Raw genomic sequence first — 115,343 nt, forward strand, 5'->3', positions numbered from 1 at the left:
ATGTTGTCCTTTTTTAATTTCGCCGTTAAAAACTCTAAAATAAGTTTCTATACCTCTAAAGGTGTTGTACACCGAATCGAAAATTAAAGCTTGTAATGGTGCGTTTGGATCTCCTTTAGGAGCAGGAACACGTTTTATAATAGCTTCCAGTATATTATCAACCCCAAAACCTGTTTTTCCACTAGCATGAATAACTTCTTCTGGTTCGCAACCTAATAAATCTACAATATCATCGGTAACTTCTTCTGGGTTGGCACTAGGTAAATCTACTTTATTTAAAACAGGAATAATTTCTAAGTCATTTTCTAAAGCTAAATATAAATTAGAAATGGTTTGCGCTTGTATGCTTTGAGCTGCATCAACAATTAGTAGAGCACCTTCGCAAGCAGCAATAGATCGAGACACTTCATAAGAGAAATCTACATGACCAGGAGTATCTATTAAGTTTAAAATATATTTTTCACCTTCAAATTCATAATCCATTTGTATGGCATGCGATTTTATGGTAATACCACGTTCGCGCTCCAAATCCATACTATCTAGTAGCTGTGCTTGTTGTTCTCTGGCTGTTACAGATCCAGTAAAATCTAGCAAACGGTCGGCTAGTGTGCTTTTACCATGATCTATATGTGCTATAATGCAAAAATTTCTAATGTTCTTCATAAATCAAATCTCGTCTAAAAAAGATTTCGCAAAGATAGTTTAATTATTTAGCTATAAATATACTAATCTTGCCATTCAGCAATAAAAAGATTGGTGTCACGCCCTCCACCATTGTTTCTGTTTGATGAAAATGCTAAATATTTACCATTGTTTGAAAACACAGGAAAGGCATCAAAAGTTTCGCTGTGGGTAACGCGCTCTAGGTTTTTGCCATCAATATCAATTAAATATAAATTAAAAGGAAAACCACGTTCTGCTTCAAAATTAGATGAGAATAATATTTTCTTTCCTGAAGGATGAAAAAACGGACTCCAATTAGCATTTCCTAAATCGGTTAATTGGCGTAAATCGCTTCCATCGGCATTACAAATATACAGTTCCATATCGGTTGGTTCTACTAATCCTTCAGCCAATAAATCTTTGTATTCTTTTATTTCTTGTTCGGTTTTAGGTCGTGAAGAACGAAAAATAATTTTGGTACCATCTGGCGAAAAGAAAGCGCCACCATCATAACCTAACTCATTAGTTATTTGTTTAACATCTGTACCATCAATATTCATGGTGTAAAGTTCTAAATCGCCACTTCTAGTTGATGTAAATACAATTTTATCACCTTTTGGAGAAACGGTTGGTTCTGCGTCATACCCCTTTTCATTGGTTAATTGCTTTACAATATTACCGTTTAAATCGGCAACAAAAATATCGAACGTATCATATACCGGCCAAATGTATTTGCCGTTTTTACGCAATGGTGTATCTGGGCATTTTTCGTCTCCTAAATGTGTTGATGCGTAAATTATATGCTTGTTGTCTGGTAAAAAATAAGAACATGTTGTACGTCCTTTACCTGTAGATATCATTGGGGGTATGTTGTCTTTAAAAGTTTCACCTACATTCATTAAAAACATTTGGTCGCAGCTTACGTTCCAGTTTTTGTTGTTAGATTGAAATACAATTTGTTTGTCGTCAAAACTCCAATAAGCTTCAGCATTATCGCCACCAAAAGTAATTTGCTTAATGGATTTAAAATGTGTTTCTCCAGTAAAAATTAATGAGTCTTTTGTGGTTTTAGGCTCCTCTTGTTTTACGGTATTTTCTTTTTTCTCTTGTTTACACGCCAAGACTAAAAGTACGATAACAACGAAGTATATCTTATTCATTCTGAAAAATTTAGAAGTATTGATTAAATTTGAACAAAATTAATATTAATAACCATGAAATACTCAATAGTCCTATTTTTTTTGTTTTTCTTAAGTTCTTGTAAACAAGAAGTTGTTAAAGCAGTATCCATAAAAGACGATGTTGTTTTTTTATCTGATGATGCGCTAGAAGGTCGCCAAACCGGAACAGAAGGCGAGAAAGCAGCTGCAAATTACATTGCTAAGCGTTTTAAAAATTTAGGTGTAGAAGCAAAAGGAACCAATGGTTATTTTCAAGCTTTTACGTTTAAGCCCAAAACAAATCCGCATCAAAAAGTAAATTATACTGTAAAAGATGGAGATAGTACAATTACCGGAACAAATATTATTGGGTTTATAAATAATAATGCAGAGAATACCATTGCCATAGGTGCACATTTTGATCATTTAGGTTATGGTGCCGAAGGTTCTTTACATAGAGGCGAAAAAGCCATTCATAACGGAGCCGATGATAATGCAAGTGGTATTGCCGTTATGTTAAGTTTAGCTGAAAAATTAAAAAATAAAAACACGAACAATAACTATTTGTTTTTGGCATTTTCTGGTGAAGAAATGGGTTTATTAGGCTCTAATTATTTTGTAAAAAATGCCACTATTGATACCAAAAAAATCAATTACATGATTAATATGGATATGGTTGGGCGTTTAAAAGCCGATAGCACTCTTGCTGTTTATGGTGTTGGCACATCGCCCATTTTAAAACAAACTTTAAAGGCTCATAATAGCAATTTTAAATTAATTCAAAAAGAATCCGGTATAGGCCCAAGCGATCATACATCGTTTTACAATGTAGATATCCCTGTGTTGCATTTTTTTACAGGTCAGCATGAAGATTACCATAAACCAACAGACGATTTTGAAAAACTGAATTATGATGGAATGACAACCATTTCAAATTATATTTTTGAAGTTATTACAGATTTAGATAACAACGGTAAATTACCATTTAGAAAAACTAAAAACGAAAGTGAAGAAACCCCAAGATTTAAAGTTGGGTTGGGTGTAATTCCTGATTATATGTTTGATGGTAATGGCATGCGAATTGATGGTTTAAGCGAAGACAAGCCAGCACAAAAAGCAGGTTTACAGAAAGGCGATATTGTTGTTAAATTAGGTGATAGTGCTGTTACCGATATGATGAGTTACATGAAAGTTTTAGCAACTTTTGAAACTGGAAACAAGACCAAAGTTGTTGTTGATAGAAAAGGAGAATTGGTTGAGGCCGATATACAATTTTAAACATTTTAAATGATTAAAACCAAACAGGATTTTATTAATAAAATACATTTAATTATTTCGGTTTTAATCGTTGTACCTGTGTCTTTTGTTTATGGCTTTAATCCGGATTGGCAATTCGATATTCATTTAAATACTATTGATGAGCATAACTTTTTTAAAGCCATAATGGGTTTGTATATAGGGTTTTCAATAGTATGGGTATTAGGCGTTTTTAAAACTAACTATTTAAAACTTGCTTTAATTACAAACTTAATTTTTATGCTAGGTTTAGGCTCGGGCAGAGTGTTAAGTTTAATACTTGATGGCACACCAACGTTTGGTTATATTTTTGGAACTTTTGCCGAGTTGTTTCTTGGCTTTTACGGACTTTGGGTTTTGTTAAACCATCATACTACCACAAATACCTAAACTAACAATAACATAAATAGCAGCTAAAATAAATAAAACTTTTGCAGCATATTTATTCTTTTTAAGTACTGCAAAACCAATAATGGCTAGTAAAATTGCAGGTCCAAACATAATGGCAAGGATTAAGTAAATCAAACCATCTAAATTCATATTCGGACTTAATAAATGTATCATTTTTAAAAATTTAAAACATTAAACTACCGCAAATACCTAGACCAATAATAGCATAAACTGCTGTTATAATTAGTAAGACGTTAGAAGTCTTTTTCTTTTTTTGTCTTATAGCTATGCCAACTATTAAAAGAATAGTTGGTAGACCAAAAACTAAAAATATAAGTAAAATTATATACCAACCTAAAGCGGCACTTTCTAATAATATATTATTCATTATACTTCATTCCTTAATTCCTCCAAACGCGCTTTCTTATCATCCCTATAAAACAAATTCATGGTTTCAAAAGGGATAATTTTATTGTCTTTATCTACAATATGCACACACGATTTTTTAATAGCACGCACATCAAAGTTGTAAGCATCAATAAATTGCATGATAATAATACGGAATAAATTATCGTAACCCAAGTTTGGCGCATCAATATTAGGTAAGCAGCACATGATGCTTTTTAGGTTTTCTTCGGCTACTTCAACAGAATTTCCTGTGCTAAACAACTCAATCATTTTATCTTGCAATTGTGAATCTTGCTCGTAAATAATGGTGTTTTTACTATTGTCCAATAAATCATTCGGGTTAATATAACGTGTTAACGGAAACACTTCATCTTCCAATTTTAACGCATAACCCATAACTAAAGCATCGGGGTTACAAGGTACAGGAAGCAAATCATCAGGATTAAAAATATCGGTCTGTTCCATAATTTTACGGCGCACTTCTGTAAGTGTCATCCTATCCGTTTCGGGGTTAAAATTATCTAAACGGCCCGCAATTTGCGTGGGTTGTAGTGTAACTCCTCGCACGCACTTTTGCTTTAAAGCATAATCTATAATTTTTCCAATTTCGCCGTCATTCAGACCTTTTTGTAAAGTAACCACTAAGGTGGTCGATAGGTTTACACTATTCAAATTTTCAATAGCTTGTTTACGAATATGGTTTAAATCGGCGCCACGAAGTTCTCGTAATACGCTATTTTCAAAAGAGTCGAATTGTAAATAAATTTCAAAATCTGGAGCGTAGGTTTTTAGTCTTTCCGCGAAAGCGATATCCTTTGCAATTTTAATCCCATTCGTATTGAGCATTAAATGCCTAATGGGTAAGGATTTTGCATAATCTAAAATTTCCCAAAACTGCGGGTGTATGGTAGGTTCGCCTCCCGAAATTTGTACCACATCGGGCTCTTTTTCGTTCCTAACAATGGTGTCTAGCATAGCCTTTACCTCGTCTAAAGTACGATGTCTGCCATAGGTTGGCGACGACCCCGCGTAACAGGTTGGGCAGGTTAAATTACAACGGTCTGTAACCTCTACAACTGTTAGGCAACTGTGTTGTTCATGATCGGGGCACAAGCCACAATCGTAAGGGCAACCATAATCGGTTTTTGTATTAAATTTATACGGCGTTTCGCTGGGTTTATTGTAGTTTCTAATGTTTTTATAATATTCAATATCGTCTGCAATAAGCACTTTACTATTTCCGTGCTCTTTACAACGTTTAAGCATATAAACATTGTCGTTTTCAAACACAATTTTAGCATCTACACGCTTTAAACATTCGGGGCAAAGGCTTAAAGTAAAATCGTAATAGGTGTAATCTCTAACAGGCATATGTTGTGTTTTTATTGATTAGTTGTGCGTTACCACAAGGGTCGGGCTATCCGCTATATTTTTTTTAAAGCTTAGCTTCGGTGTCTTCAACCAAAAAATAATTTGGTTTCGATAGTTTCAAAAAAGGATGCCGCTTCTATCCCTAACGCGCGCTCCAGTTTTCTTTAAATTTAAAAATTGTAGTTCGGTAATACAGCAAACAAAGTATGCATAATATTTGGATGCTACTTAACCCAAAAACATAAAAAACATTCGGTTTTAAAAATTCAATAAAAAACCTGAATGTAAAATACAGTATCATAAACCATTTAAACAAGTCACCATTTTTAAGTTTTTTAGTTTTCTGTATGTGTTTTAATCCAAAAAATAATACTATTAAAAATACCAATTCGTATAAAGATGTTGGATGCCTAAGTAAATTATCTCCCAAATTCATCCCGAAAGCAGAAGTTGTTTCGTAGCCATAAGTAAACTCATTAATTCCCGAAAGGAAACATCCCACACGGCCAATAAAAATCCCTAAGATAATAGGAAACACAAATAAATCTCCCGAAGATTGGGTTTCACCAATACGCTTTTTAGCAAATTCCACACCCAGTAAACCACCAAACAAACCACCCATAATGGTTTTAGTGTTAAGAAGCTTAATCATGTTTTCTTGCGAAAATTCAATAAGTGGGTTTTCCAAAAATCCAACCAAACGCGAACCTATTAGTGCGCCTAAAGCAGCACCCAAAATAATTGATAAGCGGTTGTTTGTTGAAATTATATCAGTAGATTTTTTACGTAAATACACATAATACCTAAACGCTACAAAAAAGGCGAGGTATTCTAAAACCAAGTGAATGTTTATGTTATACCCAAATAATTGGGGCTCGAAAGGGATTTGCAAATAGTTTACTTTTTTATAAATGCTAATTTCGGTTATTTTGTTTGCTTATATGTGGTTATTTTAATTAAAATTTAATGCCCTTAAAATGGTTATAACACATTTAAAAAACTTCAAATTCTTTTAGTTTATTAGGTTCATTGTATATTTGCAGCCAAAATAAAGGATAACACATCGTTAAAATGTATAAAAAAGCACTAGTTTTAGTAGGATTGTTTTTAATAGTAACATCTTGTTGGAAAGATAAAAGTCCAGAAGATTTAATTCGTTTAAAAGATAAATTTAAATCTCAAGTAGCTACTTTCGAGAGTAAAAAAGAAGTTGCGAATAAAAATGTAACCAAAGGATTATCATCTTTGGGCGCTTTAAAATCTGCTTTAGAAGATGCTAAAAATGAAGACAAAGAGTTTGCAAAAGTTTATGGTGATTGGGAAAAAGTAAATAAACGAGTAAACAACTTAAATAAAGAATACGAAGATTTAAAAACCAAAGCAGCAAACTTATTTACTGCTATGGAAACTCAAACCAATAGCTTAAGCGACGAAAAAAGTAGAAATACACTTTTAAAAGCAATAAATAAAGCCAAAACAAAGTATAACAGTACATTGGCAAATACCTCAGAGGCTATAGGAAAACTAAGACTTTTACATAATGATGCTGTTGAGGTTGTTAAAGCACTTGAGGTGGCTGCAGCATTAAATTCATTTGATTCTATTAACGGACAAATGAAAAGCATAGAAGATAGAGTAGATGGTATTATGCAAGAGCTTAATGTAGCTGTTGTTGAAAGTAAAAAGCTTTACGAGAAAAAAATCACAGAATTAGGCGAGTAATATTTTGGTAAAAATAGACAACATAGAACTTCCAGATTTCCCATTGCTTTTAGCACCAATGGAAGATGTTAGCGACCCACCGTTTCGAGCATTATGCAAAGAGCAAGGTGCAGATGTCGTGTATACAGAGTTTGTATCAAGCGAAGGCTTAATTCGTAACGCTGCAAAAAGCGTTATGAAGCTTGATATTTATGAAAAAGAGCGACCAGTTGGCATACAAATTTTTGGAGCCAATTTAGATAGTATGTTGCAAACCATTGATATTGTAGCAGAATCTAAACCAGATATTATAGATATCAATTTTGGTTGCCCAGTAAAAAAAGTTGTGAGTAAAGGCGCGGGTGCTGGTATTTTAAAAGATATCTGTTTAATGGAACAACTTACAGCCGAAATGGTTAAGCGTACTAATTTACCTATTACTGTAAAAACACGATTAGGTTGGGATCATGATTCTATAAGAATAGTTGAGGTTGCCGAACGTTTGCAAGATGTTGGCTGTAAAGCTATTTCTATTCATGGGCGCACTCGAGCACAAATGTACAAAGGCGATGCCGATTGGAAACCTATTGCAGCCGTTAAAAACAACCCACGAATGCACATTCCTGTTTTTGGAAATGGCGATGTTGATACTCCAGAAAAAGCTGCTTTAATGCGTGATGAGTTTGGTTTAGATGGTGCCATGATTGGTAGAGCATCTATTGGAAATCCTTGGTTTTTTAAGCAAGTAAAACACTTTTTTAAAACAGGAGAACATTTGGCGCCAATTTCTCTAGAAGAACGTGTAGAAGCAGCTCGCCGCCACTTACAAATGTCTATTGATTGGAAAGGAGAAATTCTTGGTGTTTTTGAAACACGACGTCACTATACAAATTATTTTAAAGGCATTCCGCATTTTAAAGAATACCGCATGAAAATGGTAACTAGTGATAAATCTGAAGATGTTTTTGCTGCTTTTGACGAGGTACTTGAAAAATTTGCTGGACACCAATTTACAGAGTAAACTATATATTCTGTACTAATGATTTTGTAATTCTACTAGAAGCAATTTTTGAAGCTACAATCCCTAAAATAGAAATGGTTAAAAACACGATAATAAAGTTTTCAAACTTTAAAGTTATTGGGTAAGCGAGTGTTGGTGTTATCATAACCAAACTAAACGCTTTTTGTAAGCCAGTAATTATTAGTGCTAAAACCAAACCAATAAGCCCTCCTACAATGCTCATTAAACTACCTTGGTAAAAAAATATTGTCCGAATGTCTTTTACTGTGGCACCTATATTAAATAAGGTATTTAGACTTCTTTTTTTATCAAGCATCATCATAATCAAAGAACCTATTACGTTAAAAAAGGCAATAATTAGTACAAGTGTAAAAATGAGATATACAGCTAAATTTTCTGTATTTAACATTTTGTAAAGTGCATCGTTAAGTTGTGCTCTGTTTTTTAAAATTACTTTGTCGCCTAATACAGCTTTAATATTAGATATAGCCTCGTTTTCATCTATATTATTATTGAGTTTAAATTCTATAGTTGTAATTTGATTAGATTTATAATTAAGAAGATTTTTTGCTAAATCTAAAGGTGCAAAAATATAAGTATCGTTTAAATCTTCATTAATAAAAAACACACCAACATTAATAGCATTAATACTATTAAATGCATTTTTTATTGATGATATTGCTCCTTTTCCGGGTTTAGGAACATATATAGTTATGGGTTTCGTATAATTTAAAACCCCAAGAGATAAACTATTAGAAATGCCCCAGCCAATAACCAGTTGGTTAGATTTTTGTTCAAACCAACTTCCATGATCTAGAGTAGAATCAACATTTACTACGTTTTGAAAGTGCTCATCAACACCTTTTAAAACCGCAGGTGTGTTTTTGTTGCCAGAAGTTATAAAAACACGTTCTTCTATAACCTTAGAATAATAGGCAATGTCTGATAAATTATTTAGTTTATTAACATCATTTTCGGTTAGAATAAATGATTTTCCAATACTGGGTATAGCTTTTAAATCAGGATCAACTTGACTAGTAAACTGTAATGTAAAATCTTTTAAACCTGCAAAGCCAGACAGGACAATAAACAAGGATGCTGAACCAAGAATAACACCAATTAAGGCAATATTGGTTATAAAATTTATAGCATTGTTAGAGCTTTTAGAGCGTAAGTAACGTTTTGCTATGTGAAGAGGGAAACTCAATTAGAAAATTAAGATTTTTTTCTTTTATCTAAAATTGAAGGATCTTTAATTGGGTTTTCTTTCCCTTTTAAAGATTTTTCTATTTGGTCAATGTATTCTAAAGAATCATCAATAAAAAATTCTAAATTAGGCATTCTACGTAGTTGGTTTTTGGTACGTTGCGCTAATTCGTGGCGAATTAATGGCGTATTAGATTTTATACCTTCAAGTAACTCTTTGCCCTTATCATTAGGAAAAATGCTCAAATAAACTTTAGCAACACCTAAATCTACAGTTACTTTAACTTTTGTAACCGAAATTAAAACACCACGCATACCGCCTTGTGTAGCAGCTCCCTGTAATACATCAACTAAATCGGTTTGTAAAACAGACCCTATTTTTTTTTGTCTTTGACTTTCTTCCATGTTAAATTTTATGTAGTATTACTCTAACTACGCTACAAAAATAACGGATATTTAAAGATTATGTTACTTTTGGATTACTTAATTTGTATCTTAATGTAAAAGTTGTGCTTATGAATAAAATTGAACACATAGGAATTGCTGTAAAAAGCCTTAAAAATTCTAATGAATTGTTTTCCAAACTCTTTGGTAAACCTCATTATAAAGTTGAGGAGGTAAAAACTGAAGGAGTTAATACATCTTTTTTTAAAGTAGGTGAAAATAAAATTGAATTATTAGAGGCCACAAAAAAAGATAGCCCAATAGCAAAATTTATTGATAAAAAAGGAGAAGGTATTCATCATATTGCTTTTGATGTTGATGATTTAGTATCTGAAATTAAGCGACTTAAAAAAGAGGGATTCAAGGTGTTAAATGAAACACCAAAGAAAGGCGCCGATAACAAGTTAGTGGTTTTTTTACACCCAAAATCATCAAATGGGGTTTTAATTGAGTTATGTCAAGAGATAAAGAAATAATTTTTCTTGCTAACAATCAAAATAAGTAGTAATATTGCACTCCAATTTCGGTCCTATAGCTCAGTTGGTTAGAGCACCTGACTCATAATCAGGTGGTCCATGGTTCGAGTCCATGTGGGACCACTTCTAGAAATTGTAAAAGCCTTCAAGAAATTGAAGGCTTTTTTTATAATTTATATTAAAACACAACGTTTATATATAGATTTAAATTCGCTAGTTAATTTTAATTTTTTTTACAGTGATTTATATATATTTGTTCTGTAAATTAAAAGTGAGGGATTAATTTTATATTTATTACAATTTGTATATTGGTATTGTTAACATATGTTAATCGAAATAAATCAAAAAAACGCATTTCATCGATATTTTTTGACATTTCATAGATATTTTTAACACCTATAAGATATATTTGTTTTGTTAACTCGCTTTTTTTTATACATTTGTGACCCCATGACAATACAAAATAAAAGAATAATTGCCTCAACCTTATTTGTATTAATAAGCTTTGTGTGCGCAGCTCAGACATTACCTGGGCCAACCCCTCCACCGCCAGGGCCACCACCACCACCGGGTTTTCCAATTGATGGAGGTATATTCTACGGTATTGTATTCGCTATATTTTATGGGGTAAGAAAGCTAGTTTTTTCTAAAAAAAATAAATAGATTACTTGTTTAAGTCTACAAGTTTTGCCACATATTTCCCTAAAACATCAAACTCTAAGTTAACTGTTGTACCAATTTTGAAGGTATTAAAGTTTGTATGTTCATAAGTATAAGGTATAATGGCAACGCTAAATGTATCCACTTTTGAGTTTACTACAGTTAAACTTGTTCCGTTTACTGTTATAGATCCTTTCTCAATAGTGATGTTGTTTAAAGTACTATCATAATTAAATGTAAACACCCAACTACCATTTTCTTCTTTAATGTTTGTACAAATAGCCGTTTGATCAACATGCCCTTGAACAATATGTCCATCGAGTCTATTTCCTAATTTCATAGCTCTTTCCAAGTTCACTTTATCAGCAATTTGTAAAGTACCAAGATTTGTTTTTTCTAAGGTTTCTTTTATTGCGGTAACAGTATATTCATCATTGTTAATTTTAACAACGGTTAAACAAACACCATTATGAGCTACACTTTGGTCTATTTTTAACTCAGAAGTGATGGCGCTTTTTATTGATATGTGTAGATTGTCTAAATCGTTTTTTAAATTTGAAACGACTCCAATATCTTCAATAATTCCTGTAAACATAATATTGTTTGTTTATTTGGTTAAATTTGCAGTATTAAATGAATTTCAAAATTACGAACAAAAGTTGTCATTTTAATGAAGGAAGAAGAAAATATAATAGTAGGAATATCTATAGGTGACTTAAATGGTATTGGTGGAGAAATAATTTTAAAAGTATTTGAGGACAATAGGTTTTTAGATTTTTGCACTCCTGTAATTTTTGCTTCGGCAAAAGCTATGACTTTTTTTAAAACACACTTCAAATCTCAAATTAATTTTAATATAATTAATAATTTAAATCAAATAACTCATAATAAAGTTAATGTGTTTAATTGTTGGAATGAACCTGTAAAAATTGAGTTTGGGAAAGAAGACACAAAAATTGGAAGATTTGCAATAAAATCTTTAGAAACAGCCACAAAAGCATTAAAAGAAAATGCTATACATGTTTTGGTTACTGCTCCTATAAATAAACACAATATTCAATCAGAAGATTTTAAATTCCCTGGGCATACAGATTATCTAGCTCAAGAACTTGAAGGTGAGAGTTTAATGTTTATGATTACAGATACGCTAAGAGTAGGACTACTTACAGATCATGTACCTGTTAAAGATATTTCAACACATATCACTCCAGAATTGATAGAGCAAAAAATTAACACGGTTTATAATTCGCTTAAAAAAGATTTTAAAATAGAAAGACCTAAAATTGCTGTTTTAGGTATAAATCCGCATACAGGAGATAATGGTGTTATTGGAAGTGAAGATGATGATGTACTTAGGCCAACTCTCCATAAAATAAAAGAAAGTGGTAAATTAGTTTACGGACCTTATGCTGCTGATAGTTTTTTTGGCTCAAATAATTATAAAAATTTTGATGCCATTATTGCATCATACCACGATCAAGGGTTAATTCCTTTTAAAACACTTTCGTTTGGTCAAGGTGTTAATTATACAGCAGGTTTAAATAAAGTAAGAACCTCACCAGATCACGGTACTGCATATGAAATCGCAGGGAAAGGAATTGCAGACGAAAACTCATTTAAAGAAGCAATTTTTAGTGCGATTAAAATATATAAAAACAGAATGAGTTATGAACAACTTACTTCAAATCCGTTAAAAAAAGCACCTCGAAAAGTGCATCGTTAATTGGTTGATTATTAGTTAAAACCTTTGCCAAAACAAGTCAAAAAAAACATAATTAAAAAAATGTTGATAACTCGTGTTAGGTAAATAAAAATTTATATATTTGCAGGCTCAAAATAGATGCGGTTATGAAGCTACTGAAAGAGTTTACAATCCCATTTGTAGGATTAAAAATAGGAAAACATCATTTTGAGTACGAAGTTAAGCAAGCGTTCTTTGAACATTTTGAGTATGAAGATTTTAATGATGTAAACATTAATGTTAATCTTGAATTAGAAAAAAAGACAACATTACTTGAGTTACATTTTGAAATTTCTGGATGGGTAAATATTAATTGTGATTTAACAAACGAACCCTTTAATCAACCCATTGAGAATGAGTTTGATTTAGTAGTTAAGTTTGGTGATGAATATAATGATGAAAATATAGACATTTTAATAGTTCCTCATGGAACTTATGAAGTTAATATTCAGCAATATATTTACGAATTAGTTATACTAGCTGTACCATTAAAAAGGATACACCCAGGAGTTGAAGATGGTACATTAGATTCTGACATACTTAATAAATTAGAAGAATTAAGCCCTAAACTCAAAGATAAAAAAGACAAAGAAGAGGAAATTGATCCTCGTTGGAATACATTAAAGAAATTATTAACGGATAAATAAAGATATAAAATGGCACATCCTAAAAGAAAAATCTCGAAAACAAGAAGAGATAAGAGAAGAACACATTACAAAGCAACTGCGCCACAGATTGCTACTTGCCCTACAACTGGTGAAGCACACTTATACCATAGAGCACACTGGCATGAAGGAAAGTTATACTACAGAGGTCAAGTATTAATTGACAATTCTGAAGAAATAGAAAATGTTGCATAATTATTTATGCATTTAAATATAAAACGCTCATTTATGAGCGTTTTTTTTATGAAATACTTTTTCTAATTAACAAAAACACTTAATTTGTATATTATTAGACCAAAATTTATTAGTTTTCATAAAAATTTGCGTGTTTTCGTCCAATTTTAACGATTTTTGGTCAAATTAAAAATAAAGGTATGAGTAAAATCTCAGCAGCGATTACAGCTGTAGGCGCTTATGTGCCAGATTATGTATTAACCAATCAAATTCTTGAAACGATGGTTGATACAAACGATGAATGGATTACCTCTAGAACGGGAATTAAAGAGCGTAGAATTCTTAAAGACGATGGAAAAGGAACATCTTACCTAGCCATAAAAGCTGCTCAAGATTTAATAAACAAAAAAGGGATAGACCCTAAAGATATAGAATTAGTTATTGTAGCAACAGCAACTCCAGATATGAAAGCAGCCTCAACAGCTTCTTTTACAGCCTCAGAGATTGGTGCAACAAATGCGTTTTCTTTTGATATGGATGCAGCATGTTCTAGTTTCTTATTTGGTATGTCTGTAGCTTCATCTTATATTGAATCTGGGAGATATAAAAATGTGCTGCTTATTGGAGCAGATAAAATGTCTTCAATAATCAATTACAAAGATAGAGCAACGTGTATCATTTTTGGAGATGGCGCAGGTGCTGTATTATTTGAACCTAATGATGAAAATCTTGGGGTGCAAGACGAATATTTAAGAAGTGATGGTACTGGTAGAGAATTTCTTCAAGCTACCTATGGCGGTTCATCACATGCCTTAACAGCAGAAACTTTAGAAAAAGGAGGGCATTATGCTTTTCAAGAAGGAAGAACCGTATTCAAAAATGCTGTTTTTAATATGGCAGATGCTACAGTAAAAATATTAGAACGAAATAATTTAACAAAAGATACAGTTGATTGGTTAGCTGCACATCAAGCAAACAAACGTATTATTGATGCTACAGCACAACGTATAGATTTAGATGAGGATAAAGTTATGATGAATATTCATAAATATGGGAACACAACATCTGCAACTTTACCGCTTCTAATAAATGATTATGAATCACAACTTAAAAAAGGAGACAATATTATATTTGCCGCTTTTGGAGGCGGATTTAATTGGGGAGCCATTTATTTAAAATGGGCTTATAATTCAAAAAACTAACCACTAACTAATTAGTAATATTATGGACGTAAAAGAGATTCAAAACTTAATTAAGTTTGTTGCAAAATCAGGAGCAAGCGAGGTTAAACTAGAAATGGATGATATAAAAATCACCATTAAAACAGGATCAGATTCAGACACAACAATTGTGCATCAAGTTCCTGCTACTCAAATGCCACAACAAGTTATGGCTGCTGCACCTACTCTAGAAGTACCAGCTGCGCCTGCTGCTACACCAGCTGCAACACCAGTTGAGGCTGCTGCAGAAGATTCAAAATACATCACAATAAAATCACCAATTATTGGTACTTTTTATAGAAAACCATCACCAGATAAACCTTTATTTGTTGAGGTAGGGCAAACTATTGCAGAAGGAGATGTACTTTGTATTATTGAGGCTATGAAACTTTTCAATGAAATTGAATCTGAAGTTTCAGGAAAAGTAGTTAAAATTTTAGTTGATGATTCTTCTCCAGTAGAATTTGATCAACCATTATTTTTAGTAGACCCATCTTAATTTTAGATTATTAGACCCCTTGAATTATTAGAATTTTATATTTCTAATATTTTAATAATCGAATAATCCAATTCTCTAATTATCTAATTCAAAAAAGATGTTTAAAAAAATATTAATTGCCAATAGAGGAGAAATAGCACTTCGTGTTATTAGAACCTGTAAAGAAATGGGCATTAAAACAGTAGCTGTTTATTCTACCGTAGACGAAGAAAGTTTACACGTAAAATTTGCAGACGAAGCTGTATGTATAGGTCCTCCAGCAAGTAGCGAGTCCTATTTAAAAATGTCTAACATAATATCTGCCGCAGAAATTACAAACGCAGATGCCATACATCCAGGATACGGATTTTTATCAGAAAATGCTAAGTTTTCAAAAATTTGTGAAGAGCACGGAATTAAATTTATTGGTGCGTCTCCAGAAATGATAGACCGCATGGGCGATAAGGCAAATGCCAAGGCAACCATGAAAGCTGCCGGCGTACCATGTGTACCAGGTAGTGATGGTGTTATTGAAGATTTTCCTGAGTGTGTAAAAGTAGCTGAAGAAACAGGTTATCCTGTTATGCTAAAAGCCTCTGCCGGTGGTGGTGGTAAAGGTATGCGTGCAGTTTGGAAACCAGAAGACCTTAAAGAAGCTTGGGATTCTGCTAGACAAGAATCTAAGGCTGCTTTTGGAAATGACGATATGTATATGGAAAAACTCATTGAAGAGCCAAGACATATTGAAATTCAAATAGTAGGTGATTCTTCAGGAAAAGCTTGCCATTTATCAGAAAGAGATTGTTCAATACAACGTCGTCATCAAAAACTTACTGAAGAAGTTCCGTCGCCGTTCATGACCAATGCACTTCGAAAAAAAATGGGTGATGCTGCTGTAAAAGCAGCAGAGTATATAAAGTATGAAGGTGCAGGAACTATTGAGTTCTTAGTTGATAAGCATCGTAATTTTTACTTTATGGAAATGAATACACGTATTCAAGTAGAGCACCCAATTACAGAGCAAGTAATAGATTTCGATTTAATTCGAGAACAAATTCTTGTAGCAGCAGGTGTGCCAATTTCAGGTAAAAATTATACACCAAAATTACATTCAATTGAGTGTAGAATTAATGCAGAAGACCCTTTTAATGGGTTTAGACCTTCACCAGGTATGATAACAACACTTCATGCCCCAGGTGGCCATGGTGTACGTTTAGATACTCATGTTTATGCAGGTTATGCCATTCCGCCAAATTATGATTCTATGATTGCTAAGTTAATTACAACAGCGCAAACCAGAGAAGAGGCTATAAATAAAATGAAACGAGCTTTAGATGAGTTTGTTATAGAAGGTATAAAAACTACCATTCCATTCCATAGGCAACTTATGGATCATCCAGATTATTTAGCCGGTAATTACACCACTAAATTTATGGAAGACTTTGTTATGGATAAACCAAACGAAGATTAAATATCAAGAAAACTCCGGAAATTATTTCGGAGTTTTTTTATGGCGTTACCTCAAGGGTCGGGCTTTCCATTACTAGTTTTGGCTCGATGCGCGCCTCGCCAAAAGCTAACCATTACAATCCCTAACGCAAAGCAGAATTTCATTTAAAAATTCTAACTTAGCTTCATGAATTTATCATATTGGGAAATAAAATCATGGCTATCAAATATAGATTTTTGTATTGTAGGTAGCGGTATTGTTGGTCTTAATTGTGCCCTTCAATTAAAAAAGCAATTTCCAGAATCTAAAATATTAATTCTAGAAAAAGGCACAATACCACAAGGAGCAAGCACAAAAAACGCAGGGTTTGCATGTTTTGGGAGCCTAAGCGAAATACTAGACGATTTAGTAATACACTCAGAGCATGAAGTTATTCAGCTAATAGAAAAACGTTTTGAAGGTTTAAAACAGTTAAGACAAACTCTCGGAGATAAGCAAATTGGCTACCAACAATTAGGCGGATACGAGCTGTTTATAAATTCAAACCAAACATTATTTAACACCTGTATTTCTAAAAAAGAAACCATAAATAGGTTGTTAAAACCTATTTTTAAAGATATTGTATTTAGTATAAAAGACAATATTTTTAATTTTAAAAACATAAATAACCAATATGTTTTTAATCAGTTTGAAGGACAAATTGATACGGGAAAAATGATGGAATCCTTGCTTGAAAAAGTACAATCACAAGGCATAAAAATTTTAAACAATATAAAAGTCGATAGTTATTCAGAAAATAATAATTTAGTAAAAATACAAACCAATCAATTTGAATTTTCAGCTTCAAAACTTCTTATAGCTACAAATGGTTTTGCATCACAATTAATCAATCAAGAGGTAAAACCAGCAAGAGCACAAGTTTTAATAACAAAACCTATTAAAGATTTAAATATAAAAGGCACATTTCATTTAGATAAAGGCTACTATTATTTTAGAAATATAGATAACAGAGTGCTTCTTGGTGGCGGGCGCAATCTGGATTTTAAAGGTGAAGAAACCACAGAATTTAATCAAACCAAGCTAATTCAAAATAAGCTCGAAGACCTTTTAAAAAACATTATTTTACCCGAAACACCTTTTGAAATAGACCACAGATGGAGTGGTATTATGGGTGTTGGTTCTCAAAAAAAGGTAATTGTAAAACAATTAAGTAATAACGCGTTTTGTGGTGTTCGTTTGGGCGGTATGGGTATTGCTATTGGTAGCTTAGTAGGAAAAGAATTAGCAGATTTAGTAACATGAATATAAAGCAAGAATTATATAACCAATGTGTCTCATTTGTTGAGACGCGTATTCAAACGGTACAAAATACCATTAAAGACATTCAAAAATCTTTGACTAGTGAAACCAAAAGTAGTGCCGGCGATAAGCACGAAACAGGTCGTGCTATGTTACAACTCGAGCGCGAAAAAGCTGGAAATCAATTGGCAGAAATAGAAAAAACAAAACAAATTCTCAATAAAGTAAATGTTGATATAAGCGCAAATAGTATTGGTTTAGGTAGTGTTATTTATACTTCACAGGCTAATTATTTTATAGCAATAAGTGTTGGCGAAATTAAAGTAGAAAATGAGAAGTTTTATGCTATTTCTGCAAATACACCTATTGGGCAACTTTTGTTAGGAAATACATCAGGTTCTATAATAACGTTTAGAGGTGAATCCTTTAAAATCCTTAACGTTTTATAGCTTTTTATTTCTTAATAGCTAAACAAACTTCGGTTCCAGGTTTAAGGCTTTCTTGATGTTCAAAAAATACAATTTCACTTTCTAAATTAGCTTCAATTAAATTATAATACCCTTTAAAATAAGACTGTTTAACTTCAACTTTTAGAGTAGAATGCTCAACCACTTTTAATTGATGTGCATAAATAATTTCATTATTAATTAAATTAAATTCACCAAAAAAGGAGGCTATTAAAGGTGTTTCTGGTGTGTTGAATAAATTTTCAGGACTATCGTTAACGGCAATTTTATTATTGTTTAAAACAATCATTTGGTCTGCAAAACCAAGAACATCTTCTTTATCGTGAGTTGCAACAATACAAGTTATATTGTTGTCTTTTAAATGTTTAAAAACATTTCTGCGAAGACTTTGTTTTTTAAAATTATCAATATGGCTAAAAGGCTCGTCTAGTAAAATAATTTCTGGTTGTTTTGCCAAGGCACGTGCTAAAGCGACACGTTGTTTTTGACCACCACTTAAAGTTTTTACTTTAATTTTAGCAAACTTAGTAAGCTCAACAACTTTTAATAATTCTTCAGTACGACGATGCTTTTCTTCAGGATAAAAACGAGAAAGGAATTTACCTATATTTTCTTCAACCGTTATAAATGGCATCAAATCGAATTCTTGTGCAACATACTTCATAAAGTCGTATCCTACAACCAAATTGTATTTTGGACCTAATATTTTCTTATCATTCCAAAAAATATCACCTGCATCTATATCGTATTCACCATATAAAACTTTTAATAAGGTACTTTTTCCAGAACCACTTTCACCAATAACAGCAACATTTTCCCCTAGTTTTACTTTGAAAGTTATATTCTTGAGAACCGTTGTTTTATTATAAGAAAAAGTTAGGTTTTTTACGTTTAACATATTATTACAAAAATAGCAGAAAAATATACGTTTCTTTAACAGAAGTGTGTTTTATACGCATCAATCTCCATACTGTTTATTGGTTTTTAGAAGTTAGAGTATCTAAGCCCATATTGTATAAAGTAAAGCCAAAAATATCTGCATATTGTTCTATGGTTTTATTAACAGGTGTTCCTGCGCCATGTCCTGCATCGGTTTCAATACGAATTAATGTTGGGTTGTTACCGGATTGTTTACTTTGTAGTTCTGCAGCAAATTTAAAGCTATGAGCAGGTACTACTCTATCATCATGATCGCCAGTTGTAATTAAGGTAGCAGGATATTCTACATTAGGTTTCACGTTATGTAATGGAGAATAAGATTTTAAATATAAAAACATGTCTTTACTATCTTCAGCAGTACCATAATCATAAGCCCAACCTGCACCAGCTGTAAAGGTATGGTATCGTAACATATCTAAAACACCAACTGCTGGTAAAGCTACTTTTGCTAAATCTGGACGTTGTGTCATGGTTGCTCCAACAAGTAATCCACCATTAGAGCCACCTCTAATTGCTAAAAAATTTGATGATGTATATTTTTTACTTAATAAGTATTCTGCGGCAGCGATAAAATCATTAAAAACATTTTGTTTTTGCATTTTTGTTCCTGCATCATGCCATGCTTTTCCATACTCGCCACCTCCACGTAAATTAGGAACAGCTAAAATACCACCTTGTTCCATCCAAACAGCATTGGTTATGCTAAAACTTGGTATTAAACTAATATTAAAACCACCATAGCCGTAAAGTATTGTTGGGTTTTTGCCATTTAACTTTAATCCTTTTTTATAAGCAATAATCATAGGTATTTTAGTGCCATCTTTGGAGTTGTAAAAGATTTGATCACTTACATAATCATCAGGATTAAAGTCGATTTTAGGTTTACGGTATAACTCTGAAGCACCTGTGTTTTTATTGTACTTATATATATTACTTGGTGTTTTATAGTTTGTAAAAGAATAATATAATTCTGTTTCGTCTATTTTTTTTGTAGAAAAACCATTGGCACTACCCACACCAGGTAATTTTATTTCTCTTATTAATTTACCATTATAATTGTATTGTAAAATTTTAGATACGGCATCAACCATATATTCAGTAAAGAAATAACCACCACCTTTTGTTGGTACTAAAACATGTTCTGTTTCAGGAATAAAATCTTCCCAATGTTCGGGAATTGGATTAGATGCATCTACAGTTACAATTTTTTTGTTTGGTGCATTTAAATTTGTAACTAAAAATAATTTGCTGCCTTGGTTTTCAATAATATAAGTATCGCTATCTGTATGATTTAGTATAGTTACAAATTTACTATTGGGTTTTGTAAGGTCTTTTATAAATAATTTGTTACCAGTTGTTGAAACTCTTGGCGAAATAATTAAATAACGATTGTCTTGTGTTACTGTACCGTAGATGTAACGATGTTTTTCAATTGCTGAAGCACCATAAATTACAACATCCTCTTTTTGAGGGGTTCCTAATTTATGATAGTATACTTTATGTTGGTCTGTTTTAGCAGATAATTCGCTACCTTGTGGCTTATCGTAACTAGAATAATAAAAACCTTCATTTTTATACCAAGACATCCCACTAAATTTTATATCTGTAAGTGAGTCTTCAATTATTTCTTTGGTATCGGTATCCATAATTAATACCTTTCTCCAATCACTCCCACCTTCAGAAATGGAGTAGGCCAATATCTTACCGTTTTTTGAAAAGCTTATGCCTCCAAGAGAAATTGTGCCATCTTCTTTAAACGTATTTGGGTCTAAAAAAATGGTAGCAGAACTTGGATCTTCTCCAGTCTTATATCTATAAATTACATATTGGTTTTGAAGGCCATTATTTTTATAAAAATACGTGTAATCCCCTTCTTTAAAAGGAGCACCAATTTTTTCGTAGTTCCAAATTTCAGTTAAACGATTTTTTATTTCATTACGATATGGTATATTATCTAAATATTTAAATGTAGCTTTGTTTTGAGCTTTTACCCAAGTTTTTGTGTCTTCACTTCTATCATCTTCCAGCCACCTGTAAGGATCCTTTACTTCAATATCAAAATAGGTATCTGTAGTATCTACAGTTTTAGAGTTTGGATAATTCACGGAAATATTTTTTCTACTTTATTGGTTTGCAAGCTACTAATTGAAAAACGCTTATTGGTTTAAATATTGTTTTTTTAACATTTAAATATTAAAAATAAATAAAAAAACTCCTGCATAGTTTTACACAGGAGTTTTATAACAAAATCTTAAGAGTAAAGGAATTATACCAATTTATTCTCGATTAAATACTCTGCAATTTGAATGGTATTAGTTGCGGCACCTTTACGAAGGTTATCTGCAACAATCCACATATTTAATGTATTTGGTTGTGTTTCGTCTCTTCTAATTCTACCAACAAAAACTTCGTCTTTTTCATGTGCAAAAATAGGCATTGGGTAAGTATTAGTGTCTGTATTGTCTTGAACAACAACTCCAGGAGTTTCGTTTAATAATTTACGAACATCGGCTAAATCAAAATCGTTTTCAAATTCTACATTCACAGATTCAGAATGCCCACCAGCAGTAGGGATTCTTACTGCTGTAGCAGAGATTGAAAAACTTCTATCATTCATTATTTTTTGAGGTTCTCTGGCTAGTTTCATTTCTTCTTTAGTGTATCCATTAGCTTCAAAAACATCACAATGAGGTAATGCATTTCTACCAATAGGATAAGGATAAGCCATTTCTCCTTCAATACCTGCAATTTCATTCTCTAATTGACGAACAGCTTTTACACCAGTACCTGAAACCGATTGATATGTAGAAACCACAACACGTTTCATTTTATATTTTTTATGTAACGGATTTAAAGCCATTACTAATTGTATGGTTGAACAATTTGGGTTTGCTATAATTTTATCGTCTTTAGTTAACTCATTCGCATTAATTTCTGGAACCACTAATTTTTTTGTTGCATCCATTCTCCAAGCAGAAGAATTATCAACTACTGTTGTACCAGCTTCTGCAAATTTAGGTGCCCATTCTAACGATGTGCTTCCACCTGCAGAAAATAAGGCAATATCTGGTTTCATTGAAACAGCTGTTTGTAAACCAACAACTTTATAATCTGTTCCTTTGTATGTTATTGTTTTTCCAACCGAACGCTCAGAAGCAACAGGAATTAATTCTGTTACAGGAAAATTACGTTCTGCAAGAACTTTTAACATTACTTCACCAACCATTCCAGTTGCACCAACTACAGCTACTCTCATCTTTTTATAGATTTAATAATTTTTGTGAGGACAAAACTAAGTATTTATTCCATTTTAAAATTTAAAAAAAGCCCTCATTTTATAAAAACGAGGGCTTTTTAACAACAAATAACAAGATGTTATTTATTTAACTATTTGTTATTTTTTAAGTAAATCTCTAATTTCACCTAATAAATCTTCTTGAGAAGGTCCTGCTGGAGCTGGCTCTTCAGCTGGTTTTTTAGTTTTGTTATAAGCCTTAACAATTAAGAACATAACAAGACCTACAATTAATAAGTTAATAATTGTATTTACCCAACTTCCCCACATAATAGCATTTTCTGGAGTAGTTACAACGCCCGCTGCATCAACAACAGCTTCATCTAAGATGATTTTTTTGTCTGCAAAATCTGTTCCACCAGTAAAGTGACCTACAAATGGCATTACTATATTATTAACAAATCCAGTAACAACAGCTCCAATTGCACCAGCCATAATTACAGCAACGGCAAATTCGATAACGTTACCCCCTGTGATAAAATCTTTAAATTCTTTTAACATTTTAATTAGTTTTAATGGTTAAATATATAATTTAGACCAAGATAATTAAAAAAGTCACACCAATTTACAAAAAACATTAACTAACAAAAATGCGTTTAACACGTTGTGAAATGGAGGTTATGAGCTCGTACGAAATAGTATGGACTTGAGAGGCTAAATTTTCAGCAGTAGGATTTTCGCCAAAAATAATCACTTCATCACCTTCTTTGCAGTCAATATTTGTAATATTCACCATAATCATATCCATACAAACATTTCCAATTATTGGTGCTTTCTGTCCATTTATAGTAACAAAACCTTTACCATTTCCATATTGTCTTCCAATACCATCGGCATGACCAATAGGAAGTGTAGCTGTTTTTAATAAACCATTACTTTTAAAGGAGCGATTATAGCCAACAGAGTCCCCTTTTGTAATTGTATGTATTTGAGATATAACTGTTTTTAATGTCCCAATAGGCTTTAAATTTTGGTTTTCTTTTTTAGAATTTCCAAAGCCATATAAACCTATGCCGCTTCTAACCATATCAAAATGTGCTTCAGGATAATTTAAAATGCCAGAAGTATTACACATATGCATTATGGGTTTGTAACCAATTAGATCTATAAATTTTTTAGCTATATGTTTAAAAGTATCAATTTGGTATAATGTAAATTCTTTTTCATTTAAATCTTCACTTGCAGCTAAATGAGAGAAAATAGACTTCACTTTTACTGTTTTGGTTGATTTTAATTTAGAAACGACATTACTAACATCTTTTTCAGAAAATCCCAATCGGTTTAAGCCGGTATTAAATTTTATATGGATAGGATAATTAGATTGATTTTGCGCGGAAGCAATATTAATAAACTCATTTAAAATTTTAATATTATAAATACTTGGTTCTAAACAATGTTCTATTAGCAATTTAAAATTTACAGTTTGTGGATGCAGCACTAAAATAGGTTGTGTTATCCCAGCTTCTCTAAGTGCAATACCTTCGTTAATGTATGCAACTGCAAAATAATTTACATTTAAATTTTGAAGATAAATTGCAATTTTACTTGCATCGCTTCCATAAGCAAAAGCTTTTACTACCGCCAAAAATTTTGTATCGGGTTTAAGCTTAGATTTTAAATGTTCAAAATTATGTTTAAGTGCTTTTAAATTTATTTCAAGCACAGTTTCTTGTGCTTTAGGCATTGGGGTTCTTGGATTTTGAATTTACTTCTTCAACTTCATTAACCTTCATATTTTTTACCTTATCACGGAGCATCGCTTTATAATAGGCTGCTCTGCTTAAAGGTTCATATTCATTAACCTCACCAAGTAAAACAAGATTTTCGTTTTGGTTTTTTCTATAGCTATATTGCGCTAAATTTCCAGTTCGAGTACAAACGGCATGTACTTTAGTAACATATTCTGCAGTTGCCATTAAGTTAGGCATTGGGCCAAATGGATTTCCTTTAAAATCCATGTCTAAACCAGCCACAATTACACGAATACCTTTATTAGCTAAATCGTTACAAACACGAACAATTTCATCATCGAAAAACTGTGCTTCATCAATGCCAACTACATCGCAACCATCTGCTAAAATGGGTATATTTGCTGCAGCAGGCACAGGTGTTGATCGTATTTCATTGGCATCATGAGATACTACCATATCCTCATCATAACGAACATCAATAGCGGGTTTAAAAATCTCAACTTTTTGTCTTGCAAATTGCGCACGCCTAAGCCTACGGATAAGTTCTTCGGTTTTTCCAGAAAACATAGAGCCACAAATAACTTCTATCCATCCAAATTGTTCTTTATGATTTACTGTATTTTCAAGAAACATTTCGTAATTTTAACACTAAAATAAGGTGATTTATCGTTTGTATAAAGGTGGCGTAAATTTATTAAAAAACAAAAGTCTAATAGTGCAATAATTTAAAATTTATAAACAATGAAGAAGAAGCTTGAATCTGAACTTGTGAGTATAGCACATAGAATTCTTAAATTAAAGGGTAAAGAAGATGTTGTTAAAATGCATACCGAAGTTTCTGTGCTTTATGAGAAACTAAGTGTTTTGAAGTTTGCACAAGAAAATTTTGAAGCTGATTTACCTATTATTGGTAGCGATTCTTCATTTTTTGACATGTTAGATAGCGCTTTTAATAATAAGGTTAGTGATAATATTGAGGTTGAAGATAAAATATATATAAATCTTGATGAGGTTGAGCATGATGATATTATGGAACCTGTGATGAATAAAATTAAAGATATGGTTGCTCATATGCCGGAAGAAACGGAAGAGATTGATACTGTTTTTGAAGACACTTTACCAAATGAACCTATAAAAAAACATAATTTAGAAGATATTACTGCTGGATTCGAAGATATTCCAATTTTTGACCCCATTTCTAAATCACATAACGGGATTTCAAATGAAAAAAAATCATTGAATGATAAACTTAAAGGTGGCGGATTAAATATTGGACTAAACGATAAAATTGCATTTATTAAACACTTATTTGATGGCAAAAGTGAAGATTACGATCGAGTTTTGTCGCAACTAAATACGTTTGTAACTTATGCTAATGCCAAAAATTTTATTTTGCAAATGGTAAAGCCAGATTATAATAATTGGGAAGGAAAAGAGGAGTTCGAAGAGCGTTTTATGCATATCATAGAAGCAAAATTTAATTAATATTTGGGTGTTACCGCGCAGAAAAAGCGCGGTCGTGCTTTTCATTCATAGTTTTGGCTCGATGCGCGCCTCGCCAAAAGCTAACCATTTCAATCACTAACACATGAGTAAACTATATATAGTTCCAACTCCCATTGGAAATTTGCAAGACATCACGTTTAGAGCTATTGAAGTTCTTAAAAGTGTCGATTTAATTCTAGCAGAAGACACTAGAACCTCAGGGAAACTCTTAAAGCATTACGAAATTTCAACACACATGCAATCGCACCACATGCATAATGAGCATAAAACGGTTGAAAATATTATTCAAAAATTAAAGAGCGGAACTTCGGTGGCGCTAATTAGCGATGCGGGAACGCCAGCCATTTCAGACCCTGGATTTTTATTATCACGAGCCTGTATTGAAAACGGTATTGAAGTTGATTGTTTGCCAGGAGCCACAGCATTTGTGCCGGCATTGGTAAATTCTGGATTGCCAAACGATAAGTTTGTGTTTGAAGGTTTTTTACCCGTAAAAAAAGGCCGACAAACACGATTATTACTTTTAGCAGAAGAAACTAGAACAATGGTTTTTTACGAAAGTCCGCATAAACTATTAAAAACCTTAGGGCATTTTTGCGAGTATTTTGGAGAAGAAAGACAAGTATCGGTTTCGAGAGAATTAACAAAACTATTTGAAGAAACTATTCGAGGTACAGCCAAAGAAGTGTTAGAGTATTATACAAACAAACCTCCAAAAGGCGAGATAGTAGTAATTGTTGGAGGAAAAAGTAAGTAGAAATAATATATAAAAATGAATTTAGAATCATTCAAGAAAAAATTAAAAGAAGATCAAACGGCCATAGTGTTTACCGAAACCATGAGCGTAATTGAAGAGAATTACAAATTTAAACCTACAGCATTTAAAAACGGAACTCTAGAAAATGCCGAAGGTCAAAATTCGGGTTCTTGTAAATTATTTGCTTTTGCTAAAGCGCAAGGCTTATCTAAAGATGAAACATTAGCTTGTTTTGGTCAGTATTATTTTGATGATGTTTTAAAGGACCCTAACGGAACGGGGCACCAAAACATTAGAAATTTTATGAATACAGGTTTTGGTGGTTTGAGTTTTAAAGGAAACCCTTTAACCAAAAAATAAAGCTTCCAATTTGTATTCTCAAGGAGTTCCTAAAAGCTAAAACTAAATGCAAGATTTACTCGATAATATAAAACAATGCACCATTTGTGCCGAGCATTTAGCTTTAGGACCACGACCTGTGGTTTCTGCACACCCAGATTCTAAAATTGTAATTATTGGTCAAGCTCCCGGAACTAAAGTGCATGCATCTGGTATTCCTTGGGATGATGCTAGCGGTAAGCAATTGCGTAAATGGCTTAATGTATCTTATGAAGATTTTTACGATGAAACTAAATTTGCCATAATCCCAATGGGTTTTTGCTACCCCGGAAAAGGAAAAACGGGCGATTTACCACCACGACTAGAATGTGCACCACAATGGCATAAACCTTTATTTAATGAGCTTAAAAATGTAGAACTCATTATTTTAATAGGTATGTATGCCCAAAAGTACTATTTAGGAAAAGCTGCAAAGAAAACCTTAACAGAAACCGTTGATAATTTTCAAGAATACTTACCTAAATTTTTACCATTACCACACCCGTCGCCACGCAATCGGTTTTGGTTGACAAAGAATCCTTGGTTTGACGATGAAGTTTTACCCGTTTTAAGAAAAACCTTAAAAAATCTAATCTAAAATCTTAATTAGCTTTAAAGTTTTTTTGGGAGTGTAAATGTAAATACACTACCTTCTTCAAGAATCGAAGACACCCTGATTTTTCCCTTAAGATCATCAATAATTTTTTTAACAGTCGCTAAACCAATTCCTGTTCCTTTATTCCCGTATTTATCTAGTGTCCCAACAACAGAAAAAAGTTGAAAAATCTTATCAATATGTTCGTTTGGTATACCATTGCCATTGTCCTTTACTTTAAATTGATAAAGTGCTTTAGTTTCTTCTAAATGTATATCAATAATAGGTTTTTGTTTTGAATTGTACTTAATGGCATTTGTAATAAGGTTTACCAATATTTGCATTAAAGCAGATTTATTAATAAAAAGAGTTTCTACATTTGAGTGTAAATTTAATGATGTGTTAGAGTCAATGTTTGCAATTGTTTCTATTTCTTTAAGTAAAGATATTGTATTAATATGCTCTCGTTTTCTTAATAATAATTCATCACTATTGTAATACTTTAAAAGGCCATCAATATATTCTCTTAAGGAATTTGAAGAGGTTTTTAAATATTCTATATACAGCAAGGAATCTTCACTTAATAGCCCTTTATTTTCTTCTTCCAAGAGATCTGTTAACGAAATAATATTAGATAATGGTGATTTTAAATCATGTGATACAAGCCGAGCAAACTTTTTAAGATTTTCATTTCTTTTTCTAAGTTTTTCTTGATATTTAAGAAGCCTGAGGTTTTGTAGTCGCTGCTCAAACAATTTAACAACTTGTTTAGACAATGCGACTAAAGCATCAATTTGTTGTGTGGTTAATTGTCTTGGTTTATGATCATAAACACACAAGGTTCCTAACTTAAAACCATTTGAATCTACTAAGGGTGCACCTGCATAAAATATAGCTTTGTATTCACTAACTAACGGATTATCAATAAATCTCTCATCCAATCTTGCATCTTCAATTATAGTAACGGGAAATTCTGCATTAATAGCATGACCACAAAATGAAATTTTGCGAGGCGATTCATTAAAAGGAACACCAAAATGAGATTTTAAAAAATTTCGATCGTTATCTAAAAGGGTTATTAATGATATTGGTGTATCACAAATGTAAGACAACAAAGCAGTAATATTATCATAACTCTCCTCAGGTAGTGTGTCTAAAATTTTATATTTTTCTACAGCTGCTTGTCTTTGTTTTTCGTTTTTAGGGAATTCAGGTGCTATCATAGTTTATTTATAATACAATCTTACTGTTTAAATTTATAGAAAGGATTTATTTTTGAGATTAAAAAGTACTTGATTTAGAAGATATACCAAATATATAGTAAAAAATGTTTTTTTAAACATTTATGTCTTGAGGCTGTTTTACAAAGTTTATGGGTAAAATTTTGGTTAGTACTTTAATTTTGGAATGCGCGAAAGTTTTAATCTAAACTTCTACTAGAATAAAACTTCCTATAACTCTAAACTATTAGAAATTTTGAAACATACCCTCTTATTCCTTAGTTCAAAAGTATAACCATCTAAACATGTTTACCTTTCTCCCAACCATGTTTTCCTAAATACTGTTCGCCACTTTCAACAGCACCACCTTCAATTGAGGTTCCCATACTATCATTCCATCTATTTAAATAACCAAATAAAGAAATAACACCAAGCATTTCAACAATTTCTCCTTCATCCCAATGTTCGTAAAGGCGCTTTTTAATAGCTTCATCAACACCGTTTGGTACTTGACTTGCTTGTAAAGAAAAATCTAAGGCAGCACGTTCTGCTTCGTTAAAAGCAGGATGTGTTTGGTACTCCCAAATATTATCTAATTGTTCTTGCTCTGCACCATAACGTTCCGCAGCACGAATGGCATGTGCTTGACAATATCTACAACCTGTTGAATTGCTTGATACCCAGGCAATCATCCGCTTTAATGCAGAGGTTACTCGACCTTCATTTGCCATAACCGCTTTATTCAAATTAATAAAGGCTTTACTTATTGCTGGTCTGCGTTGCATGGTTAAAACAGAATTAGGGCAAAAACCTAGTGTTTCATTAAAAAATTCTGCTAATTCTTTGGTTTCTAAGTCATGATTAGGTGAAAGGGGAGTTACTAATGGCATATTTTCTTTTTTTTGTAGTATTTTTGATACTTACAAGAAACGAAAAATAATTAGAAATGGCAGTAAAGGTTACCACAAAATGGTTAGGAGATATGAGGTTTGAAAGTACAAATCCGTCTGGGCACAACTTATTTATTGATGCAGGAGAAGAAAACGGTGGCAAAGGCGAAGGATACAGACCTAAAGCATTAATGTTATCTGGTTTAGCAGGTTGCTCCGGTCTAGATGTTGCGGCTTTAATAAAAAAAATGAAATTAAAAGTAGATTCTTTTGAAATTGAAACCGAAGCTAATCTAACAGAAGAACATCCAAAATATTACGATAAAGTAGCTATGCATTTTCGTTTTTATGGCGATGATTTAAATGAAAAGAAACTCCAAAGGGCAGTTGATCTATCTATCGAGAAATACTGTGGTGTTATGGAAATGTTTCGTCAGTTTTCAGAATTAACCATAGAAACTCATTTTTCTAAGAAATAAAGGGGAGTATTATCCGTTTATTTTTGTTTAAAAACTCTCACACCTCTCTCAATGCGTTGGACTTTAAAACCTGAACCTCAAAAAGAAAAAGTTGAAGCTTTACAAAAGGCACTTCAAGTAAACTCTAAAATAGCAACTATGCTAGTTCAAAGAGGTATTGAGTCTTTTGAAGAAGCAAAAGCTTTTTTTAGACCGAGTTTGGATGAATTGCACGATCCATTCTTAATGAAAGATATGGACAAAGCTGTTGCAAGAATTGAAAAAGCCATCGCCAATAAAGAAAACATACTTGTTTATGGTGATTATGATGTGGATGGTACAACTGCTGTAGCTTTAATGTCGTCTTATCTTAAAACTAAACACAATTTAGTTTATACATATATTCCAAATAGATATGATGAGGGTTATGGTATTTCTTATAAAGGAATAAACTTTGCTTTAGAAAATGAGTTTACTTTAATTATAGCATTAGATTGCGGAATAAAGTCTGTAGATAAAGTTGCTCATGCCAAAAAATTAGGTATCGATTTTATTATATGCGATCATCACAGACCCGGTAACGAAATACCAAAGGCAGCTGCCGTATTAGACCCAAAACAAGATGATTGCAGTTATCCCTTTAAAGAATTATGTGGCTGTGGTGTTGGTTTTAAATTAATTCAAGCTCTGGCTTTAAAAGATGGCAAAACAGCCGAAGACTTATCGGAGTATCTAGATTTGGTAGCTACTGCAATAGGTGCAGATATAGTGCCAATAAATGGAGAAAATAGAGTACTAGCTTATTTTGGTTTAATGGTAATAAATACCAACCCAAGATCTGGTATTAAAGCTATTTTAGATCAGGTTGAAAAAACAGAACTTACTATAACCGATGTTGTTTTTATAGTAGCACCCAGAATAAATGCTGCAGGACGTATGAAGCATGGTAATTATGCTGTAACTTTATTAACTGAGGAAGAGCCAGAAATGGCTAGAAGATATGCTGCAGAAATTAATGAGTATAATTTAGACCGACGTGAAACAGATAAAAGAATTACAGAAGAAGCTCTTAAACAAATTGAAGAACAAAACGAACAGAACCGCATTACTACTGTTGTTTACCATGAAAATTGGCATAAAGGTGTTATTGGTATTGTGGCTTCTCGATTAACAGAAACCTATTACAGACCTACACTAGTTTTTACTAAAAGTGGTAATAAATTAGCAGCTTCGGCACGATCGGTAAGAGATTTTGATATTTATAATGCCTTAGAAAATTGTAAAGAATATATAGATCAATTTGGTGGACATAAATACGCAGCTGGCTTAACACTTGAAAAAGAAAATTTTGAAGCATTTAAGCAAGCTTTTGAAGATGAAGTGTCTAAAACTATCGATAGGAACTTATTAATACCCGAAATTAAGATTGATGTAAAAATTGATTTAAAAGATATTACTCCTAAATTTTACAGAATTTTAAAACAATTTGCACCATATGGGCCAAGTAACATGACACCTGTTTTTTTGACAGAAAATTTAAGAGATACAGGCTATGGAAAATGTGTAGGTGCAGATAAAACACATTTAAGATTAACAGCAACTCAACCAGATTCTACAAGTAGAATGGTAGGTATTGGTTTTAGCATGGGAGATAAATTTGATAAAATTTCTGAAGGTAAACCATTTAGAGCTGTTTATTCTATTGATGAAAATGAGTGGCGTGGTAATGTAAGTTTACAATTAAAGTTAAGAGATATAAAAAAACATAAGGAGACTACCTTGTAAATTATGGCAAAAACCGACCCTTACGCAGCCTTACGAATTAAGGAGTTTAATATTTTTTTATTGTTACGCTTGTTTCTAGTTTTTGGATGGTCCATGCAATTTATTGTTATTGAGTGGCAAGTGTATAGTTTAACAAAAGACCCTTGGAGCTTGGCTTTAATAGGAGCTTGTGAATTTATTCCAGCTTTTTTTATGGCACCATTTTCAGGTCATATTGTAGACCAAAAAGAAAAAAGAAATCTTTTTGCACTTTGTATAGGTGCTTTTTCTTTAATAAGTTTAGGACTATTTTTATTAACTACTAATAAAGTGGTTACTAGCTGGTCTACACAACTAATTTTATATTCTATTTATGCCCTTGTTTTTTTTGGTGGTTTTTTACGTTCTTTTTTTGGACCTATTATTTTCTCTTTAATTGCTTTAATTGTTCCAAAAAGAATATATCCTAATGCAGCAACTTGGAGTACAAGTACTTGGAAAACAGCTGCGGTTTTAGGGGCTCTATTTGGGGGTTTTTTTATAAGTTGGATTGGTGTAGCTAATACATTATGCGTAGTTTTTATATTGGTTTTAACATCATTTCTTCTAACGTTTTTAATTAAAAAGAAGCCTATTTTAAACAAGAAAATTGGCGAATCTGTAAAGGAAAGTTTAAAAGCGGGTATTTGGTTTGTGTTTCAAAATAAAGCGATACTAGGCGCTTTAACCTTAGACATGATTGCAGTTTTATTTGGAGGTACTGTAGCTATTTTAGTGATTTTTGCACAAGATATTTTAGAGGTTGGAAGCCAAGGTTTAGGTATTTTAAATGCATCAATATCTCTGGGGAGCATCATTACTATGTTTGTAACTACGTATATTCCAATAAGTAAAAACACAGGTAAAAAACTACTTGTTTCAATTTTTATATTTGGATTAAGTATGATTGGTTTTGGCTTATCATCTATTTTCTGGGTAAGTGTTTTAATGTTATTTATTAGTGGGGCTGCCGATGGTATCTCTATGATTATTCGTCAAACCATATTACAATTAAAAACCCCAGACGATATGCGTGGACGAGTATCTTCTGTAAATTCTATGTTTGTTGGTTCTTCTAATGAGTTAGGAGCTGTTGAAAGTGGAGTAGCAGCTAAACTTATGGGACCTGTGGCTGCTGTAGTTTTTGGAGGCACCATGACTTTAATTACTGTATTTGTTATAGGAATTAAGAACTCAGTACTTAGAGATTTGGACTTAACAGAAGATATGGAGGCTAATGAGAAAGCTGATTAATATTCTCTCAACTCTATATTTTCTCCATCAAAAACACCATAAGTATAGTATTGAATCCAATCACCAAGGTTAATGTATTTTGATTTCTCGTTTAGGTCTATGTTAAGCGGTAAATGTCTGTGACCAAAAACAAAAAAATCTCGATGTTTATTTTCTAACTTGCGTTTGCAGTATTGTACGAGCCATTCGTTATCCTCACCAAGAAATGTTGCATCATCGTCACCAGAAATAAGCTTGTTTTTTACTGATAAATATTGGGCAATTTTCATTCCAATGTCTGGATGCCCCCATTTAAAAAGCCATTTAAAGAACGGGCTTATAAATACTTTTTTCATGCGTTTGTAGCCTTTGTCTCCAGGGCCTAAGCCATCGCCGTGACCTATAAAAAATGTTTTATTATTAAAGGTAAACTCTTTGGGTTTATGGTAAACGGGTATGTTTAGCTCTTCTTCAAAATAGCCATTCATCCATAAATCGTGGTTACCTACAAAGTAATGGATTGGAATGCCTGAGTCTGATATTTCGGCAAGTTTACCTAGTGTTCTTGTAAAGCCTCTTGGAACAACGGTTTTGTATTCAAACCAAAAATCGAACAAATCGCCTAAAAGAAAAATAGCAGCAGCATCGTGTTTTATTTCGTCTAACCAGGCTACAAATTTTTTTTCGCGTGGCTTAGAGGCTTCCATTGTTGGAGCGCCTAAATGGTTGTCTGAAGCGAAATATATTTTTTTTCCTTTTGGAATTTGCATGCGTAAATATACTAATTCCTGTTAATGCAAGAATATTTGTTTTAAAAATAAGCGAGTAAATAAATTATAATTATTTATTGCCTGTAATTTAAAGTTTAAAATAAAAATAATTAGATTGATAAACCTTTAATAGCAATCTTCTAGAATCTGACCATTATCTATATACACATCAAAAGGTTTAATATTGTTTTTAAGACAAATTTTTTCTAGAAGAATAAAAGTATTATTTCGCATTGCAATAGAGCCACAAATCATTATTGTTCCGCCACTTGCAAGTATTTTTGCTATGTTTTTATTATCTCTTTTAATTAAATCTTGAACATATTTATAAGGTGTCTCTTCTTTAGAAAGAGCAATGTTATATTGTTGCAATGGTTTTTTTTGTATCGCTTCTAAAATTTGTGGTTTAAATAATTTTTCAGAAGCTTTAGTTCTTGTCCCCCAATATAATATTAAGGATGCTTTTGTTTTTTGATGTATCATACCCAAAAATGGTGCAATGCCAGTTCCGTTAGCAATTAAAACAACTTGTTTGCTCTTTTTAGGTAAATAGAAAGCTTTGTTTTTTTTAATAGTTACTTTTAGTTCTTGATTAGGGTTTAAATGGTTTAAATAATTTGAGCAAACTCCATGAGAATGTTTTTTTACACATAGTAAAATATCGCCATTACTATTTTTTCCAACAGAATATAAACGTTCTGTGGTTTCGTTAGAAGGTGTAACTCCTAATAAATCTCCGGGTATAATAGCTTTTTGTTTTTTTGCTTTTAATGTGAGTTTAAAAGTTTCACCATACATATCAATAACATTTTGTTTGTCGATTACCTTAAAAACGGTTTCTTTTTGTTTTTTTGAAACTAATTTAGTTGGAATATTTAGGTTTAAGTTCAAGGAAGTTGCCCATTTTAAAGTCCAATTTCTAAATTGATCGTAATTCTGATTGTGAATTAATTCTGGGTTTTTTGAAGGTACATGAATCTTATCTTTCGATATAATTTGACTATGAGTTTTTTTTGCGAACTCACAAAACTGAGGATAAGAATAAGAGCCTAAACCAATAACATGACAGGTAAATGGTTTACTAATTTCGGTTTGCTTTAGTTTATTTAAAAATAAATTAGCATTGCTTGGCGGTTCGCCATCTCCATAGGTTGAGGTTATTATAATTAGCTGTTCAATATTTGAATAGTTTGTATAGTTATTTAAGTCATCAATAAATACTTTTTTGCCTGCTTTTAATAGAGATTTTTGTAATATTTTCCCTAATTTTTTTGTACTTCCATTTTCAGACCCAACTAAAATTATAAAATTAGATTGGTTGGCTTTAAACTTGTTTTTGGTTTTAGAGCGCAGTCTATTATATGCAATTATACTACCAGAATACATAAAGTATAAAATTGAAATAGAGCTTATAAACAAAACTAGAGACCAAATAATACTTCCTGAACCTGTATGTATATTAAAACTTAGTACTGCTAATATTTTTGTGAAAGGATAATAGGTTGTTTGTATTATTTCACCTGTTTTTTGATGTATTTTAAGAGTTTTGTTATGAAGGTTAAGAACGAAATAATCTTCTTCATCTGTAGTGAAAGGAAATTCTAATTTTCTTACATCTTTTAATAAAGTGTTTTTAAAAACAGGAAATTTTGAAATAGGAATGGTAGTTTTAGAATCAGATTTTTTATGGGTAATACTAGTTTTGTTTTCTGGTAATAAAGAAAACCTATCCATAGACAAATAAGTTCCAGATAATGCTAAAATAATAATAGGTATTAGTAGCCACCTTCCTAAAGCTACGTGGTTGTATTGTATTGATTTATCGTTAATTATTTTTGAGCATAATTTTATAAAACCACCTTGTCTTTTTATAGCTAGTAACAAGCCTGTTATAGCAATTAAAAACAATAAAAAACAAGTGATTCCAACAAACAAACGCCCAGGGGTTTTTAAAAATAAGGAACGATGGAAATTGGTTAAAAATTCAAAAAAAGGACTTTTAGTAGGAATATTAGCAATTTTGTTGCCCTTATATGGGTTAATGTAAAATTGCCCATCCACATCAGATTCCATGCTAAAAACATTTGCTTTCACAAAATAATTTTTATCTATTTCAATATCTAAAACTTCGTCATAATTATTTTTTAGGGTATTAACTAGCTTAGCTAAAGAGATGTTTTTAGCATTTTTAATATAATAAGGTTGTGCTTTTTCCTGTATAGGCTCAAAAGCTAAAAAAGCACCTGTAATAGTGGTTAAAAGTAAAAATAAAGAAGAAGATACAGTTAAATAAAAATGACTGTATCTCCATATTTTGTTAAGCATTTTTTAATTAGTTTGGTATAATTCTAACATAACGGATGTAGCCAGTTCCTTCAAATTTATTTTTGAGATTATTGTGATCTAATACAATTTCTAAATCTTTTTCATGATAATCTTGATGTTCAACAGCGGTTTCAAACCTTAATTTATTGTCTGTTTTTAAATCATTTTCATTTAATTGAAATGTAAATATTGAACGTTCTCCTCCAGCAATAGTTGCTCCCGTTATTGCATCAATATCATTAGTTTTTAAGGTTTCAAAAAACGACCACCATGAAGGGATGTCCGGATACCATTTCTCATCATCTCCCAAAACATGTAATGTTTTAATATAATTGTTGTTTTTATCTACTAATGATACTACAACGTATGCACCTTCTCCTTCATAGTTTTTTAACTGAACCATGCATTTGTATTTTGGTTTAGGTTCTGTGTTTTTTAATGTAGTAAAAGCCATGAATGATAGGCATACTACGAAAAGCATGTATTTATAGAGTTTCATGTATATTTATTTAAAATTGTTTTAAAAAAGTAATATCTGTATTATTTAGTAACTCATTTTCTTGAGCCAAGTCATAAGCAGTTTCATCAAAATCGGTAAGTGCTTTTTTATCGGCTCCTTTATTGATTAAAAGTTGCAATAATTCTACATTGGTGGCTTTCATAGCTGCTAAATGTAAAGGAGTTAAACCATTGCTGTTTTTTTGATTGATGCTTGCACCTAATGCTATTGCTTTTTGGATTAATTTTTTATCTCCTTTGCTTATAGCTATATGTAATGGGTATTGTGTTTTTGAAGCATTTTTAAATGAAACACCTGCTGTTGTTAGAGCTTTTGTGAAAGCTTCAAAATGTTGAGCGTTTCGTCTGTTATAGGCATTAAATAAATGGTAAAATAAATTGTTTTCTTGAGCATCTACTATTTGAATATTAGCACCTTTTTCTTTTAATAAATTAAAAGCTTCTAAATTCATGTGTTGCGTGGCATAAGTTATTGCAGAAAACCCTTCTTTATTTTGTTGGTTAATGTTTTTATATAATGGAGCTAACTTTTGTAAGGCTAAATAATTATTTCCTTTGGCAGCATTTAAGAAGGCTGTATTTCCATCTTTATCTTCTTGTTGAATATTAATATTTTTTTCTATAAAAAAATCTATAATCTTTACATCTTTAGTATTTAAGGCAATATTATGTAATGCATTTTCACCATTATTATTTGTTAATGTCATGTCTAAGCCTAAACTTTCAAAATATTGATAGACTTCTAAAGGGTTGCTTTTGCGTCTTCCTCCGTGGCTTGCAAAAAGTACTATGTTTTCTCCAAGGTTATTGTTTTTTTTGTAGTTAAAACCTAGAGCAATGTATTTTTTTATCAAATCTATGTTTCCGCCCTTAGCAGCATAAAACATGATATTATTTTCTTGTTTGTCTATAGCATGAATATCTACTCCTTTTTGTTGAAAGTACTCTATTATTTTTCCGTCTTTGCTATGTGGTGCTAATAATAAAATGGCATTGGCTCCAGCACGGTTAGTTTCTTTTAGATTAACACCATTTTCAACCATTAAATCATAAATATCTGTATTGTCATGACCAGCATTTAGAGTAAAAGTAAACCAGTTAAAACCATGGCTTCCTACTACGTTTATGTCGGCACCTTTATTTATTAATAATTTCATGGTATCTAAATCACCAGAACTACCAGCCCACATTAAATAACTTCTTCCGTCATGAGTAGACTTGTTAATATCGTTTCCTGGTAAAGACAGTAAGTATTCAATTGTTTCTACAGGGGCTTTAGCCATAATAGCAAAGCAAATAGCATCAAAAGCAGCTAAATTAGGTGTTACAGCATCATGACCTTCTTTTATTTTTTGTTTTACGGCTGCAACATCGGGTTGTGTTTGCCAAAATGATCTGTTATGAAATTCGTTAGTGCTTTGAGGTCTTTGGGCAAAAAGTAGAACTGGCACCAACAGCAGTAAAATAAGTGATTTTTTCATAGTTGTTTTAATTAAGAAAATCTCTTTCTGAATATTTTCAGAAAGAGATTAATTTATTTTTATTGAGAAAATTTAAAAAGCACCAATAAAGTGGCTTCCTGCTGCATTTACTAATTCTGCACCTTTTGTTACTTCGGCAGTTTCAGTATTAATTACATAGATATTTCCGTTTTGCCCCACAGGAGCTTGTGTTACGTATATTTCATTTCCATCAACAACAAAACCTTGGTATTGGAATAAGTAGAAATCTGGATCATAAGGTATAGCATCAATTTTAACAGCTGTTTTAGCATTTAAGTCTACAAGAGCGAAAAACCCTTGAGCACCAGCAATACCATTTGCAGACCCATCATGACGATAAGCCAATACTGCTTTGCCGTTTGCTGCTGGTCTCCAAGCTAGAATATATGCACCTTCTACCCCTAAAGCATCATCTAAATTAAAATCATAGCTATTATCATATTGATTATTTGAATCGATTTTTAAAATGTGTGAACCTTCTGGATCGCTTTGGTTTGCTTGATAAACACTTCCGTTGTACTCAAAAGCATTAATACTGCGGTACCCATTCGTATTTCCGTGTCCTACTGTAGATGTAATTACTGTTGGGTTTAGTAATGAAGGGTAATCTAAAACTATGGTTTTAGAGCCTAAAATCTCATAATCACTATCTATTTCTCCAGTAGCAGGATCGACTTTACTTAAGCGCCCACCAATGTATAATTTATTACCAGCTTGATTTAATGTTGGCATATCAATTCTAGAGAAATAATATCCATTAGCTTCTTCTTCTGTAGATAAAGAAACACTATGCTCTTGGAAGTTTTTTATAGAAGAGTTTTCTAAATCTAAGGTAACAATCCCTATGGTAGCCTCTGTACGTATATAAGTATCATCACTAGCATCATCTGGGGTACCGTTATCATTAAATTCAGCTTCTGTATTTACATATACTGCAGCTCCTGTTTTATCGCCATCAAATAATTTAATCCATCTAGGAGCAGTACCTACGTAAGGTGCTATACTTACCTCTGAACCTGTAGGTGTGAAATTTTGACCACCGTTAACTGTATATTTAGAATAGTTACCACCAGTATCTCCTGCGTAACTAATATTGAATATAGTATTACCATCTTCAGAAGATTGCAATCTAGCAGTTCTGTTTGAAGGCACAATAAATCCGTTGTTAAAAGGCTCGATGGATACCGTTGGATCTTTAGCATCTTGGCTACTTAAGGCATAAATTAAAGTACCTCCGTTTCCGTCACCTGGATTATCTCCCATTTGTGCTGCGGCAATAGTAATCCATCGGCTTGAGTCCTCTTTATCTTCTTCAATTATAGTTGTTGAGTCATCGCTACTACAACTAATAGTAAGCAACAATAAACTAAATAAAAAGGTTATGTTATTGAAATTTAGAAATTGGTTTTTCATTTTGAAAATATTTAAAATTTATTGATTGAATAATTAATTTTTAAGTAAAAAGCACGTCCTGGTTTTTGTACTCTTAGGTTGTCATATAAAGGTTTGTCAAAAATATTTTTAATGTCAAAACTCATGATAATTTTCTTACTTGGAAATGTGTAACTAAGCCCGAAATCTTGTGCTAATTGTTGTGGGACTTTAAAAAAACCGGCTCCTCCAACACCAGATGGAATGTTTAAGTAAGAGAACTCACCCGTGAAGTATAGACTGTAAAATAAGTTTAAGTGTGTATTTTTTTGAAAGACATCTTTAAAGGAATACCTTAAATTACTATTCATTGTAAAAAAGGGTGTGTTTGGCACATCTATCTCAACACCTTCACTTAATACTTTTAAACTGAAATGAGAAATATTAAAATTAAGACCAAAGTTTTTATTGTAAGAGTAATCTAATTGCGCTTCTACTCCTTTAGAAGAACCACTTCCTTGATTTACATAAAGTATTGTTTCGTCATTAACATTTAATGATGTTTCAATAGGCAACCCAATTCTATCTTTTAAATTTCTAGTAAAAAAATTGGTTGAAACGCTAAAGTTGTGTTTTTTTATATTAAAAGTCCCAAATTTAAAACCCAAATTATAGTTATTGCTCTGCTCGGGTTTAATACTTGAGTTTGCTATGACATTATCTCCATCATCACCAAATACTTCAGTTTCACTTGGTAAGCGAATAGCTTTTTCTGCCGAGGTTAATACCGTTATGTTTGGTGTTATTTCATAAGAAATAGCAAGACCATGGCCATTATGTTTTTTATTACTGCTTATAGTTTCATTTACTATAATACTATTTCCATTACTATCTGTTTCTATTGCAGGATCAACACTTGTAGTTTTTTGTTGATAATATTTTCCAAATAAACTGGTTTTTAGTTTGTCTTTAAAAGCAGTTAACTCGTAAGTTAAGGAGTAAATATTTTTATCTAAATCTCTAGTGCCTTCAAAAGTGTTTTCTAAAACAGATTTTAAAGCATCACTATCTTTTCTTTTAATTCCGCTATATACATGGTTTACTAAAACTTTATGGTTGTTATTAAAAGCATAAGACATTCCTGATCTAATAGAAGCTACGTTTCTGTCTATTTGAAGTAATGTTGGCCCGCCTTCTTGTTGTGAACCCCAGGTGTATTTGTGGTCTACAATAGATACTGTTCCATCTTCATTAAATTGTTCGCGTTGCATTTTAACACCACGCCATGTGTAAGCTTGAGAAACGGTATCACTTACAAATCGGTTGCGTTTACCAATTAAACCGTTAATATTTATGTCGAAGCCTTTAGTAAAAAGGTTTTTCTTTTGGTAAGTTAAACTACCAAGTATGGCATCGGATTCTAAATATCTACCTTTATAAGGCAGTATGGTCATAAAAGTACCATGTTGTATTTCTTTATAATCATCAGAACCAGTTACGCCAATTAAAAACTGATCTGCCCATTTTACATTAGTATATCCAATTTGGGCCATCCCTCCTGTAGATCTATAAGCATCATTAAATCTTCTTGCTGTTATTGGTGTTTGGATTCCATTAACTTCAATATGTTTTACTTGTCCACCCCATACTTTATAGTTGTTATCAGAATAATTATTAAAAGCAGATGCTTTAACAGTAAATCCTGATTTATCAAAACGATACAAACCATTAATATTTGTTTGCAAGGTGTTGAATGAACCATAAGAAACCGAAGCGTTAAAATTAGTTTTTGTTCCTTTATGTAATACAATATTGATGGCACCACCTAGTGCATCGTCTGATAAATGCCCGGGAACCACACCTTTGTAAACTTCAATATTTTTTATCATTGAAGGTGGAATGCTATTTAAATTAAAAGAAGAGCCATAAACAGAAATAGGAATTCCATCAATAAAAATACGTACAGCACTTCCAGTTAAACCATTTAAACTGTATTCTATATTAGAACCTAAACCACCATTTTGTCGAATTTTTACCCCAACGGTAGTATTTAACAATTCGTTGGTTTGAATATTTCTAAGACTGGCTTCTTTGGTTTTTATAACATTTACTGCAAAGCCTTTTTCTTCAATTTTTCGTTTTGCCGTTTTGCCTTTTATGTTAACTTGTTGTAAAGTTTCAAGTTTTTCTGCTAGTTTAAAGTTTAAAGTAATTTCTTTATTTCTATTGTTTTCAACAAGGTTTATTTCTTTATAAGCAGATTTAAACCCCATATATGAAGTTTTGACAGTATGTTTACCTTTGGCTATGTTTTTAAGTCTGTAAATCCCGTTTTCATTGGTAATTGTTGCTTTCGAGTTATTATTTATAGTTACCGTAGCCCCAAATAATGGTTGTCCAGACTGATCTGTTACTTTTCCCGAAATTAAATATTGGTTGCCCTGTGAATAAGCAGAAATTGCTATAAAAAAGGCTACTAAAAATAATTTTACATTCACTTATTTAGACTTAATAAAAATAATATATTTGCAAAAGTATCTTCTTTAGACTGATTCTTAATAACGCAAAAAGGATTTATTATAACGTAAAAGGAATAAATGGAAATTCGATTTAAAAGCTCAGAGTGTAATAATGGAGAATTAGTGAAACGTTTTAATAAAGATTTTGAAACAACTCTTTTAACTGAAGAAGAACATTCTAAGTTTAATGATGGTATTACAGGTACAGTAAAAGAGATACATATAAATAATGCTTACATTCTTTTTCAAAATTATAATAATGAAAATTTAAAAAACTCCATATTACAAGTTGTTCAAAACCATCCTGTTTTTTTACTTCAATTTGTAATTGATGGAATGGTATCTTTCTCTTTAAATAAAAACAAGAAAACTACTTATAAGTTAAGTAAAAACAATTACAACTTATTTTACATTCCTGCTTCTAAATATTCATATAAGCCTATTAATCAAAAAAAGCAGGTTTTAAGTATTTATTTTACCGAAGCTTTTTTAATTAGTAAAATGGGAGCATGTTTTATTATTAATTCTAAAAAATATCAGCAATCAAAAAAAGAAGAACAGATTTATCCCTTTTTTAATAATGGTTTAATGATAAATGGACAATTAAGAGGGCTAGTACATGAATTTCTTAATTGCTCTTTTGATGGTGTTACAAAACAATCATATTTAGAATCTAAATTAACCGAATTGGTGTTAGTAGCTCTAGCATCAAATGATTTGAAAACTGAAACGAATAAATTAAGGAAAGACGATAAAGAGCGTTTAATTAAAATAGAATACTATATTCAAACTCATTTAAAAAGCGATTTAAGTATTGAAAAACTATCAGCTTTAGCTGGGTTTAATACCTCAAAATTTAAAAACGATTTTAAGCAGGTTTTCGGTATGCCAGTATTTCAATATATTACGTCTTTAAGGATTGAAAAAGCGATTCAGTTAATTTTAAAGCACGATTATACCATTGCCCAAGCATCATACGAAGTTGGTTATAAAAACCCGCAACATTTTACGGTTGCTTTTAAAAAAAAATTAGGCTATTTGCCTAGCCAGTTAATAAAATAAATTTAATTATTATCGTCTGCATACCACTCTGCAAACGAGCTATCGGTTTCTTGAAGTTTTAAAGAGTGTAATTTGATATGTTTTGGTAACCTTTTGGTTATTTTTTCTGAAAAGTCTATAACCATCATCTCACTCGTTGGCTGATAATTTACTAGTAAAACATTATGTCCGCGATCCTGTAACTCTTTAGCTAACTCTACGTGTGGAGTATTTTTGTTAAAAACGGTTGCGTGATCAAATACGTTTACAATCTCTTCTTTCACAATTTTCTTAAGGTCGCCAAAGTCTATAACCATCCCAAACTTAACGTTGGTGTTGTCTGTAATAGGCTTCCCTATAACGGTAACTGATAGTTTGTAACTGTGACCATGTACGTTTTTACATTTTCCGTCGTAGCCATATAGTGCGTGACCGGTTTCAAAAGAGAATTGTTTGGTGATGCGAATGTTGTTTCCCATTATCTTCTTTTTCTTTTATTTACAAAGTAAACAATGATTAAAACTAAACCTAGTATTAGAAACAACCCGTTGCCGCTAAGAAATGACATGATATCCATAATGCTTTTTTATTGATTTCTTTTTTTATTATACCTAAACATTAAATAGGCAAGTACAACAAGAATTACAAAGGGTAGCATTGAGCCAATAAATACTCCGATTTCATAATTTTTATCGGGTGCATTTTTAATTTTCTCTTCAATATTTACCTGCTGAAGTAAAGCAATAAATAGTTTCATAACTGTTTGTTGTACAATGTTGCAAAGTTAATTGTTTTGAGCAAGTGGCATAAATATTTTTCTGAATTTTATAATAAGTGGTATACCTCGAGCAATAATCCAAAATGTAATAGCAATAAATATGGCGTGGAGTTTATAACCTAAACTATCTAACCAAAAAAGTATAGGAATAAAAATAATAAAGGTTGAAAATAAAAGGACATTTCGTAAATATTTCATTTTACCTAGACCCTTAAATATTCCGTCGAAAATGAAGGCTAAAGTACAAAGTGGTTGCATTAGGAGTACAATCCAGAAAACATTATAAAAGGCTTCTAAAACCTCGGGTTCTTTAGTAAATATGCCCCCAATAGGGTAATAAAATATTGCACCAAGTAGGCCTAATAAGGCACCTATTATAAGTCCGTATTTTATTAGTTTATTACTTAGTATCATTAAAGATGAATAGGCTTTTGCTCCATATAATTTACCAGATAAAATGTTTCCAGCACTTGCGTAACCATCAACAATAAAAGCGCCCAAAAACCACAAATTTATAGCAATGGTGTATGCGGCAATATAATGAGCACCATAACTTGTAGCAAATGCGCTAGCATAATATAACGTTACATTTAAAGCTATAGTTCTTATAAATAAGTTAAGTATCATTAAAGCAAAACGTTTTATTTCTGGATTAAAAGGAAAGCTAGGTTTTAAAGGGATATTTGTTTTTTTGATAAGAAAATATGCCGAAAACGCAGCCATTAAAATTTGTGCTATGACACTTGCATATGCAGCACCTTTAATCCCCATTGGGTTAACATAACCATTAATACCATAAACAAAAATAAAGTCTAGAATAATATTTGTTATTGCCCCAATAATAGCAATAATCATGGGGTAGTATGTGTTTTGTAAACCACGAAACGCACCAAAAATTGCTATTGTAAATAAGGTAAAAGGAAATCCTAGAACCCTAATTTTATAATAAATAACAGAATAATCTAATATTAAATTAGAAGCGTTATAGAGTTTAAAAATTTGTTTAGCAAACGGATATGTACTGAATATAACAAGTATACTTATAGAAGTAATTATAAAAATAGCTTGTGATGGCAAGTTTTTTATTTGCTCTAATTTGTTTGCTCCAACATATTGTGATACTATAGAAGATATAGCACTTCTAGTTTGCCCCAATACCCAAATAAGCATAGACAAAAAAGTAGTAACAATACCAACCGCAGCTAAAGATTCGGTTGCGTTAATATTAATATTTCCAACAATGGCCGCATCAGTTAATGATAATATAGGTTCGGAAACACCAGAAATTAATGCTGGAATCGCCAATTTGTTTATATGTTTTAAACTAATGTTTATATTCACAGTATTAGCTCATAACAGTAAAAAGAATGTTTACTTTGTTTTGGAAAATAGATCTCGCCAAGTTTATTGTACCCCCTAAGTTTATAAAATTTTTGATTTCTTTTATTTTGCGAAAAAGTATATAATCTTACAGATTTAAAACTATTTTCTTTTGCATAGGCTTCTGCAAAACTCATTAATTGTTTGGCAAAACCTTTTCTTTGATAATTAGGATGAATGGCCAAACGGTGAATATATAAATTATTTTTGTTTGGTGTTAACCAAGAGACAGGGTTGTATTCTGGATCCATAAAAGTAGAAACTGTAATACAACCAATTATTTTGTCTTCAATATCTAAAACATAGCATTCTTCCTTTTCTATATCTTTTTTAAAAGCGGCCTTATTGGGGTAAAATTCATTCCATTGAAAAATATTTTTAGCAACCATATGTGCAGCACATGCATTTGTTATTTTAATAATGCTATTTATATCATCATATGTTCCTTTTCGAATCATTTAAATGTTTTACTTTTGCTTCAAATTTATTGTAAATTTAGTTTCTAAACTTATTTGTTATGAAGAATATTTTAGTTCCTGTTGGATCGTCTAAAAATGCATTGAGTCACTTACAATATGCCGTAGATTTTGCTGAAGCTTTTGGTGCAAAACTTTTTGTGGTGCAAGTGTATAATGTTTATACAAAAGCTGGTACTATGTTAAAAGTAGAGCCAATAATTGAAAGAGAGAGTAAAGCTTTTTTAGATGATTTGGTTTCAAAAATTGACACAAAGCATGTTGAAGTTATTGTAAAAACTTTAAAAGGTAAATTAATTGATACATTGGAATTGGCATGTAAAGTAGCAAACATCGATTTAGTTTTAATTGAACCAAGAACAAATTCTATAAAGGATGAGGTATATTTAGGTAAAACATCGGGTAAAATTATTAAGCAAATGGATGTTCCTGCGCTTATTATTCCTGAAGGTTATAAATTTTCTGCACCTTCTAATATTTTAATGGCAATTAAATCGGCTGTTATTAAAAAGGATAAGGTCTTAACGCCACTTAAGTCTTTATTAGATAATTTTAAAGCTACTGCCGACTTATTATTAGTAAAAACACCGTTTCATAAACAAGGAGATTTAGATGTAAATGATGAATTAAAATCTATAGTGAACAAAATTACAAAAACGGAAAATGCTACGACTTTTCAAGGTGTTTTGTTGCATTTTGAATCCTATAAACCAGACATGCTATGTGTGGTAAGACGTAAACGTGGTTTCTTTGCCAAGAAATGGGAAAAGAACACCATTCTTAAAAAAGATTTTCATAGTAAAATACCGGTTTTAGTTTTAAGCGGTTTGAAGTAGTAAATGGGGATGTAGCTCAGTTGGCTAGAGCGCTTGACTGGCAGTCAAGAGGTCGTGGGTTCGAATCCCATCTTCTCCACAGAAAAGAATTTAAAATTCTTCATCATAATAAGTAGTAGCGTCTTCTAGAATTTCTTCTAGTTTTAATGTTTCGTTTTTAATTCTATTCTTATCCCAATCTAAATAGTAAACAAAATCATTTAAAATTAAAGACGCATTCTTTTTAATACTTAAAATATTAAAATATAACCTACCTGTTCGTCTTACAAAAAAATCGGTTAAACTATTTGTCATTTCATAATTTATGCAATACCAAAGTTCAGCTCTAATTAAACGCTCAGAAATATCGGTATTTTTAAAGTTATCCATTTTATCTATTATAATGTCTGCCTGTTTTCCATAGTTAGAACATAAATACCATGAATAATAAGCGTTTTCATTACCAAAATTAGATAATTTATTTTCAAGATATTTTTGGTAAGCGCTTACCTCTAATACAGATTTAAGAGGTGGTTTAACCAAAATTATTTTATCTGTGTAAGATTTTTTTAATTGCTCTTTGCGTTTATTAGGAATGGCTTTTAAAACCGTTTCTAAAACACGTTGTGCCATTTTTCTGTAACCAGTTAGTTTTCCACCAGCAATTGAAATAAGGCCACTTTTAGATATAAAAATTTCGTCTTTTCTAGACAATTCAGAAGGGTCTTTATCAGCTTCATGAATTAGTGGTCTAAGACCAGCCCAATTAGATTCTATATCGTTTAAGATTAAGTTAACTTTAAACATGTTATTAACTGCTTTTAGCAAATAATTAGCATCTTTTTTAGTTGTTACAACTCGATCTAAATTTCCAGAATAATTAGTATCTGTGGTACCAATATAAGTTACACGACCTCTTGGTATGGCAAAAATCATTCTGTCATCTGTATTATCAAAATAAACAGATTGTTTAATAGGTAGTTTATTGAAAGGTAATACAATATGAACACCTTTTGTAAGGTGTAAATATTTATTGTTTATTGAAGCATCTTTTTTACGTAATGTGTCAACCCAAGGGCCTGCTGCCGAAACATAATGATGTGCTTTAATTGTTAGTTTATTATTTGAATTATGGTCTAGGCAATCAAGGCTTTCTATTTTAGAATTTTTATCATAATTAAACGATTGCATTTCACAATAATTAATTATGGTTGCACCAAAGGAAGTTGCCTTTTTTAAAATCTCAATAGTAAGTCGTGCATCATCTGTTCTGTATTCAGCATAAAAACCACCACCTAAAACTTTATTTTTGTTTAATAAAGGCTCTTTTAATATTGTCTCATTTTTATCAAGCATGATGCGTTTATCATCACCATCAACATCAGCTAAATAGTCATAAACTTTTAGGCCTATTGCAGTCATTATTTTGCCATATGTTCCCCCTTCAATTAAGGGTAATAACATTTTCTCTGGAACAACTAAATGTGGTGCTAATTTATGAACAATAGCTCGCTCTGTTCCAGATTCCCTTACCAACCCAATTTCAAATTGTTTTAGATAGCGTAAACCTCCATGAATTAACTTGGTTGATTTGTTGCTGGTTCCTGATGCAAAATCATTTTTCTCAATAAGACAGACATTCAAACCACGAGATGCAGCATCAAGGGCTATTCCTGCTCCAGTAACACCGCCACCAATAATTGCTAAATCAAATGTATTGGTAGCTACTGTTTTTAGCTGATTTCCTCTGTTTAAAATTGAAAAATTTATCACACGCTTATTTTCTACAAATTAGTTTAAAAAATTGATTATTTTATCTGTAGTGTCTTTTAAGTTTTTAGGTAATTCTTTTTTGTTCCATGGATGTGAGGCTTCAAAAACGTGATTAGCATTTTCTATGATTAATATTTCACTATTTGAATTCCATTTATGAAGCTCGTAAGCCTCGTCAATTAATACACTTGTATCTCCACTTCCATGTATTATTAAATACGGTATTTTTAAATTTGAAACAGCTCTTTTTATTGTAAGTCTTTTTTTATTTGAAATAAAGTCTTCATAAAACTGATAATAATGGGGCATTTGTTGTTTTGTACGCCCATTTAAAACAAATTTCACACCATCTTTTTTCCATTGTTCTAAGTTGCCAATTGTAGCTGTTCTTTTCTCAAAACAAGAAACACCAGCAAGACTTACAACTTTTTTTATACGATTTTCTTCTTCTGCTTTTATAGTTATAATACCTCCAGCTCTACTATGTCCAATTAGGTTAATATTATTAGTATTCGCTTCTTTTTTATAATCATTAATTGTACTAATCCAATCAATAATAGTTTCTAAATCATCTAATTCTTTTGTGTAATTGTTGTTTCCAAAGGCTTCTAAATCATTAAAATCTATGGGTTGTTCAACCGTTCCTCCATTATGAGAGAAATTAAATTTTATAAAAAAGAATCCAGCATTAGCAAATGCCTTTGCCATTAAATCCCATGCTCCCCAGTCTTTAAAACCCTTATAGCCATGACAAAATATAATAATTGGTTTTAATGTATTTTTCTCATTAAAAAAAACATCTGTAATAATTGGTTTTGTATGTTTACCTGGAACGATTATATTTTTTGTGATAGTCATAGTATTAAATTTCTTTTTCAATAAAATCTATTTGAGGATTACAAATTTCAATTATTAATTTTTTTAATTCAATTTCAAAAGCATCTAAAGTATCATTAGTAATTAGTGAATCTTTTTTTGCATAGCTGCCAGATTTGTCTTTTTTTGCGAATTTCAAAAAGCCTTCTTTCAAATTTTTAAAAGAAATAATACCAGCTTCTACTGGTAATTGAATCTTTTTTTCTTTGTACATCATAAAAGCATAAGTTAAAATTTGAAAACTTTTGCTGTATTTTTTATAATCGGTAGTAATGTCTTCCCAATTAACAATTTCCACTTCATTTTGCTGTACTTTGCCTGTTTTATAATCTATAATTCTAGTTACTCCATTACATTCATCAACGCGATCAACTTTACCAGTAATTTTAACGGGGAATTTTAATTCTGGAATTTTAATTTCAAAATTATTATTAGTTTCAATAGCAATTATTTTTATTTTATCTCCAGCTTTTAAAGCTTTTATTTCTAAGTCTAAAAAATTTGATACAAAGCGTTTTGCTATTTCAAAAATAATTAAATTTTTTCCTGTTGTAATATCACCTTCTTTATATTCATTTTTAAAATGTTGTGTAACCTTTTGTTCTATATTAGATTTTAAATTTTCAACATTATTAATAGTTAAAAAGCTATTAACAAATGGCTTATAAAAGTCTTCTAGTGTGTTGTGCACAACAGTACCAAGTGTATTTGCTGCTACTGTTTCTTCAACATCGTCGTGGTCCTTAATTTTTAAAATTTTCTGATAATAAAAATCAATAGGATTTCTAATATAGCTAGTTAAAGATGAAGGTGAAAACCCATTACTGGCCAACTTAATTATTTGTTTTTCTAATTCATTTGTTTTTTTTACAACATTTAAATTTGTTTGAATGATTGGAACTTGAGGTGTAATAATTTGATGATTAATGTTATGAATTCCCTCTATTTCTAGTTGCGTAATAAATCGACTTTTTTCTCCTCCGGTTAAAACATCAGCTTCAGTATTATATACTATATAAATGTTTTTTGCGCGTTGTAAAAGCCTATAAAAGTGATATGTATAAACAGCGTCTTTTTCCTTATAAGTTGGTAAGTTGTTTTCTAACTTTACATCAAAAGGTATAAAAGAATTGTTACTTTTGCCTGCAGGTAAAATACCTTCATTAACTGATGAAATAATGACTGTTTCAAAATCAAGAACACGTGATTCTAACATACCCATAACTTGTAACCCTTGAAGAGGCTCTCCTTGAAAATCTAATGATTCAATGCTTAAAAGCTCTTTGTAAATACTGTATAAGGTTGAAATATCTTTTATGTGTGTGTGTTCTATATTTAGTCTTGATAGTTCATTAAATAGTTCATTAAAACGAAATACATATTCTAAAGATAATAAGTTTGATGCTTTATTCTTGTCTAAAGCAGCCTTAATAGTTAATATTAAACTTAAGCAATTTTCTAAGGACTTATTTATTGAGTTTCCCCAATTTGAGAATAATATTTCTAGAATAGATTTTGCTTTTTCTGCTATTTCAATTAATCGATTAGTATTTATAAAAACAAGATTATTTTCGTCAATGGTCTTAATGATTTTTGAGGCGTAATCTATGCCTTCAATAGATAATAATGGTCTAATAAATTGATGCGAAATAATGTTGATGATATCTTTATAGTAAAATGAATTTGAATTTGTTTTATGTAAATTAAATAACGCATCGAATAATGAAGCTAACGGAATTGACTTTAAAGGAAACCCCATTGTAATATTTAATGCTTGGATTGAAGTAGGGATGGAATTAAGAACTGGGATTAATAAATTTTCATCTCCTAAAATAACAGCAGTATTATTCAATGAATTATTATTTTCTTGTAAATCATTTAAAAGAGAACCAATATATTTTGCTTGACCAATGTTTTTAGGAATACCAAAGGTTGATATGTTTTTGTTTTTTGAATAATTTTCGGTTATCCAATTAAATGGTTTTTCTTTAAAGTAGTCCCATTTTTTTAAATGGTGCCTTGTAAATAATGCAGCATCATGTTTTATGTTATTCATAAATATCTTGTCGATATCCCAGTATATTTCTGCTAAATTATTTTGAAGTAATTTTTGAATGATGGTTTCTTCTGAAGTGTTTAAAGCATTAAATCCCACAAAAACATGTTTTTTATTTGTGTTGTTTTTGATATAGGTTTCTAAATTTTTAACAGCTTCCCTATAAACAAGACCTTGATATCCTATGTTTTTATTTAATAGGTGATCTGTAAAATGTGTGTAATAGCTGTATAATTTATTCCAGAAAGAAAGGTAGTTTTTAACAAAATCGGTCTTCTTTTTTTCAAGCGACCAATGTTTTAAATCTTGTATAGCACTTAAATAATTGAAAATCTTTTCTTGAGGAATCAAATAACGATCAATCTCGTTAAAATCTTGAATTAAGATTTGTGCCCACTTTGTAAAAGACTCAAAAGACTCTAAATTTTCTTTTTTTGTTAATTGTGTATATGTGGTATAAAATTCAAAAATAAGCTCTGTGTTGGATATATATTTAAGTTCAGATAAGTCTTCAACAAACTCTTCAATACTTAATATATGTGGAGCAAATATTGTTTGATTAACAATACCTGATAGTTGATGTTTTAAAAAAAGACCAGCTCTTTTGCTCGGTAATACAAAGGTTAAATCAGATAGGTTTTGATTGTTTTTTTGTAAGTCATTTAAAACATCGTGAATAAAAGTAGTCATTGTATAAAAATAAAAAACGCTTCGGAATAACCGAAGCGTTTTTCAAAACTTATTATTTTAAAATTAAGTTAGCTTATTTTGCTAAGTTAATTTCTACACGTCTGTTGTTAGCTCTACCAGCTCTAGTTTTGTTAGAATCAATTGGTCTAGATTCTCCATATCCAAGAGCAGATAATCTGAAAGCATCGATACCATTTTGAACTAAGTATTCTTTTACAGAATTAGCTCTAGAATCAGATAATCTTTGGTTTAATTTATCGCTACCTACACTATCAGTATGACCTTCAACTGTAAATTTAGCAGTAGGGTATTCTTTAAGAATTCCGATAATATCACCTAATACAGCAGCAGATTGTGCTTTAATTGTTGCTTTACCAGTATCAAATAAGATTGTTTTAGCATACTCATTAAGAGTTGCTTGAACAGCTTGAGTTACTTCAGGACAACCATTGTTAGCAACAGTACCTTTAACATCTGGACATTTGTCATCTTTGTCTAATACACCGTCACCGTCTTTATCAGCCCAAGGACAACCTTTGTTTGCAGAAGGACCTGCTTCATTAGGACAAGCATCATCAGCATCAGTTACACCATCACCATCAGCATCAGGACAACCGTTTAAAGCTTTTAAACCAGCAACTGTAGGACAGTTATCTTTGTTATCAGCAATACCATCACCATCACTATCAGGACAACCGTTAAGTTCAGCTAAACCAGCTTCATTAGGACAATCATCTTTACTATCTTCAATTCCGTCACCATCAGTATCTGGACAACCATTGAAAGCTTCTAAACCAGCAACGTCTGGACAAGCATCATCTTTGTCATATATTCCGTCACCATCAGTATCAGTTCCACCAAACTTGATAGAAATACCAGCTGAATGTTGGAAATGAGAACTTAAGTAATCTTCAAATGCATGTTTGTAAGATGTTTGAAGTGATAAACCAATGTTTTCACTAAACCATACATTGAAACCTAAAGTACCATTTAATGTACCAGCTCCAATTTCATCAATCCAAGTGTAACCACCACCAACTCCTACAAAAGGATCGATAGTTGTTCCTTCAAGGAAGTTATATTTAATTGTACCATCTAATCCGTAATAAGATAAATCAGCAACATTGTTAGTTACGTCAGGACCTTTACTAATATCTCCCCATTTCTCTATTTTATTTAAAGATCCAGTAATTCCAAAAGAAATACCATCACTTAAATATTTAGATACAGAAATAGTTGATAAAGAAGGTAAAATGTTCCAGTGATCAGAAGCATTAAAATATTCGTCACCGAAAGTTTCACTAAATAGCCCACCGTCTCCATTAGGGTATGCATCAACTGCGTTTACACCAATAGTAATTTGCCATGGGTTGTTTTTGTCTTGCGCATTAGCGTTGCTATAACCAAGTACAAGCAACATAGCGAACAATAATCTGCTAAGATTTTTCATATTCAAAAGTTTAATTTTTAAGTGTTAATTGTCTGCAAAAGTAAGTTGTTAAATGTTATTAACAAAGACAAATATATAAAAAAATAGCAGATATATACAGTTAGTCGATAGTTCATAATGAATTTAGATAACATTAAGAGCTTTTCCGACTTTAACAAAGGCTCTGAGAGCTTTGTCTAAATGTGATTTAGTATGTGCTGCCGAGAGTTGTACTCGTATTCTGGCTTTTTCTTTGGGAACTACAGGAAAAAAGAAGCCAATTACATAAATTCCTTCTTTTAAAAGGTGATTTGCCATGGTTTGAGATAATTTTGCGTCATATAACATAACTGGAACAATAGTAGAATCTCCATCTACAATATCAAAACCAGCAGATTTTATCCCTTTTTTGAAATAATTAGTATTCCATTCTAATGTGTCTCTTAGCTCTGTATTGTTAGTTAACATATCAAAAACCTTTATGGAAGCTCCAACAATTGCTGGGGCTAATGAATTGGAAAACAAATATGGTCTAGAGCGTTGTCGCAACATATCTATTATTTCTTTTTTACCTGTTGTATAACCACCCATAGCACCCCCTAAAGCTTTTCCTAGGGTTCCTGTAATAATATCAATACGATTCATTACCCCTTTTTCTTCAAGAGTGCCTCTGCCAGTTTTACCAATAAAACCCGCTGCATGACACTCGTCAATCATAACTAAGGCGTCATATTTATCGGCTAAATCACAAATTTTATCTAATGGAGCAACTAAACCATCCATAGAAAACACCCCATCTGTTACTATAATTTTAAATCTTGCATTGTTTTTGTTAGCAATAATTAGTTGATTTTCTAAATCAACCATATCATTATTATTGTAACGGTACCTAGCGGCTTTACACAAGCGTACACCATCTATAATAGAAGCATGGTTTAATGAATCTGAAATAATAGCATCATCTTTACCTAATAAAGGTTCAAAAACACCTCCGTTAGCATCAAAAGCTGCTGCATATAATATGGTGTCTTCTGTTTCGTAGAAATCTGATATTTTTTGCTCTAATTCTTTGTGAATATCTTGTGTACCACAAATAAATCGAACAGAGCTCATGCCAAAACCATGTGTGTCCATAGTATCTTTGGCCGCTTTAATAACTTCAGGGTGCGATGATAAACCTAAATAATTGTTGGCACAAAAATTTAAAACGGTTTCACCAGTATTTAAAGTTATTTCAGCTCCTTGTGCAGATGTAATAATACGTTCTTCTTTATAAAGTCCATTTTTTTTTATGTCTTGAAGCTGTTCTTGAAGATGATATTTCAGTTTTCCGTACATTTTGTTGCGTTTTACGCAAATTTAAATATCTTTTACTAAAATATCATCATTTACATAGACAAGAATTTTCTTTTTCACAGCTATCTTCATGTCTTCTAATACATCTTGATAGGATTGAAGTTGTTGCCAATGTTTTTTATCTTCAAAGCCTGTTTTGTAATCTATAATAGTAGCTTCATTTTTAGAGTTTATTACTATTCTATCTGGTCTTAAAATAATTCCTTCTTTTGAAATAATATCACGTTCATTATAGATTGTATAATTTGAAGTAAAATAATCTTGTAGTTTAGGGTGTTTTAAAATAGTTGAAATAGTTTCTTTAAGTGATATAGCTTGCTCTTTACTTATAGTTGATGCCTTTTGAAAATCTTTAATTACAATATCAACATCATTGCCTGTCTTTATTTTAGACATAATATTATGTATAAGGTTTCCTTTTTCTATAGCTTCTAATTGAGAGGTATCCCATAATAGGCCAGATTTTGTAACTATTTTTATATTATGATCTTCTTTAGCTGTTGAAATAAATGTTTCTTGTTGTACAGTTTCTTTTTTGTGTGGTGAGCTTAAGGAAATTCTTTTTTCGTTTCCAAAACTATAAGTTCTTGTAGAATCATTCCAAATCCCTAAATCTTTAAGATAATTAATTAATAAGCCTGAATATTTTTTAGATTTAACTTCTCCTTTTGAAGATATATCTTTTGTTGAAATGATATGTAATTGTTCAACAGCTCGTGTTAAAACAACATATAATAAATTAATATTGTCTAATTCTTGTTCAGATTTATGTTTGTTATAAATACGAAGTCCTTCATCACCAAAATTTTCAAAATCTTTATTGTAATTTAATAATGTATATGAAAAGCCATTATATTTTGTTTTATCTAAACTAAACCATTCTTTAGCCTCTACTTCTTTATAAATATCTAAATCGGCATAAGGGAAAATCACTACTGGAAATTCTAAACCTTTTGATTTATGAATAGTCATGATTTGAACAGCGTTTTGTCCTTGAGGTGAAATAATACTTAAACTATCTTTCTTTTTATCAAAATAATCTAAAAACCCTGAAATATCTGAACCTTTTTTCTGTGAAAAATCTAAAACAATATCTAAATAAAACTGAATGTATGCATTAGATTTATTTACTAATTTAAAGCTCCTAACAATCGTTTCTGCTAAGTCATAAAGCGGAAGTTGTAATAATGTGTTGCTATCAATATATATATTATAATGTGCTAAACTTTTTAATAATTTATCAATTGAAAGATTGATGTGATTTGTGAAAAATTCATGTTTATCTTCAATATTAAAAAGTATAGTTAAATAATTTAAAACCTTAATTTTAGTTTCATTATTATCTGGCTGAATAAGAAGAGATAATAAATCATTAATAAATACAACTTCAATAGAATTATTAATTAATAAAGTTTCAGACGAAATTATGGCTATGTTGTTCTTACTTAAATAATCAGCAATAGCAACACCTTCTTTTTTCTTTCTAACTAAAACACAAATATCTTCAAGACTAAAGCCGTTTTCTAAACATGTTTTTATAGATTTTAAAACAGCTTCAGGGAAAATCTCATTTCGTTCATCTTCTTTATCAATTTCTAAAAATGATAACTTTACAAAGCCTTCATTTTTATTTGTTATGTTTTGGTTTGCATTTTCAAAAAGTGTTTTATAGTCATCATTATTAAAAACCTGGTTTGATAAATACTTAAATAAACTATTATTAAAATTTACTATTTCTTTATAGCTTCTATAATTTTCTTCTAGATTTTTAACATCTTGTTCTAAATAAAATGGCACACTTTTTTTATTAAACAAGTTTATAAATTGCTCTGCTTTTCCACCTCGCCATCTATAAATAGCCTGTTTGGCATCACCTACCAACATGGTACTACCGTTTACAGCAGATAAAGAATTATCTAATAGCGGAATTAAGTTTTCCCATTGCATTACCGAAGTGTCTTGAAACTCATCAATAAAATAATGTTTAAACTTTTCACCTAATCTTTCGTAAATAAAAGGTGTTGGCTGTTCTGCAATTTCATTACTAATAATAGCATTAAATTCTGAAATTAGCATTTTGTTTTGCTCTTCTTTTAAAATTTGCAATTCATTATTTATAACCTTTAATACCGATAAAGGAGTTATGTTTTTATAAAAGGCTTTTAAAAATTTTAAATGAAATACCTGAGTTTTAATTGTTTTATATAAGACTTCAATTTCTGGTAATAAGGCATCAATAGTACTTGCTATGTCTGGTTTTGTGGTTTTTTTATAAATAGATTTTCTTTCGGTTATATTTTCTTCTAGCTTATTTTCATAAACATTAAATAATTCTAATTTTGAAATTTTTTTGAAGTGGTTAGGTAAAGTGCCTCTAGAAAAATCAGTATATTCTAATCCAGATTCGTCAATTAAGGTAAGAGTGTTTTCAGCATTTTTAATAATTTGTTTTTCTAAATCCGAAATTTCTTTTTTTAATTGTGCTTTAAGCACTTTAAAATCATTTAAAGATTTGTCTTTTAAGCTATTAATAAAAGGAATGTCGTTTTCATTTACCAATAATTTAGCAATCTTATTAAAATCAAAAGATACGTCCCAACTTTTATCATCGTCTGCTTTTTCAATAGCAAAATCGATTAAAACCTTTGTAAGTACATCGTTATTACCCGCTTTAGATATTAAACTATCTACAGCTTCATTTAAAAGGGAATCTTGGTCTAATTCAACTTCAAAATTTAATGGAAGTTTTAAGTCATATGCAAAAGTTCTTATCAATTTATGTGTAAAACCATCAATAGTTGATATATCAAAAGCTGCATAATTATGCAGTATATTATTTAATAAAAGTTTAGATTTTTGATGAAGATTAATAGGCTCCATTTGTAATTCTTCACAAATGCTTTTAAACATGGCATCTTCATCATTTAAAATGGCATCATCAGAAAAAGAAGTAAGTGTTTTAATAATTCGCTCCTTCATTTCAGCTACTGCTTTATTAGTAAAAGTAATTGCCAGTATATTTTTAAAAGGTTCTGAATGTTTTGAGGTAAATAGAATTTTTAAATATTCTTTAACAAGCGTATAGGTTTTCCCGCTTCCAGCAGAAGCATTATAAATAGTAAAAGGATGCTTTTGATGCATGAATAATGATTTGCTTACAAGATAAAAACTATCAATGGTTTGATAACAATTTATTATTTTTAAATGACCTGTTTTATATGTAAATTTGAAAGAATTTAAATATTAATAAATAAAAACTAAATAATTATGGCTTTCGAATTACCGAAATTAGGATATGCTTATGACGCCTTAGAACCTCATATTGATGCAAGAACTATGGAAATACACCATACTAAACATCATCAAGGATATACAAATAACTTAAATAACGCTATTGCAGGAACAGATTTAGAAGGAAAATCTATTGATGATATTCTTGAAAATTTAGATATGACTAATGGAGCAGTTAGAAATAATGGTGGAGGATTTTATAACCACTCTTTATTTTGGGATGTTTTAAATCCAGAAGATAGAGGTCGTTTATCTGGCGATTTAAAAGATGCTATTGAGGCTGCTTATGGCTCTAAAGAAGAATTTATCGCTGCTTTTTCTAAAGCTGCAGGAACACGTTTTGGCTCAGGTTGGGCTTGGTTATGTGTGCATAAAGGCGGTAAGGTTGAAATATGTTCAACACCAAATCAAGACAATCCATTAATGCCAGGAGTTGGTTGTGGTGGTGCTCCAATTTTAGGACTTGATGTTTGGGAACATGCATATTACTTAAATTACCAAAACCGTCGTCCAGATTACATTAAAGCATTCTTTAATGTTGTTAACTGGAATGAAGTTGAAAAACGTTACGCAGAAGCAAAGTAAAATATTCAATATTTTATATTTAAAAGCAAATCTAGAAATGGATTTGCTTTTTTTTTTGCATTACTTATTTGTTGGCTAAACACTTCATCTTTCTTAGTTAAATAGTCTAGAATATATTAAGGAAAAATAGTTAAGATTCTATTTTCAAAAAATTTAGTTTACATTAATAATTTACAATGGGATGCAATTTTTAGCCCAAATTCAATTAAAAAATATATTAATAAAACAGAAAATCAAATTAGATATAACACCTAATTTAACAGGAAAGTATTTAAAATGAAAAAGGTGAACAGATGTTCACCTTTTTGCCCCAAATCTACCATAAACTTAACCTACTTATGTTATGGTGGTTCAAATATATGGTAGCTATATTGTTTGCTAAAATATTTTAGTTAAACGGCGCAAATATTGGCTTAAAAGAGTTTGTGTTAATTAATTAGATTAAATATTATTATTGAATAATCTAGATAAAAAAGAAAACTTATGTGCATAAAAAAAGGCGAACAGATGTTCACCTTTTTTTGCCCCAAATCTACCATGAACTTAACCTACTTATGTTATGGTGATACCAATTTATGTGTAATTTAAATATTTTGACTATTTTTTAGATGAACTGCTATTTTTTAGGGTGAAATGCATTATTTGCGGTTTCTCCACATGAAATTTAACAATTTGATAATTAATAGGCGCGTTCTTTATTGCCTTCATAAAAATTAATAAATGCTCTATTTACAACTCGATTTCCTCCAACTGTTGGGTAATTGCCAGTAAAATACCAATCACCTAAGTGTTCAGGGCAAGCCTTATGTAAATTTTCAACTGGCTGAAAAATAATTTTCACTTCTGCTTTTACTGTTTTATCACTCAATAATTCAGAAATTTTATTAGATATTTCCTCAGCAGAAAATGGATCATAAATTTCTTTTACAAAGTTTTGTACATGTTTATCATCAAGATCAGCTTGTTTGATACATTTATTATAAACGTCTTTAACAATATGGTATTTATTGGTGTCTTTCAATAGTTCCAAAGCTGCCCTAAATGCCACCAAACTTTCAAGATTAGCCATATCTATACCATAGCAATCTGGATATCGTATTTGTGGAGCCGAAGAAACAACTATTATTTTTTTAGGATTTAATCGGTCTAGCATTTTTAAAATACTCATTTTTAGTGTAGTACCCCTTACTATACTATCGTCTATAATAACCAAATTGTCGTTTGGTTTTATTACGCCGTATGTAACATCGTAAACGTGCGCAACTAAATCATCTCTACTACTATCTTCTGTAATAAACGTTCTAAGTTTAACATCTTTAATAGCTATTTTTTCAACACGTGCTCTTTCAGATAAAATTTCAGTAACCTTAGCTGCCGATAAAGATCGTTGTCCATTTAATATAGCTGCTGTTTTTGTTTTATTTATATAAGCTTCAGCTGTTTCAATCATTCCAAAAAACGAAGTTTCGGCAGTATTTGGAATGTATGAAAATACCGTGTTTTTTGTATCATTATTAATGGCTTCAAGTACTTTAGGCATTAATAGTTTTCCTAGCATTTTTCTTTCTTGATAAATTTCGGCATCACTACCGCGAGAAAAATATATACGTTCAAAAGAACAAGATTTTCTTTCTAGTGGTTCTAGAATTTTTTTGATATTAACTTGACCAGATTTTTTTGTAATAATAGCGTGCCCAGGTTCAAGTTCTTTTACATCTTTAAAATCGACATTAAAAACTGTTTGAATTACAGGACGTTCTGACGCAACAACAACTATTTCATCGTCTTGATAATAATATGCTGGACGAATACCTGCAGGGTCTCTTAATACAAAAGAATCTCCATGACCAATAAGGCCTGCCATAGCATAGCCGCCATCCCAGTTTTTTGCAGCACGTCGTAATATTTTACCAACTTTTAATCGTTCAGCTATTTGGGGCGAGGCGTCTTTTTTATTGTAGCCTTCTTTTTTTAAGTCTTTGTATATTTTGCTTACAGCATCATCTAAAAAATGACCAATTTTTTCCATAATTGTTATGGTATCGGTATATTCTTTAGGATGTTGGCCTAATTCTATAAGGTTGCTAAAAAGTTCTTTAACATTTGTCATGTTAAAATTTCCAGCCATTATTAGATTTCTGTGCATCCAGTTATTTTGCCTTAAAAATGGATGAACACTTTCTACGCTGTTTTTTCCAAAAGTTCCGTAACGTACATGACCTAATAATACTTCACCTATATAAGGTATATTTTTTTTCTGTGCAGCTACATCTTCTTTATATTCTGGGTGTGCATCAAATTCGTTATTAATACGATTGTTTATTTGGGCAAAAATATCTTGAATAGGTTGTTGTGCTACTGATCGTACTCTGCTTATATAACGTTCTCCTGGTTTTGTATTTAATTTAATACTTGCAAAACCAGCACCATCTTGACCTCGATTGTGCTGTTTTTCCATCATTAAATACATTTTATTTACACCGTAAAATGCGCTACCATATTTTTCTTTATAAAACTCTAGTGGTTTTAAAAGCCTAATCATCGCTATTCCACATTCATGTTTTAAGGCATCACTCATAGTTTGTAAATGTTTTCGCTTTAATCTTAAATTCACATTAAATTATACTGTTTTTGTGAATCTTTTGATTTTGCGGATAAAAAATTAATATATAATAAAAAACGCACTCTAAATTAGTAGAGCGCGTTGGTTTATGTTAATTCTATTTCAAATTGTGTTAGTTGCTTAAACTGCATCAGTCGTTTATGGACTTCATTATTTGTTAAATTAAGCATGCGCTCAGTCCCAAATTTTTCAACACAAAACGAAGCTAAAGTAGAACCGTAAATAACAGCATTTTTCATATTTTCAAAAGATACATCGCCTGTTTTAGCAATATAACCAGCAAATCCTCCAGCAAAAGTATCACCAGCTCCAGTAGGGTCAAATACTTCTTCCAAAGGTAAGGCAGGTGCATAAAACACATGTTCGTTATAAAATAATAAGGCACCGTGTTCGCCTTTTTTAATAACTACATATTTTGGTCCCATTTCATGAATTTTTCTGGCAGCAACTACTAAAGAATATTCTCCTGTTAGTTGTCTAGCTTCTTCGTCATTTATGGTAATAACATCTATGCGTTTTATAACATTTAATAAATCATCTAATGCACAATCCATCCAAAAATTCATAGTATCTAAGATTACTAATTTTGGTTTAGTAGTCATTTGATCTAAAACACTAGATTGAACTAGTGGATGTAAATTTCCTAACATTACAATTTCGGAATCTTTGTAATTCTCTGGTACCAAAGGATTAAAATCAGCAAGTGTATTTAATTCCGTCACTAAAGTATCACGAGAGTTCATATCGTTATGATATTTTCCGCTCCAAAAGAAAGTTTTTCCTTCTTTTACAATTTCAATACCTGAAATATCGATGTTTTTATCTGATAATAAGTCTAAATAATCTTGAGGAAAATCGCCGCCAACAATAGAGACTGCAGCAGCATCAACATTAAAATGCGATGCAGAAAGGCCTATATATGTTGCAGCACCACCAAGAATTTTATCGGTTTTACCGAAAGGTGTTTCAATAGCATCAAAAGCTACAGTACCTACAATTACTAATTTACTCATATAATGAGGTATGAAATTAAGGTGCAAATATAAGTCTTTTTATAGATTACAACGACTATATTTTTTTCAATAAATAGCGTTAAAAAACATTGCATAATTATAAAGTGACTTTTTAGATAAAGGGGTGTCTTAAAGTTAAATGCTATTATCAATTTAATTGGGGGGTGTAATTTATTATATCCCTTAATTTTTTAAAATGTTTTTTGATTTAGTATTTAAAACCTTTCCTAGGGAATATATTATTTTCTCCCAAAATCGGCAGGTATTTCCCCCCAAGCTTTAGTTTCCCATTTAACTATAACGGTATTATAGGTGTTACTTTTTAACCAAATAATAGCTCTATCAACTAAATCGAAAACGGGTTTATTTTTATCATTACGTTTTAGTTTAGTATTGCAGTTTTTTTTTCTAACCCAACTCATTGCTGTTTTAGAGTCTGTATATAATATTTTATTGCTATTGTTTTTTTTAAGAATAGCTAACCCGTGTACTAAAGCTAAAAACTCTCCAATATTATTTGTGCCTTCTTCAAAAGGGCCTTGTATAAATATTTGTTTTTTGGTTTTTGTATCTACACCTCGGTATTCCATAATGCCCGGATTTCCGCTTGAAGCTGCATCAACCGAAATAGAATTATAATTAGGTAGCCCTATTTTTTTTAGTTGTATTTCAGATAATTCACTTTTAAAACCTTTGTTTTTGCCAACATAATCAAAATAATTGCCTTTTAGTGCTTTTTTTGCTGCATCAAAAGTTGAAAATGATTTATACTGTGCCCCTTGAAAGTCTTTTATTTGTGCTTTACAATCGTCCCAAGAATCAAAAACACCAGTATGATGTCCTTTCCAAACGGTGTAATATTTTTTTTTCTTCCGTGCCATTTTTTTGTTTCCACAAATGTGGATATCTCATCAATTTAAGTTCTAAACTTTATTCAGACAACAATTTATTTACAACTTTAGGAAAATGTTCCATTTCTAATTTATGAATTTTAGCAGCAACATTTTCTGCCGAATCGTTAGGATTCACCTCGCATTTTGCTTGAAAAATTATAGCTCCTTCATCATAATGCTCATTTACATAATGAATTGTAATACCGGTTTCTTTTTCCTTGTTTGCAACTACAGCTTCATGAACATGCATGCCGTACATACCTTTTCCTCCGTATTTAGGAAGTAAAGCAGGATGAACATTAATTACTTTATTTGGAAAAGCATTTAAGATATGTTCTGGAAATTTCCATAAAAATCCGGCCAAAATAATTAAATCTGGCTTTGATGCTTTTAACAAATTAAGGACATCATCATTTTTAGAAAACGCTATCTTATTGAAAGACAATGCGCTAACTTTTAGGTTTTTTGCTCGCTCTAAAACTTTGGCATGGGGATTGTTAGATAATACCTGAATAACAGACGCATTATCGCTGTTGTGAAAAAACTTAATTAAATTTTCAGCATTAGTACCACCTCCGGACGCAAAAATTACAATACGTTTCATTTTACAGACTATAGTGTTAAATATTATTCAAACAAAAAAAAGAATAATTATTAACAATTAGAAGGTAAAAACTAAATACTTAAAAGTTATTTTAGTAAATTACCAACACATTTTTATCGTAAAAGTGTATTATAAAATAAAGTTTTTTATTTTTGCCAACTAATTAAAACATTTAAATTAAAAGATTATGTCAGACATTGCATCAAGAGTAAAAGCGATTATCGTGGACAAATTAGGAGTAGATGAAAACGAAGTTGTTACTGAAGCTAGCTTCACAAACGATTTAGGAGCCGACTCTTTAGACACTGTAGAATTAATTATGGAATTCGAAAAAGAATTCGATATACAAATACCAGATGATCAAGCTGAAAACATCGCTACAGTAGGTCAAGCTATCTCTTATATAGAAGAAGCTAAATAAGTAAAAAAAACAATCAAAATACTTTATGGAATTAAAGCGAGTTGTAGTCACAGGATTGGGCGCTTTAACACCAATTGGCAATACCATAGAAGAATATTGGGAAGGCTTAATTAGTGGTAAAAGTGGGGCTGCGCCTATAACATATTATGATACTGAGAAGTTTAAAACAAAGTTCGCTTGTGAATTAAAAAACTTCAACGTTACAGACTTTTTTGATAGAAAAGAGGCTCGTAAAATGGATAAGTTTGCGCAATACGCTATGGTAGCGGCAGACGAAGCTATTGAGGATTCTAAGTTAGATCTAGATAAAGTCAATAAGTTACGTGTAGGTGTTATATGGGGTGCAGGTATTGGTGGTTTAGAAACCTTTCAGAATGAAGTTTTAAACTTCGCTGCAGGTGACGGAACACCTAGATTCAACCCATTTTTTATTCCTAAAATGATTGCTGATATTGCACCAGGTAATATCTCTATAAAACATGGTTTTATGGGGCCAAATTACACAACGGTTTCTGCTTGCGCATCTTCTGCTAATGCTATTTTTGATGCTTTAAACTCAATACGTTTAGGGCATACAGATGTGGTTGTAACAGGAGGAAGTGAAGCGGCAGTAACTATTGCTGGTATGGGTGGTTTTAATGCCATGCATGCATTATCTACTAGAAATGAAAGCCCTGAAACAGCATCTCGTCCATTTGATGGAACAAGAGATGGTTTTGTTTTAGGAGAAGGTGCGGGAGCATTGGTTCTAGAAGAATATGAACATGCAAAAGCAAGAGGAGCTAAAATATATGCAGAATGTATTGGAGGAGGTTTATCTTCTGATGCATATCATATGACAGCGCCACATCCAGAAGGCATAGGTGTTATAGCAGTTATGAAGAATTGTTTAGAAAATGCTGGCCTAAAGCCAGAAGATGTAGACCATATTAATACTCATGGTACATCTACACCTTTAGGAGATGTAGCAGAACTTAAAGCAATTTCAGAAGTATTTGGAAGTCACGCTAAAAATATAAATATTAATTCAACAAAATCAATGACAGGTCATCTTTTAGGTGCAGCTGGAGCTATTGAAGCTATTTCGGTTATATTGGCAATGGAGCATGGTATTGTACCACCAACAATAAACCATACAACAGTAGATGAAAATATTGATCCTGAATTAAATTTAACCTTGAACAAGGCACAAAAGCGAGATGTAAAAGTAGCAATGAGTAATACATTTGGATTTGGCGGTCACAACGCTTGTGTGTTATTCAAAAAAATAGATTAAATCCCGAATGGACAGCATTCGTAACATACTAAATTCCCGTTTTAAACGCAACGGGAATTTTTTTATGGAATTAACTAAAATTCTTGGGTTTAAACCTAAAAACATAAAGTATTATAAAAAAGCTTTTACCCACAGGTCTATGAATATAAAAGACCCGAAAGGCAACCCGTTTAATTACGAGCGGTTAGAGTTTTTAGGTGATGCCATGTTAAGCTCAGTAATTGCTTCTCACTTATATCTTGAAGTACCTAGTGGAGATGAAGGTTACTTAACTAAAATGAGATCTAAGGTAGTTAGTAGAGAGCATTTAAATGAGCTAGGGAAAGATTTAAAACTCATAGATTTAGTAAAAAGCAAAATTCCTGCCGGACAATTTGGAGACAATATACATGGTAATTTATTTGAAGCATTAATAGGAGCCATTTTTCTAGATAGAAGTTATAAATACTGTGAAAAATTTATTTATAACCGTGTTATCATACCTTATGTTGATATTGAAACTTTAGAAGGCAAGGTTATAAGCTACAAAAGCTTACTAATTGAATGGTGCCAAAAAGAAAAGAAGACATTTGGTTATAATGTTTATGAAGATACCGGTAATGATGATGTAAGGCATTTTTCTGTAAAACTATCTATAGATGAAAAAGTCATAGCTAAAGCCAGAGCAACCTCGAAGAAAAAGGCAGAAGAAAAAGCATCAAAACGAGCATTTTTTGCATTTCAAAGTAAAATGTCTAAGATGATTTAGATATTTTTATTAACAGCTTCTTTTTAAATTATTTATCTTATCTAAAATAAATAAAGTACTTTTTGTATTTATATCAATGAGGTTTTTATCAATAATTACTACAACGTTTTAGTCACATTTATTGCCAAGATTAACATAAAGGTAATTGAACTGAACTTTTTAAATATTATATTTACGAAATTTAAAAATAAGTTATGGCTGTTCACAAACTTATTCTTGATGATGCTTTTGATGAAGTATTATACACTTTAATAGCAATACATTGCAGACTGGAAGATTATCGTTTAGCATATCTTCTTAACAAATATTTAGGTATAACACTATCTAGAAAACCATCAGATTTAGATTTTAAGAATGGACAAGTTTCGTATTCAATTTATGAATGGGAAGATGAAAAACAATTAATAACCTGGAGTTTAGTGTCTAATATTTGTAAAACAGAAGAACTCCAAAAATCAAATAATACGTCGTTATTCGACAACCAAGAAAAAATAACCAAAACATTTCAATTATTGCCAGAATATAAAACTGTAAACTATTTTTTAAAAATAGATAATGAGTTCAGTTCCAGTAAAGAAAAATATATTTTAGACAGTATATTAAAAATACCTCAAATTGCAACTGCTTATAGTGTAGATTCTAAACAATTGAAATCTAAAGAGAATTTAATTTTTAACTAATGTCAATAAATAAAAAAACCAAAATAGTAGCAACTCTAGGGCCAGCTACCAGCACAAAAGAAGTTTTAAAAGGCATGCTTGAAGAAGGCGCAAATGTTTTTAGAATAAACTTTTCTCATGCAGACTATGATGATGTAAAAGAGCGTATAAAAATGATACGTGAACTTAATGAAGAATATGGTTTTACAGCAGCCATTTTAGCAGATTTACAGGGACCAAAACTTCGTGTAGGTGTTATGAAAGAAGAAGTTGTTGTAAATCCTGGAGATGAAATAATCTTTGCTACTGGTGAACGTTTTGAAGGCACAAAAGAACGTGTTTACATGACATATGAGAATTTCCCTCAAGATGCCAAACCAGGTGAACGCATTCTTTTAGATGATGGAAAATTACTTTTCGAAGTTGTTTCTACAGATAAAATATCTGAAGTAAAAGCTAAAGTTATTCAAGGCGGACCATTAAAATCAAAAAAAGGTGTAAACCTTCCAAATACAGATATTTCACAACCTGCACTAACTGAAAAAGATATAGAAGATGCTATTTTCGCAATTAGTTTAGATGTAGATTGGATAGCACTTTCTTTTGTTCGTCATGCTGAAGATTTAATGCAGCTTCGTGATTTAATAGCAAAACATGGCACTCATAAAATTCCTATAATTGCAAAAATTGAAAAACCAGAAGCGGTAGAAAATATCGATAAAATTGTTGCTCATTGTGATGGTTTAATGGTAGCTCGTGGAGATTTAGGTGTAGAAGTTCCAGCAGAAGAAGTACCACTTATTCAAAAACAATTAGTGTTGCGTGCTAAAAAAGCAAGAATTCCAGTAATTATTGCAACACAGATGATGGAAACTATGATAGATAGTTTAACACCAACTAGAGCAGAGGTAAACGATGTTGCAAACTCTGTAATGGATGGTGCTGATGCCGTAATGTTATCTGGTGAAACATCTGTGGGTCAATATCCGGTTCAAGTAATTAGACAAATGTCTAACATTTTAAAAAATGTAGAGAATTCAAAATTAATTCAAGTACCTCAACTGCCACCTCATATTCGTACCAATCGTTTTATAACAAAATCGATATGTTATCACGCTGCTAATATGGCAAACGAAATTAATGCGAAAGCTATTTCAACATTAACAAATAGTGGGTATACAGCTTTTCAAATTTCGGCTTGGAGGCCATCATGTCACATTTTAGTATTTACATCAAACAAGCGTATTTTAACGCGTTTAAGTTTACTTTGGGGTGTACGTGCATTTTACTATGATAAGTTTGTAAGTACTGATGAAACGATTGAAGATGTTAATGCTATTGCCTGTAAAATGGGGTATTTAGATGTTGGAGATATGCTTATTAGTTTAGCAGCAATGCCAATGAAAGATAAGGGAATGGTAAATACTTTGCGTGTAACAGAAATTGAAACATGCAACTTAAAGTAATACACTTAGCACTATACTTTTAAATAGAAAAAACTGCTTTTGGGCAGTTTTTTCTATTTAAAAGTATACCGTTACAATTCCTAATACAAATTAATATTACTCAAAGTTTTTAAAAAACTAAAAGGTGTTTGTTTTATTTTTAAATTTACTTAGTTCATTGATGGGTAATATAGTAGCATTAGCTTTAACAAATTTAAATTTACCAAAGTCTTTACCTTTTTTAATATACGTTCCTTTTTCAAAAAAATCTTGGCATGATATCCATCCAAGTATCCACCCTTTGCTATAATCATTTAAAATTCTCAGAAATATATAAAAATCGGCATTTTGTTTATAAACCCCAGATAAGTCGTGTGAGTTAACTGTACACCAATAATCAGGTTTTGGTTTAAATTTACAGGTAATGGTTTTAATTTCAAGCTTTTTACCTTTATTTGATATTAAGTCATAATGATATTTGTCTTCGTCATTTTTTAGTCCAAGGTGCTTCATCATAATTCTTTCACCAATATATCCCACTAAAATCCTATCTCTTTCAGAACCAAATTTACTAAGTCCTAAATTATCAAGAGTGTTTACATGCTCTAATTTGTTGTTAGCATACTCAACAATATCTGGTGTAATTAAAACTTCAATCATGAAATTAGTAAAATGTACTTTTATTAATTAATGCAGTAACTCATTCAATATATTTTTTTATTGCTAAAGCTACAGCCTTGGCTAAAAATGGAGGTACAGCATTTCCTGTTTGTACTCTCGCTTGAACCGTACCACCCTTTACAATAAAATTATCTGGAAAACTTTGTATTCGGCACCTTTCTCTAATGGTTAATCCACGATTATCTTTTGGGTGACCAAGTTGAAATTGAGGTCGTATTCCTCCAGAAACCTGAGTTGGGCTAAGAATATTCCAAGCTAAACGTATTCGTTGTTTAAACCTATCGTACATAGGCTCTCCAGGTTTAGTGTTTCTTATTCTTTCAATAGTTGCTGCTGGATGATTTGGAGCAGTATGACCTGTAAAACGACCATTTGTATTTAAACGCATTAGCTCTTGAAAATCACTAGAAGGTTCTGAATTATATTTGGTTTTAGTTTCTTTATTTTTTAAAGCAGGTAAATCTCCAATAGCATCTTTTATAGTTACATATTCATTTTCTGTTTCAGGTCCATGGGTTTTAATAATATCTCTAAAATCAAATACGTTGTCTCGAATACCAATAAATATTAGTCGCTTTCTTTTTTGTGGCACACCATAATCTGGAGCGTAAAGTAGTTTGCTTTTTACGTTCATATGCCCAATTTTACTTAAGTGGGTTTCTATATCTGAGACAAAACTACCAACACTTTTCATTCCAGAAACATTTTCTAAAACAACCACTTTTGGCTGTAAAACTTCTACAAAACGTGCAAATTCTTTGTACATATAATTTCTGTCGTCTTGCTCGTGTCTTTTTCTGTTATTTAGAGAAAACCCTTGGCAAGGTATTCCTCCAATTAGCACATCTAGCTGTCTGCCATTAAGTAATTCCTTAACAACTTCTGGGTCTACTTTTTTAATATCACCATTAATTGTTGAGCAATTTGGATGGTTTGCTTGAAATGTTTGAATAGATGGTGTATGAATATCGCAACCCAAAACAGTTTCAAAACCAGCCATTTCAAAACCTAAAGATGTACCTCCGCAACCACAAAATAATTCTGCTACAATAGGTTTATCGGTATTAATATTACTTCCTTTTTTAAAAAGGGGGTCATTATTCCAATAATATCCGTTTTCTTCTACTTTTACGGAAGTATCCCAAACACTTTTTTTAATATTTACAGGTTCTTTAGTTTCTGGCATGTACTTTTTCTTGTAGTAATTGAAGCTTATAAATTATTTGATTTAATTTTTGATATGAATCAAATGTAATAAATTATAAGATTTACATTTTAACTTCCTTGTATAATAACACTATTTTATTAAAACTCAAATTTTAGCTGTACACTAACACTTTTTGTTAACTCTGGTTTTTTCTTTTTTTCAGTATTTAAATTAGACATAGAAATACCTAGTAATCGAACAGAATTAGTCATTTTATTTTGGTATAATAACTCTTTAGCAGTTTCTAAAATCACACTTTTATCACTAATATAATATGGTAATGTTTTGCTTCGTGTTTGCAATGTGAAGTCACTATATTTTATTTTTAATGTTACAGTTTTACCAGCTACTTTACTTTTTAATAATCTACGCGATACTTCTTCGGCAATATGTTCTAGCTTTTCAAGCATAAAAATTTCAGACGATAAATTTTCACTAAAAGTACGTTCTGCAGCTAAACTTTTTCGAGTTCTATGCGGCTTTACTTCACTATTATGAATGCCTCTAACTATGTAGTAATAGTATCTGCCAGCTTTACCAAAATTTTCATCTAAATATTCTAATGATTTTTTTTTCAAATCTAAACCAGTAAAAATCCCTTTTTGATACATTTTTTCAGCAGTAACTTTACCAACACCATAAAATTTTCTTATATCTAAATTTTCTAAAAATTCAAGAATTTCTTCTGGGTTTACTGTTTTTTGCCCATTAGGTTTATTATAATCACTCGCAACTTTAGCAATAAATTTATTAATAGAAATACCTGCTGAAGCTGTTAAACCAAGGTCTTTAAAAATACGTGTTCTAATCTCTTCAGCAATTAAGGAAGCACTTGGGTTTCCCTTTTTGTTATTGGTAACATCTAAATAGGCTTCATCAAGGGATAATGGTTCGACTAAATCGGTATATTCATAAAATATTTTTCTAATCTTTTTTGATATTTCAGTATACCTTTCAAAGTTTGTTTTTACAAAAATTAAATCTGGACATAATTTAATAGCTAAACTTCCAGCCATAGCACTTTTAACTCCAAATTTCCGAGCTTCATAACTAGCAGCGCTTACAACACCTCGTTTTCCACCACCACCAACTGCAATTGGTTTACCTTTAAGGTCAGGATTGTCCAATTGTTCAACAGACGCATAAAATGCATCCATATCAACGTGAATTATTTTTCGAATTGGTAAATCGGTAGACATACTGTAAATTTAGGAATTAAATACCTTTTAATTAAATTAAGAATTGGATAATAAATGATAGAAATTGAACGTAAATTTTTAGTACTTTCTGATGCTTTTAAAACAGAAGCTTATAATGTAACTCGAATTACTCAAGGATTTTTAAATACCCATAAAGAGCGAACTATTAGAGTAAGATTAAAAGGCGATTGTGGTTATTTAACCATTAAAGGTGAATCTTCAAAAAATGGATTATCACGTTTTGAATGGGAAAAAAAAATAACAATAAAAGAAGCAAATCAATTATTAAAGCTATGTGAACCGGGTGTTATTGATAAAATGCGTTATGAAATAAAAGTAGGGAATCACATTTTTGAAGTGGATGACTTTTTTGGAGATAATGAAGGTTTAATAGTTGCTGAGGTTGAATTAGAAAATGAAAATGAAACCTTTCAAACACCAAATTGGTTAGGAAAAGAAGTGACAGGACAAATAAAATATTATAATTCTCAGTTAAGTAAGCAGCCATATAATACCTGGAAATCATGAAAAAATTAATAGTATTAACAATATCCATAATATTCTTTTTTAATTGTAAAGAAGAATCAAAAGCCACGTTATCTGAAATAAACGAAAATGTTGAAGAGGTAGCAACAGTAATTAAAGATTCAATTTTAATAGAAAATGAAGATAGTATTGTTCCTGTTGTTTCTAAAACCATGAAACAATTAAAAGAAGAACTAGAGGGTAAAGGTTTTAAAATCTTTGATTATATCGACCCAAAAACGCAAGACACTATTTTAATGCAACAATATTTTATGGCATTTTTAAAAAAGGGTCCAATTCGCGGACAAAACGAAGAAGAGTCTGCAGAACTACAAAAATTACATTTGCAGCATTTAACTAAAATGTATGAGATGGGTTACGCAGATATTTCTGGTCCATTTGGAGATGATGGTAATCTAAGAGGAGTTACCATTTATAATGTACCAACATTAAAAATGGCAGATAGTTTAGCCAATTCAGACCCAATGGTAATAGCTGGTAGGCTAGTAATTGAAATACACCCATGGTGGGCTGCAAAAGGGTTTTCTTTAAGGTAAAGGTTAAGTTTTTAGCAATACGTATGTTGAATTAATGTAATAGCTTTTATTTATTCATAGCACCAGTACTATTCGTGTTTTATCTTTAAAGAAGTTTTAGAATAATTATTCTGAAATTTCAAACCAACGTTTGGATTCGTTTCCAAATTCATCAACTACAGTAATGGCGTGTTTTCCCTTGTTTGGTTTAACGGCCAATTCATGAATATCTTTAGTGCTTCCTAAAAAAGCATCATCAACATACCAAAACACAGTAGTTTCTGGTTTAGAGTGGGCAATTTTTAAAATAAGATCGTTAGTTTCTCCATTAAAATCTTTAGGTAAAAAGATGTTATTATTTGCTTTAGGATAAATAAATTCAATTGATATAGAACTATTATTTAAACAATCAGTTCTGTATTTTGGTAAAGGTTTGTAAAAAGGATTTTTTGCTTTATAATAATAGGCCATTAAGGGTGGTAATACAAACCAAGACTTATGTTTAATATTGGTTATGTCTTCACAAGAAGAATTAACCTGAAAGTCTTCATTTTTATCAACATGAATTAGAATATGATATGGGCAAGGTTTTGTTTTCAATCCGCTAACTTGGATAAACTTCTTTTCATCATCATCACAATAAGCAGAAGCTCTATATCCACTTTGTTTACAGATAGTAATTTCTTTCAATTCATCAAAGGGCTTAATAAACCAATCGCTATTAGGAAGTAAATTAAAGACATCAAATAAAATAGGCGCAGCAGTTTGTACACCAACCAATCCAGGTCTCCCTTCACCATCGGCATTACCAACCCAAACTCCAACTACATAATCTTTTGTGGCTCCAATAGCCCAAGCATCTCGAAACCCAAAACTAGTACCAGTTTTCCAAGCTATTTGTTTCGAGCCATCAAAAAACTCCCAACTTTCATCACTTTCAGGTCGGTTTACTTCTTTTAAACTTTCGTAGGTAAGATAAATAGAGGCAGCATCAAAAAGCGTTTTATCAGTAGTTTTGTTTCCAAAATCAATAACTTCAGAAGCCAAAAAAGTAGGTTCGCAAAATTCATTTGAAAAGTACTCGCTAGAATGTTCAGAAAAATGGTTTAAGGTTGAAGATAAAGCAGCATAGCTTTTACATAAATCCCAAAGGTTACTTTCGGCACCTCCTAAAACTAAAGATAACCCGTAATGATTGGCGTTATATTTTAAATCCTTAAGATGGAGCTTTTTTAAATAATGGTAAAATCTATCTAAACCAAAATCTTGCAACATTCTAACGGCAGGTACGTTTAACGAGCGTGATAAAGCGCGACTTGCAGGTACAGCGCCATCATAGGTTTTATCGTAGTTTTCTGGGTTGTAGCTTCCAAATTGTGTGGGTACATCGGCTACCAAGGTATTAGGAAGTAAATCGCCAGCATCTAACATCGACGCATATAAAAAAGGTTTTAAAATACTACCTGTACTTCTTGGCTTATCAATAATATCGACATCTTTTTGATGCATTTTATCTGTGGGTGTATTACCAACATAAGCTAAAACCTGTCTAGTTTTTACATCCAAAACCAAAACAGCAGCATTGTAAATTTCATTTTGACTAAGTTGATTATAATGTGTTTTAACAAGGTGATTTATACGCTCTTGAAGTTGCATGATTAATGTTGTTTGAATGCGTTTTCCATAATATTTCTGAGCTACTTTTTGCAATAAATGAGGTGCAATTTGTGGCAATCGATAAGGTTTTTGCGGCAAACCTTCAGCAATAGAAAGTTGATATGTGAGTGTATCAATAATCGAATTATCTAGTAATTTTTTTAACAGGCGATTTCTTTTTTCTAATAACTGTTCTTGATTTTTCCCTGGATAAATTAAACTAGGTGCATTAGGTAATACTGCTAAAGTAGCACTTTCTGCCCAAGATAAATTATTGGCATTTCTATTAAAATATCGCCAAGAGGCCGCATCAAGACCAACTACATTTCCGCCAAAAGGAGCGTTACTAGAATAAAAAGATAAAATAGATTCTTTTGATTCTCGAAGTTCTAAACGTGTTGCTAGAATAATTTCTTTTAATTTCTCTAAATAGGTGCGTTTTTGACCTTTTCTAGAAAGCCTAATAACTTGTTGGGTTATAGTACTTCCACCGCGTTTAACACTATTGGATTTTAAATTATCTCTTAAAGCTTTTAAAATAGAAATTGGATTAAATCCAGGATGTTTATAAAAATATTCATCTTCAAACTGAACAATACATGTCTTAAATTTTTCTGGAATAGAATCGTTATGGGGAAATCGCCATTGCCCATCTTTTGATATTTGAGCACCTAATAACTCAGAATTCGAACTAGTAATAACAGTTGCTGTTGGGTCTTTAAAGAGTTGTTTAGGTAAGCAAAAAATATAAAAAACAATAAGAATAATAATCATTGTAGATTTAATACGATGCTTTATTATGTAATCAATTATTGTTGCCATTCATTTTATGTACTCTAAAAGCTTCAATTTAGATGCTTTTTAAGATAATTTTATATTAAACAAAGTTAAATACTTAATTTGGCTAATCTAATTTTAACTTTTGTGAATCAAAATAAAGTAATGAAAATTTTGAAATATAAAACTTGGTTGCTTTTTTTGGTAGTTTTCATATCAAAAAACGCTTTTGCACAGTTAGGATTCTGCTCTGGTAATTCTGGCGATCCAATTTTTATAGAAACTTTTGGATCAGGTGCTACAGTACCACTTCCTGCCGGATCTACATCTTATACTTACAGTAGCACGAGACCAGATGATGGGTTTTATAATGTTTCAAGCAACACTAATTGGTTTACTTTCCATGATATTGTGGACCATACTGAAGGCGACACAAACGGGCGCATGCTAATAATTAATGCAGATTATGCTTCTGGTGAGTTTTATAGAACCTATATAAACGGACTCTGTGAAAACACATCTTACGAGTTTTCTTCTTGGATGATTAATTTGCTCCCCGCCTCTAGCTGTGGAGGTAATGGCATTCCTATAAATGTTAAGTTTGAAATTTGGGATAGTACCGATACAAACTTATTAGCGAGTGGTGATACGGGTAATATTAATGGTACATCAAGTCCTAATTGGCAACAGTATGCCTTAGTATTCCAAACCTTACCAAGTCAAACATCAATTATACTAAAAATGCTTAATAACGGTGTTGGTGGTTGTGGAAACGATTTAGCTTTAGATGATATAGTTTTTAAATCGTGTGGTGATACTATTGAAATAGAAAATGCTACCGGTACAAATACTACAGTTTTATGTGAAGACGAAATACCTTTTACAACTACACTAACAGCAAAACCAGATTACACTATATTTTCATCTCATTTTTACCAATGGCAAGAAAGTATAGATGGTATAAATTGGATAAATATAACTGGTGAAACAAATAGTAGTTATACTACACCATCAATAAGTACAGATAATTATTATAGAGTTAAAGTTGCCGAAACATTATCAAATATAGATAACGATTTTTGTAATTCTGCTTCAGAAATTTATGAAATTAGAGTTGTTCCTTTTCCTAATGCACCTTTGAGTAATGGTGATTTAATGATTTGCGAAAACGATTCAACACCATTATCTGTAACTGTTCCAACAGGCGTTAATGTTAATTGGTATGATGCTAATATTGGCGGGAATTTACTATTAACTAATAGTACTTCATACAACCCTAGTAGTTCTGGAGTTTACTATGCCGAGGCTGAAACCATAGAAAGTAGTTGTATATCATCATCAAGAACAGCCCTACAAATTGATTATTACAACACCCCACAAGTTACAGATGAAACTCTGGAATTTTGCGAAAACACAACAATTACACTACACGCCAACCCAGCAGACCCTAGTACTGTAACTTCTTATTTGTGGAGTAATGGAAGTAGTACAGAGCAAACAGAAGTCTCAAACCCGGGTACATACACCGTCGTAGTATCAAATAACTCGTGTAGTGTTACAAAAACCATAACATTATCGCAAATAGATAATCCAATTATCGAGAATATAGCATCCAACGGAACAAATATTATTGTTACAACCACAAATACAGGTAATTTTTTATATTCTCTAGATGGTATAACTTTTCAATCCAGTCCAACATTTTTTAATGTAGAGGGCGGGTTATACACTATACATGTAAAACATCAAGATTGCGATGAGTTAATAACCATGCAACATATTCATTTTTACATTCCTGAATTTTTCACACCTAATGGAGATAACGCGAACGATACCTTTAACTTAAAAGGCATTGAATATTACAGTTCATCACAAGTAACTATTTTCGATAGGTACGGAAAACTCATTAAAAACGGCGTAAACACATCGCTATCTTGGGATGGAACCTATAATGGAGAACTTTTACCAACAGGCGATTATTGGTATATCATCATTATCGAAGGCCAGAAATTTACAGGCCACATCACATTAAAGCGATAGTTTTTTAGCGTTACCACAAGGGTCAGGCTTTCACTACTCAATCCCTCCTTCGTCGGGGATTTCAAACATGCCGTTCAATCCCTAACGCACCTGTTTGCTAGCTTATCGTATTAAATTTTAAGTTTGATTTGTTTTTACGGGAGTTCGTTTTATGTTTTGTACCCTTCGGGCTTTAATGCCTTTAGTAATTATAGCCACCTTCCCTTTTTTAAGGGAAGGAGTTGATTGTGATGCAAATTACTTCTCAACCGTAACCCATTCTCCTTTAGTTCTAACTAAAAATTCATTATCGTACATGGCTTCGGCTTGTACACCAGGTAAATAATAGGTGCCTAAATACGAGGCATTCAACATCACATTAAACGTTTTGGTGCTGTGTTTGCCTTTTTCTGGTAAATCAAAATAGAAATTTACGCGGTCGTCTCTAATATCGGTATGTCTTGCTGCGCTTGTTACGGTGCTTCCAAAGGCTGTAAAACGAGTGTTTACAATGTCCCAACCCGAGGGGAAAATTTGGGTTAAAGCCACATCATTTACTGCCGCATTTTTTAAATTACTTACGCTAACGGTGGCCATAAAATCTTGACCTTGCATAAGCTTAGATATTTCAATTGGATTGCCTTTTAAGTCTTTGTATTTAACAGATACGCTTAAACCACGTTGCTCTACCAATTCTTGACCTAGCGGTAATTTTCCAGAATTTAAAACTCTAACATAAACCACATTGTCTTTCGCATTTGTAAAAGTTAAATTATTAGCGCCATCAACAACTTGTAATTCACGTTGTGCAATGGCACTTTTGGTGTCTATATTTTCAGTTTTTCCGTTTATAGTGTAATTTACGTTTAACGCTTTTCCGCCATTGGCATTAACCATTTTAGCCATAGCTAATAAGCTGTATGCCGAGGTTTGTGTACTCATCCATCGGTCGCTCGATAAATCTTTAGCAATAGTTTCGGCTAGTTCTCGCATTTTAGCGTTTTTGGTAAGCACCATAGTCTCTAAAGCCATAGCACGGTTTCTATCGACAGATCCATAGGTGTAATAATTATAACGCTGAGGTTTAAAATTAATATTTGCCGATTGCGAAATTTTATCGCTAGCTTCTTGCTGTCCTGCTAAAGCATAAGCTGCTGCCAATCGCCATTTGGCTTCGTTAGAAATTTCGGAAAATTCTCGAAGCCTGTTCATGCTTCCTAATTCCGGACTTCCGGCTAATGCTAATGTGTAAAGCCTGTAGGCTTGAGCCAAATCGGAATTATAGCTTCTATAGCTAGGGCGCCAATTTCTAGCCGCTTGCTTTTGGTATTTTAACCAATTGCTTTTAAAGGTAAGTGGTAATACATAGCCTTTCTTTTCGGCTTCAAGCATAAAATGACCAGCGTAACTTGTTCCCCAATCATTCGCGCTTTGTTCTCCAATCCAATAACTTAGTCCGCCATGAGCCCGTTGAAAATGCCCTAAACGCTTAATGCCATTTTCTACATTGGTTTGAATTTGTTTCTTTTTATCGTAAGTTAAATCAAAAATATCGGCTAAAAATAATTGCGGAAACACACTCGATGTAGTTTGTTCTACACAACCATGCGGATATTGAATTAAGTATTGCAGCCTGCGTGAAAAATCCATTGGCGGAAGGGTTGAAAACTCAATGGTTGCAGCATTTGTTCCTGCCACACCAAAGGTTGTGAAATCTAAAGTTTCAGAAGCATTTGCTGCCAAAGTTTTATCTATAGCTTTAGATGTTATTGGGTTGGTGTTTAAAACATCTAACTCTACTTTGTAAGTCGATTTTTCACCATTTCCAGTAGCAATCACTTCAACGGTATTAACGCCTTTAGCTTTACTAACATCTAATTCAAAATAAGCCATTTGTTCGTCCGGTTGGGCAAAACTCAAGGTTTTAGTGGTTTCTCCAACAATCGAAATACCATCACTCAGTTTTAAACTAATGTTTACATTTTTCACTTTAGGTTCCATAGCAAAAACGGTAACTGGTAACGTTACTTTTTCACCTGGGCTTAACTTCCGCGGAAGCGTTGCTAAAACCATAAGCGGTTTTTTAACTTCTACAGCCTTATCTGTGCTTCCGTAAGCTTCATTGCTGTTGTTTCCTGCAACCACCATGGTGCGTACCGAACCTATGTAATTTGGTAGTTTTATTTGATGTGTTTTGGTTTGTCCTGCATCCAATTTAAAAGGCCCTAAATAAGTAACCACAGGTTTAAAACGGTTTGCTTTTTTGTTTTTTCCGCCAGCAGCACTACCATCGCCACCAATAGCAAACACTTGGTCTATGCTACCAGAATAGGCACCAATAACATCATCGAAAACATCCCAAGTTTTTACACCTAAAGCTTCACGTTTATAAAATTCATCCCAAGCATTTGGGGTTTTAAAACGTGTTAAATCTAGCAAGCCTTCTTCAACCATAGCAATGGTATAGGTCATGGCTTTTTTGTTTTTTTCAGATATTTTAACCTCAAAGGTTTGCTCTGGTCGTAACTTATCTGGCATTTGCAATTGAGGTTCCAATATAGTGTTTGGGTCTTCTACCATAATTGGAATTACGCCATATAAACGAATTGGTAAATCGTTGGCCGTAATAGCATGCGGTTGTAGTAATGAGATGTTTACAAACACATTTGGTGCCATGTCTTTACTAATTGGAATATCTACTACGGTTTCTCCTTTGGCTGTTTTTACCCATTTATAATCTAAAACTTCGGTACCATTTTCTATACTTACCAAAGCACGCCCTTCGCTTCCTGATGCAAAGGTAATTTTAGCGGTTTCGCCAACATTATAGTTTTCTTTATCTGAGGAAAAGACTAACATTTTAGCCGCTTCTTTATCGCTAGACGGTGCTTTTTGCCACCAGTTTTTATAAAAATAGGCTGTTCGCCCTGTGGCATGACCACTTATAGGATCGGAAACTCTTATTAAATAGCGGCCTCTATCATTATCGGGAACCTTAATGTTAAAAGTGGCTTTCCCATTTGCATCTGTATTTACTTTTGTTGTGGTGTAAGGCCTATGGTAGTTGCTAGACACGTAGCTAGACAAATTATCGTAAGAGGAATTCCACCACCAACGCCATTCTACTTTATAAATTTTAACTTCTAGATTGTTTCGTTTTATAGGCTTGCCATTTTTATCGACTACAACGACATCAAACGTTTGATTTTCGTCTGTAAAAAACGAACCGTACGCATTGCCTTTTGGCGAACGTAACCCGACAAAAGACTCGTAAGGTGCGTATTGTTTTGTAAAGGCGTCCATTGAGAAATCGCCACCATTTTCGAAGGCACGGACTAAAAATTGAACGTTAAGCATACCAGGAGCATTTTTACCAACACTCAGTTTTTTATTTATTGTGGCTAAGCCTTCGTTATTTACTTTGCCTTCAAAAACATTTATTTCTTCGGTTTGAAAGTTTCGTGTTGGGTCGCTAAACGTATAATCTTTATAGTTTTTAAACGCCGTATAGGCTGTACTAAATTTAGCTTTTACCTCGGCTTTTAAATTTTTCCCTGGAGCACCATGAAGCCATTTTACATCTAGGTGCCCTTCTAGTGGTGTTTTGCTAGAAAGTATCTCGTTTTCAAAATCGACTTTAATTTTTAAGCGATTAGGTTTTACAGTTTCAATTTTTAAAGGTTTGTAAAATGTAGCACCTCCAACAGATACTTTAGCATTGTAATTTCCTGTTTTATCTTCGGTAGAGGTTGTTACTGTAAACTTGTAAAAATTATCAATATTATTGGTGGTAACGTTTTTATGTACCAATTTGCCATTGGGGTCGGTAATTTCGAGTTTTACAGGATGGTTTTTTGGGAGCGGGTTTGCTCTATCATTTAGCATAAAGGTTAAATGTAACGTGTCTCCTGGTCGCCAAACACCGCGTTCGCCATAAATATAACCTTTAAGTCCGCGTTGTAAACGATTTCCAGACACATCGAATTTGCTTAAGGATAATGAGTTACCATCATGAAGTTTTACATAGGTTTTGTTTTTTCCTTTTGAAACAATGGCGAATGCTGTATTTTTATCGGAATCGATTAAGGTTAAACCTTGCTCGTCGGTATTTCTACTGGCTAGTTCTTGCTGCTGGAAATTATAAATAGCCACCGTAGCACCAGCTTCAGGATTGGTATTAAGTATATTGGAAACTGCAAAATAATACGAGTTGTTAGCGCCTTGTTTAGCAATAACACCCAAGTTTGAAGCCAATAAATTTTGAGACACTATTTTATTTTCGCCGTAATACGCATCATGACATGGGTTTTGCTCTTCGCGCCAATTGTATGTATAGTTTTTGTAGCGGTAAGCCTTGTTGTCCCAATATGCTTCTTCCCGTAATTCTTCATCTTCACCATCTGTTTCGGTGTAATCGCCCTCGTAGTAATCATCTTCATAATAATCATTGTAATCATCGCTTTCAGAATTTGAAATGCCGGCATTAGCCTCGCAATCGTATAACGAATAGCTTTTATTAAAACTTAATTCTATACGGTAAATGGCGCCAGCATCTGCTTTAAAATATTGAGATAAATCTATACTATAGGCTTTCCATTTTCCAGAATTTTCGGCTGCGGTTTGTAGTGGTATAGTTTGTTTTGCAATACGACGACCAACCTTTTTAATATCGTAAGTGTTATTGCTGCTTAAATTATTGTCTTGTAGAAACTGAAGGATATTGTCTTCAAAAATCTTAATAACACGAACATCAACAGCACTTAAATTAACTGCCTCGAAATTGAATTTTAGTTGTTCGGAATTTGGTAAAATAGTACCATTGCTAATTAGTCGAACTTGTGGTTTTAAAGATTCGAAAGCAATGGTTTCAGAAAAAGGTTTCTTCAGCTTAAAACCATCGGTATTTTTTATGCCTTGAAATACATCAACTTGAATGTTGCCAACTAATTTAGTGTCTGGATATACTTTTAATACATTGCCATCTACAATGTATTTTGGGTTTTTTACCTTTTGAATAGTGACTAAACCATCAAAATTTTGTTGTTTTTTTAACGGATCTGAGAAGTTAATAGATAAATATTGTTCGGGCGATTGAATGACGTCTACGTTTACAATGCTAAAATTATTTATACCAGGAATAGCCATGGTGTTTTCGCCCTCGTTTGATGCTTTTATGGCTTTTCCATACCATTTAACAAGTATGTTATCGTCGTCTATTTTACGATTAATACTATCAATTTTAAACTCGAAATACTTTGAAGATGTATTGGCTTCGTTAAAAACTATGGATAGGTTTTTACCATTTTGAGTCGCTTCAACTAAGGTTTTGGCATCTTTAAGCGAAATGATATCGGCAGATTTTATTACGCCTTCCAAGTACTGCCAATTTTTGCTATACGATTGTAAATGATTGGTATCTATATTAAAACTTGGTGTTATTGTTTTAAACTGAAAGGTGTAATCGCTAAAACCATCGGGCATATTTTTATAAATGTCGCGAAGTTTTAGGGTAACTGTATATTCGGTATCTGGTTCTAGATTTTCATCGGGTGTAAAAAGGAGCGTGTGCTTATTTCCGGCTGTTAATTTGCCTTCTACATGAGGTTTAATACTTATAATGTTATCTGTAATGTCCTGACCCATTTCCCAGCCTTCAACCTCATTAGCTAAATTAATTTGAATAGGATTTGCTACCGATGTTATGCCCGAAGTGGTATAGCTTATATAGTCTCGAAACTTAAAAAGGTTATCGGTTTCTACAACTTTTTTTTTACAGGATATAACTAGCGTAATAATTAATACGGTAGTGAAAAGCTTTTTTAATGACATGGATTGATGAATTTAAATGAACAAAATATGAAAAGAAAGTGTAGGGGCTTTACTAGTTATTAAAAGTACGTTCATTTTTTTAAGTTTAGACTTTTAAGAGTTGTTAAATCGTTATTAAAATTATTCTTTAAACATACCAATGTATAATTCTCCGTTTTCATTCATAGTAGCTCTAAACATACCTTGAGTGTTAAATTCGGCAACCATATTTCCATTTTTATCTATGGCGATAATACCGCCTGTTGCACCTTGGTTTCCAATAAAGGGTAATTTGTTTTGAATTACTTCTTTTGCAGCGTCTTTTAGTGATAAGCCTTTATATTCCATAAGTGCAGAAATATCATAAGCTACAATACCACGAATAAAAAACTCACCCCAACCTGTGCTTGATACAGCACAAGTGTTATTGTTTGCATATGTACCAGCACCTATTATAGGCGAATCGCCAATGCGTCCCCAACGTTTATTGGTCATACCACCAGTAGAAGTTCCGGCTGCTAAATTACCGTGTTTATCAAGAGCTGCACAACCCACAGTTCCGAATTTTGAATCTTGTAGGTCTGCATCATAAAACGAAGCAACTTTATTTTTTTCTGAAGCTTTAACGCGTTTTAACGATTTTAATTTTTGCTCGATTAAAAAACAATTAGGTGCTACAATTTCTAAGTCTTGTGCTTTTGCAAAGGTTTCTGCGCCATGTCCAGACAGCATCACATGCGGTGATTTATCCATTATAGCTCTAGCCAAATTAATGGGGTTTTTAACGGTTTTTGTGCCAGCGGAAGCACCAGCATTTAGAGTGTTTCCATCCATTATAGAGGCATCATGTTCGTTAATGCCTTCATAAGTTAATACGGCTCCTTTTCCAGCGTTAAAAAGTGGTGAGTTTTCTAAAATGTTTATTGTTTTTTGTACGGCATCTAAACTTGTGCCACCATTTTTTAATATGTTATAGCCTACGCGTACAGCTTCTTCTAGTTTTTGGCTATATTCAGCTTCTTTTTCTTCAGACATATTATCACGCCTTATACTACCAGCCCCACCATGTATAATTATAGAAAACTCTACTTTTTTTGGTTCATTTTCTATGTTTTTGGAATCTAATTTGGGTGTTTTTTTACAGGAAGAAACAATTAAGAAAATCAGGGATAAATAAATAAATTTTTTCATGAAGAATGCATTTTATTTGTCAATAAAGTTAGTAATTTTTATCATTAGTAAATTTCAATAAAAACGACTATTAATTAGTATATTCGTAAAGAATTTCAAAATAATCAATAAATCAATAATTAATGAATACAAAAGCGACTGATTTTGGTATAGATAAGGCACTCGAAACCTTAGGTGTAAAAGAAATAAATATGGGTACTTCTACAGGAGCAAATAATTTTTCTAATGGGGATATTATTGAAAGTAATTCACCTGTTGATGGTCAACTTATTGGCAAAGTAAAAACTACTACAAAAGCTGATTTTGAAAACGTTATGGAAGCCGCTACTTCAGCCTTTAAAACTTGGCGAACAATGCCAGCGCCACAACGAGGCGAAATTGTTCGCCAATTTGGTAATAAATTACGAGAAAAAAAGGAGGCTTTAGGTAAACTAGTGTCCTACGAAATGGGTAAAAGTTATCAAGAAGGTTTGGGCGAAGTTCAAGAAATGATTGATATCTGTGATTTTGCAGTAGGGTTATCACGACAGTTACATGGATTAACTATGCATTCTGAAAGGCCAGGACACCGCATGTACGAGCAATACCATCCGCTGGGTGTGGTTGGTATTATATCAGCATTTAATTTCCCAGTTGCTGTTTGGGCTTGGAACAGCTCCTTAGCTTGGGTTTGTGGAGATGTTTGTGTTTGGAAACCGTCAGAAAAAGCACCTTTATGCGGTGTGGCGTGCCAAAACATAGCAGCTGAAGTTTTTGCCGAAAACAATTTACCAGAAGGTATTTCATGTTTAATAAACGGCGATTATAAGGTAGGCGAATTTATGACTAAAGACACCCGAATTCCCCTTGTTTCTGCCACAGGTTCTACTAGAATGGGCAAAATAGTAGCTCAAGAAGTTGCTGCGCGTTTAGGTAAAAGTTTATTGGAGTTAGGTGGCAATAACGCTATAATTGTTACGCCAGATGCCGATATAAAAATGACGGTTATAGGTGCTGTTTTCGGGGCCGTTGGTACCGCAGGACAGCGTTGTACTAGTACACGCCGATTAATAATTCACGAATTGATTTACGATAAGGTAAAAACTGCTGTTATTGATGCGTATAAACAATTGCGCATTGGAAACCCGCTAGATGAAAACAATCATGTTGGACCGTTAATAGATAAAGATGCTGTTAAAATGTATCAAAATGCTTTAGAGAAAGTAGTTGAAGAAGGCGGAAACCTTGTAGTTGAAGGTGGCGTGCTTTCTGGAAAAGGTTATGAAAGCGGATGCTATGTAAAGCCTGCAATTGCAGAAGCTAAACCAAATTTTATGATTGTACAACACGAAACTTTTGCACCTATTTTATACTTGTTAAAATATTCTGGAACGGTTGAAAATGCTATAGACATTCAAAATGAAGTGGCGCAAGGGTTAAGTTCTGCTATTATGACGAATAATTTACGCGAGGCGGAACGTTTTTTGTCTGTTCAAGGATCAGATTGCGGCATTGCTAATGTAAATATTGGAACTTCAGGAGCCGAAATTGGTGGTGCTTTTGGAGGTGAGAAAGATACAGGTGGCGGACGCGAATCGGGTTCAGATGCTTGGAAAGTTTACATGCGCAGACAAACCAATACCATTAATTACACTACTGAGTTGCCTTTAGCTCAAGGTATTAAATTTGATTTATAAAATTTATTAAATTACTCATATTAAAGTCACATTTTTATAAATGTGACTTTTTTGGTTTTTATGTTTCTTAATTTTAGAACTTAAAGTGTTATATTGTAAGCACTTATATTTTAATAACCAAAAACTAATATCTAATGAGTAAAAAATCATCCTATCTTTTAGGAATTATACTCACTATTATTCTCGGTACGATTCTGTATTATTTTTTATGTTGTAGTCTTTGCTGTGGCAAAGAATCATGTAAAAACAAACAAAACGAGACTGAAAGTGTTGTAACACCAGAAATTAAAGATGCAACCAGAAATGCATTTATGATTAAAGACGCTAACGGCGATTTTAGTATTGAAATGAGTGATAATTTCAATTTTAAAACTTCTAATTTTTCAATTTTAGACCCAGTTTCAGGAAATGTTGAGAATGGTGTTTTAAAATTAAAAGATTATTTATTGGCTAATCCTACAAAAACCGTTGATATTACAGGTTTTTATAAAAGTGATGAAACCAACAATTCGGCCTACCCTAATCTTGGGATAGCAAGAGCCAATTCGGTTAAAAATTACTTGGTTTTACATGGTGTGTCTTCAAGACAAATAGATACTTATGGAAAATTAAATGATAGCATTAATCCAGATGAAAGTAATATTTTATTTGGCCCAGTAGAGTTTGGTGTTTTAACAACAGATGAATCAGATACTTCGACAATCGAAGCTTTAAAAACAGCTTGTGATGCTATTAGAGCAAACCCATTAATATTGCATTTTCAAACAGGGCAAGCATCTATTAACTTAACATCAGAACAACGCCAGAAAATAGCAGATATTTCTCATTGCGTAGATAAATTAGGTGTTATAATACAGGTTGTAGGGCATACTGATAATACTGGTGATGCAACAAACAATATTGTTCTAGGCCAACAACGTGCCGATTTTGCTAAAGGCTATTTAGTTAAAAATGGCATTTTAGAAAGCAATATTGAAACATCTTCTGAAGGACCAAATGTACCTATTGCAGATAATGCTACAGAAGCAGGTAGAGCAGAGAACAGAAGAACAGTAATAACAATTAACTAAAATTTAAAAAATATAAAATTATGAATTGGTGTATATTAATCCCATTATTAGTTGGCGCAATTTGTGCCATATTAGGTTACTTATTAGGTAAGTTATTAGGTGGCTCTAACCATGATGACTGCCATGAAAAACTTGGAAAATTACAAACTGAATTAGATGCTTGTAAGTTAAGTAAGGTTTCTTTAGAAGGTGATTTAAAATCAACAAAATCATCATTAGCTTCATCTTTAGCGGCAGCGAGTGCAGCTCCAGCATCGTCTTTAACAGCTACAACAGCAACGTCAATAGCATTTGATGCATCTGCAGCAAAAGCAGTTTTTGGTAAAAAGATAAAAGAAAACGATTTAACAGTTGTTGAAGGTATTGGTCCAAAAATTCAAGAATTATTTCATAATCATGATGTGAAAACATGGAAAGCATTATCAGAATGTACAATAGATAAATGCCAGGATGTTTTAAATTCTGGAGGAAATCGTTATAAAATTCACAAGCCTGGTACATGGCCAAAGCAAGCTAAATTAGCTTACGAAGGTCAATGGGAAGCGCTTTTAAAATTACAAGACGAATTAGATGGTGGGAAATAAGTTCTCAAACCAATAATTATTTAAAAAAACCGTTTCAAAAATTGAAACGGTTTTTTTGTATTCAAATTAACTTTTTAAACTATTTTAATAATCTGTAGTCTAATAGATTACAAGATTATTAATTTTCTTGTTATTAACATTATTACTCTATGGAAACTAAAAACATACAACATTTATATAGACGTATTGGTTTTGGAATTCTACCCGTTGAAACTTATAAATTATCAAGTAAGAGTAAAAAAGTTATAATCAATAATCTTTTTACAGCTTCAAAAAAAGTAACACCTTTGGAGGTTGATACTTCTGAAATAAAAGAGATTTTTAGGAGTATGGTGGATATCAAAAAAATTGATCCAGATACTCGCAGAAAAATTCAAAAAATTAGTCGTAAAAAACAAATAGAATTTAATATTGCTTGGATAAATAGACTTAGTAATACTCCAGAAATATTAAGAGAAAAGATGGTGTTGTTTTGGGCAAATCATTTTGTTTGTGAAGATAACAGTATTACATACATCCAACAATTTAATAATACATTAAGAAAACATGCTTTAGGTAACTTTAAAGATTTTGTAAACGCTATTTCCAAAGAAGCAGCCATGACAAAGTATTTAAATACAAAACAAAATAAAAAGCAGAAACCAAACGAGAATTTTGCTCGAGAGTTAATGGAATTGTTTACACTTGGAGTTGGTCATTATTCTGAAAATGATATTAAAGAAAGTGCCAAAGCCTTTACTGGATACAGCCATAATTTACAGGGTGAATTTGTTTTTAGAAAGCGAACTCATCACGAAGGAGACAAAACATTTTTTGGAAAAAAAGGAAATTTTACTGGCGAGGATATTATTGAAATTATTTTAGAACAAAAGCAATGTGCAAAATTTATATGTGAAAAACTATATCGTTATTTTGTTAACGAAACTATTGATGAGAAACATATAAGCGCCATGGTAAATGTTTTTTATAAAGACTATAACATTGAGCGTGTTATGCGTTTTATGTTAAGTTCAGAATGGTTCTATGATGAAAAAAACATAGGAACAAAAATTAAATCGCCCATTGAACTTTTAGTAGGTTTAAAACAAACTGTACCAACAACATTTAAAAACCCTAAGCAATTAATATATATTCAACGTTTATTAGGACAGGTTTTGCTAAAACCCCCAAATGTATCTGGGTGGAAAGGTGGTAAAAATTGGATAGATAGCAACACCATTGTTTTGCGATTAAAATTGCCATCAATGTTGTTAAATAACGCATATATCTCCAAATTAAAACAAAATGAAGCTAGTGAAAGTGTAAACACAGAAAAAGAGCTATTTAAACGAAAAATGGGAAATCGATTTAATGTTAAAACTAACTGGAAGTACTTCAATAATCAATTTAAAAATGTTAAAATAGATGCTATAGAAAATCATTTAATAGCATGCCAGATAAATGAAGGTACTAAAGCATATTTAAGCTCATTAAAAAAAGTATCAAAACAGGAGTATTGTATACAACTTATGTCGTTACCCGAATATCAAATGTGTTAATTATGGACAGAAGAAAATTTTTAAAGCAGTCGTCTTTAGCAAGTAGTTTGTTTTTTGTTCCTAGCTTTGTTAGAGCTTTTGAAGAAGTTGCAAGTAACAAATTAGGTTACAAACGATTAGTAATAATACAACTTTCTGGAGGCAACGATGGTTTAAATACAGTTATTCCTTATAGGAATGATTTGTATTATAAAGAACGCCCATCGTTGGCAATAAAAGAAAAAGATATTATAAAACTAAATGATGAGGTAGGTTTAAATCCAAGTTTAAAGCCACTAAAAAAGTTATATGACAAAGGCTATTTATCTATAATAAACAATGTAGGATACCCAAACCCAGTAAGATCTCATTTTAGATCTATGGATATTTGGCAAACCGCAACAAATTCTAATGAATATTCGCAAAGCGGGTGGCTAGGGCGTTATTTAGACAACTTTGGAAAGCAACCTTATAGCGCTATCGAAATAGACGAAAGTTTATCTTTAGCGATGAAAGGCGAAAATGTAAATGCCATTGCAACACAAGATGCTAAATCTTTTTACAACCTATCAAAAGACCCATATTTTAAAAATTTAAGCAAACATAAAAATGATGCTCATTTAAGCGAGCATAATTTGGGGTATTTATATAAATCTATGATAGCTGCAGAGTCTTCAGCTAAATATATATTTGAAACCAGTAAAACATATAGTAGTCTTCAAGAATACCCAAATAACAAGTTTGGGAAACAATTAAAAACTACTGCACAATTTATAAACTCAGGATTAAAAACTAAGGTGTTTTATACAGCTTTAGGTGGTTTTGATACTCACGTTAATCAAATTAATACCCAAAAACGACTTTTAAGCCAATATGCAGATGGTATTGAGGCCTTTGTTCAAGATTTAATAACCAATAATACTTTTAAAAATACTTTAATTTTAACTTTTTCCGAATTTGGTCGTAGAGTAAAACAAAATGCCAGTATTGGTACAGATCATGGTACGGCAAACAATATTTTTGTAATTGGTGAGAACCTTAAAAAGCAAGGTTTTTATAATAATATGGCAAGTTTGAGTGATTTAGATGATAACGGCGATTTAAAATTTGAAATTGATTTTAGAACCATATATGCAACTGTTTTAAATAAATGGTTAGAAGTAGATGATAAAAAAGTGCTAAATAGGTCATTTACACAACTAGATTTTATATAAAATCAATGGATTTTGTAAAGTAATAAAGGTTTAGAGTAATGTTAAAGCAAAAAAAAACCTTGACTCAGATTGTAAAATCGATTTGGAGCACAAGGTTTAATTAAAAAGATTAATAGCAATGCAAAGTTACTTTTTTATCTTTAATTTCAAAATTTTAAAGTTAACTTAAGGTTAAATTTATTAACATTTGTTAATTATACTTCATTTTTCGAAGTATTCTCAAAGATTCCTTATATAAATTGTAAATATCTTTGTTGTAGGCTTTTAAGTAAGGTTTTGCCTCGTTAAGTTTGTCAATTGCTTGATGAAATAAATTTAAATAGCATATTAAATAGGTTGCTGGTAGGTTTTTTAAATCAATTTCTTCACTCTTAGTAAGTTCTAACCCTTTTTTTAATTTTTCTAAAATAGCATTATTGGTATTGTAAATATGATGGAGTATTTTTTTATCAAATTGAGGTGGTTCAAATAGTAGTTTTGTTTCTATACTATAATTGGCATTGTCTTCAAATATAATTATAGTTTCTTCAAGTTTATAATATTTGTTTGACCCTTGAAGACCTAAGTTTACGTATTCAATAATTTTAAAACTATCATCGTTAATACCAATTGAAACTTCATCTAAAGCTGAGAAGAATAAGCGAACTTGTTCGTTAATTAATTCAATATCTACTCTAGAGTAAAATGTTTCATTTTTTACTACTTTTTTTTGGCCTGCCCAACAGACTACAAAATACTCTTTAAACACCTTGTATTGTGCATTAAAGTCTTTTCGGTTATTCATAAAATCAAAAACACCATTTAATGTATGCTCAATATTATTTTGAGCGTGTTTTTCAATGGCTTCAACAATTTTGGAATTCACATCTTTAATTTCAATATCAAAAATCTTAGGCATGCTCATACTACCATCTCTAAAAAAAACAGAACCACCGTAATATTTCCAAATGTTTTTTTTAAGTGAAGTAATTTTTCCTGTAGGTCTTATAGTTACTAACCCTACGACCTTATCATCTGGTAAATGAGGAAACGGAATGTTTTCATATTGTACAATTGGCGGATTAGTTAAATAGGCATTTATGAGATTTTGAATTTTACTGTCATCAAAAAAATCAACACCAATAATGGTATTGTCTTCGTCTTCAACACCTATAACTATGTATGAATTGTTTTTTGGATTGCTATTTGAAAGCGCACAAATATGTTTAAGAAACTTAGCTTTGCCTTCTTTATGTGTTATATCAGTTTTTCGCTTTTTATCATAAAAACTGTTCTCATCGTTGTGAGCTAAAAGGTGTTTTATAAGTAAGCGTTTGTTAATCATCGTTTTTTCCCTCATTTTGAAGGGAGTCTTATTATAGTAATTCGATTTCTTTCTTCAAATTTTCTTTAGCTTGGTGTTCAAAAAGGGTTTTATATTTTTTGGTAAAAAATAATGTATCGCGTTCTAAAAAATGTTGTAATACTTTTTTTCTTCCTTTTTTGTACATAAAATCAGGATAGATAGCATATTCTTTTCTAATATTTTGAATATATATTTTATAAGTCTCCCAATTGGTTCCTAAAATAGATAAATCTAAATCTAAAAAAATTGAATTATCATTATTATCAACTAAAATTAATTCATGTTTTTTAGTTGAAATAATAAGGTTTTGAATAATTTCAAGTCTTTTTTCATTAAAATTGAGTTGTTTTAGTCGTTTTTTTGAAAAAACAGCACTTTTTTCTTCGTTGTTATTTTTTGTTGATTTATAAATAATATCATGATACCAAATAGCAAATTTTAAAGATTTTTTATCTTTAATGTCATTTACAAATTCTTCAAACTGAATGAGCATATTATAGATATGCGTTAAATTGTGATAATGCCTAGATTTATGATTATATTTCTTTTCAATTTCTTCCCAAAGATTATTAATTAAATAATCATCTTCTGAATATTCAGAAACCAAAGTGTACCATTCATTTTTTAACCAATCTTTCATACTTTTTTCTTCACAATAGTAGAGCTTGCTTGAGCCGTAGGAAGTACCAATAAATCGGCAATATTTACATGAGGTGGTCTTGAAATAGCAAAATAAATAATTTCGGCTATGTCTTTAGCTTGTAAAGCTTTAAAGCCTTTGTAAACATTATTAGCAATAGCATCTCCTTTAAAACGTACTTGTGAAAATTCGGTTTCAACTAAACCAGGATTAATTGAACCAACTTTAATTCCAAATGGATTTAAATCAATACGCATCCCTTCTGTAATAGCTAAAACAGCATGTTTACTAGCACAATAAACATTACCTTTTGGGTATACTTCTTTACCTGCCGAAGACCCAATATTTATTATATGCCCCGATTTTCGTTCTGTCATTTGTGGAATTACAGCTTTACTAACATATAGTAAACCTTTTACGTTTATATCCATCATGGCATCCCAGTCGTCAATATTTCCAGTTTGTATAGGGTCTAAGCCATGTGCATTTCCTGCATTATTAACTAAAATATCAATATTTTTAAAAGGTTTTGGTAAGCTTTCTATGGCTTTAAAAGTTTCGTGTTTATCGCGAATATCAAAATTTAAAATATGCACATTAGTTAAACGTTCTAAAGCTTTTTGAATGGTATTTAAACGTTGTAAACGCCTTCCGCATATTATTAAGTTAATGCCTTGTTTTGCAAACTCATAAGCTGTAGCTTCGCCAATTCCGCTTGTTGCTCCAGTAATTAATGCTGTTTTTTTCATTTAGTGTATTTTAGTATTATCTTTAAAAATACCTAAAAGGTATTATATAATACAAGCTTTTTGAATTATAAAAGTAAGGATGCATTATGTATTTAAGATAAACTTATAATAATTATTTGTTAAATGGCATCAACATTGAGATTCCTTAATATTTTTAACCATTTTTTAACACCATTACAAGTATTTTTTTAACATTTTGCAAGCCGAAAAATACGAAGCCTAAACACAAGCTTTTAATAAAATAAAAATGATGGAAGAAACAGGAACAATTGATATTAAATCAATTAATGAGAAAATTGAAAAAGAAAGTGCTTTTGTTGATTTACTGATGCTTGAGATGAATAAAGTCATCGTAGGCCAAAAACACATGGTAGAACGTTTGCTTATTGGTTTACTAGGTCAAGGACACATCCTTTTAGAAGGTGTTCCTGGTTTAGCAAAAACTTTGGCAATTAATACTTTGGCACAAGCTGTAGATGGTAGTTTTAGCAGAATACAGTTTACACCAGATTTATTGCCGGCAGATGTTACTGGTACATTAATCTATAACATGAAGGTTAATGATTTTTCAATTAAGAAAGGACCAATTTTTGCCAACTTTGTATTAGCAGATGAGATAAATAGAGCACCAGCTAAGGTACAATCTGCCTTACTTGAAGCGATGCAAGAAAAGCAAGTGACTATTGGTGATGAAACTTTTAAGCTTGATAAGCCCTTTTTAGTAATGGCAACTCAAAACCCAGTTGAGCAAGAAGGAACATATCCATTACCTGAAGCACAGGTTGACCGTTTTATGTTAAAAACTGTTATTGATTATCCTAAACTTGACGAAGAACAATTAATTATGAGGGCTAATCTTAAAGGTGCTTGGGATAAAGTAAATTCTGTAGTTTCAATATCTCAAATATTAAAAGCTCAAGAAGCTGTTCGTGAAGTATACATGGACGAGAAAATTGAAAAATACATACTAGATATTATTTTCGCAACACGTTATCCTGATAAATATAGGCTTCCAGCTTTAAAGCCATTAATATCATTTGGGGCATCTCCTCGTGGAAGTATCAACTTAGCTACAGCAGCTAAATGTTATGCATTTATTAAACGTCGTGGATATGTAATTCCTGAAGATGTTCGTGCAGTAGTTTATGATGTATTAAGACACAGAATAGGTATTACATACGAAGCTGAAGCTGAAAATGTAACTTCAGAAGATATTATTAATAAAATAGTAAACGAAATAGAAGTACCATAGGATTTCACATTTAAGAATGCCGAATTACGATTTGTGATTTCTAAGTTATAAGAAATCGTAAATCAAAAATCCTCAATCGTAAATTGGAAAATGGATACTAAAGAATTACTAAAAAAAGTACGTAAAATAGAGATTAAGACACGTAGGTTGTCTGATCATATTTTTGGAGGAGAATACCATTCAACCTTCAAAGGTCGTGGTATGACTTTTAGCGAAGTACGACAGTATCAATTTGGTGATGATGTTAGGAATATAGACTGGAATGTTACCGCTCGCTACAATGAGCCTTATGTAAAAGTTTTTGAAGAAGAACGTGAGCTTACCATGATGCTTATGGTAGATGTGTCGGGTTCAGAGTTATTTGGTACCGAGCAGCAATTTAAAAACGAAGTAGTTACAGAAATTGCAGCTACTCTAGCATTTTCGGCTACTCAAAATAATGATAAAATAGGATTGATTTTATTTTCAGATAAAGTCGAGTTGTATATCCCACCTAAAAAAGGGCGTTCTCATGTACTTCGTATTATTAGAGAACTTATAGAATTTCAGCCAGAAAGCAAACAAACTAATTTAGCCGAAGCATTAAAATTTATGCAAAATGTTATGAAAAAGAAGGCTATTGTATTTGTATTGTCTGATTTTATTGCAGACGATTATCATCAAACCATGAAAATTGTTTCTGGTAAACATGATGTAACAGGAATTAGAGTTTATGATAAGCGAGAAGAAGGTATTCCAAATTTAGGTATCGTACAAATGCAAGATGAGGAAACTGGTGAGTTGATGTTGGTAAATACATCTTCAAAAAAAGTGCGTCTTAACTATGCTAAATTTTATAATGAAAAGGTTAATTATTATAAAGAGAGTTTTACGAAATCTGGAGCGGGCGCTATTGATTGTCGTGTAGACGAAAGCTATGTAAAAAAGCTTTTAGGATATTTTAAAAGAAGAGGGTAATAATATTAACGATTTATGATTAACGATTTACGATTTATGCATTGCATTTCAAAAGCAGAAAAAAGTTTCAAAAGGAGCTTACTTCTGTCTTGTGTCTTCGTGTTTCTATCTTTAGTATCATATTCTCAGGTTTCATCAACTATTGATTCAACATCAATTAAAATTGGTGAGCAAATCACATATCATATTCAAGTTGAAACAGACACTACAAATTTGGTTGTTTTTCCAGAAGGTCAAACGTTCTCACCGCTAGAGATGATTGAATCTTATGACATTGATACACTCAAGAAAAAGGATAAATATAACCTAGTTAAAAAATATGGATTAACACAATTTGACTCAGGGGCTTACACTATACCAAGACAAAAAATAATAATTGGCGATAAAACCTTTTTCACAGATTCTTTAAAAGTTGAAGTTAACAATGTTGTGGTTGATACTACTCAAGGACTTTACGATATAAAACCTATAATTGGTGTTGAAAAAAGTGGAAGTAATTGGTGGAAATACCTATTATTGGCATTACTAATTATAGGAGCAATAGCATTCTTATTATATTGGTTTATTTGGAGAAAAAAACCATTGTCTGAAGATGAAAAAATAGCCTTATTACCACCATATGATAGAGCAAAATTAGCTTTACGTAAATTAGACGAAAGTCCGTATTTAGAAAATAAAAACCTAAAGGATTATTACTCGGATTTAACGTTTATTATTAGAAAATATCTTGATGAGAAAGTATATGATAAAGCCTTAGAAAGTACTACCGACGAGTTAATTTCAAGATTAAATTTACTTAAAGAAGGGAATCAAGTCGATTTAAGTCATGACGATATAAAGAACCTTGAAAGTATATTAAAACGTGCAGATTTAGTGAAATTCGCAAAATCTGCTCCAGATGTAGAGTTAGCTAAAATTGATAGAGACACAATCGATGTTGAAATAGATCATGTAAAAGAGGCATTACCAGAACCAACTGAAGAAGAAAAGCTTTTAGATGAGAAATATAGAGAAGAACAAGAACGAAAAAAGAAACGTAAAAAAATATGGCTAACAGTTGGGATAAGTATCTTTTTGTTATTAGCTACCTTAACCGGGCTTTCAATTAAGTATGGGTTTGATATTGTAAAGGATACCATAATTGGTCATGATAGTAAAGAGCTTTTAGAGGGCGATTGGGTACGAAGTGAATATGGATTCCCTCCAGTTACAATAACAACACCTAAAGTATTAAAACGATTTGATTTACCTGTTCCAGATGAAATGAAGTCGCAAATAAGTATGACATCATTCTTGTATGGGTCTATTTTAGATCCATTCAGCGTAATGGTAAATACTACAACCTACAAAAATTTAGGCGATAAAAAAATAGATCTCCAGCAAACATCTGAAGGGAGTATAAAAGGAATGGAGCAACAAGGAGCACAAGATATTGTTGTTTTAAGAGATAAGTTTAAAACACCTAACGGCGCAGAAGGATTAAAAACTTACGGTACATTAAAAACCAATAATCTTTTAACTCAAAAAACACAAGAAGGTAATTATGTTTTATTACAATTTGTTTCAGAAAACATATTGCAACAAATTATTATTTCTTCTCCAAGAGATGATAAATACGCAGACCAAATAGTAGAACGCATTTTAAATTCAGTTGAACTTAAACCAGCAGACGAATAATGTTAGAAGGCATTGAATTTGTAAATAAGGAATTTTTCTGGTTGCTGTTAACGCTTCCATTGGTTGTGCTTTGGTATGTTTTTAAAAACAAAAAACAAACCGCAGAACTTAAAATATCAAGCCTAAAAGGCTTTAAAGTAACTAATTCATGGTTGCCTAAATTAAGACATTTGCTTTTTGTTTTAAGATTGTTTGCTTTAGCATTATTAATAATGGCATTGGCAAGACCACAATCTGTTGATGTGTCTACAAAAACAAAAACCACCAGAGGAATAGATATTGTTATGGCTATTGATGTTTCTGCAAGTATGCTTGCTAAAGATTTATCTCCAAATAGATTAGAAGCCTTAAAAAAAGTAGCAGCAGAATTTATTAAAGGCAGGCCAAATGATAGAATAGGATTAGTAGAATATGCAGGTGAAAGTTACACTAAAACACCCATAACAAGCGATAAATCTATTGTACTTCGCTCATTAAGAAGTATTAAATATAATACAATAATTGAGGGTGGAACAGCTATTGGAATGGGTTTAGCAACCTCGGTAAATCGATTAAAAGATAGTAAAGCATCAAGTAAGGTTATTATTTTATTGACAGATGGAGTAAATAATTCGGGGTTTATAGACCCAAAAATAGCTAGTGAATTGGCTGTAGAATATGGTATAAAAACATATACCATTGGTTTAGGAACTAATGGTATGGCACTATCACCAGTTGCTATTTTACCAAATGGAAATTTTCAATATGGAAGAATTCAAGTAGAGATTGATGAAGATTTGCTTAAAGAAATTGCCGAAGTTACAGGAGGTAAATATTTTAGAGCCACCAATAATAAAAAGCTTGAAGAGATTTATGCCGAAATAAATAAGCTTGAAAAAACAGAAATAGAAGAGTTTAAATATTACAATTACGAAGAAAAATACAGACCACTAGTAATATTGGCAGGGTTATTATTGCTTATAGAATTACTATTACGCTATACTGTTTTTAGAAGTTTCGTATAAAAAATAATTAATGTTTCAATTAGAAGAAAAAATATGGTTTTGGGCATTAGGGATTATTCCAGTAATAATCTTGCTCTTTTTATTGCTTCAATTCTGGAGATACAAAACACAAAAAAAGTTTGCAGATTTACCACTTCTTAAACGATTAAGCCCAAATAGATCCCTTTTTAAATCTGTTTTAAAAGTTATTGTTTTATGTATGGCATTTTTTTGTTTAGTAATAGCATTGGTAAACCCTAAAATTGGAACTAAGTTAGAAACCGTTAAGCGAGAAGGTGTAGATATTGTTTTTGCTGTCGATGTTTCTAAAAGTATGCTAGCAGAAGATATTGCACCAAATAGATTAGAAAAATCAAAACAACTAGTTACTCAAATCATAAATAATTTGGCGAGTGATCGTGTTGGTATTATTGCTTATGCAGGAAAAGCGTTCCCGCAGTTACCAATTACAACGGACTATGCATCAGCAAAAATGTTTTTAAATAACATGAATACCGATATGTTATCATCACAAGGAACAGCAATTAATGAAGCTATTAAATTGGCTAAAACGTATTTTGATGATGAAGAGCAAACTAATCGTGTACTTATTATAATTTCAGATGGTGAAGACCATAGCGAACAAGCTGCTCTTGTGGCAGAAGAAGCTAGCGAAGAAGGTATTAGAATTTTCACTATTGGAGTAGGAGATGTAAAAGGAGGGCCAATTCCAGAAAAACGTAATGGTATTGTTTTAAACTATAAAAAAGATAGTCAAGGCGAAACAGTCATAACAAAATTAAATGAAGAAACCCTTCAAAATATAGCATTAGAAGCTAATGGTGCTTATATTAACGGTAAAAATACAAACGATGTAGTTGAAAATATTCGGGAGATTTTAAATTCTATGGATAAAACCGAGTTTGAAGCTAAAGAATTTGCCGATTTTAAAGATCAATTTCAATGGTTTTTAGGTTTCGGAATTTTCTTTTTACTATTGGATATTTTACTATTAGAACGAAAAACAGCATGGTTAAAGAAGTTAAATCTATTTAATGAGAACCTTTAAATAAAAATAAATGAGCATCTTAAACATAGTCTAAAGGTTTTAATTTTATAAAATATTTAACTAGAAAAACACATAAGATTCTATATTTTAGAAATAAAAATGAAACATATAATAGCATTAATATTAACAATAATCTCTTTTATTTCTTTTGCCCAAGAAGAAAATAAAGAATTATTATTAGCAGCAAAGAAAGCTAATAACTTTGTGTATCAAGGCAATGAATTAATTGAGAGCCAAGATTATGTTTTAGCCGAAATGGAATATAGAAAAGCTATTTCCGAAAAACCAACAACAGAAGCTGCTGCGTATAATTTAGGAACTTCGTATTATAAAAGCGGAAATTTTGATGAGTCACTTTATAGACTTCAGCAAGCCACAAAAACAGCAACTTCAAAACCTGAAAAACATAAAGCATTTCATAATATTGGTAATATTTTAATGCAAAATAAAAAATGTAAAGAAGCTGTTGAGGCTTATAAAAATGCATTAAGAAATAACCCTTCAGATAATGAAACACGTTACAATTTAAGTGTGGCTAAAATTTGTGCTGAAGAGCAACAAAAGCAAGACGACCAAAACAAAGACGATAAACAAGATAACCAAGACCAAAACGACGAGAATAAAGAAAATCAAGATAACAAGGATAAAGAAAACCAAGACAAAGAAGGAGAAGATAAAGAAGACAAAAAAGACGAAGGCGATCAAGATAAGAAAGAAGGAGAAGATGAAAAAGACGATGAAGGAAAGCCTAAGGATGAGAAGAAAGATGATAAAAAAGAAAACGGAAAAGGTGATGAAGATAAAAAGAAAGAACAACAAAAACCTCAGCCACAGCCAGGACAATTGTCTCCACAACAAATTAAAAATTTGTTAGAAGCAATGAATAATCAAGAGCAAAAAGTTCAAGAAAAAATGAATGCTGAAAAACAAAAAGGCGTAAAAATTAAAACAGAAAAAGATTGGTAGTTAATAACTCTAAATCTTAAAATAAAGAATAAGATTAAAAACACTCATATTGTTTTGCTAAGCGTAATTGAAGCATCTCAATTAAATTTAAAATGAAATTTAAAACCTACACATACATATTATTTTTACTCATTTCAACCTTTACCTATGCACAGGTAAAATTTGACGCCAAAGTAAGTAAAAACAAACTTGGGGTCAATGAACGTTTGCGAATAGATTTTGAAATGAATCAAGATGGTGATAATTTTAATCCACCAGATTTTACAGGATTTACTGTTGTTGGTGGTCCAAATCAATCAGTAAGTAATTCTTGGATTAATGGTAAGCGGTCTTTTAAAAAAACCTATACGTACTTTTTATCACCTAAAAAGCGAGGCACTTTTACTATTTCTCAAGCTACAATAAATATAAAAGATGAGATTTATAAAACAACTCCAATAAAGGTTGAGGTTACAGCAGCTGTAGATATACCTAAAGACCCTAATGATCCAAATTACTTAGCATCAGAAAATATTCATTTAGTAGCTGAGGTTTCTAAAACCAATCCATATATAAATGAGGCAATAACCGTAGTTTATAAACTGTATGTGTCGCCAAAAATAGCTGTTGATAATTGGAATGAAATTGACACACCAAGATATAATGATTTTTGGAGCCAAAATATAAACACTCAAGGCCAAAAAGTGCAAAATGGGACTTACAAAGGTGAAGATTATCGTTATTTAGTATTAAGAAAAACGGTGTTATATCCACAAAAAACAGGTAAATTAAATATTGAGCCATTAACCCTCGACCTCTCTATGCGAGTGCCTACAAATAGACGAGATATTTTTGGGAGTTTATTAATGACTCGAATTAATAAAACGGTTTCTGCAGGTAATAAAACTATAAATGTTAAAGCATTACCTAATGCAGGAAAGCCAGCTGATTTTACAGGAGCCGTTGGGGATTTTTCTCTTGACGTATCGGCCTCTAAATCAGAGTTAGATGCTTCAGAGTCATTACAACTAAAAGTAGATGTATCAGGAAATGGAAATTTAAAATTATTTAAACTTCCAAAAATATCATTACCAAGTTCTTTAGAAGTTTATGAACCTGAGCATGAAGAAAATGTTAGAACTAATTTAGGTGGAATGCAAGGAAATATATCTGATAGATATACGGTGGTACCACAATATAAAGGTAAATACCCTATACCAAGCATATCTTTTTCATATTTTGATTTAAAAACTGAAAGTTATAAAAGGTTGTCTTCAGATGAAATTGTAATTAATGTTTTAAACGGACCTTCAAATAATACATCTTCAACTGAAAGTAATGTAAATTCTAATAATAAACAGGCAGTTGTTTTAAGTAGTGATCAGTTTTCATTTATTAAAACAAAAACAAATTTTTACTCTATAAAGCAACAACATTTCTTTAAATCTAATTTATTTTGGAGTTTATTACTGTTACCTTTCTTAGTAATTCCATTGGCTATATTTATTCGTAAAAAGAAAGCCACAAGAGATGCTGATGTTTATGGTAATAAAATAAGAAAGGCTAATAAGTTAGCAAGGAAATATTTAGGCAATGCAAAAAAATCTTTAGGAAAAAAAGAAGCATTTTATATTGCACTTGAAAAAGCACTGCATAATTATTTAAAAGCAAAATTACATATTGAAACTAATGAGTTAAGTAAAGATAAAATCAAGGATTTATTAAGTAAAAAAGGCGTTGAAGATACTGTTATAGAGGATTTTAAAAGTATTCTTGAAAGCTGTGAGTTAGCTCGATACACACCCATTGACATTGTTACCATGCAGGAAGATTATGATAAGTCTGCAAAAACAATTTCTCTAATTGATAAACAAGCACGTTAATATGAAACAAATATTTTACATACTATCGTTATTGTTCAGTTTTGGACTTTTTGCTCAAAATGAAGAGTTGTTTGAAAAAGCTAATACCTATTATAACGAAGCCAAATATGCTGAAGCTATTGATAATTACAATGCAATTTTAGAAACAGAAAAGCATTCAGCCGATTTATATTATAATCTAGCGAATGCACATTATAAACTCAATAATATTGCACCAAGTATTTATTATTATGAAAAGGCACTTTTATTAAACCCTGATGATACAGATATAATTAACAATCTAGCATTTGCAAAAAATATGACTATTGATGCTATAGATGTTGTGCCAGATGTTGGTTTTTCAAAAATATTAAATAATACAACAAACAAAATGTCTTATGATAATTGGGCAAAAACATCTGTTGGCTTAGTATTTTGTTTTGTTTTGTTGTTTTTGGTATATTATTTTGCCTATTCAACTTTAAATAAGCGTTTAGCCTTTATTGGAAGTATTACTGCTTTAATACTAGTTTTTATTACACTTGCTTTTGCTTTCCATAAATTTAATTTAGATAAAAATAACAATCCAGCAATTGTTTTTGCTCAAGAGGCTAAGGTTAAAGCAGAACCTAATACAAGAAGTGAAGAGTCTTTTAGGTTGCATGAAGGTACTAAGATTCAAGTAATAGATGCAGTAGATGAATGGAATAAAATAAAACTTTCAGATGGTAAAATAGGGTGGATTTCATCTGAAGATATAAAATTGTTAAATAATCTATGATTATTCATGAACAAAAAATGATATATTTACCATTCCAATAAAATTAAAATGAGAAGAAACATTATTTCTTTAATATTTTCTACAATGTTTGTGTTGTTTCTAACAGCACCAACCATCATTTTAATTATAGACAATACAACCGATATTAGTAGCTTTTATATCTCTAGTGAAGAAGAAGAAAAAGGTCATGAAAAAAGTAAAGACAAAGATCTAATTTTTTACGATTTTTTAAACTCAACTTCAGTTTTTAATTTAACCGAAAAAGAATCTTATTTAGAATATTTTTTTAAAAATTACCCCAAACCACATTTAAACTTAATTTTTCCTCCACCAGATTCTTACATATTATAATTACAAATTCATAGACTTTTTATAAAGTCTAACTTAAAATTTAATAACTTTTGGTATTAAACATGCCAAAAGAAAAAATCATTATAATATGTTTAAAACTATTAAAAATGACTTACCAGCGAGTATAGTCGTATTTTTTGTTGCCTTACCATTGTGTTTAGGTATTGCTCTTGCCAGTGGAGCACCCTTGTTTTCGGGATTAATAGCTGGTATAATTGGAGGAATTGTTGTAGGAGCTCTTAGTGGTTCTAAAATAGGAGTAAGTGGTCCTGCTGCTGGTTTAGCAGCTATTGTACTAACTGCAATAGGCACTTTGGGTGGTTATGAAAACTTTTTAGTTGCAGTAGTTTTAGGAGGAATAATTCAGTTAATTTTTGGCTTTTTAAAAGCAGGAATTATTGGTTATTATTTTCCTTCATCGGTAATTAAAGGCATGCTTACAGGTATTGGGATTATTATTATTTTAAAACAAATACCACATTTTTTCGGTTACGATGCAGATCCAGAAGGAGATTTTGCATTTTTTCAAGTGGATGGCGAAAATACTTTCTCAGATATTTTTAAATCTTTAAAATTTATTACTCCAGGATCTGCTTTAATAGGTATTATTGGTTTAAGTATTTTAATACTATGGGATAAAGTATTATCTAAAAAAGGGAAAATATTTCAAATTATTCAAGGCCCATTAGTGGCTGTTGTTGTTGGTATTATATTTTATGTATTAACACAATCAAATGAAGTTTTAGCTATTTCTCAATCGCACTTAGTAAGTGTGCCAGTTCCTGAAGATGCTACATCATTTTTAAATCAATTTAGTTTTCCAAATTTTAGTGCGATTACCAATACAGAAGTCTGGATTGTTGCTTTTACAATAGCATTGGTTGCTAGTTTAGAAACTTTATTATGTGTAGAAGCTACAGATAGATTAGATCCACATAAAAACGTTACGCCTACTAACCGTGAATTATTAGCTCAAGGAGCTGGAAATATTCTTTCAGGATTAGTTGGTGGTTTACCTATAACTCAAGTAATTGTTCGTAGTTCGGCTAATATTCAATCAGGTGGGGTTTCAAAAATGTCGGCAATCATTCATGGTTTCTTCTTATTAATATCTGTTATATTAATTCCTAGGTTGTTAAATATGATTCCTCTTTCGGTATTAGCTGCAATTTTACTTGTTGTGGGTTATAAGTTGGCTAAACCAAAACTTTTTAAAAAAATGTTTGATTTAGGTTGGAAACAATCTATACCATTTTTTGTTACGGTTTTAGGAATTGTTTTTATTGATTTACTTTGGGGTATTGGTTTAGGCCTAGCTGTTGGTATAGTTGTAATTTTAATGAAAAGCTACCAAAACTCTCATTTCTTACATATTGAAGATAAGAGTAATGGAAAGCACAGAATAAAAATGACCCTTGCAGAAGAGGTAACATTTTTTAATAAAGGTGCTATTTTAAAAGAACTAGATAGTTTACCAATAGATACTTATTTAGAAATCGATTTACTAAAAACAAGATATTTGGATAATGATATTATTGAAATTTTAGAAGACTTTTTATTAAAAGCCAGAGAGCGAAATATTGATATTAAATTAATATCTAAACGTGGTGTCGTAGAAAACCCATCAAGCTTTGTTCAGTTTTTTAATGAAAGACCTAAATCAAGTTTAAGTTTAAGTTAAAAATCATGAAAAATCATAAATATAAAGTTGTAGTCCTGTCCGACTTAAAAGAAGCGACAGAAAACTCACTAAAAAGCACCATAAGTTTAGTTAGAAATTTAGGTGCTGATATTAAGTTTTTTCATGTAAAAAAACCAACTGATGTGGTTAAAAGAGATAGTCAGTTATCAACCTTTCGAACTATAAATGAACAGCATAATATAACCACAAAGCATATTGAAAATTTGATTAAATCTGTGTCTAAAACTTATGATGTTAATATAGATTATAGTCATGCATTTGGTAATGTGAAAAACGAAATTCAAGATTATTTAAATGAACATCAACCAGACATTGTTGTTTTAGGAAAAAGAAAAATAAAAACAATGGGATTAATAGGAGACTCTATAACCAAATTTGTTTTAAAAGCCCATAAAGGAACTATTTTGGTTGTTGGTAACGAAAACACTTTAGATCCAGATATTGATTTGTCTATAGGAGTTTTAAATAGTAATGGATTAAATAACAACGAATCGTTAGTTAATGATTTGTTGTTGCAATCACAAAAGCCATTAAAAGCATTTAAAGTTATAAATCAAGGTCAAGAACAAGAAAAGGTTGAAATCACTTCAAATAATAAGGTAGTCGAGTATGTTTTTGAGCGTAACGATAATACAATTAGTAATTTATCAAAATACTTATTAAAAAGTAACGTTAATTTATTGTATTTAAGTAGAGTAAGTAAAGAAAAGGATGGTTTAAAAAAATCTGATTTAAAAGATGTAATAGAAAAACTTGAAATCCCAATTTTACTATCCGGAGAATCGAATACCTTAAACTAAACAATTTAATTTAAAAATATATATTATGAAAGCACATACTAGAGAAACACAATTAACAATGACACCTGAGAAGTCCATTCAATTTTTAAAAGAAGGGAATCAAAGGTTTCAAAATAACTTAAAAGCTAATAGAAACCTTTTGGAGCAGGTAAATGATACTAGTGATGGTCAATTTCCATTTGCAACAATTTTAAGCTGTATTGATTCTAGGGTATCAGCAGAGTTAGTTTTCGACCAAGGTTTAGGAGATATATTTAGTGTTCGTATAGCAGGAAACTTTGTAAACGAAGATATTTTAGGAAGCATGGAATTTGCATGTAAATTAGCAGGAACCAAAGTAATTGTAGTTTTAGGACATACCAGTTGTGGAGCAATAAAAGGAGCTTGTGATGATGCTAAACTTGGAAACTTAACAGCCATGTTAAGCAAAATTAAACCAGCAGTTAATGCTGTGGAAGAACCAGCAGATGCAAGTTTAAGAAACTCCTCAAACATAGATTTTGTTAATCATGTAGCAGAAAAAAATGTATTGTTAACTATAGATAGGATAATGAAAGAAAGTCCTGTTTTAGCAGAAATGCAGAATAATGGAGACATAAAAATTGTAGGAGCAATGTATGATATCAATTCAGGTGCTGTCAATTTTTTCGAATAATTAAATAAAAAATTTAATTTTAAAAAAAATCAATACCCTAAGTGTTGATTTTTTTTTTTGACACTTTTTTGAATTAACTTGGTACTTCTAAACTATAATTAAATATGAAAAATCTTTTCTCAAATATTAAAGGAGATGCATTTGGAGGTATAACAGCGGGTATAGTTGCATTGCCTTTAGCATTAGCTTTTGGAGTGTCTTCTGGTTTAGGGCCAACAGCAGGGCTTTACGGAGCTATTTTTATTAGCTTTTTTGCAGCTCTTTTTGGTGGTACAAGTACACAGATTTCTGGGCCAACAGCTCCCATGACCGCAGTTAGTATGGTTGTAATAGCAGGTATTATTGCTACAAATGATGGCGATGTTAATAAAGCTCTACCAGTAATTCTTACCGTATTTTTAATAGCAGGGTTAATGCAAATTGGCTTAGGCGTTTTAGGTTTAGGGAAATATATTAGATATATACCCTATCCAGTTGTATCTGGTTTTATGACTGCCATAGGAGTTATTATTTTATTAACTCAAATTTTACCATCTCTTGGTTATTACCCAAAAGAAGATGCAGAATTTGTAAACACCTTTAAAGCGCAAGCCGAAGAAGTTATTCTTGAAAATATATTAAAAGACGAAGCTGGGGAAGGTATTTTAGTGCTAGAGAATTTTAAAGAAACCATAAATCGAGCTCAAGAAATTTCACAAGAAGCAATTTTAAAAGAATCTCAAACTTTAGCTGCAAAAGAAACCTCAGGAGCCTTAGGAGCTATAAAGGCTTTCCCAAAAGCCATACAAAACATTAACTGGTTAGAATTAATCTTGGCATTAGGAACCATTTTTATAATATATGGTTTTAAACGAATTACAAAAGCTATTCCTAGTACATTGGTTGCATTAATTGTTATGTCTGGTATTGCTGTAGGCTTCGGATTAAATTACAGACCTATTGAAGAGATTCCAAGCGGGTTGCCAATTCCTAATCTGGAAATTTTCACAAGTTTTAATTTAAGTAGTGTAACACCTTATGTGTTTACAGCACTCACATTAGCGCTTTTGGGAGCTATAGATTCATTACTTACTAGTGTAGTTGCAGATAATATGACTAAAACTAAGCATAAGCCAAATAAAGAATTGGTGGGTCAGGGTATAGGTAATAGTATTGCTGCTATTTTTGGAGGTATTCCTGGAGCAGGAGCTACAATAAGAACAGTAGTAAACATTACTTCTGGAGGAAAAACCAAACTATCTGGGATGATAGCCGGAATTATGTTATTAATAATTCTTTTAGGGTTAGGACCTATAGCATCACAAATTCCAGCAGCAGTTTTAGCGGGTATTTTAATTACAGTAGGTATAGGTGTTATGGATTATAAAGGATTAAAAGCGATACCAGCACTTCCTAAAGATATTAAAATTGGACCATTAAAAATGAGTTCAGAAGTTTTAATAATGTTAATTGTATTACTACTTTCTACATTTTGGAACTTGGTTTATGCTGTAGGTATTGGTTTGGTTATAGCCTCTCTAATGTTTATGAAAAAGATTGGAGATTTAACTGCCGAGCGTTCAGATGTAAAATCTTTAAAAGAAGAAGCATGGTCAGATGAAGGTGAGTTTCCTTCAAATTTAAAAGAAGAAGTGTTTATAAAACATCTAAAAGGGCCATTGTTTTTTGGTTCAACTAGCGATTTTCAAGCTTTAGCACAACAAATCCCTTATACAGCGAAAACCGTTATAATTAGGCTTGGACGAATGCAATACATGGATCAATCTGGGCTTTATGCCATGGAAGATATGCTTCAAGACTTAAAGAAAAATAATGTAGAAGTATTATTTGTTGGTTTATTAAAACAACCTCGTTATATGATGGAACGTATAGACATCATTCCAGATTTTATACCTAATGAGCATATATTTAAAACATTTCATGAATGTATGATATGGATAAAAGCTAATGTTAAAGATGAATATTAAATGAAGACTTTAGATAAAGTATTTAAGAATAACGAAAAGTGGATTAAAGATAAATTAGCTTTTGATGAAAATTACTTTGAAAAGCTAGGTAAAGGCCAAAGTCCAGAATTACTTTATATTGGTTGTAGTGATAGTCGTGTAACAGCTGAAGATTTAATGGGTTTGGGGCCAGGAGAAGTATTTGTGCATCGTAATATTGCAAATATGGTTTCAGGTATAGATTTAAATGCCATGTCTGTTGTAGAATATGCCGTTACTCATTTAAAAGTAAATCATGTTGTAGTTTGTGGGCATTATGCATGTGGCGGAGTAAAAGCTGCCATGCAATCGGCAGATTTAGGAGTTCTTAATGGGTGGTTACGTAACATTAGAGATGTATACAGAATTCATAAACTAGAATTAAATAGTATTAAAGATGAAGAAAAAAAATACGACCGCTTGGTAGAATTAAATGTAAAAGAACAATGTGTAAATTTAATTAAAACAGCTGCTGTTCAAAAAGCCTATAGAGATAGAGGTCTACAAGTGCATGGTTGGGTGTTTAATGTACATACTGGAGAATTGATAGATTTAAGTATTAATTTTAAAAAATATTTAAAAGATATTATGGAAATATATCATTTAGATTAAATAAAAAAAGCCACTTTAAAGTGGCTTTTTTTATGCTTCGTTTTCAGAAGCTGTATTTTCATCTTTAGGAGTTAAAATATTTGGAAAAATTAAAGGCACTAAAGATATAACAGGTTTATAAAGTATGGTTTCATCAATATTTTCTTTATCAACAAATGTTATCGTACTATTCATCTTATCAAATATATTTAAAACCACGCTTAAAATAAGAGCAATTTTTAGTGCTCCAAAAACAGCACCAGCAAGTTTATTTATAATACCCAAAGCAGCAAAATTAGCAAGTTTAGTTAATGCTTTTCCAGCTAGTCCAATAGCTAAAACTATAATAATAAAGGTAATTGCAAAGGCAACAATGTTTATAGTTTTTTCACTCCATTCTGTTTTTGTTTGCAAAAATTCGGCAGCAAAATTACTAAAATGTATGGCGCCATAAACCCCAGCAACTAAAGCAATCAACGAAGCTACTTCAACAAAAAGCCCTTTCATAAAACCACGAACAAGCCCAAATAAAATTAATGCCCCTAAAACAATATCAATAACCCCCATATTAAAATAATTTAAAACAAATATAAAATAATACTAACACTTAGGTTTATTAACTTTGCAGCTTTCAAAATATTATGGCTAGAGACGAACAATTAAAAGAACGTTGGGAATTGGTAGTACAAAAACTTTCCAATCAATTTGCAGATGGAGACAGTATGGATCTTGATGCTATTATCTATTTAATAGGAGTACAAGAACTTGGTCAATTAGATAGAGCATTTAAAAAAGATCAAAAATTAGATCTTATGCATATTGCCATATGTAAACTGCTAGTTCCGTATGGTTATTATGAACTCGATTTTGTTGATGAGGAGGGTTGGCCACATTACAAAGCACTAGAAGCATTGCCGCATTTAAAGGCTGGCGAACAAAGTGTTTTAATGAAAGAAGCCATTGTAAACTACTTTTTAGAAACCGAGTATATTAATTAAATACTTTTGGAGTTACCACAAGGGTCGGGATTTATTCATTTATCTTTAATTTAAACATTTGTATTAATGAACATAAATGTTTCGTTACAATCTTTTTAATCTTGATTCAAAAAAAAGGATTTCCTCTGAAATCCCTAACGCAGTTCACGTAAAAAACAGTAAATTTGCCATCATTTTGTAATAGGTCATGATAGATAAGATAAACCAACTCATAGCAGAAGCAGAAGCCTTTAAAGCTCAATCGAAAGATGAGGTAGAAGCCTTCCGAATTAAATATTTAGGTAAAAAAGGATTGTTAAACGACTTTTTTGCTGAGTTTAAAAATGTAGCTAACGACCAAAAAAAAGAATTTGGTCAAACCATAAATAAGCTTAAAAAAACAGCTGAGGAAAAGGTAAATGCCTTAAAAGAGGAGCTGGAAAGCAAAGAAGAAGTAGTTGGTGTTTATGGCGATTTATCTCGCCCCGGAGAGCCTATTCAAATTGGAGCACGTCACCCAATATCCATAGTAAAAAATCAAATTATTGATATTTTTTCACGCATAGGATTTAACGTTAGTGAAGGTCCAGAAATTGAAGACGACTGGCATAACTTTACAGCATTAAATTTACCAGAATATCATCCAGCACGTGATATGCAGGATACGTTCTTTATTCAAACAAACCCAGATATATTGTTACGTACCCATACTAGCTCTGTGCAAGTGCGTTATATGGAAAATAATAAACCGCCAATTAGAACTATTTCTCCAGGTCGTGTTTATAGAAACGAAGCTATATCTGCACGTTCTCATTGTTTTTTCCATCAAGTAGAAGGATTGTATATTGATAAAGATGTAAGTTTTGCCGATTTAAAACAAACACTTCAACATTTTACAACAGAAATGTTTGGGAAAAGCAAAATACGTTTACGCCCATCTTACTTTCCGTTTACAGAACCAAGTGCAGAAATTGATGTGTATTGGGGACTAGAAACCGAAACCGATTATAAAATAACTAAAGGGACAGGTTGGTTAGAAATTGGTGGTTGTGGTATGGTAGATCCAAACGTACTTGAAAATTGTAAAATAGATGCTACAGAGTATTCTGGTTTTGCATTTGGTGTAGGTGTAGATCGTATAGCCATGTTATTACACCAAATTGGTGATATTCGTTTGTTGAGTGAGAATGATGTTAGGTTTTTGGAGCAATTTAAGAGCACTCTATAATTTTGTCATTCCTGTATATTTAGCGATCTTATAAATTGAATTTCTTAGTTTAATATGAAAAACGATATTATAATTCCAAAAGTTGAAAACGTTTATATAGCCATAGTAAGCGAATATAATGACATTTATAAAACACAAGATTGGAATGCATATATAATTAATGATAAGGATGTTGATTTAGAAATGATTCTTATTGTTACAAGTGGTTATTCTGAAAGTAAAACAACATCCGTTTTTAGAAAAAAACTAGATACTCTTCCTAAAAAAAGCTATGCCAAAATTGAGTTGATGCAAGAGGAATTATTTGCATTAAATAACACTTTTAAAGTGTCTTTTTTTGAAGGTAATACTATGTTTGATAAAACATATTTATTTAGAAAAAACACAATTAACCTTAAAGCATTACAACCCATTCCTTTAATGGATGTTAAAGGAGTTTTAGTGAAATAATTTATTTATAATTTAAAAAAGAAGTATTAAGCAATCGGTCCAATCTTGGTAGTAACACCAATATTAATCCAACTTATCAGTTAGTTTTTTAAATACCTTTTTAGGATTCTTATTTTCATATAAGATTTCGTAAACTGCTTTTATAATAGGTATTTGAGTTTTTTTAGCATTTTTTTCATTTAGTTTATAGGCACTTTTTGTTGCATAATAACCTTCGGCAACCATACTCATTTCCATTTGTGCAGATTTTACGGTATACCCTTTGCCAATCATGTTACCAAACATGCGGTTTCTAGAAAAAATTGAGTAGCCTGTAACCAGTAAATCGCCTAAATATACTGAGTTATTAATGTTACGCTTCATTTTATGGCGTTTTTTAATAAAACGTTTCATTTCACGAATAGCATTACTCATTAAGACACTTTGAAAATTATCGCCATAGCCTAAACCATGCGCTATTCCAGCAGCAATAGCATAAATGTTTTTTAGCATGACGGCATATTCAATACCTATAATATCGTCGCTAGTTTTGGTTTTTATATAATCGCTAGCTAAAGAATTAGCAATAGCATTAGCTTTTTTAGTGTCTGAACAGGATATGGTTAAATATGATAAACGCTCCAAGGCCACTTCTTCTGCATGACAAGGCCCTGCAATAACCGCAATATTATCTAAAGGTACTTTGTAAATTTGATGAAAATGTTCGCCTACTAAAAGCTCAGTTTCTGGCATAATACCCTTTACTGCAGAAACAATAATTTTGTTTGAAATATCGACATTGAGTTTTTCTAACTCACTATGTATAAAGGCAGAAGGAATTACAAAAATTAAAACATCTGCATAATTAGCAATTTCATTAATATCATTACTAAGTTTTAATTGCTCTAAATGAAACTCAACCGAACTTAAATAATTAGGGTTATGCTGCTCTTTTAATAAGTGTTCTTTGGTATAAACACTTCTCATATACCAACCAACTTCATCTAAGTTTTCGCATAGCATTTTAACTATTGCTGTTGCCCAACTTCCAGCCCCAAAAACCGCATATTTTAATGGATTATCCATATAATTTTAAATCGTTATCTACTTCAAAAATACATAAAATATTAGTCATTATAAAGCCTTTAAAATATTAGATATTTCTTTTTGGCACGCGTTTTGAAACTACATAAACAAGAACCCTAAAATGTTATATTATGAAAACAATAAAAATACTTTTAAGTTTTGCTTTAATAGCAACCCTTTTTACATCTTGCTATACAGAAGTAGTTGTTGATGATTTTAATAATGAAACTCCTATTTCTATAAATCAATTATTGCGTTCTCATGAAATTTGGTATGTTGATATTAATAGTACTATAGGTTATGGAGAAACACCATTTTTACAAAAAGCATTTACAGTTTCTTTTATAAATGGAGTCTTATATGCAAATAATAATATTGCTGGTTTGGGTGCAAACGGCAATGGTTATGGAATTGATGTTGGTGAATATGATGCTTATAATATGATTTTAGATGTACAACATGATATTGATGGATTTTCAACTTTTGATGTATATGAAGTAGATTATAATACCATAGAATTATACAATCCTAATAATGATACTTCTTATTTTTTAGATGGTTACCAACGTAATAATTTTGATTATGACTTTGTATTCTATGACAATATTCATTATTTCTTACAAGAGTATGAAGCTTGGGAAAAAACATATACAAGTGATTTTGGAGCTATAAACGAATTTGATAATGAGAATTATTTACAGTTTCTACCGGGAGGCAATGATTCAACATTTAAAAGTTCTCAAGATGAAAATGGACTTAATGTAAATAATCTTTATTGGGATTATACAGGGCTATATGGTGTAGGCGATATAAGCGGAAATGATTTTTTAAAAACTTTAACATTAGATTATGATTTCTTATACAATGAGTATTTTGAATTGAGCGTTATAAATGATAGTAAGATAGAATTGTATCACCCTTCTTCTGAAACTGTTTATGAGTTTGAAGGTAGAGGATATATTCAATATTTAAAATCTGACGGTAAAACGAAAGGTGAAAAAGTACAAACAGACAAAAAACGTAAGTTTAGAAAAGATAAAATAGAAAACCCAAGAGAAAACACAAGGGTTTAATAAAAATTTTGGTTGGTTATTTAGTTTAGAAACCGCATTAAAGCTCTCAGCTTTAGGCGGTTTCTTTTTTGATTAAACTAGAAATTGTGACTTTATAGTATTGTCTGTGTCATAATAGTATTAACCCTTAAAACAAAAAAACAAAATGGGATTATTTTCATTTATTAAAAACGCCGGAGCCAAAGTATTTGGAATAGGTAAAACAGATGCTGAAGAAGCAAAAGAGGCTGCTGCAGAAGCTGCAGTAAAAGAATTAAAACTAGAAGAAGCCGCGGCTAGAAAATTAGAAGAAACTATTTCTGATTTACAACTACAAGTTGAAGACTTAAATGTTTTTATTGATGATGATGCTGCTACAATTTCTGGTTTAGCATATGATCAAGCAACAAGAGAAAAAGTTGTTTTAGTTGTAGGTAACTCAAATGGTATTGCAACTGTTGACGACCAAATGACTGTAGAAAACGAAGAGCCAGTAGCACAATTTCACACCGTTGTTAGTGGTGATACATTAGGAAAAATTGCAAAAACATATTACGGAAACGCTATGAAATACCCAGTTATTTTTGAAGCTAACAAGCCAATGCTTACAAATCCAGATAAAATTTATCCTGGTCAAGTATTAAGAATTCCAAATTTAGATTAGAACATGAGAACCTAGTTAATAGCTAATTATGTTACGTTCGGAGCCAGCTTTTTAAGTTGGCTTTTTTGTTGAATTATTTTACTGTTCGGAAGTTGTATGTTCTTGACCATTTTGTGTTATCACCAGGTTTAATAAAAATATCACAAAACAACTCAGGACTAATTACGTGTTTAGAGCCCCAAATATTTATTTTATTAGTTTTAAAACTACCAATTTCACTAATAGAAATATTGTTTTTTAAGTTTGTTAATTCCCAATTAGAATTAACCGAAATGTTACCAGACAGGTTGCTAAAAAAAAAGGGTGTGTTTGGTGTGCTATTAAATTTAATTTGATTTTTTCTTATTTCAACCTTTTGTTCTGGATTTACAGTTTCAGTAAAAGAATTTGGCTTTAATTCAAAAGGAAATTTTAAAATATAGTTACGTCCTATTAAATCTTTATTTATTGACGTAAAGTTATGGCTGTATTCATTAGTGATAATATTTTTTTTGCCTGTATTATGCAAGTGATATGTAATACTAAAATTATTTTTATGTAACTGAATCTCTTTTTTTAAAATATAGGAATAGCCATTTACAGAATCAGATTTACAAGTTATAATAACACTGTTTTCTTTAACAGAAATTTTAAAATTGGCAGGTTTAATTTTATATTTATTGCTAAATAAGTAAGAGCTATCTTCTTTTTTTAATAAACCTACACCTATTTTATGAAACCAATCGCCTATTTCTGTTTCATTAAATCCCAGCGCGTTATCAATCCCAAATTCATTATAGAAACCTTTTCCTAAAACATGCTCATTTATGTAATCTTGACTTTCAATACTTGTAACTAAAATATTTTTAAATTTAACCGTGGTAATTTTTCCAGTCCAGTCAAATCTTGAAAAATTATAGTTTTCATTAGGAAAATCTATGTGAATTTCAAGATTTTCATTTTTAAGTATCTGTGGCAAAACTTTAGTAGATTTTAAAAGATGGCAGTTCTTTTAACTAATTATTTATAAAAATTCATTTCATCTAAATATTCCCAAACATTTTTAGGTAACATTGGTTTAACATTTTTTCCTGCTTTTATAGCTTTGCGAATAAATGTAGAAGAGAGTTGCATGATAGGTGCATCAATATGATGAATTTTTTTATGTCCATCAAATTGGGTTTCAACTTTATTTTCTGAAATTCTAGGGTAAACGTATATATGATGATTTTCAAGAATAATATTATAGTTTTTCCATTTATGAAACCCCTTTAAATTATCTTCTCCCATAATTAATGCAAACTCATTATCAGGATATTTTTCTTGTAAATAAGTAAGTGTGTTTATTGTGTAATTAGGTTGAAGTAAATTAAATTCTATATCGCTAGCTTTTAATTTAGGATAGTCTTTTGTGGCCTGATAAACCATTTCTAAGCGCTGGTAATTGTCAAGTAAACTGCTTTTCTTTTTAAAGGGATTATGCGGTGTAACAACAAACCAAATTTGATCTAAATCACTATATTCTGCCATATAGTTTGCAATAACCAAATGCCCAATGTGTATGGGATTAAAAGAACCAAAATATAAACCGATTTTCATTTTTTAAGAATTTATGAAATCATCAACCTTTTTTTC

The 115,343-nt window shown here is 31.3% G+C and carries 105 protein-coding genes, 2 tRNA genes and 1 pseudogene (2 of these 108 running past the window's edge); 57 read left to right on the plus strand and 51 right to left on the minus strand.

The window, feature by feature from the left end; genetic code table 11:
• A protein-coding gene (gene lepA, locus Q0842_RS00420; protein WP_298492763.1) for a translation elongation factor 4 crosses the window boundary here: on the minus strand, positions 1–663 show its beginning. It extends 1,134 nt beyond the left edge of the window; only the first 663 of its 1,797 coding nucleotides appear in the window; it begins with the start codon at positions 661–663; the stop codon falls past the left edge of the window.
• Between the two features lie 62 nt (positions 664–725).
• Complete coding sequence (locus Q0842_RS00425) at positions 726–1,823, minus strand: hypothetical protein (protein ID WP_298492766.1); 1,098 nt, start codon at positions 1,821–1,823, stop codon at positions 726–728.
• Positions 1,824–1,877: 54 nt separating this feature from the next.
• On the opposite strand from Q0842_RS00425, the gene Q0842_RS00430 reads away from it, so the two are divergent.
• Together Q0842_RS00430 and Q0842_RS00435 are read left to right on the plus strand one after the other, a co-directional pair.
• Complete coding sequence (locus Q0842_RS00430) at positions 1,878–3,101, plus strand: M20/M25/M40 family metallo-hydrolase (protein ID WP_298492769.1); 1,224 nt, start codon at positions 1,878–1,880, stop codon at positions 3,099–3,101.
• Between the two features lie 9 nt (positions 3,102–3,110).
• A complete protein-coding gene (locus Q0842_RS00435) occupies positions 3,111–3,509 on the plus strand; it encodes a DUF4345 domain-containing protein (RefSeq protein WP_298492772.1) in 399 nt (132 codons plus the stop codon).
• On the opposite strand, the gene Q0842_RS00440 is transcribed toward Q0842_RS00435, so the two are convergent.
• The 4 genes from Q0842_RS00440 to Q0842_RS00455 form a co-directional block, all read right to left on the minus strand.
• A complete protein-coding gene (locus tag Q0842_RS00440) occupies positions 3,480–3,683 on the minus strand; it encodes a hypothetical protein (protein WP_298492775.1) in 204 nt (67 codons plus the stop codon). The two genes, Q0842_RS00435 and Q0842_RS00440, sit on opposite strands and share 30 nt — an antisense overlap.
• Before the next feature lie 10 nt (positions 3,684–3,693).
• The gene (locus tag Q0842_RS00445; protein WP_298492778.1) at positions 3,694–3,897 is read right to left on the minus strand and encodes a hypothetical protein; all 204 of its coding nucleotides are present in this window, start codon (positions 3,895–3,897) and stop codon (positions 3,694–3,696) included.
• Positions 3,897–5,288 carry a radical SAM protein gene (locus Q0842_RS00450; protein ID WP_298492781.1) on the minus strand — a complete coding sequence of 464 codons (1,392 nt, stop codon included), beginning with the start codon at positions 5,286–5,288 and terminating at the stop codon, positions 3,897–3,899. The genes Q0842_RS00445 and Q0842_RS00450 overlap by 1 nt, the downstream gene beginning before the upstream one ends.
• A 142-nt stretch (positions 5,289–5,430) precedes the next feature.
• Entirely contained in the window at positions 5,431–6,180 is a 750-nt protein-coding gene (locus Q0842_RS00455) for a prolipoprotein diacylglyceryl transferase family protein (RefSeq protein WP_298492784.1), read from the minus strand.
• A gap of 179 nt (positions 6,181–6,359) precedes the next feature.
• On the opposite strand from Q0842_RS00455, the gene Q0842_RS00460 reads away from it, so the two are divergent.
• Positions 6,360–7,010, plus strand: a complete 651-nt coding sequence (locus Q0842_RS00460) for a hypothetical protein (protein ID WP_298492786.1) — start codon at positions 6,360–6,362, stop codon at positions 7,008–7,010.
• Between the two features lie 4 nt (positions 7,011–7,014).
• Positions 7,015–8,010: a tRNA dihydrouridine synthase DusB gene (gene dusB / locus Q0842_RS00465; RefSeq protein WP_298492789.1), complete on the plus strand. Its 996-nt coding sequence runs from the start codon at positions 7,015–7,017 to the stop codon at positions 8,008–8,010.
• A gap of 1 nt (position 8,011) precedes the next feature.
• Here the strand turns inward: dusB and Q0842_RS00470 are convergent, their stop codons facing one another.
• Both Q0842_RS00470 and rbfA read right to left on the minus strand, forming a co-directional pair.
• The gene (locus Q0842_RS00470) at positions 8,012–9,217 is read right to left on the minus strand and encodes an FtsX-like permease family protein (RefSeq protein ID WP_298492792.1); all 1,206 of its coding nucleotides are present in this window, start codon (positions 9,215–9,217) and stop codon (positions 8,012–8,014) included.
• A gap of 8 nt (positions 9,218–9,225) precedes the next feature.
• Positions 9,226–9,621 (minus strand): 30S ribosome-binding factor RbfA, encoded by a 396-nt coding sequence (gene rbfA / locus Q0842_RS00475; protein ID WP_298492795.1) that lies wholly within the window; start codon positions 9,619–9,621, stop codon positions 9,226–9,228.
• A 110-nt stretch (positions 9,622–9,731) separates the two neighbouring features.
• Between rbfA and mce the strand changes: the two genes are divergently transcribed.
• A complete protein-coding gene (gene mce, locus Q0842_RS00480; protein WP_298492798.1) occupies positions 9,732–10,136 on the plus strand; it encodes a methylmalonyl-CoA epimerase in 405 nt (134 codons plus the stop codon).
• Positions 10,137–10,185: 49 nt separating this feature from the next.
• Positions 10,186–10,259 (plus strand) — tRNA-Ile (locus Q0842_RS00485).
• 541 nt (positions 10,260–10,800) lie between these two features.
• Here Q0842_RS00485 and Q0842_RS00490 read toward each other — a convergent pair.
• Positions 10,801–11,391 (minus strand): riboflavin synthase, encoded by a 591-nt coding sequence (locus tag Q0842_RS00490; protein ID WP_298492802.1) that lies wholly within the window; start codon positions 11,389–11,391, stop codon positions 10,801–10,803.
• Positions 11,392–11,466: 75 nt separating this feature from the next.
• Here Q0842_RS00490 and pdxA point away from each other — a divergent pair, with 75 nt between their 5' ends.
• The 8 genes from pdxA (at position 11,467) to Q0842_RS00530 (ending at position 18,272) form a co-directional block, all read left to right on the plus strand.
• Complete coding sequence (gene pdxA, locus Q0842_RS00495) at positions 11,467–12,519, plus strand: 4-hydroxythreonine-4-phosphate dehydrogenase PdxA (protein WP_298492805.1); 1,053 nt, start codon at positions 11,467–11,469, stop codon at positions 12,517–12,519.
• 125 nt (positions 12,520–12,644) lie between these two features.
• Positions 12,645–13,184, plus strand: a complete 540-nt coding sequence (locus Q0842_RS00500; RefSeq protein ID WP_298492808.1) for a DUF177 domain-containing protein — start codon at positions 12,645–12,647, stop codon at positions 13,182–13,184.
• A 9-nt stretch (positions 13,185–13,193) separates the two neighbouring features.
• Positions 13,194–13,397: a 50S ribosomal protein L32 gene (rpmF, locus tag Q0842_RS00505; protein WP_109352001.1), complete on the plus strand. Its 204-nt coding sequence runs from the start codon at positions 13,194–13,196 to the stop codon at positions 13,395–13,397.
• A 179-nt stretch (positions 13,398–13,576) separates the two neighbouring features.
• Entirely contained in the window at positions 13,577–14,578 is a 1,002-nt protein-coding gene (locus tag Q0842_RS00510; RefSeq protein WP_298492817.1) for a beta-ketoacyl-ACP synthase III, read from the plus strand.
• A 22-nt stretch (positions 14,579–14,600) separates the two neighbouring features.
• Positions 14,601–15,095 carry an acetyl-CoA carboxylase biotin carboxyl carrier protein gene (gene accB, locus Q0842_RS00515; RefSeq protein ID WP_298492822.1) on the plus strand — a complete coding sequence of 165 codons (495 nt, stop codon included), beginning with the start codon at positions 14,601–14,603 and terminating at the stop codon, positions 15,093–15,095.
• 97 nt (positions 15,096–15,192) lie between these two features.
• Positions 15,193–16,545 (plus strand): acetyl-CoA carboxylase biotin carboxylase subunit, encoded by a 1,353-nt coding sequence (gene accC / locus Q0842_RS00520; protein WP_298492825.1) that lies wholly within the window; start codon positions 15,193–15,195, stop codon positions 16,543–16,545.
• Positions 16,546–16,710: 165 nt separating this feature from the next.
• Entirely contained in the window at positions 16,711–17,826 is a 1,116-nt protein-coding gene (locus Q0842_RS00525) for an FAD-dependent oxidoreductase (RefSeq protein ID WP_298492828.1), read from the plus strand.
• Positions 17,823–18,272 carry a 3-oxoacyl-ACP synthase gene (locus Q0842_RS00530; RefSeq protein ID WP_298492831.1) on the plus strand — a complete coding sequence of 150 codons (450 nt, stop codon included), beginning with the start codon at positions 17,823–17,825 and terminating at the stop codon, positions 18,270–18,272. Before Q0842_RS00525 ends, Q0842_RS00530 begins: the two co-directional genes overlap by 4 nt.
• Positions 18,273–18,276: 4 nt before the next feature.
• Here Q0842_RS00530 and Q0842_RS00535 read toward each other — a convergent pair whose 3' ends face one another.
• From Q0842_RS00535 to Q0842_RS00560, 6 genes and pseudogenes are all read right to left on the minus strand, one after another.
• Complete coding sequence (locus Q0842_RS00535; RefSeq protein WP_298492834.1) at positions 18,277–19,188, minus strand: ABC transporter ATP-binding protein; 912 nt, start codon at positions 19,186–19,188, stop codon at positions 18,277–18,279.
• Positions 19,189–19,264: 76 nt separating this feature from the next.
• A pseudogene (locus Q0842_RS00540) lies at positions 19,265–21,389 on the minus strand (prolyl oligopeptidase family serine peptidase).
• Between the two features lie 106 nt (positions 21,390–21,495).
• Positions 21,496–22,485 carry an aspartate-semialdehyde dehydrogenase gene (locus tag Q0842_RS00545; RefSeq protein WP_298492837.1) on the minus strand — a complete coding sequence of 330 codons (990 nt, stop codon included), beginning with the start codon at positions 22,483–22,485 and terminating at the stop codon, positions 21,496–21,498.
• Positions 22,486–22,623: 138 nt separating this feature from the next.
• On the minus strand, positions 22,624–23,025 hold the full coding sequence (gene mscL / locus Q0842_RS00550; protein ID WP_298492840.1) for a large conductance mechanosensitive channel protein MscL: 402 nt from the start codon (positions 23,023–23,025) through the stop codon (positions 22,624–22,626).
• 76 nt (positions 23,026–23,101) lie between these two features.
• Positions 23,102–24,208 carry an alanine racemase gene (alr, locus tag Q0842_RS00555; protein ID WP_298492843.1) on the minus strand — a complete coding sequence of 369 codons (1,107 nt, stop codon included), beginning with the start codon at positions 24,206–24,208 and terminating at the stop codon, positions 23,102–23,104.
• Positions 24,201–24,848: a thymidine kinase gene (locus Q0842_RS00560; protein ID WP_298492846.1), complete on the minus strand. Its 648-nt coding sequence runs from the start codon at positions 24,846–24,848 to the stop codon at positions 24,201–24,203. Before Q0842_RS00560 ends, alr begins: the two co-directional genes overlap by 8 nt.
• 108 nt (positions 24,849–24,956) lie before the next feature.
• Between Q0842_RS00560 and Q0842_RS00565 the strand changes: the two genes are divergently transcribed.
• The 4 genes from Q0842_RS00565 (at position 24,957) to Q0842_RS00580 (ending at position 27,454) form a co-directional block, all read left to right on the plus strand.
• Positions 24,957–25,700: a hypothetical protein gene (locus Q0842_RS00565; RefSeq protein ID WP_298492849.1), complete on the plus strand. Its 744-nt coding sequence runs from the start codon at positions 24,957–24,959 to the stop codon at positions 25,698–25,700.
• A 103-nt stretch (positions 25,701–25,803) separates the two neighbouring features.
• Positions 25,804–26,478, plus strand: coding sequence for a 16S rRNA (cytidine(1402)-2'-O)-methyltransferase (rsmI, locus tag Q0842_RS00570; RefSeq protein WP_298492852.1), 675 nt, complete (start codon positions 25,804–25,806; stop codon positions 26,476–26,478).
• A gap of 15 nt (positions 26,479–26,493) precedes the next feature.
• Positions 26,494–26,838 carry a HopJ type III effector protein gene (locus Q0842_RS00575; protein WP_298492855.1) on the plus strand — a complete coding sequence of 115 codons (345 nt, stop codon included), beginning with the start codon at positions 26,494–26,496 and terminating at the stop codon, positions 26,836–26,838.
• A 46-nt stretch (positions 26,839–26,884) separates the two neighbouring features.
• On the plus strand, positions 26,885–27,454 hold the full coding sequence (locus Q0842_RS00580) for a uracil-DNA glycosylase family protein (protein ID WP_298492857.1): 570 nt from the start codon (positions 26,885–26,887) through the stop codon (positions 27,452–27,454).
• 14 nt (positions 27,455–27,468) lie between these two features.
• Here the strand turns inward: Q0842_RS00580 and Q0842_RS00585 are convergent, their stop codons facing one another.
• Positions 27,469–28,674 (minus strand): ATP-binding protein, encoded by a 1,206-nt coding sequence (locus Q0842_RS00585; protein WP_298492862.1) that lies wholly within the window; start codon positions 28,672–28,674, stop codon positions 27,469–27,471.
• Between the two features lie 296 nt (positions 28,675–28,970).
• Complete coding sequence (locus tag Q0842_RS00590) at positions 28,971–29,561, minus strand: carboxymuconolactone decarboxylase family protein (protein WP_298492865.1); 591 nt, start codon at positions 29,559–29,561, stop codon at positions 28,971–28,973.
• A gap of 56 nt (positions 29,562–29,617) precedes the next feature.
• Here Q0842_RS00590 and Q0842_RS00595 point away from each other — a divergent pair, with 56 nt between their 5' ends.
• The 3 genes from Q0842_RS00595 to Q0842_RS00605 are packed head-to-tail and all read left to right on the plus strand — an operon-like array spanning position 29,618 to position 33,076.
• Entirely contained in the window at positions 29,618–30,040 is a 423-nt protein-coding gene (locus Q0842_RS00595) for an OsmC family protein (RefSeq protein ID WP_298492868.1), read from the plus strand.
• 51 nt (positions 30,041–30,091) lie between these two features.
• Positions 30,092–31,804 (plus strand): single-stranded-DNA-specific exonuclease RecJ, encoded by a 1,713-nt coding sequence (recJ, locus tag Q0842_RS00600; RefSeq protein ID WP_298492871.1) that lies wholly within the window; start codon positions 30,092–30,094, stop codon positions 31,802–31,804.
• A gap of 3 nt (positions 31,805–31,807) precedes the next feature.
• Complete coding sequence (locus Q0842_RS00605; protein WP_298492874.1) at positions 31,808–33,076, plus strand: MFS transporter; 1,269 nt, start codon at positions 31,808–31,810, stop codon at positions 33,074–33,076.
• Here Q0842_RS00605 and Q0842_RS00610 read toward each other — a convergent pair.
• The 6 genes from Q0842_RS00610 to Q0842_RS00635 all read right to left on the minus strand — a co-directional run bounded on the left by Q0842_RS00610 (position 33,073) and on the right by Q0842_RS00635 (position 42,040).
• The gene (locus Q0842_RS00610; RefSeq protein WP_298492877.1) at positions 33,073–33,825 is read right to left on the minus strand and encodes a UDP-2,3-diacylglucosamine diphosphatase; all 753 of its coding nucleotides are present in this window, start codon (positions 33,823–33,825) and stop codon (positions 33,073–33,075) included. The genes Q0842_RS00605 and Q0842_RS00610 overlap by 4 nt on opposite strands.
• 126 nt (positions 33,826–33,951) lie before the next feature.
• The gene (locus Q0842_RS00615; RefSeq protein ID WP_298492880.1) at positions 33,952–36,150 is read right to left on the minus strand and encodes a PepSY domain-containing protein; all 2,199 of its coding nucleotides are present in this window, start codon (positions 36,148–36,150) and stop codon (positions 33,952–33,954) included.
• Between the two features lie 7 nt (positions 36,151–36,157).
• Positions 36,158–36,649: a DUF2271 domain-containing protein gene (locus tag Q0842_RS00620; protein WP_298492883.1), complete on the minus strand. Its 492-nt coding sequence runs from the start codon at positions 36,647–36,649 to the stop codon at positions 36,158–36,160.
• Positions 36,650–36,659: 10 nt separating this feature from the next.
• Complete coding sequence (locus Q0842_RS00625; RefSeq protein ID WP_298492886.1) at positions 36,660–38,150, minus strand: ankyrin repeat domain-containing protein; 1,491 nt, start codon at positions 38,148–38,150, stop codon at positions 36,660–36,662.
• Between the two features lie 72 nt (positions 38,151–38,222).
• Positions 38,223–39,584, minus strand: coding sequence for a hypothetical protein (locus Q0842_RS00630; protein ID WP_298492889.1), 1,362 nt, complete (start codon positions 39,582–39,584; stop codon positions 38,223–38,225).
• Positions 39,585–39,595: 11 nt separating this feature from the next.
• Positions 39,596–42,040, minus strand: a complete 2,445-nt coding sequence (locus tag Q0842_RS00635) for a TonB-dependent receptor (protein ID WP_298492892.1) — start codon at positions 42,038–42,040, stop codon at positions 39,596–39,598.
• A 99-nt stretch (positions 42,041–42,139) separates the two neighbouring features.
• Here Q0842_RS00635 and Q0842_RS00640 point away from each other — a divergent pair, with 99 nt between their 5' ends.
• A complete protein-coding gene (locus tag Q0842_RS00640; protein WP_298492895.1) occupies positions 42,140–43,123 on the plus strand; it encodes an AraC family transcriptional regulator in 984 nt (327 codons plus the stop codon).
• A gap of 2 nt (positions 43,124–43,125) precedes the next feature.
• Here Q0842_RS00640 and Q0842_RS00645 read toward each other — a convergent pair whose 3' ends face one another.
• The 4 genes from Q0842_RS00645 to Q0842_RS00660 all read right to left on the minus strand — a co-directional run bounded on the left by Q0842_RS00645 (position 43,126) and on the right by Q0842_RS00660 (position 45,718).
• Entirely contained in the window at positions 43,126–43,581 is a 456-nt protein-coding gene (locus Q0842_RS00645; RefSeq protein ID WP_298492898.1) for a 6-carboxytetrahydropterin synthase, read from the minus strand.
• Between the two features lie 107 nt (positions 43,582–43,688).
• On the minus strand, positions 43,689–43,859 hold the full coding sequence (locus Q0842_RS00650) for a hypothetical protein (RefSeq protein ID WP_298492901.1): 171 nt from the start codon (positions 43,857–43,859) through the stop codon (positions 43,689–43,691).
• A gap of 27 nt (positions 43,860–43,886) precedes the next feature.
• Complete coding sequence (locus Q0842_RS00655; protein WP_298492904.1) at positions 43,887–45,221, minus strand: MATE family efflux transporter; 1,335 nt, start codon at positions 45,219–45,221, stop codon at positions 43,887–43,889.
• A complete protein-coding gene (locus Q0842_RS00660; protein WP_298492908.1) occupies positions 45,218–45,718 on the minus strand; it encodes a GNAT family N-acetyltransferase in 501 nt (166 codons plus the stop codon). Before Q0842_RS00660 ends, Q0842_RS00655 begins: the two co-directional genes overlap by 4 nt.
• 59 nt (positions 45,719–45,777) lie before the next feature.
• Here Q0842_RS00660 and Q0842_RS00665 point away from each other — a divergent pair, with 59 nt between their 5' ends.
• Both Q0842_RS00665 and Q0842_RS00670 read left to right on the plus strand, forming a co-directional pair.
• Positions 45,778–46,572, plus strand: coding sequence for a universal stress protein (locus Q0842_RS00665; protein WP_298492912.1), 795 nt, complete (start codon positions 45,778–45,780; stop codon positions 46,570–46,572).
• Positions 46,573–46,577: 5 nt separating this feature from the next.
• Positions 46,578–46,651: transfer RNA gene (locus Q0842_RS00670), tRNA-Ala, on the plus strand.
• Between the two features lie 11 nt (positions 46,652–46,662).
• On the opposite strand, the gene Q0842_RS00675 is transcribed toward Q0842_RS00670, so the two are convergent.
• The 6 genes from Q0842_RS00675 to Q0842_RS00700 all read right to left on the minus strand — a co-directional run bounded on the left by Q0842_RS00675 (position 46,663) and on the right by Q0842_RS00700 (position 57,872).
• The gene (locus Q0842_RS00675; protein ID WP_298492915.1) at positions 46,663–48,324 is read right to left on the minus strand and encodes a glycerol-3-phosphate dehydrogenase/oxidase; all 1,662 of its coding nucleotides are present in this window, start codon (positions 48,322–48,324) and stop codon (positions 46,663–46,665) included.
• Positions 48,325–48,342: 18 nt separating this feature from the next.
• A complete protein-coding gene (locus Q0842_RS00680) occupies positions 48,343–49,182 on the minus strand; it encodes an alpha/beta fold hydrolase (RefSeq protein WP_298492917.1) in 840 nt (279 codons plus the stop codon).
• A 4-nt stretch (positions 49,183–49,186) separates the two neighbouring features.
• Entirely contained in the window at positions 49,187–51,946 is a 2,760-nt protein-coding gene (locus tag Q0842_RS00685; RefSeq protein ID WP_298492920.1) for a PD-(D/E)XK nuclease family protein, read from the minus strand.
• A gap of 73 nt (positions 51,947–52,019) precedes the next feature.
• The gene (locus Q0842_RS00690) at positions 52,020–53,396 is read right to left on the minus strand and encodes an OmpA family protein (protein ID WP_298492923.1); all 1,377 of its coding nucleotides are present in this window, start codon (positions 53,394–53,396) and stop codon (positions 52,020–52,022) included.
• A gap of 123 nt (positions 53,397–53,519) precedes the next feature.
• Positions 53,520–54,713 carry a glycine C-acetyltransferase gene (gene kbl / locus Q0842_RS00695; protein WP_298492926.1) on the minus strand — a complete coding sequence of 398 codons (1,194 nt, stop codon included), beginning with the start codon at positions 54,711–54,713 and terminating at the stop codon, positions 53,520–53,522.
• A gap of 21 nt (positions 54,714–54,734) precedes the next feature.
• Positions 54,735–57,872, minus strand: a complete 3,138-nt coding sequence (locus tag Q0842_RS00700; RefSeq protein WP_298492929.1) for an exodeoxyribonuclease V subunit beta — start codon at positions 57,870–57,872, stop codon at positions 54,735–54,737.
• Positions 57,873–57,998: 126 nt separating this feature from the next.
• Here Q0842_RS00700 and Q0842_RS00705 point away from each other — a divergent pair, with 126 nt between their 5' ends.
• Positions 57,999–58,607, plus strand: a complete 609-nt coding sequence (locus Q0842_RS00705; RefSeq protein WP_298492932.1) for a superoxide dismutase — start codon at positions 57,999–58,001, stop codon at positions 58,605–58,607.
• A 679-nt stretch (positions 58,608–59,286) separates the two neighbouring features.
• Here the strand turns inward: Q0842_RS00705 and Q0842_RS00710 are convergent.
• From Q0842_RS00710 to purN, 4 genes are all read right to left on the minus strand, one after another.
• Positions 59,287–61,185, minus strand: a complete 1,899-nt coding sequence (locus Q0842_RS00710) for an amidophosphoribosyltransferase (RefSeq protein ID WP_298493536.1) — start codon at positions 61,183–61,185, stop codon at positions 59,287–59,289.
• 131 nt (positions 61,186–61,316) lie between these two features.
• A complete protein-coding gene (locus Q0842_RS00715; RefSeq protein WP_298492934.1) occupies positions 61,317–62,243 on the minus strand; it encodes a PfkB family carbohydrate kinase in 927 nt (308 codons plus the stop codon).
• Between the two features lie 239 nt (positions 62,244–62,482).
• Positions 62,483–63,124, minus strand: coding sequence for a ribonuclease H family protein (locus Q0842_RS00720; protein ID WP_298492937.1), 642 nt, complete (start codon positions 63,122–63,124; stop codon positions 62,483–62,485).
• A 49-nt stretch (positions 63,125–63,173) separates the two neighbouring features.
• Positions 63,174–63,740 carry a phosphoribosylglycinamide formyltransferase gene (purN, locus tag Q0842_RS00725; protein WP_298492940.1) on the minus strand — a complete coding sequence of 189 codons (567 nt, stop codon included), beginning with the start codon at positions 63,738–63,740 and terminating at the stop codon, positions 63,174–63,176.
• A gap of 187 nt (positions 63,741–63,927) precedes the next feature.
• Between purN and Q0842_RS00730 the strand changes: the two genes are divergently transcribed.
• The 5 genes from Q0842_RS00730 to pyk all read left to right on the plus strand — a co-directional run bounded on the left by Q0842_RS00730 (position 63,928) and on the right by pyk (position 68,310).
• Positions 63,928–64,161: an acyl carrier protein gene (locus tag Q0842_RS00730; protein WP_008269813.1), complete on the plus strand. Its 234-nt coding sequence runs from the start codon at positions 63,928–63,930 to the stop codon at positions 64,159–64,161.
• A gap of 25 nt (positions 64,162–64,186) precedes the next feature.
• Positions 64,187–65,437, plus strand: a complete 1,251-nt coding sequence (gene fabF / locus Q0842_RS00735; protein WP_298492943.1) for a beta-ketoacyl-ACP synthase II — start codon at positions 64,187–64,189, stop codon at positions 65,435–65,437.
• A 7-nt stretch (positions 65,438–65,444) separates the two neighbouring features.
• Positions 65,445–66,185 (plus strand): ribonuclease III, encoded by a 741-nt coding sequence (gene rnc, locus Q0842_RS00740; RefSeq protein ID WP_298492946.1) that lies wholly within the window; start codon positions 65,445–65,447, stop codon positions 66,183–66,185.
• A 194-nt stretch (positions 66,186–66,379) separates the two neighbouring features.
• The gene (locus Q0842_RS00745; protein WP_298492949.1) at positions 66,380–66,865 is read left to right on the plus strand and encodes an IPExxxVDY family protein; all 486 of its coding nucleotides are present in this window, start codon (positions 66,380–66,382) and stop codon (positions 66,863–66,865) included.
• Entirely contained in the window at positions 66,865–68,310 is a 1,446-nt protein-coding gene (gene pyk, locus Q0842_RS00750; RefSeq protein WP_298492952.1) for a pyruvate kinase, read from the plus strand. Before Q0842_RS00745 ends, pyk begins: the two co-directional genes overlap by 1 nt.
• Before the next feature lie 117 nt (positions 68,311–68,427).
• On the opposite strand, the gene Q0842_RS00755 is transcribed toward pyk, so the two are convergent.
• From Q0842_RS00755 to dinB, 3 genes are all read right to left on the minus strand, one after another.
• Positions 68,428–68,949: a hypothetical protein gene (locus Q0842_RS00755; RefSeq protein WP_298492955.1), complete on the minus strand. Its 522-nt coding sequence runs from the start codon at positions 68,947–68,949 to the stop codon at positions 68,428–68,430.
• A gap of 40 nt (positions 68,950–68,989) precedes the next feature.
• Positions 68,990–70,156, minus strand: a complete 1,167-nt coding sequence (locus Q0842_RS00760; protein ID WP_298492958.1) for a DNA cytosine methyltransferase — start codon at positions 70,154–70,156, stop codon at positions 68,990–68,992.
• A gap of 119 nt (positions 70,157–70,275) precedes the next feature.
• Entirely contained in the window at positions 70,276–71,376 is a 1,101-nt protein-coding gene (dinB, locus tag Q0842_RS00765) for a DNA polymerase IV (protein WP_298492960.1), read from the minus strand.
• A gap of 54 nt (positions 71,377–71,430) precedes the next feature.
• Here dinB and Q0842_RS00770 point away from each other — a divergent pair, with 54 nt between their 5' ends.
• Positions 71,431–71,904, plus strand: a complete 474-nt coding sequence (locus Q0842_RS00770; RefSeq protein WP_298492962.1) for a CYTH domain-containing protein — start codon at positions 71,431–71,433, stop codon at positions 71,902–71,904.
• Complete coding sequence (locus Q0842_RS00775; RefSeq protein WP_298492965.1) at positions 71,901–72,458, plus strand: hypothetical protein; 558 nt, start codon at positions 71,901–71,903, stop codon at positions 72,456–72,458. Before Q0842_RS00770 ends, Q0842_RS00775 begins: the two co-directional genes overlap by 4 nt.
• Positions 72,459–72,563: 105 nt before the next feature.
• On the opposite strand, the gene pbpC is transcribed toward Q0842_RS00775, so the two are convergent.
• Positions 72,564–74,915 carry a penicillin-binding protein 1C gene (pbpC, locus tag Q0842_RS00780; RefSeq protein ID WP_298492968.1) on the minus strand — a complete coding sequence of 784 codons (2,352 nt, stop codon included), beginning with the start codon at positions 74,913–74,915 and terminating at the stop codon, positions 72,564–72,566.
• A 120-nt stretch (positions 74,916–75,035) separates the two neighbouring features.
• Between pbpC and Q0842_RS00785 the strand changes: the two genes are divergently transcribed.
• Positions 75,036–76,910 (plus strand): T9SS type B sorting domain-containing protein, encoded by a 1,875-nt coding sequence (locus Q0842_RS00785; RefSeq protein WP_298492971.1) that lies wholly within the window; start codon positions 75,036–75,038, stop codon positions 76,908–76,910.
• A gap of 237 nt (positions 76,911–77,147) precedes the next feature.
• Here the strand turns inward: Q0842_RS00785 and Q0842_RS00790 are convergent, their stop codons facing one another.
• On the minus strand, positions 77,148–82,718 hold the full coding sequence (locus Q0842_RS00790; protein ID WP_298492974.1) for an MG2 domain-containing protein: 5,571 nt from the start codon (positions 82,716–82,718) through the stop codon (positions 77,148–77,150).
• A 120-nt stretch (positions 82,719–82,838) separates the two neighbouring features.
• Positions 82,839–83,888 carry an isoaspartyl peptidase/L-asparaginase family protein gene (locus tag Q0842_RS00795; RefSeq protein WP_298492976.1) on the minus strand — a complete coding sequence of 350 codons (1,050 nt, stop codon included), beginning with the start codon at positions 83,886–83,888 and terminating at the stop codon, positions 82,839–82,841.
• Positions 83,889–84,010: 122 nt separating this feature from the next.
• Here Q0842_RS00795 and Q0842_RS00800 point away from each other — a divergent pair, with 122 nt between their 5' ends.
• The 5 genes from Q0842_RS00800 to Q0842_RS00820 all read left to right on the plus strand — a co-directional run bounded on the left by Q0842_RS00800 (position 84,011) and on the right by Q0842_RS00820 (position 89,949).
• Positions 84,011–85,564: an aldehyde dehydrogenase family protein gene (locus tag Q0842_RS00800; RefSeq protein WP_298492980.1), complete on the plus strand. Its 1,554-nt coding sequence runs from the start codon at positions 84,011–84,013 to the stop codon at positions 85,562–85,564.
• A 134-nt stretch (positions 85,565–85,698) separates the two neighbouring features.
• Positions 85,699–86,634 (plus strand): OmpA family protein, encoded by a 936-nt coding sequence (locus tag Q0842_RS00805; RefSeq protein WP_298492983.1) that lies wholly within the window; start codon positions 85,699–85,701, stop codon positions 86,632–86,634.
• Positions 86,635–86,654: 20 nt separating this feature from the next.
• On the plus strand, positions 86,655–87,218 hold the full coding sequence (locus Q0842_RS00810; protein WP_298492986.1) for a hypothetical protein: 564 nt from the start codon (positions 86,655–86,657) through the stop codon (positions 87,216–87,218).
• 149 nt (positions 87,219–87,367) lie between these two features.
• Positions 87,368–88,756: a DUF1800 domain-containing protein gene (locus tag Q0842_RS00815; protein ID WP_298492989.1), complete on the plus strand. Its 1,389-nt coding sequence runs from the start codon at positions 87,368–87,370 to the stop codon at positions 88,754–88,756.
• A 2-nt stretch (positions 88,757–88,758) separates the two neighbouring features.
• On the plus strand, positions 88,759–89,949 hold the full coding sequence (locus Q0842_RS00820) for a DUF1501 domain-containing protein (RefSeq protein WP_298492991.1): 1,191 nt from the start codon (positions 88,759–88,761) through the stop codon (positions 89,947–89,949).
• A 190-nt stretch (positions 89,950–90,139) separates the two neighbouring features.
• Here Q0842_RS00820 and Q0842_RS00825 read toward each other — a convergent pair whose 3' ends face one another.
• Genes Q0842_RS00825 through Q0842_RS00835 form a run of 3 tightly spaced genes read right to left on the minus strand, consistent with a single transcriptional unit; the run spans position 90,140 to position 92,683 of the window.
• The gene (locus Q0842_RS00825) at positions 90,140–91,273 is read right to left on the minus strand and encodes an ATP-binding protein (protein WP_298493539.1); all 1,134 of its coding nucleotides are present in this window, start codon (positions 91,271–91,273) and stop codon (positions 90,140–90,142) included.
• A 31-nt stretch (positions 91,274–91,304) separates the two neighbouring features.
• Positions 91,305–91,934 carry a hypothetical protein gene (locus tag Q0842_RS00830; RefSeq protein WP_298492994.1) on the minus strand — a complete coding sequence of 210 codons (630 nt, stop codon included), beginning with the start codon at positions 91,932–91,934 and terminating at the stop codon, positions 91,305–91,307.
• On the minus strand, positions 91,931–92,683 hold the full coding sequence (locus Q0842_RS00835; protein ID WP_298492997.1) for an SDR family NAD(P)-dependent oxidoreductase: 753 nt from the start codon (positions 92,681–92,683) through the stop codon (positions 91,931–91,933). The genes Q0842_RS00830 and Q0842_RS00835 overlap by 4 nt, the downstream gene beginning before the upstream one ends.
• Before the next feature lie 250 nt (positions 92,684–92,933).
• On the opposite strand from Q0842_RS00835, the gene Q0842_RS00840 reads away from it, so the two are divergent.
• The 14 genes from Q0842_RS00840 to Q0842_RS00905 all read left to right on the plus strand — a co-directional run bounded on the left by Q0842_RS00840 (position 92,934) and on the right by Q0842_RS00905 (position 108,314).
• Complete coding sequence (locus Q0842_RS00840; protein WP_298493542.1) at positions 92,934–93,935, plus strand: MoxR family ATPase; 1,002 nt, start codon at positions 92,934–92,936, stop codon at positions 93,933–93,935.
• 90 nt (positions 93,936–94,025) lie between these two features.
• Complete coding sequence (locus Q0842_RS00845; protein WP_298493000.1) at positions 94,026–94,892, plus strand: DUF58 domain-containing protein; 867 nt, start codon at positions 94,026–94,028, stop codon at positions 94,890–94,892.
• Positions 94,893–94,907: 15 nt separating this feature from the next.
• Positions 94,908–96,569: a hypothetical protein gene (locus Q0842_RS00850; RefSeq protein ID WP_298493003.1), complete on the plus strand. Its 1,662-nt coding sequence runs from the start codon at positions 94,908–94,910 to the stop codon at positions 96,567–96,569.
• On the plus strand, positions 96,569–97,573 hold the full coding sequence (locus Q0842_RS00855; RefSeq protein WP_298493006.1) for a VWA domain-containing protein: 1,005 nt from the start codon (positions 96,569–96,571) through the stop codon (positions 97,571–97,573). Before Q0842_RS00850 ends, Q0842_RS00855 begins: the two co-directional genes overlap by 1 nt.
• A 10-nt stretch (positions 97,574–97,583) precedes the next feature.
• A complete protein-coding gene (locus tag Q0842_RS00860; RefSeq protein WP_298493009.1) occupies positions 97,584–98,621 on the plus strand; it encodes a VWA domain-containing protein in 1,038 nt (345 codons plus the stop codon).
• A gap of 99 nt (positions 98,622–98,720) precedes the next feature.
• Complete coding sequence (locus tag Q0842_RS00865) at positions 98,721–99,587, plus strand: tetratricopeptide repeat protein (RefSeq protein WP_298493013.1); 867 nt, start codon at positions 98,721–98,723, stop codon at positions 99,585–99,587.
• Between the two features lie 92 nt (positions 99,588–99,679).
• Positions 99,680–101,449 carry a BatD family protein gene (locus Q0842_RS00870; protein WP_298493016.1) on the plus strand — a complete coding sequence of 590 codons (1,770 nt, stop codon included), beginning with the start codon at positions 99,680–99,682 and terminating at the stop codon, positions 101,447–101,449.
• Position 101,450: 1 nt separating this feature from the next.
• Positions 101,451–102,209 (plus strand): tetratricopeptide repeat protein, encoded by a 759-nt coding sequence (locus tag Q0842_RS00875; protein WP_298493019.1) that lies wholly within the window; start codon positions 101,451–101,453, stop codon positions 102,207–102,209.
• A 48-nt stretch (positions 102,210–102,257) separates the two neighbouring features.
• Positions 102,258–102,560: a hypothetical protein gene (locus Q0842_RS00880; RefSeq protein ID WP_298493022.1), complete on the plus strand. Its 303-nt coding sequence runs from the start codon at positions 102,258–102,260 to the stop codon at positions 102,558–102,560.
• Between the two features lie 88 nt (positions 102,561–102,648).
• Complete coding sequence (locus Q0842_RS00885; protein ID WP_298493025.1) at positions 102,649–104,241, plus strand: SulP family inorganic anion transporter; 1,593 nt, start codon at positions 102,649–102,651, stop codon at positions 104,239–104,241.
• A gap of 5 nt (positions 104,242–104,246) precedes the next feature.
• Positions 104,247–105,062: a universal stress protein gene (locus Q0842_RS00890; RefSeq protein WP_298493028.1), complete on the plus strand. Its 816-nt coding sequence runs from the start codon at positions 104,247–104,249 to the stop codon at positions 105,060–105,062.
• A gap of 25 nt (positions 105,063–105,087) precedes the next feature.
• Entirely contained in the window at positions 105,088–105,717 is a 630-nt protein-coding gene (locus Q0842_RS00895) for a carbonic anhydrase family protein (protein ID WP_298493031.1), read from the plus strand.
• A 104-nt stretch (positions 105,718–105,821) separates the two neighbouring features.
• Complete coding sequence (locus Q0842_RS00900) at positions 105,822–107,684, plus strand: SulP family inorganic anion transporter (protein ID WP_298493035.1); 1,863 nt, start codon at positions 105,822–105,824, stop codon at positions 107,682–107,684.
• Positions 107,685–108,314, plus strand: coding sequence for a carbonic anhydrase (locus Q0842_RS00905; RefSeq protein ID WP_298493038.1), 630 nt, complete (start codon positions 107,685–107,687; stop codon positions 108,312–108,314).
• Positions 108,315–108,344: 30 nt separating this feature from the next.
• Here the strand turns inward: Q0842_RS00905 and Q0842_RS00910 are convergent, their stop codons facing one another.
• Positions 108,345–108,860, minus strand: coding sequence for a CvpA family protein (locus tag Q0842_RS00910; protein ID WP_298493040.1), 516 nt, complete (start codon positions 108,858–108,860; stop codon positions 108,345–108,347).
• Positions 108,861–108,934: 74 nt separating this feature from the next.
• Here Q0842_RS00910 and Q0842_RS00915 point away from each other — a divergent pair, with 74 nt between their 5' ends.
• From Q0842_RS00915 to Q0842_RS00925, 3 genes are all read left to right on the plus strand, one after another.
• Positions 108,935–109,291, plus strand: a complete 357-nt coding sequence (locus Q0842_RS00915; RefSeq protein WP_298493043.1) for a hypothetical protein — start codon at positions 108,935–108,937, stop codon at positions 109,289–109,291.
• A gap of 187 nt (positions 109,292–109,478) precedes the next feature.
• Positions 109,479–110,498, plus strand: coding sequence for a phenylalanine--tRNA ligase subunit alpha (gene pheS / locus Q0842_RS00920; protein WP_298493046.1), 1,020 nt, complete (start codon positions 109,479–109,481; stop codon positions 110,496–110,498).
• 54 nt (positions 110,499–110,552) lie between these two features.
• Entirely contained in the window at positions 110,553–110,948 is a 396-nt protein-coding gene (locus Q0842_RS00925; protein WP_298493049.1) for a hypothetical protein, read from the plus strand.
• A 63-nt stretch (positions 110,949–111,011) separates the two neighbouring features.
• Here Q0842_RS00925 and Q0842_RS00930 read toward each other — a convergent pair whose 3' ends face one another.
• A complete protein-coding gene (locus tag Q0842_RS00930) occupies positions 111,012–112,013 on the minus strand; it encodes an NAD(P)H-dependent glycerol-3-phosphate dehydrogenase (protein WP_298493052.1) in 1,002 nt (333 codons plus the stop codon).
• Between the two features lie 131 nt (positions 112,014–112,144).
• On the opposite strand from Q0842_RS00930, the gene Q0842_RS00935 reads away from it, so the two are divergent.
• Together Q0842_RS00935 and lysM are read left to right on the plus strand one after the other, a co-directional pair.
• A complete protein-coding gene (locus tag Q0842_RS00935) occupies positions 112,145–113,086 on the plus strand; it encodes a nicotinic acid mononucleotide adenyltransferase (protein ID WP_298493055.1) in 942 nt (313 codons plus the stop codon).
• Between the two features lie 145 nt (positions 113,087–113,231).
• On the plus strand, positions 113,232–113,729 hold the full coding sequence (lysM, locus tag Q0842_RS00940) for a peptidoglycan-binding protein LysM (protein ID WP_298493058.1): 498 nt from the start codon (positions 113,232–113,234) through the stop codon (positions 113,727–113,729).
• Between the two features lie 73 nt (positions 113,730–113,802).
• Here lysM and Q0842_RS00945 read toward each other — a convergent pair whose 3' ends face one another.
• The 3 genes in view from Q0842_RS00945 to gmk are tightly spaced (at most 41 nt apart) and all read right to left on the minus strand, a layout consistent with a single transcriptional unit that may run on beyond the window.
• The gene (locus tag Q0842_RS00945; protein WP_298493061.1) at positions 113,803–114,687 is read right to left on the minus strand and encodes a hypothetical protein; all 885 of its coding nucleotides are present in this window, start codon (positions 114,685–114,687) and stop codon (positions 113,803–113,805) included.
• A 41-nt stretch (positions 114,688–114,728) separates the two neighbouring features.
• Complete coding sequence (gene nadD, locus Q0842_RS00950; protein WP_298493064.1) at positions 114,729–115,307, minus strand: nicotinate (nicotinamide) nucleotide adenylyltransferase; 579 nt, start codon at positions 115,305–115,307, stop codon at positions 114,729–114,731.
• A 3-nt stretch (positions 115,308–115,310) separates the two neighbouring features.
• On the minus strand, positions 115,311–115,343 hold the final stretch of the coding sequence (gmk, locus tag Q0842_RS00955; protein WP_298493067.1) for a guanylate kinase. The gene runs 555 nt beyond the window's last position; the window shows 33 of its 588 coding nt (coding positions 556–588); its start codon lies beyond the right edge, outside the window — the gene reads right to left on this strand; the stop codon is at positions 115,311–115,313.

The sequence above is a fragment of the uncultured Algibacter sp. genome, assembly GCF_947495675.1.
GTDB lineage: Bacteria > Bacteroidota > Bacteroidia > Flavobacteriales > Flavobacteriaceae > Algibacter_B.

What these genes read in the sequence shown, in the direction of transcription:
- Q0842_RS00760 (WP_298492958.1), bottom strand. Translation starts at nt 70,156, where the DNA reads ATGCCAGAAACTAAAGAACCTGTAAATATTAAAAAAAGTGTTTGGGAT.
- Q0842_RS00900 (WP_298493035.1), top strand. Translation starts at nt 105,822, where the DNA reads ATGAAAAATCTTTTCTCAAATATTAAAGGAGATGCATTTGGAGGTATA.
- Q0842_RS00745 (WP_298492949.1), top strand. Translation starts at nt 66,380, where the DNA reads ATGGCTGTTCACAAACTTATTCTTGATGATGCTTTTGATGAAGTATTA.
- rpmF (WP_109352001.1), top strand. Translation starts at nt 13,194, where the DNA reads ATGGCACATCCTAAAAGAAAAATCTCGAAAACAAGAAGAGATAAGAGA.
- Q0842_RS00525 (WP_298492828.1), top strand. Translation starts at nt 16,711, where the DNA reads ATGAATTTATCATATTGGGAAATAAAATCATGGCTATCAAATATAGAT.
- Q0842_RS00720 (WP_298492937.1), bottom strand. Translation starts at nt 63,124, where the DNA reads ATGGCACGGAAGAAAAAAAAATATTACACCGTTTGGAAAGGACATCAT.
- Q0842_RS00580 (WP_298492857.1), top strand. Translation starts at nt 26,885, where the DNA reads ATGCAAGATTTACTCGATAATATAAAACAATGCACCATTTGTGCCGAG.
- Q0842_RS00935 (WP_298493055.1), top strand. Translation starts at nt 112,145, where the DNA reads ATGAAAACAATAAAAATACTTTTAAGTTTTGCTTTAATAGCAACCCTT.
- rbfA (WP_298492795.1), bottom strand. Translation starts at nt 9,621, where the DNA reads ATGGAAGAAAGTCAAAGACAAAAAAAAATAGGGTCTGTTTTACAAACC.
- mscL (WP_298492840.1), bottom strand. Translation starts at nt 23,025, where the DNA reads ATGTTAAAAGAATTTAAAGATTTTATCACAGGGGGTAACGTTATCGAA.
- Q0842_RS00435 (WP_298492772.1), top strand. Translation starts at nt 3,111, where the DNA reads ATGATTAAAACCAAACAGGATTTTATTAATAAAATACATTTAATTATT.
- Q0842_RS00915 (WP_298493043.1), top strand. Translation starts at nt 108,935, where the DNA reads ATGGCTAGAGACGAACAATTAAAAGAACGTTGGGAATTGGTAGTACAA.
- Q0842_RS00850 (WP_298493003.1), top strand. Translation starts at nt 94,908, where the DNA reads ATGATTAACGATTTACGATTTATGCATTGCATTTCAAAAGCAGAAAAA.
- Q0842_RS00790 (WP_298492974.1), bottom strand. Translation starts at nt 82,718, where the DNA reads ATGTCATTAAAAAAGCTTTTCACTACCGTATTAATTATTACGCTAGTT.
- Q0842_RS00460 (WP_298492786.1), top strand. Translation starts at nt 6,360, where the DNA reads ATGTATAAAAAAGCACTAGTTTTAGTAGGATTGTTTTTAATAGTAACA.
- Q0842_RS00930 (WP_298493052.1), bottom strand. Translation starts at nt 112,013, where the DNA reads ATGGATAATCCATTAAAATATGCGGTTTTTGGGGCTGGAAGTTGGGCA.
- Q0842_RS00845 (WP_298493000.1), top strand. Translation starts at nt 94,026, where the DNA reads ATGGATACTAAAGAATTACTAAAAAAAGTACGTAAAATAGAGATTAAG.
- nadD (WP_298493064.1), bottom strand. Translation starts at nt 115,307, where the DNA reads ATGAAAATCGGTTTATATTTTGGTTCTTTTAATCCCATACACATTGGG.
- Q0842_RS00585 (WP_298492862.1), bottom strand. Translation starts at nt 28,674, where the DNA reads ATGATAGCACCTGAATTCCCTAAAAACGAAAAACAAAGACAAGCAGCT.
- Q0842_RS00510 (WP_298492817.1), top strand. Translation starts at nt 13,577, where the DNA reads ATGAGTAAAATCTCAGCAGCGATTACAGCTGTAGGCGCTTATGTGCCA.
- accC (WP_298492825.1), top strand. Translation starts at nt 15,193, where the DNA reads ATGTTTAAAAAAATATTAATTGCCAATAGAGGAGAAATAGCACTTCGT.
- mce (WP_298492798.1), top strand. Translation starts at nt 9,732, where the DNA reads ATGAATAAAATTGAACACATAGGAATTGCTGTAAAAAGCCTTAAAAAT.
- Q0842_RS00770 (WP_298492962.1), top strand. Translation starts at nt 71,431, where the DNA reads ATGATAGAAATTGAACGTAAATTTTTAGTACTTTCTGATGCTTTTAAA.
- Q0842_RS00805 (WP_298492983.1), top strand. Translation starts at nt 85,699, where the DNA reads ATGAGTAAAAAATCATCCTATCTTTTAGGAATTATACTCACTATTATT.
- Q0842_RS00895 (WP_298493031.1), top strand. Translation starts at nt 105,088, where the DNA reads ATGAAAGCACATACTAGAGAAACACAATTAACAATGACACCTGAGAAG.
- Q0842_RS00650 (WP_298492901.1), bottom strand. Translation starts at nt 43,859, where the DNA reads ATGAAACTATTTATTGCTTTACTTCAGCAGGTAAATATTGAAGAGAAA.
- Q0842_RS00865 (WP_298493013.1), top strand. Translation starts at nt 98,721, where the DNA reads ATGAAACATATAATAGCATTAATATTAACAATAATCTCTTTTATTTCT.
- Q0842_RS00535 (WP_298492834.1), bottom strand. Translation starts at nt 19,188, where the DNA reads ATGTTAAACGTAAAAAACCTAACTTTTTCTTATAATAAAACAACGGTT.
- Q0842_RS00445 (WP_298492778.1), bottom strand. Translation starts at nt 3,897, where the DNA reads ATGAATAATATATTATTAGAAAGTGCCGCTTTAGGTTGGTATATAATT.
- Q0842_RS00840 (WP_298493542.1), top strand. Translation starts at nt 92,934, where the DNA reads ATGGAAGAAACAGGAACAATTGATATTAAATCAATTAATGAGAAAATT.
- pdxA (WP_298492805.1), top strand. Translation starts at nt 11,467, where the DNA reads ATGAAGGAAGAAGAAAATATAATAGTAGGAATATCTATAGGTGACTTA.
- purN (WP_298492940.1), bottom strand. Translation starts at nt 63,740, where the DNA reads ATGAAACGTATTGTAATTTTTGCGTCCGGAGGTGGTACTAATGCTGAA.
- Q0842_RS00880 (WP_298493022.1), top strand. Translation starts at nt 102,258, where the DNA reads ATGAGAAGAAACATTATTTCTTTAATATTTTCTACAATGTTTGTGTTG.
- Q0842_RS00800 (WP_298492980.1), top strand. Translation starts at nt 84,011, where the DNA reads ATGAATACAAAAGCGACTGATTTTGGTATAGATAAGGCACTCGAAACC.
- Q0842_RS00630 (WP_298492889.1), bottom strand. Translation starts at nt 39,584, where the DNA reads ATGAAAAACCAATTTCTAAATTTCAATAACATAACCTTTTTATTTAGT.
- Q0842_RS00815 (WP_298492989.1), top strand. Translation starts at nt 87,368, where the DNA reads ATGGAAACTAAAAACATACAACATTTATATAGACGTATTGGTTTTGGA.
- Q0842_RS00870 (WP_298493016.1), top strand. Translation starts at nt 99,680, where the DNA reads ATGAAATTTAAAACCTACACATACATATTATTTTTACTCATTTCAACC.
- pyk (WP_298492952.1), top strand. Translation starts at nt 66,865, where the DNA reads ATGTCAATAAATAAAAAAACCAAAATAGTAGCAACTCTAGGGCCAGCT.
- Q0842_RS00590 (WP_298492865.1), bottom strand. Translation starts at nt 29,561, where the DNA reads ATGCCATTAGTAACTCCCCTTTCACCTAATCATGACTTAGAAACCAAA.
- dinB (WP_298492960.1), bottom strand. Translation starts at nt 71,376, where the DNA reads ATGTCTACCGATTTACCAATTCGAAAAATAATTCACGTTGATATGGAT.
- Q0842_RS00795 (WP_298492976.1), bottom strand. Translation starts at nt 83,888, where the DNA reads ATGAAAAAATTTATTTATTTATCCCTGATTTTCTTAATTGTTTCTTCC.
- Q0842_RS00785 (WP_298492971.1), top strand. Translation starts at nt 75,036, where the DNA reads ATGAAAATTTTGAAATATAAAACTTGGTTGCTTTTTTTGGTAGTTTTC.
- Q0842_RS00680 (WP_298492917.1), bottom strand. Translation starts at nt 49,182, where the DNA reads ATGACTATCACAAAAAATATAATCGTTCCAGGTAAACATACAAAACCA.
- Q0842_RS00685 (WP_298492920.1), bottom strand. Translation starts at nt 51,946, where the DNA reads ATGACTACTTTTATTCACGATGTTTTAAATGACTTACAAAAAAACAAT.
- rnc (WP_298492946.1), top strand. Translation starts at nt 65,445, where the DNA reads ATGGACAGCATTCGTAACATACTAAATTCCCGTTTTAAACGCAACGGG.
- Q0842_RS00560 (WP_298492846.1), bottom strand. Translation starts at nt 24,848, where the DNA reads ATGTTTCTTGAAAATACAGTAAATCATAAAGAACAATTTGGATGGATA.
- pheS (WP_298493046.1), top strand. Translation starts at nt 109,479, where the DNA reads ATGATAGATAAGATAAACCAACTCATAGCAGAAGCAGAAGCCTTTAAA.
- Q0842_RS00645 (WP_298492898.1), bottom strand. Translation starts at nt 43,581, where the DNA reads ATGGGAAACAACATTCGCATCACCAAACAATTCTCTTTTGAAACCGGT.
- Q0842_RS00855 (WP_298493006.1), top strand. Translation starts at nt 96,569, where the DNA reads ATGTTAGAAGGCATTGAATTTGTAAATAAGGAATTTTTCTGGTTGCTG.
- Q0842_RS00490 (WP_298492802.1), bottom strand. Translation starts at nt 11,391, where the DNA reads ATGTTTACAGGAATTATTGAAGATATTGGAGTCGTTTCAAATTTAAAA.
- Q0842_RS00905 (WP_298493038.1), top strand. Translation starts at nt 107,685, where the DNA reads ATGAAGACTTTAGATAAAGTATTTAAGAATAACGAAAAGTGGATTAAA.
- Q0842_RS00890 (WP_298493028.1), top strand. Translation starts at nt 104,247, where the DNA reads ATGAAAAATCATAAATATAAAGTTGTAGTCCTGTCCGACTTAAAAGAA.
- Q0842_RS00430 (WP_298492769.1), top strand. Translation starts at nt 1,878, where the DNA reads ATGAAATACTCAATAGTCCTATTTTTTTTGTTTTTCTTAAGTTCTTGT.
- Q0842_RS00730 (WP_008269813.1), top strand. Translation starts at nt 63,928, where the DNA reads ATGTCAGACATTGCATCAAGAGTAAAAGCGATTATCGTGGACAAATTA.
- Q0842_RS00875 (WP_298493019.1), top strand. Translation starts at nt 101,451, where the DNA reads ATGAAACAAATATTTTACATACTATCGTTATTGTTCAGTTTTGGACTT.
- Q0842_RS00530 (WP_298492831.1), top strand. Translation starts at nt 17,823, where the DNA reads ATGAATATAAAGCAAGAATTATATAACCAATGTGTCTCATTTGTTGAG.
- Q0842_RS00885 (WP_298493025.1), top strand. Translation starts at nt 102,649, where the DNA reads ATGTTTAAAACTATTAAAAATGACTTACCAGCGAGTATAGTCGTATTT.
- recJ (WP_298492871.1), top strand. Translation starts at nt 30,092, where the DNA reads ATGCGTTGGACTTTAAAACCTGAACCTCAAAAAGAAAAAGTTGAAGCT.
- Q0842_RS00625 (WP_298492886.1), bottom strand. Translation starts at nt 38,150, where the DNA reads ATGAAAAAATCACTTATTTTACTGCTGTTGGTGCCAGTTCTACTTTTT.
- kbl (WP_298492926.1), bottom strand. Translation starts at nt 54,713, where the DNA reads ATGTACGGAAAACTGAAATATCATCTTCAAGAACAGCTTCAAGACATA.
- accB (WP_298492822.1), top strand. Translation starts at nt 14,601, where the DNA reads ATGGACGTAAAAGAGATTCAAAACTTAATTAAGTTTGTTGCAAAATCA.
- Q0842_RS00835 (WP_298492997.1), bottom strand. Translation starts at nt 92,683, where the DNA reads ATGAAAAAAACAGCATTAATTACTGGAGCAACAAGCGGAATTGGCGAA.
- Q0842_RS00620 (WP_298492883.1), bottom strand. Translation starts at nt 36,649, where the DNA reads ATGAAACTCTATAAATACATGCTTTTCGTAGTATGCCTATCATTCATG.
- Q0842_RS00615 (WP_298492880.1), bottom strand. Translation starts at nt 36,150, where the DNA reads ATGCTTAACAAAATATGGAGATACAGTCATTTTTATTTAACTGTATCT.
- Q0842_RS00705 (WP_298492932.1), top strand. Translation starts at nt 57,999, where the DNA reads ATGGCTTTCGAATTACCGAAATTAGGATATGCTTATGACGCCTTAGAA.
- Q0842_RS00910 (WP_298493040.1), bottom strand. Translation starts at nt 108,860, where the DNA reads ATGGGGGTTATTGATATTGTTTTAGGGGCATTAATTTTATTTGGGCTT.
- Q0842_RS00565 (WP_298492849.1), top strand. Translation starts at nt 24,957, where the DNA reads ATGAAGAAGAAGCTTGAATCTGAACTTGTGAGTATAGCACATAGAATT.
- Q0842_RS00440 (WP_298492775.1), bottom strand. Translation starts at nt 3,683, where the DNA reads ATGATACATTTATTAAGTCCGAATATGAATTTAGATGGTTTGATTTAC.
- Q0842_RS00860 (WP_298493009.1), top strand. Translation starts at nt 97,584, where the DNA reads ATGTTTCAATTAGAAGAAAAAATATGGTTTTGGGCATTAGGGATTATT.
- Q0842_RS00775 (WP_298492965.1), top strand. Translation starts at nt 71,901, where the DNA reads ATGAAAAAATTAATAGTATTAACAATATCCATAATATTCTTTTTTAAT.
- Q0842_RS00610 (WP_298492877.1), bottom strand. Translation starts at nt 33,825, where the DNA reads ATGCAAATTCCAAAAGGAAAAAAAATATATTTCGCTTCAGACAACCAT.
- lysM (WP_298493058.1), top strand. Translation starts at nt 113,232, where the DNA reads ATGGGATTATTTTCATTTATTAAAAACGCCGGAGCCAAAGTATTTGGA.
- Q0842_RS00665 (WP_298492912.1), top strand. Translation starts at nt 45,778, where the DNA reads ATGAAGAATATTTTAGTTCCTGTTGGATCGTCTAAAAATGCATTGAGT.
- Q0842_RS00660 (WP_298492908.1), bottom strand. Translation starts at nt 45,718, where the DNA reads ATGATTCGAAAAGGAACATATGATGATATAAATAGCATTATTAAAATA.
- Q0842_RS00820 (WP_298492991.1), top strand. Translation starts at nt 88,759, where the DNA reads ATGGACAGAAGAAAATTTTTAAAGCAGTCGTCTTTAGCAAGTAGTTTG.
- Q0842_RS00810 (WP_298492986.1), top strand. Translation starts at nt 86,655, where the DNA reads ATGAATTGGTGTATATTAATCCCATTATTAGTTGGCGCAATTTGTGCC.
- fabF (WP_298492943.1), top strand. Translation starts at nt 64,187, where the DNA reads ATGGAATTAAAGCGAGTTGTAGTCACAGGATTGGGCGCTTTAACACCA.
- alr (WP_298492843.1), bottom strand. Translation starts at nt 24,208, where the DNA reads ATGCCTAAAGCACAAGAAACTGTGCTTGAAATAAATTTAAAAGCACTT.
- Q0842_RS00605 (WP_298492874.1), top strand. Translation starts at nt 31,808, where the DNA reads ATGGCAAAAACCGACCCTTACGCAGCCTTACGAATTAAGGAGTTTAAT.
- Q0842_RS00545 (WP_298492837.1), bottom strand. Translation starts at nt 22,485, where the DNA reads ATGAGAGTAGCTGTAGTTGGTGCAACTGGAATGGTTGGTGAAGTAATG.
- Q0842_RS00710 (WP_298493536.1), bottom strand. Translation starts at nt 61,185, where the DNA reads ATGAGTGATGCCTTAAAACATGAATGTGGAATAGCGATGATTAGGCTT.
- Q0842_RS00830 (WP_298492994.1), bottom strand. Translation starts at nt 91,934, where the DNA reads ATGAAAGATTGGTTAAAAAATGAATGGTACACTTTGGTTTCTGAATAT.
- Q0842_RS00640 (WP_298492895.1), top strand. Translation starts at nt 42,140, where the DNA reads ATGGAAATTCGATTTAAAAGCTCAGAGTGTAATAATGGAGAATTAGTG.
- Q0842_RS00500 (WP_298492808.1), top strand. Translation starts at nt 12,645, where the DNA reads ATGAAGCTACTGAAAGAGTTTACAATCCCATTTGTAGGATTAAAAATA.
- Q0842_RS00595 (WP_298492868.1), top strand. Translation starts at nt 29,618, where the DNA reads ATGGCAGTAAAGGTTACCACAAAATGGTTAGGAGATATGAGGTTTGAA.
- pbpC (WP_298492968.1), bottom strand. Translation starts at nt 74,915, where the DNA reads ATGGCAACAATAATTGATTACATAATAAAGCATCGTATTAAATCTACA.
- Q0842_RS00425 (WP_298492766.1), bottom strand. Translation starts at nt 1,823, where the DNA reads ATGAATAAGATATACTTCGTTGTTATCGTACTTTTAGTCTTGGCGTGT.
- Q0842_RS00825 (WP_298493539.1), bottom strand. Translation starts at nt 91,273, where the DNA reads ATGATTAACAAACGCTTACTTATAAAACACCTTTTAGCTCACAACGAT.
- Q0842_RS00690 (WP_298492923.1), bottom strand. Translation starts at nt 53,396, where the DNA reads ATGAAAAATCTTAGCAGATTATTGTTCGCTATGTTGCTTGTACTTGGT.
- rsmI (WP_298492852.1), top strand. Translation starts at nt 25,804, where the DNA reads ATGAGTAAACTATATATAGTTCCAACTCCCATTGGAAATTTGCAAGAC.
- Q0842_RS00755 (WP_298492955.1), bottom strand. Translation starts at nt 68,949, where the DNA reads ATGATTGAAGTTTTAATTACACCAGATATTGTTGAGTATGCTAACAAC.
- Q0842_RS00715 (WP_298492934.1), bottom strand. Translation starts at nt 62,243, where the DNA reads ATGAGTAAATTAGTAATTGTAGGTACTGTAGCTTTTGATGCTATTGAA.
- Q0842_RS00925 (WP_298493049.1), top strand. Translation starts at nt 110,553, where the DNA reads ATGAAAAACGATATTATAATTCCAAAAGTTGAAAACGTTTATATAGCC.
- Q0842_RS00450 (WP_298492781.1), bottom strand. Translation starts at nt 5,288, where the DNA reads ATGCCTGTTAGAGATTACACCTATTACGATTTTACTTTAAGCCTTTGC.
- Q0842_RS00575 (WP_298492855.1), top strand. Translation starts at nt 26,494, where the DNA reads ATGAATTTAGAATCATTCAAGAAAAAATTAAAAGAAGATCAAACGGCC.
- Q0842_RS00700 (WP_298492929.1), bottom strand. Translation starts at nt 57,872, where the DNA reads ATGCATCAAAAGCATCCTTTTACTATTTATAATGCTTCTGCTGGAAGC.